Annotated in this window: 115 protein-coding genes and 4 pseudogenes (1 of these 119 cut by a window edge); 75 read left to right on the top strand and 44 right to left on the bottom strand. The window is 65.5% G+C overall.

The window, feature by feature from the left end; translation table 11 throughout:
- Positions 1-127: 127 nt before the first annotated feature.
- The 8 genes and pseudogenes from G7026_RS15395 to G7026_RS15430 form a co-directional block, all read left to right on the top strand.
- Positions 128-958, top strand: a pseudogene (locus G7026_RS15395) (PA0069 family radical SAM protein); the annotation flags it as partial.
- Between the two features lie 142 nt (positions 959-1,100).
- Entirely contained in the window at positions 1,101-1,832 is a 732-nt protein-coding gene (locus G7026_RS15400; RefSeq protein WP_181071807.1) for a carbonic anhydrase, read from the top strand.
- Positions 1,833-1,907: 75 nt separating this feature from the next.
- The gene (locus G7026_RS15405) at positions 1,908-3,440 is read left to right on the top strand and encodes a SulP family inorganic anion transporter (RefSeq protein WP_181071808.1); all 1,533 of its coding nucleotides are present in this window, start codon (positions 1,908-1,910) and stop codon (positions 3,438-3,440) included.
- Positions 3,441-3,492: 52 nt separating this feature from the next.
- On the top strand, positions 3,493-3,759 hold the full coding sequence (locus G7026_RS15410) for a hypothetical protein (RefSeq protein ID WP_181071809.1): 267 nt from the start codon (positions 3,493-3,495) through the stop codon (positions 3,757-3,759).
- A 437-nt stretch (positions 3,760-4,196) separates the two neighbouring features.
- On the top strand, positions 4,197-5,330 hold the full coding sequence (gene coxB, locus G7026_RS15415) for a cytochrome c oxidase subunit II (RefSeq protein WP_181071810.1): 1,134 nt from the start codon (positions 4,197-4,199) through the stop codon (positions 5,328-5,330).
- 13 nt (positions 5,331-5,343) lie between these two features.
- Complete coding sequence (ctaD, locus tag G7026_RS15420; protein WP_181071811.1) at positions 5,344-6,981, top strand: cytochrome c oxidase subunit I; 1,638 nt, start codon at positions 5,344-5,346, stop codon at positions 6,979-6,981.
- Positions 6,982-7,129: 148 nt separating this feature from the next.
- Positions 7,130-7,681, top strand: a complete 552-nt coding sequence (locus G7026_RS15425; RefSeq protein ID WP_181071812.1) for a cytochrome c oxidase assembly protein — start codon at positions 7,130-7,132, stop codon at positions 7,679-7,681.
- Between the two features lie 10 nt (positions 7,682-7,691).
- Entirely contained in the window at positions 7,692-8,588 is an 897-nt protein-coding gene (locus G7026_RS15430; RefSeq protein ID WP_181071813.1) for a cytochrome c oxidase subunit 3, read from the top strand.
- A gap of 12 nt (positions 8,589-8,600) precedes the next feature.
- Here the strand turns inward: G7026_RS15430 and G7026_RS15435 are convergent, their stop codons facing one another.
- A complete protein-coding gene (locus G7026_RS15435; RefSeq protein WP_138407900.1) occupies positions 8,601-8,786 on the bottom strand; it encodes a twin transmembrane helix small protein in 186 nt (61 codons plus the stop codon).
- 70 nt (positions 8,787-8,856) lie between these two features.
- On the opposite strand from G7026_RS15435, the gene G7026_RS15440 reads away from it, so the two are divergent.
- The 5 genes from G7026_RS15440 to G7026_RS15460 all read left to right on the top strand — a co-directional run bounded on the left by G7026_RS15440 (position 8,857) and on the right by G7026_RS15460 (position 12,857).
- Entirely contained in the window at positions 8,857-9,594 is a 738-nt protein-coding gene (locus tag G7026_RS15440; protein WP_181072062.1) for an SURF1 family protein, read from the top strand.
- Entirely contained in the window at positions 9,569-10,144 is a 576-nt protein-coding gene (locus G7026_RS15445) for a hypothetical protein (RefSeq protein WP_181072063.1), read from the top strand. The genes G7026_RS15440 and G7026_RS15445 overlap by 26 nt, the downstream gene beginning before the upstream one ends.
- Positions 10,145-10,229: 85 nt before the next feature.
- The gene (locus G7026_RS15450) at positions 10,230-11,297 is read left to right on the top strand and encodes a COX15/CtaA family protein (RefSeq protein ID WP_181071814.1); all 1,068 of its coding nucleotides are present in this window, start codon (positions 10,230-10,232) and stop codon (positions 11,295-11,297) included.
- Positions 11,298-11,307: 10 nt separating this feature from the next.
- Positions 11,308-12,207, top strand: coding sequence for a heme o synthase (gene cyoE / locus G7026_RS15455; protein ID WP_181071815.1), 900 nt, complete (start codon positions 11,308-11,310; stop codon positions 12,205-12,207).
- Between the two features lie 14 nt (positions 12,208-12,221).
- The gene (locus G7026_RS15460) at positions 12,222-12,857 is read left to right on the top strand and encodes an SCO family protein (protein ID WP_181071816.1); all 636 of its coding nucleotides are present in this window, start codon (positions 12,222-12,224) and stop codon (positions 12,855-12,857) included.
- Positions 12,858-12,875: 18 nt separating this feature from the next.
- Here the strand turns inward: G7026_RS15460 and G7026_RS15465 are convergent, their stop codons facing one another.
- Positions 12,876-15,068: a TonB-dependent hemoglobin/transferrin/lactoferrin family receptor gene (locus tag G7026_RS15465; RefSeq protein ID WP_181071817.1), complete on the bottom strand. Its 2,193-nt coding sequence runs from the start codon at positions 15,066-15,068 to the stop codon at positions 12,876-12,878.
- A 157-nt stretch (positions 15,069-15,225) separates the two neighbouring features.
- Between G7026_RS15465 and G7026_RS15470 the strand changes: the two genes are divergently transcribed.
- The 4 genes from G7026_RS15470 to G7026_RS15485 are packed head-to-tail and all read left to right on the top strand — an operon-like array spanning position 15,226 to position 18,969.
- A complete protein-coding gene (locus G7026_RS15470; RefSeq protein WP_181071818.1) occupies positions 15,226-16,284 on the top strand; it encodes a hemin-degrading factor in 1,059 nt (352 codons plus the stop codon).
- Positions 16,281-17,168, top strand: coding sequence for a heme/hemin ABC transporter substrate-binding protein (locus G7026_RS15475; protein WP_375138209.1), 888 nt, complete (start codon positions 16,281-16,283; stop codon positions 17,166-17,168). The genes G7026_RS15470 and G7026_RS15475 overlap by 4 nt, the downstream gene beginning before the upstream one ends.
- Positions 17,165-18,202: a FecCD family ABC transporter permease gene (locus tag G7026_RS15480; RefSeq protein ID WP_258190304.1), complete on the top strand. Its 1,038-nt coding sequence runs from the start codon at positions 17,165-17,167 to the stop codon at positions 18,200-18,202. The genes G7026_RS15475 and G7026_RS15480 overlap by 4 nt, the downstream gene beginning before the upstream one ends.
- The gene (locus G7026_RS15485; RefSeq protein WP_181071820.1) at positions 18,202-18,969 is read left to right on the top strand and encodes a heme ABC transporter ATP-binding protein; all 768 of its coding nucleotides are present in this window, start codon (positions 18,202-18,204) and stop codon (positions 18,967-18,969) included. Before G7026_RS15480 ends, G7026_RS15485 begins: the two co-directional genes overlap by 1 nt.
- Before the next feature lie 65 nt (positions 18,970-19,034).
- Here G7026_RS15485 and G7026_RS15490 read toward each other — a convergent pair whose 3' ends face one another.
- The 3 genes from G7026_RS15490 to G7026_RS15500 are packed head-to-tail and all read right to left on the bottom strand — an operon-like array spanning position 19,035 to position 21,549.
- On the bottom strand, positions 19,035-19,808 hold the full coding sequence (locus G7026_RS15490) for a MetQ/NlpA family ABC transporter substrate-binding protein (protein ID WP_181071821.1): 774 nt from the start codon (positions 19,806-19,808) through the stop codon (positions 19,035-19,037).
- Between the two features lie 56 nt (positions 19,809-19,864).
- Complete coding sequence (locus tag G7026_RS15495) at positions 19,865-20,542, bottom strand: methionine ABC transporter permease (protein WP_178079068.1); 678 nt, start codon at positions 20,540-20,542, stop codon at positions 19,865-19,867.
- On the bottom strand, positions 20,542-21,549 hold the full coding sequence (locus G7026_RS15500; protein WP_181071822.1) for a methionine ABC transporter ATP-binding protein: 1,008 nt from the start codon (positions 21,547-21,549) through the stop codon (positions 20,542-20,544). Before G7026_RS15500 ends, G7026_RS15495 begins: the two co-directional genes overlap by 1 nt.
- A 329-nt stretch (positions 21,550-21,878) precedes the next feature.
- Between G7026_RS15500 and katE the strand changes: the two genes are divergently transcribed.
- Positions 21,879-24,023, top strand: coding sequence for a catalase HPII (gene katE, locus G7026_RS15505; RefSeq protein WP_181071823.1), 2,145 nt, complete (start codon positions 21,879-21,881; stop codon positions 24,021-24,023).
- 64 nt (positions 24,024-24,087) lie between these two features.
- Here the strand turns inward: katE and G7026_RS15510 are convergent, their stop codons facing one another.
- The 3 genes and pseudogenes from G7026_RS15510 to G7026_RS22660 all read right to left on the bottom strand — a co-directional run.
- On the bottom strand, positions 24,088-25,068 hold the full coding sequence (locus G7026_RS15510) for an aldo/keto reductase (protein ID WP_181071824.1): 981 nt from the start codon (positions 25,066-25,068) through the stop codon (positions 24,088-24,090).
- Positions 25,069-25,094: 26 nt separating this feature from the next.
- Positions 25,095-25,922 carry an aldo/keto reductase gene (locus G7026_RS15515; protein ID WP_181071825.1) on the bottom strand — a complete coding sequence of 276 codons (828 nt, stop codon included), beginning with the start codon at positions 25,920-25,922 and terminating at the stop codon, positions 25,095-25,097.
- Between the two features lie 251 nt (positions 25,923-26,173).
- A pseudogene (locus G7026_RS22660) lies at positions 26,174-26,323 on the bottom strand (metal-dependent hydrolase); the annotation flags it as partial.
- Here G7026_RS22660 and G7026_RS15520 point away from each other — a divergent pair.
- Positions 26,322-26,580 (top strand): annotated as a pseudogene (locus G7026_RS15520) (DDE-type integrase/transposase/recombinase); the annotation flags it as partial. The pseudogenes G7026_RS22660 and G7026_RS15520 sit on opposite strands and share 2 nt — an antisense overlap.
- 93 nt (positions 26,581-26,673) lie before the next feature.
- On the opposite strand, the gene G7026_RS15525 reads toward G7026_RS15520, so the two are convergent.
- Positions 26,674-27,315: a DUF1109 domain-containing protein gene (locus G7026_RS15525; RefSeq protein WP_181071826.1), complete on the bottom strand. Its 642-nt coding sequence runs from the start codon at positions 27,313-27,315 to the stop codon at positions 26,674-26,676.
- A complete protein-coding gene (locus G7026_RS15530) occupies positions 27,305-27,889 on the bottom strand; it encodes a sigma-70 family RNA polymerase sigma factor (RefSeq protein ID WP_181071827.1) in 585 nt (194 codons plus the stop codon). The genes G7026_RS15525 and G7026_RS15530 overlap by 11 nt, the downstream gene beginning before the upstream one ends.
- A gap of 194 nt (positions 27,890-28,083) precedes the next feature.
- Between G7026_RS15530 and G7026_RS15535 the strand changes: the two genes are divergently transcribed.
- From G7026_RS15535 to G7026_RS15550, 4 genes are read left to right on the top strand one after another with little or no spacing between them, the layout of a single operon-like run.
- A complete protein-coding gene (locus G7026_RS15535) occupies positions 28,084-28,359 on the top strand; it encodes a BufA1 family periplasmic bufferin-type metallophore (RefSeq protein WP_181071828.1) in 276 nt (91 codons plus the stop codon).
- Positions 28,360-28,375: 16 nt separating this feature from the next.
- The gene (bufB, locus tag G7026_RS15540) at positions 28,376-29,218 is read left to right on the top strand and encodes an MNIO family bufferin maturase (RefSeq protein WP_181071829.1); all 843 of its coding nucleotides are present in this window, start codon (positions 28,376-28,378) and stop codon (positions 29,216-29,218) included.
- Positions 29,215-29,997, top strand: coding sequence for an HvfC/BufC N-terminal domain-containing protein (locus G7026_RS15545; protein ID WP_181071830.1), 783 nt, complete (start codon positions 29,215-29,217; stop codon positions 29,995-29,997). Before bufB ends, G7026_RS15545 begins: the two co-directional genes overlap by 4 nt.
- Before the next feature lie 2 nt (positions 29,998-29,999).
- Entirely contained in the window at positions 30,000-30,446 is a 447-nt protein-coding gene (locus G7026_RS15550) for a DoxX family protein (RefSeq protein WP_181071831.1), read from the top strand.
- 102 nt (positions 30,447-30,548) lie between these two features.
- On the opposite strand, the pseudogene G7026_RS15555 reads toward G7026_RS15550, so the two are convergent.
- Both G7026_RS15555 and G7026_RS15560 read right to left on the bottom strand, forming a co-directional pair.
- A pseudogene (locus G7026_RS15555) lies at positions 30,549-30,704 on the bottom strand (metal-dependent hydrolase); the annotation flags it as partial.
- A gap of 103 nt (positions 30,705-30,807) precedes the next feature.
- Positions 30,808-31,593, bottom strand: coding sequence for an aldolase (locus G7026_RS15560; protein ID WP_181071833.1), 786 nt, complete (start codon positions 31,591-31,593; stop codon positions 30,808-30,810).
- A gap of 212 nt (positions 31,594-31,805) precedes the next feature.
- Between G7026_RS15560 and G7026_RS15565 the strand changes: the two genes are divergently transcribed.
- Entirely contained in the window at positions 31,806-33,134 is a 1,329-nt protein-coding gene (locus tag G7026_RS15565; RefSeq protein ID WP_181071834.1) for an aspartate aminotransferase family protein, read from the top strand.
- A gap of 9 nt (positions 33,135-33,143) precedes the next feature.
- Here G7026_RS15565 and pdxR read toward each other — a convergent pair whose 3' ends face one another.
- The gene (pdxR, locus tag G7026_RS15570) at positions 33,144-34,637 is read right to left on the bottom strand and encodes a MocR-like pyridoxine biosynthesis transcription factor PdxR (protein WP_181071835.1); all 1,494 of its coding nucleotides are present in this window, start codon (positions 34,635-34,637) and stop codon (positions 33,144-33,146) included.
- Between the two features lie 184 nt (positions 34,638-34,821).
- Here pdxR and G7026_RS15575 point away from each other — a divergent pair, with 184 nt between their 5' ends.
- The 5 genes from G7026_RS15575 to G7026_RS15595 all read left to right on the top strand — a co-directional run bounded on the left by G7026_RS15575 (position 34,822) and on the right by G7026_RS15595 (position 38,659).
- Positions 34,822-35,730 carry a transporter substrate-binding domain-containing protein gene (locus tag G7026_RS15575; RefSeq protein WP_181071836.1) on the top strand — a complete coding sequence of 303 codons (909 nt, stop codon included), beginning with the start codon at positions 34,822-34,824 and terminating at the stop codon, positions 35,728-35,730.
- Between the two features lie 61 nt (positions 35,731-35,791).
- Positions 35,792-36,433: an amino acid ABC transporter permease gene (locus G7026_RS15580; RefSeq protein ID WP_181071837.1), complete on the top strand. Its 642-nt coding sequence runs from the start codon at positions 35,792-35,794 to the stop codon at positions 36,431-36,433.
- A gap of 10 nt (positions 36,434-36,443) precedes the next feature.
- Positions 36,444-37,106: an amino acid ABC transporter permease gene (locus tag G7026_RS15585; protein ID WP_181071838.1), complete on the top strand. Its 663-nt coding sequence runs from the start codon at positions 36,444-36,446 to the stop codon at positions 37,104-37,106.
- Positions 37,099-37,854: an amino acid ABC transporter ATP-binding protein gene (locus G7026_RS15590; RefSeq protein ID WP_181071839.1), complete on the top strand. Its 756-nt coding sequence runs from the start codon at positions 37,099-37,101 to the stop codon at positions 37,852-37,854. Before G7026_RS15585 ends, G7026_RS15590 begins: the two co-directional genes overlap by 8 nt.
- A gap of 43 nt (positions 37,855-37,897) precedes the next feature.
- A complete protein-coding gene (locus tag G7026_RS15595; protein WP_181071840.1) occupies positions 37,898-38,659 on the top strand; it encodes an SDR family oxidoreductase in 762 nt (253 codons plus the stop codon).
- 18 nt (positions 38,660-38,677) lie between these two features.
- Here G7026_RS15595 and G7026_RS15600 read toward each other — a convergent pair whose 3' ends face one another.
- The 4 genes from G7026_RS15600 to zur all read right to left on the bottom strand — a co-directional run bounded on the left by G7026_RS15600 (position 38,678) and on the right by zur (position 41,645).
- Positions 38,678-39,412, bottom strand: coding sequence for a sulfite exporter TauE/SafE family protein (locus tag G7026_RS15600; RefSeq protein WP_258190305.1), 735 nt, complete (start codon positions 39,410-39,412; stop codon positions 38,678-38,680).
- Positions 39,413-39,487: 75 nt separating this feature from the next.
- The gene (gene znuB, locus G7026_RS15605) at positions 39,488-40,273 is read right to left on the bottom strand and encodes a zinc ABC transporter permease subunit ZnuB (RefSeq protein ID WP_181071841.1); all 786 of its coding nucleotides are present in this window, start codon (positions 40,271-40,273) and stop codon (positions 39,488-39,490) included.
- 77 nt (positions 40,274-40,350) lie between these two features.
- The gene (gene znuC / locus G7026_RS15610) at positions 40,351-41,163 is read right to left on the bottom strand and encodes a zinc ABC transporter ATP-binding protein ZnuC (protein WP_181071842.1); all 813 of its coding nucleotides are present in this window, start codon (positions 41,161-41,163) and stop codon (positions 40,351-40,353) included.
- Complete coding sequence (gene zur, locus G7026_RS15615) at positions 41,160-41,645, bottom strand: zinc uptake transcriptional repressor Zur (RefSeq protein WP_181071843.1); 486 nt, start codon at positions 41,643-41,645, stop codon at positions 41,160-41,162. Before zur ends, znuC begins: the two co-directional genes overlap by 4 nt.
- A 65-nt stretch (positions 41,646-41,710) precedes the next feature.
- Between zur and znuA the strand changes: the two genes are divergently transcribed.
- Complete coding sequence (gene znuA / locus G7026_RS15620; RefSeq protein ID WP_181071844.1) at positions 41,711-42,709, top strand: zinc ABC transporter substrate-binding protein ZnuA; 999 nt, start codon at positions 41,711-41,713, stop codon at positions 42,707-42,709.
- A 9-nt stretch (positions 42,710-42,718) separates the two neighbouring features.
- Here znuA and G7026_RS15625 read toward each other — a convergent pair whose 3' ends face one another.
- On the bottom strand, positions 42,719-43,669 hold the full coding sequence (locus G7026_RS15625; protein WP_181071845.1) for a homoserine kinase: 951 nt from the start codon (positions 43,667-43,669) through the stop codon (positions 42,719-42,721).
- A 15-nt stretch (positions 43,670-43,684) separates the two neighbouring features.
- The gene (locus G7026_RS15630) at positions 43,685-43,963 is read right to left on the bottom strand and encodes a DUF2782 domain-containing protein (protein ID WP_181071846.1); all 279 of its coding nucleotides are present in this window, start codon (positions 43,961-43,963) and stop codon (positions 43,685-43,687) included.
- Between the two features lie 75 nt (positions 43,964-44,038).
- Here G7026_RS15630 and polA point away from each other — a divergent pair, with 75 nt between their 5' ends.
- On the top strand, positions 44,039-46,783 hold the full coding sequence (gene polA, locus G7026_RS15635) for a DNA polymerase I (protein ID WP_181071847.1): 2,745 nt from the start codon (positions 44,039-44,041) through the stop codon (positions 46,781-46,783).
- A gap of 290 nt (positions 46,784-47,073) precedes the next feature.
- Here the strand turns inward: polA and G7026_RS15640 are convergent, their stop codons facing one another.
- From G7026_RS15640 to G7026_RS15675, 8 genes are all read right to left on the bottom strand, one after another.
- Positions 47,074-49,032, bottom strand: coding sequence for a DUF7844 domain-containing protein (locus G7026_RS15640; protein WP_181071848.1), 1,959 nt, complete (start codon positions 49,030-49,032; stop codon positions 47,074-47,076).
- The gene (locus tag G7026_RS15645; RefSeq protein ID WP_181071849.1) at positions 49,029-49,361 is read right to left on the bottom strand and encodes a DUF2388 domain-containing protein; all 333 of its coding nucleotides are present in this window, start codon (positions 49,359-49,361) and stop codon (positions 49,029-49,031) included. Before G7026_RS15645 ends, G7026_RS15640 begins: the two co-directional genes overlap by 4 nt.
- Before the next feature lie 21 nt (positions 49,362-49,382).
- On the bottom strand, positions 49,383-49,679 hold the full coding sequence (locus G7026_RS15650; RefSeq protein WP_181071850.1) for a DUF2388 domain-containing protein: 297 nt from the start codon (positions 49,677-49,679) through the stop codon (positions 49,383-49,385).
- A gap of 109 nt (positions 49,680-49,788) precedes the next feature.
- Positions 49,789-50,106: a DUF2388 domain-containing protein gene (locus G7026_RS15655; protein ID WP_181071851.1), complete on the bottom strand. Its 318-nt coding sequence runs from the start codon at positions 50,104-50,106 to the stop codon at positions 49,789-49,791.
- A 72-nt stretch (positions 50,107-50,178) separates the two neighbouring features.
- Positions 50,179-50,391, bottom strand: a complete 213-nt coding sequence (locus G7026_RS15660; RefSeq protein WP_181071852.1) for a DUF1127 domain-containing protein — start codon at positions 50,389-50,391, stop codon at positions 50,179-50,181.
- 218 nt (positions 50,392-50,609) lie between these two features.
- Positions 50,610-52,061: an NAD(P)(+) transhydrogenase (Re/Si-specific) subunit beta gene (locus G7026_RS15665; RefSeq protein ID WP_181071853.1), complete on the bottom strand. Its 1,452-nt coding sequence runs from the start codon at positions 52,059-52,061 to the stop codon at positions 50,610-50,612.
- A gap of 1 nt (position 52,062) precedes the next feature.
- Complete coding sequence (locus G7026_RS15670) at positions 52,063-52,377, bottom strand: NAD(P) transhydrogenase subunit alpha (protein WP_181071854.1); 315 nt, start codon at positions 52,375-52,377, stop codon at positions 52,063-52,065.
- A gap of 12 nt (positions 52,378-52,389) precedes the next feature.
- The gene (locus G7026_RS15675) at positions 52,390-53,511 is read right to left on the bottom strand and encodes a Re/Si-specific NAD(P)(+) transhydrogenase subunit alpha (RefSeq protein WP_181071855.1); all 1,122 of its coding nucleotides are present in this window, start codon (positions 53,509-53,511) and stop codon (positions 52,390-52,392) included.
- Positions 53,512-54,091: 580 nt separating this feature from the next.
- On the opposite strand from G7026_RS15675, the gene gspE reads away from it, so the two are divergent.
- The 9 genes from gspE to G7026_RS15720 all read left to right on the top strand — a co-directional run bounded on the left by gspE (position 54,092) and on the right by G7026_RS15720 (position 62,051).
- The gene (gene gspE / locus G7026_RS15680; RefSeq protein WP_375138210.1) at positions 54,092-55,609 is read left to right on the top strand and encodes a type II secretion system ATPase GspE; all 1,518 of its coding nucleotides are present in this window, start codon (positions 54,092-54,094) and stop codon (positions 55,607-55,609) included.
- 439 nt (positions 55,610-56,048) lie between these two features.
- A complete protein-coding gene (gene xcpS, locus G7026_RS15685; RefSeq protein WP_181071856.1) occupies positions 56,049-57,263 on the top strand; it encodes a GspF family T2SS innner membrane protein variant XcpS in 1,215 nt (404 codons plus the stop codon).
- A 2-nt stretch (positions 57,264-57,265) separates the two neighbouring features.
- Positions 57,266-57,700 carry a type II secretion system major pseudopilin GspG gene (gene gspG, locus G7026_RS15690; RefSeq protein WP_181071857.1) on the top strand — a complete coding sequence of 145 codons (435 nt, stop codon included), beginning with the start codon at positions 57,266-57,268 and terminating at the stop codon, positions 57,698-57,700.
- A 5-nt stretch (positions 57,701-57,705) separates the two neighbouring features.
- Complete coding sequence (gene gspH / locus G7026_RS15695) at positions 57,706-58,287, top strand: type II secretion system minor pseudopilin GspH (protein WP_181071858.1); 582 nt, start codon at positions 57,706-57,708, stop codon at positions 58,285-58,287.
- Positions 58,284-58,703, top strand: coding sequence for a type II secretion system minor pseudopilin GspI (gene gspI, locus G7026_RS15700; RefSeq protein ID WP_181071859.1), 420 nt, complete (start codon positions 58,284-58,286; stop codon positions 58,701-58,703). The genes gspH and gspI overlap by 4 nt, the downstream gene beginning before the upstream one ends.
- Positions 58,704-58,708: 5 nt before the next feature.
- Positions 58,709-59,425, top strand: a complete 717-nt coding sequence (gene gspJ / locus G7026_RS15705; protein ID WP_181072067.1) for a type II secretion system minor pseudopilin GspJ — start codon at positions 58,709-58,711, stop codon at positions 59,423-59,425.
- Positions 59,422-60,405, top strand: a complete 984-nt coding sequence (gene gspK / locus G7026_RS15710; RefSeq protein ID WP_181071860.1) for a type II secretion system minor pseudopilin GspK — start codon at positions 59,422-59,424, stop codon at positions 60,403-60,405. The genes gspJ and gspK overlap by 4 nt, the downstream gene beginning before the upstream one ends.
- A 3-nt stretch (positions 60,406-60,408) precedes the next feature.
- Positions 60,409-61,542, top strand: a complete 1,134-nt coding sequence (gene gspL, locus G7026_RS15715) for a type II secretion system protein GspL (protein ID WP_181071861.1) — start codon at positions 60,409-60,411, stop codon at positions 61,540-61,542.
- On the top strand, positions 61,539-62,051 hold the full coding sequence (locus tag G7026_RS15720; RefSeq protein ID WP_181071862.1) for a type II secretion system protein M: 513 nt from the start codon (positions 61,539-61,541) through the stop codon (positions 62,049-62,051). Before gspL ends, G7026_RS15720 begins: the two co-directional genes overlap by 4 nt.
- Before the next feature lie 55 nt (positions 62,052-62,106).
- Here G7026_RS15720 and G7026_RS15725 read toward each other — a convergent pair whose 3' ends face one another.
- The 3 genes from G7026_RS15725 to G7026_RS15735 form a co-directional block, all read right to left on the bottom strand.
- Positions 62,107-63,504, bottom strand: coding sequence for an aminoacyl-tRNA deacylase and HDOD domain-containing protein (locus tag G7026_RS15725; protein WP_181071863.1), 1,398 nt, complete (start codon positions 63,502-63,504; stop codon positions 62,107-62,109).
- A gap of 77 nt (positions 63,505-63,581) precedes the next feature.
- Positions 63,582-65,657: an ATP-dependent DNA helicase RecG gene (gene recG / locus G7026_RS15730; RefSeq protein WP_181071864.1), complete on the bottom strand. Its 2,076-nt coding sequence runs from the start codon at positions 65,655-65,657 to the stop codon at positions 63,582-63,584.
- A 7-nt stretch (positions 65,658-65,664) separates the two neighbouring features.
- A complete protein-coding gene (locus G7026_RS15735) occupies positions 65,665-66,585 on the bottom strand; it encodes a hydrogen peroxide-inducible genes activator (RefSeq protein ID WP_181071865.1) in 921 nt (306 codons plus the stop codon).
- Between the two features lie 135 nt (positions 66,586-66,720).
- Here G7026_RS15735 and G7026_RS15740 point away from each other — a divergent pair, with 135 nt between their 5' ends.
- From G7026_RS15740 to G7026_RS15755, 4 genes are all read left to right on the top strand, one after another.
- Positions 66,721-67,593, top strand: coding sequence for an SDR family oxidoreductase (locus tag G7026_RS15740; RefSeq protein ID WP_181071866.1), 873 nt, complete (start codon positions 66,721-66,723; stop codon positions 67,591-67,593).
- Between the two features lie 195 nt (positions 67,594-67,788).
- Positions 67,789-68,961 (top strand): zinc-dependent alcohol dehydrogenase, encoded by a 1,173-nt coding sequence (locus G7026_RS15745; RefSeq protein WP_181071867.1) that lies wholly within the window; start codon positions 67,789-67,791, stop codon positions 68,959-68,961.
- 11 nt (positions 68,962-68,972) lie between these two features.
- The gene (locus G7026_RS15750) at positions 68,973-69,512 is read left to right on the top strand and encodes a DUF4267 domain-containing protein (protein WP_258190306.1); all 540 of its coding nucleotides are present in this window, start codon (positions 68,973-68,975) and stop codon (positions 69,510-69,512) included.
- A gap of 286 nt (positions 69,513-69,798) precedes the next feature.
- The gene (locus G7026_RS15755; protein ID WP_181071868.1) at positions 69,799-70,737 is read left to right on the top strand and encodes an AEC family transporter; all 939 of its coding nucleotides are present in this window, start codon (positions 69,799-69,801) and stop codon (positions 70,735-70,737) included.
- Between the two features lie 38 nt (positions 70,738-70,775).
- Here the strand turns inward: G7026_RS15755 and G7026_RS15760 are convergent, their stop codons facing one another.
- Both G7026_RS15760 and G7026_RS15765 read right to left on the bottom strand, forming a co-directional pair.
- Positions 70,776-71,735 carry a methyltransferase gene (locus G7026_RS15760; protein WP_181071869.1) on the bottom strand — a complete coding sequence of 320 codons (960 nt, stop codon included), beginning with the start codon at positions 71,733-71,735 and terminating at the stop codon, positions 70,776-70,778.
- 23 nt (positions 71,736-71,758) lie between these two features.
- The gene (locus tag G7026_RS15765) at positions 71,759-73,216 is read right to left on the bottom strand and encodes an iron-containing redox enzyme family protein (protein WP_181071870.1); all 1,458 of its coding nucleotides are present in this window, start codon (positions 73,214-73,216) and stop codon (positions 71,759-71,761) included.
- A gap of 191 nt (positions 73,217-73,407) precedes the next feature.
- Between G7026_RS15765 and G7026_RS15770 the strand changes: the two genes are divergently transcribed.
- Entirely contained in the window at positions 73,408-73,599 is a 192-nt protein-coding gene (locus G7026_RS15770) for a hypothetical protein (RefSeq protein ID WP_181071871.1), read from the top strand.
- A gap of 38 nt (positions 73,600-73,637) precedes the next feature.
- On the opposite strand, the gene G7026_RS15775 is transcribed toward G7026_RS15770, so the two are convergent.
- Complete coding sequence (locus G7026_RS15775; RefSeq protein WP_181071872.1) at positions 73,638-74,807, bottom strand: lactonase family protein; 1,170 nt, start codon at positions 74,805-74,807, stop codon at positions 73,638-73,640.
- Positions 74,808-75,017: 210 nt separating this feature from the next.
- Here G7026_RS15775 and G7026_RS15780 point away from each other — a divergent pair, with 210 nt between their 5' ends.
- The gene (locus G7026_RS15780; RefSeq protein ID WP_181071873.1) at positions 75,018-75,353 is read left to right on the top strand and encodes a PilZ domain-containing protein; all 336 of its coding nucleotides are present in this window, start codon (positions 75,018-75,020) and stop codon (positions 75,351-75,353) included.
- Positions 75,354-75,371: 18 nt separating this feature from the next.
- On the opposite strand, the gene flhA is transcribed toward G7026_RS15780, so the two are convergent.
- Genes flhA through G7026_RS15815 form a run of 7 tightly spaced genes read right to left on the bottom strand, consistent with a single transcriptional unit; the run spans position 75,372 to position 81,622 of the window.
- Positions 75,372-77,468: a flagellar biosynthesis protein FlhA gene (gene flhA / locus G7026_RS15785; protein WP_181071874.1), complete on the bottom strand. Its 2,097-nt coding sequence runs from the start codon at positions 77,466-77,468 to the stop codon at positions 75,372-75,374.
- 2 nt (positions 77,469-77,470) lie between these two features.
- A complete protein-coding gene (gene flhB, locus G7026_RS15790; RefSeq protein WP_181071875.1) occupies positions 77,471-78,601 on the bottom strand; it encodes a flagellar biosynthesis protein FlhB in 1,131 nt (376 codons plus the stop codon).
- The gene (gene fliR / locus G7026_RS15795) at positions 78,594-79,373 is read right to left on the bottom strand and encodes a flagellar biosynthetic protein FliR (protein ID WP_181072068.1); all 780 of its coding nucleotides are present in this window, start codon (positions 79,371-79,373) and stop codon (positions 78,594-78,596) included. Before fliR ends, flhB begins: the two co-directional genes overlap by 8 nt.
- A gap of 19 nt (positions 79,374-79,392) precedes the next feature.
- Positions 79,393-79,665 (bottom strand): flagellar biosynthetic protein FliQ, encoded by a 273-nt coding sequence (locus G7026_RS15800; protein WP_138407958.1) that lies wholly within the window; start codon positions 79,663-79,665, stop codon positions 79,393-79,395.
- A 9-nt stretch (positions 79,666-79,674) separates the two neighbouring features.
- Positions 79,675-80,427 (bottom strand): flagellar type III secretion system pore protein FliP, encoded by a 753-nt coding sequence (fliP, locus tag G7026_RS15805; RefSeq protein ID WP_181071876.1) that lies wholly within the window; start codon positions 80,425-80,427, stop codon positions 79,675-79,677.
- The gene (gene fliN / locus G7026_RS15810) at positions 80,424-80,789 is read right to left on the bottom strand and encodes a flagellar motor switch protein FliN (protein ID WP_181071877.1); all 366 of its coding nucleotides are present in this window, start codon (positions 80,787-80,789) and stop codon (positions 80,424-80,426) included. The genes fliP and fliN overlap by 4 nt, the downstream gene beginning before the upstream one ends.
- Positions 80,786-81,622 (bottom strand): FliM/FliN family flagellar motor C-terminal domain-containing protein, encoded by an 837-nt coding sequence (locus G7026_RS15815; RefSeq protein ID WP_181071878.1) that lies wholly within the window; start codon positions 81,620-81,622, stop codon positions 80,786-80,788. Before G7026_RS15815 ends, fliN begins: the two co-directional genes overlap by 4 nt.
- A 431-nt stretch (positions 81,623-82,053) precedes the next feature.
- Between G7026_RS15815 and G7026_RS15820 the strand changes: the two genes are divergently transcribed.
- The 17 genes from G7026_RS15820 (at position 82,054) to G7026_RS15900 (ending at position 96,303) form a co-directional block, all read left to right on the top strand.
- On the top strand, positions 82,054-83,472 hold the full coding sequence (locus tag G7026_RS15820) for a sigma-54 interaction domain-containing protein (RefSeq protein ID WP_375138211.1): 1,419 nt from the start codon (positions 82,054-82,056) through the stop codon (positions 83,470-83,472).
- A gap of 14 nt (positions 83,473-83,486) precedes the next feature.
- The gene (locus G7026_RS15825; protein ID WP_181071880.1) at positions 83,487-83,819 is read left to right on the top strand and encodes a flagellar hook-basal body complex protein FliE; all 333 of its coding nucleotides are present in this window, start codon (positions 83,487-83,489) and stop codon (positions 83,817-83,819) included.
- 20 nt (positions 83,820-83,839) lie between these two features.
- Positions 83,840-85,516, top strand: coding sequence for a flagellar basal-body MS-ring/collar protein FliF (gene fliF, locus G7026_RS15830; RefSeq protein ID WP_181071881.1), 1,677 nt, complete (start codon positions 83,840-83,842; stop codon positions 85,514-85,516).
- Positions 85,488-86,555, top strand: a complete 1,068-nt coding sequence (locus G7026_RS15835) for a FliG C-terminal domain-containing protein (RefSeq protein ID WP_181071882.1) — start codon at positions 85,488-85,490, stop codon at positions 86,553-86,555. Before fliF ends, G7026_RS15835 begins: the two co-directional genes overlap by 29 nt.
- Positions 86,556-86,562: 7 nt before the next feature.
- Positions 86,563-87,264, top strand: coding sequence for a flagellar assembly protein FliH (gene fliH, locus G7026_RS15840; protein WP_181071883.1), 702 nt, complete (start codon positions 86,563-86,565; stop codon positions 87,262-87,264).
- Position 87,265: 1 nt separating this feature from the next.
- Positions 87,266-88,597, top strand: coding sequence for a flagellar protein export ATPase FliI (gene fliI / locus G7026_RS15845; RefSeq protein WP_181072069.1), 1,332 nt, complete (start codon positions 87,266-87,268; stop codon positions 88,595-88,597).
- Positions 88,594-89,019, top strand: a complete 426-nt coding sequence (locus tag G7026_RS15850; RefSeq protein WP_181071884.1) for a flagellar FliJ family protein — start codon at positions 88,594-88,596, stop codon at positions 89,017-89,019. Before fliI ends, G7026_RS15850 begins: the two co-directional genes overlap by 4 nt.
- A 93-nt stretch (positions 89,020-89,112) precedes the next feature.
- Positions 89,113-89,400, top strand: coding sequence for a flagellar biosynthesis anti-sigma factor FlgM (flgM, locus tag G7026_RS15855; RefSeq protein ID WP_181071885.1), 288 nt, complete (start codon positions 89,113-89,115; stop codon positions 89,398-89,400).
- Positions 89,397-89,837 carry a flagellar export chaperone FlgN gene (gene flgN / locus G7026_RS15860; protein ID WP_181071886.1) on the top strand — a complete coding sequence of 147 codons (441 nt, stop codon included), beginning with the start codon at positions 89,397-89,399 and terminating at the stop codon, positions 89,835-89,837. Before flgM ends, flgN begins: the two co-directional genes overlap by 4 nt.
- Positions 89,838-90,076: 239 nt before the next feature.
- On the top strand, positions 90,077-91,399 hold the full coding sequence (fliD, locus tag G7026_RS15865) for a flagellar filament capping protein FliD (protein ID WP_181071887.1): 1,323 nt from the start codon (positions 90,077-90,079) through the stop codon (positions 91,397-91,399).
- Positions 91,399-91,797 carry a flagellar export chaperone FliS gene (gene fliS / locus G7026_RS15870; RefSeq protein WP_181071888.1) on the top strand — a complete coding sequence of 133 codons (399 nt, stop codon included), beginning with the start codon at positions 91,399-91,401 and terminating at the stop codon, positions 91,795-91,797. The genes fliD and fliS overlap by 1 nt, the downstream gene beginning before the upstream one ends.
- Positions 91,781-92,104 (top strand): hypothetical protein, encoded by a 324-nt coding sequence (locus G7026_RS15875; protein WP_181071889.1) that lies wholly within the window; start codon positions 91,781-91,783, stop codon positions 92,102-92,104. Before fliS ends, G7026_RS15875 begins: the two co-directional genes overlap by 17 nt.
- On the top strand, positions 92,101-93,210 hold the full coding sequence (locus tag G7026_RS15880) for a flagellar hook-length control protein FliK (RefSeq protein WP_181071890.1): 1,110 nt from the start codon (positions 92,101-92,103) through the stop codon (positions 93,208-93,210). The genes G7026_RS15875 and G7026_RS15880 overlap by 4 nt, the downstream gene beginning before the upstream one ends.
- A gap of 37 nt (positions 93,211-93,247) precedes the next feature.
- A complete protein-coding gene (locus tag G7026_RS15885) occupies positions 93,248-93,715 on the top strand; it encodes a flagellar basal body-associated FliL family protein (protein ID WP_181071891.1) in 468 nt (155 codons plus the stop codon).
- 5 nt (positions 93,716-93,720) lie between these two features.
- Entirely contained in the window at positions 93,721-94,455 is a 735-nt protein-coding gene (locus G7026_RS15890; RefSeq protein ID WP_181071892.1) for a FliA/WhiG family RNA polymerase sigma factor, read from the top strand.
- Between the two features lie 73 nt (positions 94,456-94,528).
- On the top strand, positions 94,529-95,401 hold the full coding sequence (gene motA, locus G7026_RS15895; protein WP_181071893.1) for a flagellar motor stator protein MotA: 873 nt from the start codon (positions 94,529-94,531) through the stop codon (positions 95,399-95,401).
- Positions 95,398-96,303 (top strand): OmpA family protein, encoded by a 906-nt coding sequence (locus G7026_RS15900; RefSeq protein ID WP_181071894.1) that lies wholly within the window; start codon positions 95,398-95,400, stop codon positions 96,301-96,303. Before motA ends, G7026_RS15900 begins: the two co-directional genes overlap by 4 nt.
- 106 nt (positions 96,304-96,409) lie before the next feature.
- Here the strand turns inward: G7026_RS15900 and G7026_RS15905 are convergent, their stop codons facing one another.
- The 4 genes from G7026_RS15905 to flgA all read right to left on the bottom strand — a co-directional run bounded on the left by G7026_RS15905 (position 96,410) and on the right by flgA (position 99,706).
- The gene (locus tag G7026_RS15905; protein WP_181071895.1) at positions 96,410-96,889 is read right to left on the bottom strand and encodes a hypothetical protein; all 480 of its coding nucleotides are present in this window, start codon (positions 96,887-96,889) and stop codon (positions 96,410-96,412) included.
- Complete coding sequence (locus G7026_RS15910; RefSeq protein WP_181071896.1) at positions 96,886-97,725, bottom strand: transcriptional regulator; 840 nt, start codon at positions 97,723-97,725, stop codon at positions 96,886-96,888. Before G7026_RS15910 ends, G7026_RS15905 begins: the two co-directional genes overlap by 4 nt.
- A 296-nt stretch (positions 97,726-98,021) precedes the next feature.
- Entirely contained in the window at positions 98,022-98,861 is an 840-nt protein-coding gene (lafA, locus tag G7026_RS15915) for a lateral flagellin LafA (protein WP_181071897.1), read from the bottom strand.
- A gap of 149 nt (positions 98,862-99,010) precedes the next feature.
- The gene (flgA, locus tag G7026_RS15920) at positions 99,011-99,706 is read right to left on the bottom strand and encodes a flagellar basal body P-ring formation chaperone FlgA (protein ID WP_258190308.1); all 696 of its coding nucleotides are present in this window, start codon (positions 99,704-99,706) and stop codon (positions 99,011-99,013) included.
- Between the two features lie 208 nt (positions 99,707-99,914).
- On the opposite strand from flgA, the gene flgB reads away from it, so the two are divergent.
- The 12 genes in view from flgB to G7026_RS15980 are tightly spaced (at most 46 nt apart) and all read left to right on the top strand, a layout consistent with a single transcriptional unit that may run on beyond the window.
- On the top strand, positions 99,915-100,277 hold the full coding sequence (gene flgB / locus G7026_RS15925; protein ID WP_181071899.1) for a flagellar basal body rod protein FlgB: 363 nt from the start codon (positions 99,915-99,917) through the stop codon (positions 100,275-100,277).
- Positions 100,278-100,280: 3 nt separating this feature from the next.
- Complete coding sequence (gene flgC / locus G7026_RS15930; RefSeq protein ID WP_178079138.1) at positions 100,281-100,709, top strand: flagellar basal body rod protein FlgC; 429 nt, start codon at positions 100,281-100,283, stop codon at positions 100,707-100,709.
- Positions 100,709-101,386 (top strand): flagellar hook capping FlgD N-terminal domain-containing protein, encoded by a 678-nt coding sequence (locus tag G7026_RS15935; RefSeq protein WP_181071900.1) that lies wholly within the window; start codon positions 100,709-100,711, stop codon positions 101,384-101,386. The genes flgC and G7026_RS15935 overlap by 1 nt, the downstream gene beginning before the upstream one ends.
- A gap of 46 nt (positions 101,387-101,432) precedes the next feature.
- On the top strand, positions 101,433-102,620 hold the full coding sequence (flgE, locus tag G7026_RS15940; RefSeq protein WP_181071901.1) for a flagellar hook protein FlgE: 1,188 nt from the start codon (positions 101,433-101,435) through the stop codon (positions 102,618-102,620).
- Between the two features lie 9 nt (positions 102,621-102,629).
- A complete protein-coding gene (locus G7026_RS15945; RefSeq protein ID WP_181071902.1) occupies positions 102,630-103,358 on the top strand; it encodes a flagellar basal body rod protein FlgF in 729 nt (242 codons plus the stop codon).
- 16 nt (positions 103,359-103,374) lie between these two features.
- Positions 103,375-104,160 carry a flagellar basal-body rod protein FlgG gene (gene flgG / locus G7026_RS15950; protein ID WP_181071903.1) on the top strand — a complete coding sequence of 262 codons (786 nt, stop codon included), beginning with the start codon at positions 103,375-103,377 and terminating at the stop codon, positions 104,158-104,160.
- A gap of 8 nt (positions 104,161-104,168) precedes the next feature.
- Positions 104,169-104,831: a flagellar basal body L-ring protein FlgH gene (flgH, locus tag G7026_RS15955; protein ID WP_181071904.1), complete on the top strand. Its 663-nt coding sequence runs from the start codon at positions 104,169-104,171 to the stop codon at positions 104,829-104,831.
- Between the two features lie 11 nt (positions 104,832-104,842).
- Complete coding sequence (locus tag G7026_RS15960) at positions 104,843-105,946, top strand: flagellar basal body P-ring protein FlgI (protein WP_181071905.1); 1,104 nt, start codon at positions 104,843-104,845, stop codon at positions 105,944-105,946.
- Between the two features lie 10 nt (positions 105,947-105,956).
- On the top strand, positions 105,957-107,096 hold the full coding sequence (locus G7026_RS15965; protein ID WP_181071906.1) for a transglycosylase SLT domain-containing protein: 1,140 nt from the start codon (positions 105,957-105,959) through the stop codon (positions 107,094-107,096).
- A complete protein-coding gene (gene flgK, locus G7026_RS15970) occupies positions 107,093-108,460 on the top strand; it encodes a flagellar hook-associated protein FlgK (protein ID WP_181071907.1) in 1,368 nt (455 codons plus the stop codon). Before G7026_RS15965 ends, flgK begins: the two co-directional genes overlap by 4 nt.
- Before the next feature lie 32 nt (positions 108,461-108,492).
- Positions 108,493-109,404, top strand: a complete 912-nt coding sequence (gene flgL, locus G7026_RS15975) for a flagellar hook-associated protein FlgL (protein WP_181071908.1) — start codon at positions 108,493-108,495, stop codon at positions 109,402-109,404.
- A 14-nt stretch (positions 109,405-109,418) separates the two neighbouring features.
- Positions 109,419-109,702, top strand: partial view of a hypothetical protein gene (locus tag G7026_RS15980; RefSeq protein ID WP_181071909.1) — the 5' end (the start) only. 760 nt of this gene lie beyond the right edge of the window; only the first 284 of its 1,044 coding nucleotides appear in the window; it begins with the start codon at positions 109,419-109,421; the stop codon falls past the right edge of the window.

Raw genomic sequence — 109,702 nt, forward strand, 5'->3', positions numbered from 1 at the left:
AAGAGAGACCGAAGAAAGGGCTTGGTGGGTTAACCCCATCGGCCTATGCCGAGCAACTGGCCTCGAAAGCCGTTACATTGACCCAGGACTCTAAAGCCAGCTGCTACTGAAGACGGGGAGACGTCGCATCTACTGCTTCGCCCGACCCAGCCACGCCTACTGGGACCTCTCGCCGGGGATCGATTTCGAGACCCGCCTGATCGCCAAGACCAACCTCGCCGAGCGCCTGGAGCAGGAGCTGTCCAAGCCCGGCTACGTGCCGCAGCCCCTGGCGCTGGGGGTCAACACCGACGCCTACCAGCCGCTCGAGCGCGACCAGCGGCTCACGCGCCAGGCGCTGGAGATCCTGCTGCGCTTCAAGCATCCGCTGCACATCATCACCAAGAGTTCGCTGGTGCTGCGCGATCTGGACCTTTTGGTGCCGCTGGCCGAGCAGCGGCTGGTGACCGTATCCCTGAGCCTGACCACCCTTGACGACGAGCTCAAGCGCATCATGGAACCGCGCGCGGCATCCCCGACGGCGCGCCTGCGTACCCTGCGCACATTGAACGAGGCCGGTGTGCCGGTCAGCGTGATGTGCGCGCCGATGATCCCGATGATCAACGACATGGAACTGGAGCGGATGCTGGAAGCCGCGCGCGAGGCCGGTGCGCGCTCGGCCGGCTACGTGCTGCTGCGCCTGCCCCATGAGGTCGCGCCGCTGTTCGAGGCCTGGCTCGGTGAGCACTTTCCGGACCGGGCCGCCCATGTGATGAGCCTGGTGCGCCAGTCTCGTGGTGGCAAGGACTACGACAGCCGCTTCGGCACCCGCATGCGCGGGGAGGGCCACTTCGCCGAGCTGATCGCCCAGCGCTTCAAGCTCGCCTGCAAACGCTTCGGCTACAACCGGCGCGAGGACAACTACGGGCTCGATTGCAGTCGGTTCGCTCCGCCCGGACAGCAGCTGAGCCTGATCTAACCGGGCGCCGAGCATTGCAGGGATGGCCTATTGCCTGCCTGAAAGCCGCGTGCCAGAGCGGCGCGTTCAGGTTCGTTTAAGTTTGTGAGGCTAGCCTCGTGGCGAACGTGACCCGTCGGTCACGACCACAGGAGGCTTGAGCATGAATGATTGCACCCTACCGGCCAGCACCCCGGAAGACCTGCCCGTCACGCCGAGCGCCGACGAGGCGCTGAACCAGGTCGTCGAGGGCTTTCGTCGCTTTCGCCGGGAGGTGTTTCCCGCGCAGCAGGCGTTGTTTCGTCGGCTGGCCAATGCCCAGCGGCCGCGGGCGATGTTCATCACCTGCGCCGATTCGCGAATCGTCCCCGAACTGATCACCCAGAGCGCGCCGGGGGACCTGTTCGTCACCCGCAACGTCGGCAACGTGGTGCCGCCCTACGGGCAGATGAACGGCGGGGTGTCCACGGCGATCGAGTACGCGGTGATGGCCCTCGGCGTGCAGCACATCATCGTCTGCGGCCATTCCGATTGCGGGGCGATGAAGGCGGTGCTCGATCCGCAGACCCTCGAACGCATGCCGACGGTCAAGGCCTGGCTGCGCCACAGCGAAGTCGCCCGGACCGTGGTCGAGCAGAACTGCGCCTGCAGCGGACACGAGGGCCTCGGCGTGCTCACCGAAGAGAACGTGGTCGCCCAGCTCGATCACCTGCGCACCCATCCCTCGGTCGCCGCGCGGCTTGCCAGCGGCCAGTTGTTCGTTCACGGCTGGGTGTACGACATCGAGAGCTGCGACATTCGCGCCTATGACGCGCGCCGTGGCGTCTTCCTGCCGCTCGACGGCGAAGGCCCGGCGCCGGTCGCCACGCCGCGGCCGCGCTACCAGCCGGCCTGATCCGTCCTGTCTCGACGCCGCGCGTCTGCCGGCGCTGCGGCTGCCTCGTGTTTTGCTCCAGGGAGAGACCGCTTCATGTCCATCCAATCGCTCAAAGCCACCTTGCCGCGCGATGCGCTGGCATCGCTGGTGGTATTTCTGGTGGCGCTGCCGCTGTGCATGGGTATCGCCATCGCCTCCGGCATGCCGCCGGCCAAGGGTCTGATCACCGGTATCGTCGGCGGGCTGGTGGTCGGCTGGCTGGCCGGTGCGCCGCTACAGGTCAGCGGCCCGGCGGCGGGCCTCACCGTGCTGGTCTTCGAGCTGGTCCAGCGGCACGGTGTGGCGATGCTCGGGCCGATCCTGCTGCTGGCCGGGGCGCTGCAGTTGATGGCCGGGCGCCTGCGGCTGGGCTGCTGGTTTCGCGTCACCGCACCGGCGGTGGTCTACGGGATGCTCGCCGGCATCGGCGTGCTGATCGTGCTGTCGCAGATTCACGTGATGCTCGACGCCACGCCCCGGGCATCCGGCCTGGATAACCTGGGCGCGTTCCCGACGGCGGTGGGCGAGGCCTTGTCGCTTTCAGGAAGCGGCAGGGAGGCGGCGCTGCTCGGTCTGCTGACCATCGCCGTGATGTGGAGCTGGGACCGTTTCGCCCCGCGTCGCCTGAAGCTGCTGCCCGGCGCCTTGATCGGTGTGGGACTGGCGACCCTTGCCGGGCTCTGGTTCGGCCTGGAGGTGCGCCGAGTCGAGGTGCCAGCCAATCTTGGCGAGGCGATCGACTGGCTACGGCCGGACGACCTGCTCGCCCTGACCGATCCGCATCTGCTGGTGGCCGCCGTGGCGGTGGCCTTCATCGCCAGTGCCGAGACGCTGTTGTCCGCCGCGGCGGTGGACCGCATGCACCAGGGGCCGCGCGCCGACTTCGATCGCGAGCTGTCCGCCCAGGGTGTCGGCAACATGCTCTGCGGCGTGCTCGGCGCGCTGCCGATGACCGGGGTGATCGTGCGCAGCTCGGCCAATGTCCAGGCCGGTGCGGCAACCCGCCTGTCGGCGATGCTGCACGCCGTCTGGCTGCTCGCTGCGGTCGTCCTGCTGGGCGCCTTGCTCGAGCGGATACCGGTGGCGAGCCTGGCCGGCGTGCTGGTCTACACGGGCCTGAAGCTGGTCGACCTCAAGGCGCTGCGTCACCTCGGCCGCTACGGCCGAATGGCGATACTGATCTATCTGGCCACGGCGTTGGCGATCGTCACCACCGATCTGCTCACCGGCGTGTTGCTCGGTTTTGCGCTGACCCTGGTGCAGCTCGCCTGGCGCGCTTCGCGGCTGGACATCTCGCTGCGTCGCGATGGCCGCGACGTGGAGCTGCAGCTGGACGGCGCGGCTACCTTCCTCAAGGTGCCGCAGCTGGCGCAAACCCTTGAGACGCTGCCGCGAGATGCCCGGCTGCACGTGCCGCTCGAGCGCCTCGGTTACATCGACCATGCCTGCATGGAGCTGCTCGAGGAATGGCAGCGCGCCAACCGCGCCAGCGGCGGGCGGCTGATCATCGAGCCACGCGACCTCGAACGACGGGTCGAGGGGCAGGGTAGCCAGGGCGTCGGGATGGCGACGGCAGGGGGGAACTAAAGCCTGCCGCCCGGCCCCCAAGACCCAGGTTTGCTCACGATCCGGAGGACGCTTGGATATTTTTCTCGACCTGCTGCAGTGGCCAGCGATGCTGATCACGGTCGCCGCCGCCTGGCTGATCGGCTCGCTCAACCCGCGGCGCCGTACGGTGGGATTCTGGTGCTTTCTTGCGAGCAACGTGCTGTGGGTCGTATGGGGGCTGTACGCCAGTGCCTGGGCGCTGATCGCCCTGCAGGTGTGCCTGGCGGTCATGAACATCCGCGGCGTGAAGAAGAACGATCGCGACGACCGCCAGGCCGAGGCGCAACGCACGGCCTGAACCACGTTCTGTCACCGCGCGCCGGCTCCTCCGGCGCGTCCCGCCGCTTGCCAAAACCCCCGCTCCGGCATCGCTCGGCTAGCGCAACGCCTCGGACGGCGCGGCGTCGGGCGATAGTGTTGCGTCAAATTGCCAGAGCCGCATCGCTGTCTATACTCCGGAAACGAAGGCGTGACCAGTTGAGTTCCGACGGTGCGACAGCACGGGTCTGGCGACCGATTTATCGGGGGTGGCCAGACGGGCCTTGCTTAGGCTTTGTTCGGGAAACGCAGGGCGTCCACGTGTAAGCGGCCAGGCAAGGTGCGCGAAGGCGATTCGTCGTTTACGGAGTAAGCGATGCGACGCTTTCGGCGCGGCGGCGGCAGCGCGGGCACCGATCGTTTTCAGAGGCTGTAAACCAGTCGGCGGGATAACAATAACCATAAGGGGAACCCGCAATGACGCGACATCCACGAGTCTGGATGGGCCTCGGGCTGTGGCCGGCCGCAGGCCTGGCCGAAGCGGCCTGGGATGTGAATATGCGAACCGGGGTGACGGACGTCAGCCATTCGGTTTTCAACCTTCACATGACCATCTTCTGGATTTGCGTAGTCATCGGCGTGCTGGTGTTCGCCGCGATGTTCTGGTCGATGCTCATGCATCGGCGCTCCCAGGGCCATCAACCGGCCCACTTCCATGAAAACACCCGCGTCGAGGTGCTCTGGACCATTATCCCGCTGCTGATTCTGGTCGGCATGGCGATACCAGCCACGCGCACGTTGATGCACATCTACGACACCAGCGAGTCGGACGTCGACATCCAGGTCACCGGCTACCAGTGGAAGTGGCACTACAAGTACCTGGGCGAGGACGTCGAGTTCTTCAGCAACCTGACCACCCCACGCGACCAGATCAACAACCGCGAGGCCAAGGGCGAGCACTACCTGCTGGAAGTCGACGAGCCGCTGGTGATTCCGGCCGGCGCCAAGGTGCGCTTTCTGATCACCGCCGCCGACGTCATCCACTCCTGGTGGGTGCCGGACCTGGCCGTGAAGAAGGACGCCATTCCCGGCTTCGTCAACGAATCCTGGACCCGCGTCGAGCGCCCCGGCATCTACCGCGGCCAATGCACCGAGCTGTGTGGCAAGGACCACGGCTTCATGCCGGTGGTGGTGGAGGTCAAGTCAGCCGAGGACTACGCCGCCTGGATCGGCGAGAAAAAGGAAGAGGCGGCGCGGATCAAGGAGCTGACCAGCAAGGACTGGACCCTCGAGGAGCTGATGGCCCACGGCGAGAAGGTCTACCAGACCAACTGCGTCGCCTGTCACCAGGCCAGTGGCGAAGGGATGCCGCCGACCTTCCCGGCGCTCAAGGGCTCGCCGATCGCCACGGGTGAAGCCCAGGCCCATCTGGACATCGTCGTCCACGGCAAACGCGGCACTTCGATGCCGGCCTTCGGCGGCCAGCTCTCGGAAGTCGACATCGCCGCGGTGATCACCTACGAGCGCAACGCCTGGGGCAACAAGGTCGGCGACATGGTCCTGCCCAAGGATGTGCTTGCCTTCAAACAGGCCGACGAAGCCAGCCAATAAGAGGAGTGCCGAGATGAGTGCAGTGATCGACGATCATGGTCATGCCGGACACGACCATCACCACGGCCCCGCCAAGGGCCTGTCGCGCTGGCTGTTGACCACCAACCACAAGGACATCGGCTCGATGTACCTGTGGTTCAGCTTCTGCGCCTTCCTGCTCGGCGGCTCGATGGCGATGGTGATCCGCGCCGAGCTGTTCCAGCCGGGTCTGCAGATCGTGCAGCCGGAATTCTTCAACCAGATGACCACCATGCATGGCCTGATCATGGTCTTCGGTGCGGTGATGCCGGCCTTCGTGGGCCTGGCCAACTGGATGATCCCACTGATGATCGGCGCGCCGGACATGGCCCTGCCGCGGATGAACAACTTCAGCTTCTGGCTCCTGCCGGCCGCGTTCGGGCTGCTGGTCAGCACGCTGTTCATGGAAGGTGGCGGGCCGAACTTCGGCTGGACGTTCTACGCGCCGCTGTCGACCACCTATGCGCCCGAATCGGTGACCTTCTTCATCTTCGCGATCCACCTGATGGGCATCAGCTCGATCATGGGGGCGATCAACGTGGTCGCGACCATCCTCAATCTGCGTGCCCCCGGCATGACCCTGATGAAGATGCCGCTGTTCGTCTGGACCTGGCTGATCACCGCCTTCCTGTTGATCGCGGTGATGCCGGTGCTTGCGGGCGTGGTGACCATGATGCTGATGGACATCCACTTCGGCACCAGCTTCTTCAGCGCCGCGGGCGGTGGCGATCCGGTGCTGTTCCAGCACGTGTTCTGGTTCTTCGGCCACCCCGAGGTGTACATCATGATCCTGCCGGCGTTCGGCGCGGTCAGCTCGATCATCCCGGCGTTCAGCCGCAAGCCGCTGTTCGGCTACACCTCGATGGTCTATGCGACCGGGGCCATCGCCTTCCTCTCGTTCATCGTCTGGTCGCACCACATGTTCACCGTCGGCATCCCGCTGGTGGGCGAGCTGTTCTTCATGTACGCGACCATGCTCATTGCCGTGCCCACCGGGGTGAAGGTGTTCAACTGGGTTTCGACCATGTGGCGCGGCTCGCTCACCTTCGAGGCGCCGATGCTGTTCGCCGTGGCCTTCGTCATCCTCTTCACCATCGGCGGATTCTCCGGGCTGATGCTGGCCATCGCTCCGGCGGACTTCCAGTACCACGACACCTATTTCGTGGTGGCGCACTTCCATTACGTGCTGGTGCCGGGGGCGATCTTCGGCATCTTCGCCTCGGCCTACTACTGGCTGCCGAAGTGGACCGGGCACATGTACGACGAGACCCTGGCCAAGTTGCATTTCTGGATGAGCTTCGTGGGCATGAACCTGGCGTTCTTCCCTATGCACTTCGTAGGGCTGGCCGGCATGCCGCGGCGTATTCCCGACTACAACATGATGTTCGCCAACTTCAACATGATCTCGTCCATCGGCGCCTTCATGTTCGGCGCGACGCAGCTGTTGTTCCTGTTCATCGTCATCAAGTGCATTCGCGGTGGCGTGCCGGCTCCGGCTAAACCCTGGGATGGTGCCGAAGGGCTGGAATGGTCGGTGCCGTCGCCCGCGCCTTACCACACCTTCCAGGTGCCGCCGGACATGACCGACGTGCATGAACACCGCAAGGGCACTGGTGGGGAGCTGACGCCGTGAAGCGCGAGCCGCGCGCAGAGGCGCGAGACCGCGTCGCCCCCTCGCGGTCAAGATCGCTCCCACGAAAGCGGAGCCCGGCGCCTTCCCGTGGACTGCGGGCTTTTCGACCGCAGGTCCATCCGATCCACCTCATCGGAGGGTGTCATAGATGAACGCTGAACTACCGTTGCGCAAACTGGTGCTGCGCCTGGTTTTGGTGGTGATCGTGATGTTCGGTTTCGGCTTCGCGCTGGTGCCGATCTACGACGTGATGTGTCAGGCATTCGGCATCAACGGCAAGACGTCCGGATCGGCCTGGACCGGTTCGCAGGCCGCCGACGAGGCGCGCGAGGTGCGGGTGCAGTTCCTCGCCACCAACGCCTCGGGCATGGTCTGGGAGTTCAAGCCGGTGGCCGACCAGGTCAGTGTCCATCCGGGTGCTTCCCAGGAGATGCGCTTCATCGCCTACAACCCCACCGACAAGCCGATGACCGCCCAGGCGATACCCAGCGTTTCGCCATCCAAGGCCGCTGCCTATTTCCACAAGACCGAGTGCTTCTGCTTTACCCAGCAGGTGCTGCAGCCCGGCGAGCGGATCGAAATGCCGGTGCGCTTCATCGTCGATCGCGGCCTGCCGGCCGAGGTCCGCCACCTGACCCTGGCCTACACGCTGTTCGACATCACGTCCCGCCAGCCGCCGGTTGCCCATACGGGTGGCTAAGGAGCCCAGCATGACTACCACGCACGAGAATTATTACGTCCCGGCGCAGAGCAAATGGCCGATCGTCGCGACCGTCGGGTTGCTGACCACGGTGTTCGGTCTGGGCAGCTGGCTCAACGACCTCAAGGCCGGGCGCGATGAATCCAATGGGCCGATGATCTTCTTCATCGGCGCGCTGCTGATCGCCTACATGATGTACGGCTGGTTCGGCTCGGTGATTCGCGAGAGCCGCGCCGGGCTCTACAGCCCGCAGATGGATCGCTCGTTCCGCTGGGGCATGAGCTGGTTCATCTTCTCAGAGCTGATGCTGTTCATGGCGCTGTTCGGCACGCTGTTCTATATCCGCTATTGGACCGGCCCCTGGCTGGGTGGCGAGGGCGAGAAGGGCATCAGCAACATGCTCTGGCCGAATTTCGAATACACCTGGCCGCTGCTGGAAAACCCCGACCCGAAACTCTACCCGGCACCCAACGGGGTCATCGGCGCCTGGGGCCTACCGCTTATTAACACCGTGCTGCTGGTGACCTCCAGCTTCACCCTGACCTGGGCGCACCATGCGCTGAAAAAGGGCCATCGCAAACACCTGAAGATCGGCCTGGCGGCGACCATCCTGCTCGGGGCGATCTTCCTGATCCTGCAGGCCGAGGAATATATCCACGCCTACACCGAGCTAGGCCTGACCCTGGGTTCGGGGATCTACGGCGCGACCTTCTTCATGCTGACCGGCTTTCACGGTGCCCACGTGACCATGGGCGCGATCATCCTCACGGTGATGCTGGTGCGGGTGATGCGCGGGCATTTCGACGCCGAGCAGCATTTCGGCTTCGAGGCGGCGGCCTGGTACTGGCACTTCGTCGACGTGGTGTGGATCGCGCTGTTCGTCTTCGTCTACGTGCTCGGCACCTGAAACGGGCGGTGGTCATAGCCGCCCAGTGAGGAACCCCCAGGCCATCAGGGCAATGGTCAGCGCGCTGAGGGCGACGCGGACGAAGAGGGCGGTCACCACGCGGGAGGTCTTGCCCTCGTCCTTGACCAGAAAGAACAACCCACTGAACAGACTGACCAGCGTGGCCACTAACGACAGGGCAATTGCCATCTTGAGCATGAGCGACTCAGCGACAGGGGGAGGTGCGGTGCAGTATAGCCAGTCGAATCGACAGCCAGCCAAACGTGGATTGGCGCGGTTTCGGCCCGGTCTGGTGCCCACGCTGGTGGTCATCATGCTGCTGCCGGGGCTCTTATGGCTGGGCTTCTGGCAGCTCGAGCGCGGCGACCAGAAGCGCGCGCTGCTCGAGCGACAGGAGGCCCGCCAGCAAGCCGAGCCGATCGGCCCGGAGCAGGTGGAGCAGATCGACAATCCGGCCTATGTGCGAGTCCAACTGCAGGGTTCGTTCGATGCCGAGCACAGCTTCCTGCTCGATAGCCGTACCCGCGACGGTCAGGTGGGCGTCGAGCTCCTGCAACCGTTTCAGGACCAGCCCAGCGGCCGCTGGGTGATGGTCAACCGCGGCTGGCTGCCCTGGCCCGATCGGCGGATACCGCCGGTGTTCGATACGCCGGATCTACCGCTGAAGGTCACGGCCTGGGTCTATGCCCCCTCGGGCAAGCCGTTCGTGCTCAACCGCAGGCCCGCCGAAGGCTGGCCGCGGCTGCTCAACCATGTCGATGTGAATGAACTGTGGGCTGTGCTGCAGCGCGACGGGCTCGGCTACGAGGTCCGCCTGGAGCCGGGGTCTGGCGCGTACCGGGTGGACTGGCCGGTGACCACCATGCTTCCGCAGCAACACGTCGGCTATGCGGTGCAGTGGTTCGCGCTGGCCGCGGCCCTCATCGCCCTGTTCGTCTATTTCGGCCTGCACCAGGCCAAGGGAGACCGCCATGACCGCCATGAATCCGACCGTCGCGCCCCCTGATCGCCGCCGAAGCCGCGGGCGCTGGCAATTGCTGGCGATCATAGCGGTGGTGCTGGGGCCGATGCTGCTGGCTTCGAGCATGTACCGCTTCGGCTTCTGGGTGCCACAGACGCGCACCTTCGACGGCGTGCTGATCGGCAATGGGCAGGGCCGCGCGGAACTGGGCATCCAGGCGCCGGCCGACCCGCACTGGCAACTGCTGGTCACCGCGCCGGCCGGCTGCGCCGAGGCATGCCGACAGCTGGTCTATCTGGCGCGCCAGATCCACGTGGGGCTGGGGCGCGAGGTCACTCGGGCGGGCCATGCGCTGGCGCTCGCCGAGCCGCTGGATAGCGTCTACGAGGAGAAACTGGCGGCCGAGTACCCGCAGCTCAAGCGTTACCCGCTCGATTCGAAGGTTTATCAACGCAGCGGCACGGCGCCGGCCGAGCCGCAGCTGTGGATCGTCGACCCGCACGGCAATCTGGTCCTGCGTTACGACGCCAGGACGCCCGGCAAGGCGATTCTGGAGGACCTGCGCTACCTGATGAAGATCTCGCAGATAGGCTGAAACGTTTAGAAAATCTCGCTGCTAAGCAGAAATTGGAATTACCAAAGCGGGTCGCTGCCTAAGCGGGACCTGCCAGGAGAACCCGATGGCCAGACCCGGATACCGTCTTGCCCTGCTCGCCACTGCGCTCACCGTCGTGGTGGTCCTGCTCGGTGCCTACACGCGGCTGACCCACGCCGGTCTCGGCTGCCCGGACTGGCCGGGCTGCTACGGTTTTCTCGGCGTACCGATGAGCGAGCACAAACAGACCCTGGCCGCCGAACGCTTCCCCGACGCGCCGCTGGAAGTGCACAAGGGCTGGAACGAGATGATCCACCGCTACTTCGCCGGCGCGCTGGGGCTGGTCATCCTCGGCCTCGCGGTGCAGGCGGTGCGTCGACGCCATACTCCAGGCCAACCCGTCCGGCTGCCGCTGCTGGTGCTCGCGGTGGTTATCGCGCAGGCGATCTTCGGCATGTGGACGGTCACCCTGCAGCTCTGGCCACAGGTGGTCACCGCGCATCTGTTGGGCGGTTTCGCCACGCTGAGCTTGCTGTTCCTGCTCTGTTTACGTCTGTCCGGCGGGCTGGCACCGCTGCCGGGACTGTCGCGCCGGCTGCGGGCCTTCGCCGCGGTCGCGCTGCTGTTGGTGATCGGCCAGATCGCCCTCGGCGGCTGGGTCAGCGCCAACTACGCGGCCGTGGCCTGCGTCGACCTGCCGACCTGCCACGGTGAGTGGTGGCCGGATATGGACTTCGCCAACGGCTTCCACCTGACCCAGCACATCGGCCCCAACTACCTCGGCGGGATGCTCTACAACGAGGCCCGTACCGCTATCCACATGTCCCACCGCCTCGGCGCGCTGACTCTGACCCTGGTGCTGCTGACGCTCGCCGCCCTGCTCTGGCGCCAGGGGCTCGGCCGGCTGGCCGCTCTGCTGGTCGCGGCGCTCGCCGTGCAGGTGACCCTCGGCATCAGCAACGTCCTGTTCCACCTGCCGCTGGCGGTCGCGGTGGGCCACAACGGTGGCGGCGCCGCGCTGCTACTGGTGCTGGTACTGGTCAACTACCGGCTGCGGCCGCTGCGCGCCAGCCAGCCTGAGGCCGCGCCCGCGCAAGCCCGCGCGCATTACGTCCCGACGCGCCCATTCCCTTTGCCCCAACGCACCCCATAAGGAGAACACCATGGCCACGCTAGTCAGAGAACGACCGGCCAGTGCCGGCTGGCGCGACTACCTGGAGCTGACCAAGCCGAAGGTGGTGGTGCTGATGCTGATCACCTCGCTGGTCGGGATGTTCCTCGCCACGCGTTCGGGCGTGCCCTGGACGGTGCTGCTGTTCGGCAACCTCGGTATCGCCCTGTGTGCCGGCGGGGCGGCGGCGGTGAACCACGTGGTGGATCGGCGCATCGACGCGGTGATGGCCCGCACCCATCGTCGCCCGCTGGCCGAGGGCAGGGTTGGCCCGGTGCCGGCGCTGCTGTTCGCACTGGTGTTGAGCGCGGCGGGCATGGCGCTGATGCTGACCTTCACCAACGCGTTGGCGGCCTGGCTGACACTGGCCTCGCTGGTCGGCTACGCGGTGATCTACACCGGATTTCTCAAGCGCGCGACACCGCAGAACATCGTCATTGGCGGGCTGGCCGGCGCGGCACCGCCGCTGCTCGGCTGGGTGGCGGTCACCGGCCATATAACGGCCGAACCGCTGCTGCTGGTGCTGATCATCTTCGCCTGGACGCCGCCGCACTTCTGGGCGCTGGCGATTCACCGCAAGGCCGAATACGCCGAAGCCGACGTGCCGATGCTGCCGGTGACCCACGGCGTGCAGTACACCAAGGTGCACATCCTGCTCTATACCGCAATGCTGCTGGCGGTGAGCTTCATGCCCTTCGCCATCCACATGAGCGGGTGGCTGTACCTGGCGGCCGCGACCCTGCTGGGCGCGCGCTTTCTCTACTGGACCATCGCGCTGTACCGGGAAAGCCGGCCGCATGCGGCGATCAGCACTTTCAAGTTCAGCATCTACTACTTGTTCCTGCTGTTCATCGCGCTGCTGGTCGATCACTATCTGATGCTTGCCCTCTGACCCACAGGCTCTCGATGACCCGCATTCAAAAAACCGTAGTGGTGCTCGTCGCCGTGGTCGCCCTGATCGTCGGGCTGACTGTGAACCGGGTGCTCAACAGCAGCGTTCAGGCCAACCCGGCGGCGCTGCTCGACGCCGGTATCGTGCTCCTGCCGCAAACGCGGCCCATGCCGGACCTGAGCCTCACCGACGAGAACGGCCAACCGGTGCGGCTCGACCAGCTCGAGGGCCGCTGGACGCTGCTGTTCTTCGGCTACACCTTCTGCCCGGATATCTGCCCGGCCACCCTGGCCGAGCTGCGCCAGCTCCGCAGCGGGCTGCCCGAAGCGCTGCGCGACCGGGTGCAGCCGATCCTGGTGACCGTCGACCCGCACCGCGACACGCCTGAGCAGTTGAAGCAGTACCTGGGCTTTTTCGGCGCGGGCTTCAAGGGCCTGACCGGGCCGATGGAGGGAATCCAGACGCTGGCCGATGCCGTGGGTATTCCCTTCATTCCGGCCGACACCTCGACGGAGAACTACACGGTCGATCACAGCGGCAACCTCGCTCTGATCGGTCCCGATGGCAGCCAGCACGGCTTTATCCGGGCGCCGCTCAAGACCGACAAGCTGGCCGAGCAGCTGCCGAAGCTGATCGGGCGCGACGGCTAGCGCGCTTAGAGCGGCCGGTCAGATCGACCAGACGACATTCACCGACGCGTTGCGCCCCGGCTGGGTCAGACGGTCGAGGTTGGCCGGCGCGAGGAAACCCGCCTCCCCGGTGCTGTCGTAGCCGCGCACGTCATCCCACAGCCAGTATTTCTTGTCGGCCAGGTTATAGAGCCCGGCGTTGAGCGTGATGTCAGGCGTGATGCGGTAGTAGCCGGTCAGGTCGACCACGCCGAAACCGGGGGTGTGGAACTGCGTGGTGCCGTCTGCGGCGTTGTAGGTGGTGTCGTCGACCCGGGTCTTGCGTCGCACCAGCGTCCAGTTGAGCAGGGCGCCATAGGTGCCCTCGGCCTGGTCGTAGCCGACGCCGAACACGCCGGTGAGCGGGTTGACGCTGTTGATCGGTCGGCCGCTGTCGCGGTTCTCGCCCCAGGCATAGGCGACGGAACCCTGGGTATAGAGTCCCGCCGGCAGGCCGAACCCGCCCAGTTCGAGCCGTCCCTCGGCCTCGGCGCCGCGGATGACCGCCTTGTCGATGTTGGTGGACTGGAAGGTGGTGTAGCTGCCGCCGCCGCCCAGCGCATCCTCTTCGATGAAGTCGCGGTAGCGGTTGTAGAAGGCCGCCAGGCCGAAGCGGCCATGGTCGAAGCGCCCGCGCAAGCCCACTTCGATGCCCTTGCTGGTTTCCGGGTCGAGGTTCGAGTTGCCGATGACCTGGTAGCCGCCGCTGTCGTTGGTGAAATTGCCGTACAGCGCCTTGGCCGTGGGCGTTCGGAAGCCTTCGGCGTATTGGCCATAGACGTTGTACTGGTCGCTCAGGGTGTAGGTGATGCCGAGCTTGGGCGAGACGCGGTGCCAAGTCTTTTCGTCCAGGTCGATCTCGTCGGCGCTGACCGTGGACAGGTAGGCCGCGGTTGCCTTCGGGTCCAGCGTCTCGTGGTCGTAACGCAGCCCCGGCAGGAAGGTCCAGCGCCCGTATTCGATGCTGTTCTGAACGAACAAGCCCCAGGTCTGCACGGTAGGATCGGGGAAGTCGCTGGCATATAGCGTGGTGTTGGTGCCGGTGCGCAGGCCGGTGACGTCGCTGTGTTCGTAGCTCAAACCGTAGGTCAGCAGGTGTGCGGTCGAGCCGATCTCGAAGGCCTTGTCGAACTGGTTATCGAGTTTCCAGCTCTGTTCCTGATAGGTGGTCTTGCGATAGCGGCTGGTGGCGCTGTTGGGCTGGTAGGTGCGCTCGTCGGTGCCGGCGTTCTGGTAGCTCAGCCGCGCGGTCCAGGTGTCGACCAGCGACGAGTCGAGCGCCAGGCGATTCTCCAGGCTGTAGCGTTCGCGTTCGATTTCGTTGACCACGTTGCGGCCGAGGTAAGCCCGGGTCGGGAAGCCGAACAGGGCGTTCGGCGAACTCAGGATGTCGCCGTCCATGCGCGCGCGGTAATGCTCGTAGGTCAGCTTGAGCGCGTTCGCCTCGCCATAGCGGTAGCCGAGCTTGGCCAGCACGTTGTAGGCCTCGTTGTCCTCGGGGTTGGCCTCGCTGCGGCCGGTACCGGTGCCGCCGACATTGCCCCGGGTCTCGGTTTCATCCCCGCTGCGCCTGCTGTAGTGCAGCAGCCCCTCGAACGCATCCTGGCGACCGGCCACGGTGGCCGAGCCCAGCCAGCTCCTGTCGGCCGAGCTGTAGCCAGTTTTCAGGCGCGCGCCGAGGTCCTGGCCCGGCTTGATGACGTCGGACGGATCGAGGGTGAAGTAACTGACGGCGCCGCCGATGGCGTTGCTGCCGTACAACGCCGAGGCGGGGCCGTGGAGGATTTCGACCGCGCGGATGATCTCCGGGTCGACGTAGTTGCGCCGGGTGTTGGCGTAGGGGCCGAAGGCGTAGGCGTCGGGCACCTCGACGCCGTCGATCTGGGTCAGCACGCGATTGCCGTCTATACCGCGGATGTTGTAGCCGCTGATGCCCGACGCGTGCCCGGTGCCGGACACCGAGGCGCCGGGTTGGTCGCGGACCAGATCCTTGATGGTGTTGACGTTGCGCTGGTCGAGCGCCTGACGCTCGATGACCGAGACGCTGGCCGGAACTTCATCGACCGAGGCCTGGGTGCGCGTCGCGCTGACGGTGGTGCTCGGCAACTGCATGGGCTCGGCGAGCGTCACCGTTGGCGCCAAGGCCAAGAACGCGAGGCTGGAAGCAAGGGAAGGGCGAGGCGTGGGCTTCATGGGTGCATTCCTGTGCAGATGGGCGGAGCAGATCCTAGGCCGCAATTCGTCGGATGTAAATCATTCTCATTTGATAATGAGAGTTAATTGCTTGTAAGCTGGGCCACCTCGGCCCGCCGCCGGGCCATCCCCTTTCTCTTTCAAGGAAGCTCAAGAGATGTCACTCACCGCCTCTCCTTCCGCGCTGTACCAGAACTGGCAGGCGCTGCGTCAGGCGCAGCCGGCAATACGAGCACGCGATGCGGCCGCGACACTGGGCGTCAGCGAGGCCGAACTGGTGGCCAGCCGCCTGGGTGTCGATGCCGTCCGCCTGCAGCCGAACTGGCGCGAACTGCTCCCAGAGCTCGAGCCGCTGGGCCGGATCATGGCGCTGACCCGCAACGAGCATTGCGTGCACGAGCGCAAGGGTGTCTACCGCGAGGTCACCATCGGTGGCGGCGGGCAGATGGGCCTGGTGGTGTCGCCCGACATCGACCTGCGGCTGTTCCTCGCCGGCTGGAGCAGCGCTTTCGCCGTGAGCGAGCAGACTCCGCGCGGGATGCAGCGCAGCCTCCAGGTGTTCGACCGCCAGGGCGTCGCGGTGCACAAGGTCTACCTCACCGAAGACAGCGACCTGGACGCCTGGGCTGCGCTGACCGAGCGCTTCGCCGAGCCTGACCAAGGCATGCCCCTCGACCTGCATCCGCGCGAGCCGGCACCCGCCGCCCGCCCCGACGAGGCCATCGATGTCGACGTGCTGCGCCTGGGCTGGTCCGAACTCAAGGACACCCACCACTTCTTCGCCCTGCTGAAGAAGCACGGCGTGCAGCGCACCCAGGCGCTGCGGCTCGCCGGGCGGGACTGGGCCGAGCGCCTGCCGCTGACCGAGCTGCCGATGCTGTTCGAGCGCGCCGCGACGGTACAGGTGCCGATCATGGTGTTCGTCGGCAACCGTCACTGCATCCAGATCCACACCGGCCCGGTAAACAGCCTTCGCTGGATGGACCACTGGTTCAACGTGCTCGACCCCGATTTCAATCTGCATCTGGACGTGCGCGGCGTGACCGAGCTGTGGCGAGTCCGCAAGCCGAGCAGCGACGGTGTCATCACCAGCTGGGAAGCCTTCGACGCCCAGGGCGAGCTGGTCGTGCAGCTGTTCGGCGCGCGCAAGCCGGGGATTCCCGAGCGGGACGACTGGCGCGCGCTGGCCGAGGCGCCAGCCGCCGTGGAGGCTTGAGCATGCGTGCCTGTCTAGGGGGCGTCCTGCTGGGACTGGTTTGCAGCGTTTCGGCTCACGGCGAGCCGTTGCCCCAGCGTTGGGTCAGCGCCGGTGGCTCGCTGACCGAATGGGTGGTGGCCCTCGGTGGCGAGCCCAGGCTGGTGGGTGTCGACACCACCAGCCAGCATCCGGCCTCGGTGCAGGCGCTACCGAGCATCGGTTACCAGCGCCAGCTCGCCGCGGAGGGCATCCTCGCGCTGCGCCCGGAAGTGCTCGTCGGCAGCGAGGAAATGGGCCCACCCACGGTGCTCGAGCAACTGCGCGGGGCGGGCGTGCAGGTGCTGACGCTTTCGGCGGAGCCGGATCTGGCTACCCTGTCGAGCACCCTTGAACAGCTTGGGCGCCTGCTCGGCGAACCGGCACGTGCCACGCGGTTGCTCGGCGAGTACCGGCAGCGCCTGACGCGCCAGGCCGAGTGGATTTCTTCCGCGCAAGCGTCGCAGGAGCCGCCCGGCGTGTTGCTGCTGTTCGGCCAGGGCGGCGGCAATCTGCTGGCGGCCGGCCAGGGCACCAGCGCCGACTGGCTGATCGGACAGGCCGGTGGGCGCAACCTGGCGGGCCACGGCGGCTTCAAGGCCCTTTCCAGCGAGACCCTGACCGCGCTCGACCCCGATGTGCTGATCATCACCGATCGCAGCCTCGAGGGTGCTGCGATGCGCGATGCGCTGCTCGCCCGGCATCCGGCGCTGGCCTCGTTGCGCGCCGTGCGCGAGTCGCGGATCTACAGCCTCGACCCGACCTTGCTGGTCGGTGGCCTCGGGCCGCGTTTGCCCGCCGAGCTGGCGGCGCTGTCCACAGCCTTTTATCCTCACGCGCAGGCCCTTACCGACATATCCCGATGACCCGCGTTTTGCCCCCGCGTCTGCTGTTCGCGCTGCTGGCGGTGCTGTTGCTGCTTTCCATCTGGCTATCGCTGGCGCTGGGGCCGGTGAGCCTCGCGGCGGGCGATACCTGGCGTGCCGTACTCAGCCTGGCGGGGCTGGGCGACTCCCATCCCCAGTTGGCGCAGGCCGAGCTCATCCTCGGGCAGATCCGTTTGCCACGCACCCTGTTAGGGCTCGCCGTGGGCGCGGTGTTGGCGCTGACCGGGGTGGCGATGCAGGGGTTGTTCCGCAACCCGCTGGCCGACCCGGGTCTGATCGGCGTTTCCAGCGGTGCCGCCCTCGGTGCAGCGGTTGCGATCGTCTTCGGCTCCGCGCTGGGTGGCCTGCCGGCGGCGTTCGAGCCCTATCTGCTGTCCGCGAGCGCCTTCGCCGGCGGGCTGGTGGTCACCGCCACGGTCTATCGCCTGGGCCGCCGCGATGGCCAGACCAGTGTCGCCACCATGCTGCTCGCCGGCATCGCGCTGACCGCCCTGGCCGGCGCCGCCATCGGCCTGTTCACCTACCTCGCCGACGACGCCACCCTGCGTACCCTGACCTTCTGGAACCTGGGCAGCCTCAATGGCGCGAGTTACGCCCGGCTTTGGCCCTTGCTGGTCATCGCCGCGGCGGTGGCGCTGTGGTTGCCGCGCCGCGCGGCCGCGCTCAACGCCTTGCTGCTGGGCGAATCCGAGGCGCGGCATCTTGGTTTTTCGGTGGAGCGGCTCAAGCGCGAGCTGGTGTTTCTCACCGCCCTGGGTGTCGGTGCGGCCGTGGCGGCGGCGGGGCTGATCGGCTTCATCGGGCTGGTGGTGCCGCACCTGATTCGCCTGCTCAGCGGGCCGGACCATCGCGTGCTGTTGCCCGCCGCGGCGCTGGCCGGCGCCAGCCTGCTGCTGTTGGCCGACCTGCTGGCGCGCCTGCTGCTGGCGCCTGCCGAATTGCCGATCGGCATCGTCACTGCGCTGCTCGGTGCGCCGTTTTTCCTGTTCTTGCTGGTGCGAGGCCGCAGCTGATGCTCAAGGCAGAGAACCTCGACGTACGGCGTGGCACGCGTAGCGTTCTGCAGGGAGTCGACCTGCAGCTGCGCGCCGGGGAGATCTTCGGCGTGCTCGGGCCGAACGGTGCGGGCAAGAGCACGCTGCTCGGTGCCCTCAGCGGCGAGTTGGAAGTCAGCGCAGGACAGGTTCTGCTGGCCGATCGACCGCTGGCGCAGTGGCCCTCACGCGAGCGAGCGCAGCGACTGGCCGTGCTGCCGCAGCAGTCCAGCCTGAACTTCGGCTTTCGCGTGGAAGAGGTGGTCGCCATGGGCCGGCTGCCCCATGGCGAAGGCCGTGCGGCGGACTTGCGCATCGTCGACCAGGCTTTGGCCGCGGCCGATGCGTCGCATCTCCAGGATCGCAGCTACCTGGCCCTGTCCGGCGGCGAGCGCCAGCGCGTGCACCTGGCGCGGGTCCTGGCCCAACTCTGGCCCGGCGCCGAGGGGCGGGTGCTGCTGCTCGACGAGCCCACCGCGGCCCTCGACCCGCTGCATCAGCACAGCACCCTGCAGGCGGTGCGCGGTTTTGCCGAGCGCGGTGCAGCGGTACTGGTGATCCTCCACGACCTCAACCTGGCGGCGCGCTACTGCGATCGCCTGCTGCTCCTGCACGAGGGGCATGCGCATCTGCAGGGTTCGGTCGAGGAAGTCCTGCAGCCGCAGCCGCTGCGCGAGGTGTTCGGCCTGGACGTGCTGGTGCAGCGCCATCCGGAGCGGGGCCATCCGCTGGTGGTGGTGCGCTGAGTTCCGAGCTGGGGTAGAAATGAAAAACCCCGCCGGAGCGGGGTTTTTGGGAGGCTGTCAGGCGATCAGAACGCCGGGACCACGGCGCCCTTGTACTTTTCTTCGATGAACTGACGGACCTGCTCGCTATGCAGCGCGGCGGCGAGCTTCTGCATGGCTTCGCTGTCCTTGTTGTCGCTGCGCGAAACCAGGATGTTCACGTAGGGCGAGTCGCTGCCTTCGATGAACAGGGCGTCTTCGGTGGGGTTGAGCTTGGCTTCCAGCGCATAGTTGGTGTTGATCAGCGCCAGGTCGACCTGGGTCAGCACACGCGGCAGGGTGGCGGCTTCCAGCTCGCGGATCTTGATGTTCTTCGGGTTTTCGGCGATGTCCTTCGGCGTGGCGGTGATGCCGGCGCCGTCTTTGAGGCTGATCACGCCGGCCTTGGCCAGCAGCAGCAGGGCGCGGCCGCCGTTGGTGGCGTCGTTGGGGATCACCACGGTGGCGCCGTTGGGCAGATCGTCCAGCGACTTGTGCTTGCTGGAGTAGGCGCCGAAAGGCTCGACGTGCACACCGGCGACGCTCACCAGGTCGGTGCGACGGCTCTTGTTGAACTCGTCGAGATAGGGCTGATGCTGGAAGAAGTTGGCGTCCAGGCGTTTCTCGGCGACTTGTACGTTGGGCTGCACGTAATCGGTGAAGACCTTGACGTTGAGCTCCACGCCCTGCTCGGCCAGTACTGGTTTGACGAATTCGAGGATCTCGGCGTGCGGCACGGCGGTGGCGGCGACGCTCAGTTGCTCGGTGGCATGGGCGGACAGCGCCGCGAAGGCCGCGACAGCGGCGAATAGCTTCTTCATCAGTTCAACTCCTTTTTGGATGATCGAGGCGGCGCTCATGCGCCTGCCCCTTGCGTTCATTTGCGCGAGAAATGTACCACCAGCTTGTCGCCGACGGTTTGCAGGATCTGAACGAGCACCAGCAGGAGGACGACGGTCACGACCATCACGTCCGGCTGGTAGCGCTGGTATCCGTAGCGCACCGCCAGATCCCCCAGCCCGCCGCCGCCGATCAGGCCGGACATGGCGGTGTAGGAAACCAGGGTGATGGCAGTGACGGTGATGGCCGCGACTATGCCCGGCAGCGCCTCGGGTAGCAAGGCGCTGGTGATGATCTGGCGGGTGCTGGCACCCATCGCCTGGGTCGCCTCGATGATCCCTCGGTCCACCTCGCGCAGTGCGGTTTCCACGAGCCGGGCGAAGAACGGCGTGGCGCCCACGACCAGTGGCGGAATCGCGCCGGCCACCCCGAGCGAGGTGCCGGTGATGACCACGGTAAAGGGAATCATCACGATCAGCAGGATGACGAAGGGCACCGAGCGCAGGATGTTGACCAGCAGCGACACGAATCCGTAGAAGGCGCGCTGCTCGAACATCTGCCGCGGGCCGGTGAGGAACAGCAGCACGCCCAGGGGCAGGCCGAGCAGCACGGTGAACAGCAGCGAACCGCCAAGCATGGCGAGGGTGTCGAGGCTGGCCTGCCAGATCTCGTACCAGTCGACGTTGGCGAACAGGGTGGCGAACAGCTCGTCCATCAGCGCAGTACCTCCACATGCACGTCGGCCGCTTCGAGCCGGCTCATGGCGGCCTGCAGGTCACCGCCGATCAGCGCCAGGGTCAGCTGGCCATAGGGTGTGTCCTTGATTCGGTCGATGCGTCCGGCGAGGATGCTGTAGTCGACCCCGGTTTCCCGCGCCACCTGGCCTAGCAGCGGCGCGTAGGTGGCCTCGCCCTGGAAGGTCAGGCGCAGGATGCGCCCGGGCACATGGGCGAAGTCGTCGTGCTGCGCGTCTTCGTCGACCTGCTCGTCTTCCTGGACGAAGCGCCGCGTAGTGGGGTGCTGCGGATGCAGGAACACCTCGGCGACCGGACCCTGTTCGACGATCTGCCCGGCATCCATGACGGCAACGCGGTCGCAGACGCGGCGGATCACGTCCATCTCGTGGGTAATCAGCACGATGGTCAGCTTCAGCTCGCGGTTGATCTCGGCGAGTAGCTGCAACACCTGGCCGGTGGTCTGCGGGTCCAGCGCGCTGGTGGCCTCGTCGCAGAGCAGGATGCTCGGTTCGGTGGCCAACGCGCGGGCGATGCCGACCCGCTGCTTCTGCCCGCCGGAGAGCTGCGCCGGGTATTTGCGCGCATGGTCCTTGAGACCGACCCGCTCGAGCAGGGCGGCGACCCGCGCCTCGATCTCGGCGGACGAATGCCCACCCGCCAGGCGCAGGGGCATGGCGACGTTATCGGCGACAGTCTTGGAACTGAGCAGGTTGAAGTGCTGGAAGATCATTCCGACGCGCTGGCGAAAGCGGCGCAGGCCGTTGGCGTCCAGGGCGGTGACGTCTTCGCCCTCGACCAGGATGCGGCCGCCGGAGGGTTCCTCCAGGCGATTGATCAGGCGCAGCAGGGTGCTCTTGCCGGCGCCGGAGTGGCCGATCAGGCCGAACACTTCGCCGGCGGCGATCTCCAGCTGGGTCGGCTGTAGCGCGGGGATCTCGCGCCCCTCGACCCGGTAGGTTTTGTGGACGTGGTGGAATTCGATCACGGGCGGACCTTGTGGGTGCGGACGTAGGCCGATACTGGCAAAGCGGGCCATTCTACCTGTTTTGCGAGGGGCACCCCACGGGTTGCGACAGGATAGGAGACGGCTATCGATCACATAGGCGGGCTTTATCGTTGCGGCGCGCAACGATATCTCACGAGTCCTGTCCTTTTTACGGTACGCCTGGACATACGAAGCGCTCAGCACCGAGCCGCGCTGCCCCAGTCGTCGACACGTCGTTGAAACAGGGCGCCCGCACGGCTGCAGCCGTCAACCGACCTGACCTGCATTATTTCAGCGGCCCGTAAGCACACCGCTAGCCGAGGCCCGTCATGAGCGATTCGAAAAACCCCATCCCAAGCGAATTGGCCGGTACCGACACCGTCGACCGCCGCAACCACAACGCCAAGCTCGATGCGCTGGAAACCCACCGTTCCGATGCCACCGGGCAGGCGCTGACGACCAACCAGGGCGTCAGGATCGCCGACAACCAGAACACCTTGAAGCCCGCCAGCCGCGGGCCCTCGCTGCTCGAAGACTTCATCATGCGCGAGAAGATCACCCACTTCGACCATGAGCGCATTCCCGAGCGGATCGTCCATGCCCGTGGCGCCGCGGCCCATGGCATGTTCCAGAGCTACGGCGACCACAGCTGGCTGACCAAGGCCTCGTTCCTTGCCGCCGAGGGCAAGGAAACGCCGGTGTTCGTGCGATTCTCCACGGTCCAGGGCTCGCGCGGCTCGGCCGACACCGTGCGCGACGTGCGCGGGTTCGCCACCAAGTTCTACACCGACGAGGGCAACTTCGACCTGGTCGGCAACAACATACCGGTGTTCTTCATCCAGGACGCGATCAAGTTTCCCGACTTCGTCCATGCGGTCAAACCCGAGCCGCACAACGAGATTCCCCAGGCGCAATCGGCCCACGACTCCTTTTGGGATTTCGTCTCGCTGGTGCCCGAATCGGCCCACATGGTGCTCTGGGCCATGTCCGACCGGGGCATTCCGCGCAGCTACCGCTCGATGGAAGGCTTTGGCGTGCACACCTTCCGCCTGATCAATGCCGAGGGCGTCAGCCGCTTCGTCAAATTCCACTGGAAGCCGCTCGCCGGCGCCTACTCGCTGGTTTGGGACGAGACGCTCAAACTCGCCGGCAAGGACCCGGATTTCAACCGCCGCGACCTGTGGGAGTCCATCGAGATGGGCGACTACTTCGAGTGGGAGCTGGGGGTGCAGGTGGTCGAGGAGGCGGACGAACACAGCTTCGACTTCGACCTGCTCGATGCCACCAAGATCATCCCCGAGGAGCTGGTGCCGGTGCAGAAGCTCGGCAAGATGACCTTGAACCGCAACCCGGACAACTTCTTCGCCGAGACCGAGCAGGTCGCCTTCCACATTGGCCACATCGTGCCCGGCATCGACTTCACCAACGATCCGCTGCTGCAGGGCCGGCTGTTCTCCTACACCGACACCCAGTTGCTGCGACTGGGCGGGCCGAACTTCCACGAGATCCCGATCAACCGCCCGGTGGCGCCCGTGCACAACAATCAGCGCGACGCCTTCCACCGCCAGACCATCAACAGGGGCCGCGCCAATTACGAGCCCAACTCGGTGGACAACGGTTGGCCAAAGGAGACCCCGCCGGCGGCCAGCGGTGGCGGTTTCGAGAGCTATCCCGAGCGCATCGAAGGGCACAAGATCCGTGATCGCAGCCCGTCGTTCGGCGATCACTTCTCCCAGGCCACGCTGTTCTGGAACAGCATGAGCGCGCCGGAGAAGGAGCACATCATCGGCGCCTACACCTTCGAGCTGGGCAAGGTGGAGCGCATCTTCATCCGCGAGCGCCAGGTCAACCAGATCCTCGCCAACATCGACCTGGAACTGGCCGCGCGCGTCGCGAAGAACCTGGGTCTGACGCCGCCGACGGCGCCGACCGTGGAGAAGAAGCCCCTGAGCCTCGAGTCCTCGCCGGCGCTGAGCCTGGTGAACCACCTGCCTGGTGGGATCAAGTCGCGCAAGGTGGCGATCCTGATCGCCGATGGCGTGGATGCCGCCGCGGTGCAGGCGTTCCAGAAGAAGCTCGAAGCCGAAGGCGCGATGGCCAAGCTCATCGGTCCGTCACCCGCGCCGGTCACCGCCGCCGACGGCCAGGTGTTGATGGTCGATGCGCCGTTCGACGGCATGCCGTCGGTTGTCTTCGACGGGGTCTTCATCCCAGGCGGCGTGGCTTCGGTGCAGACCCTCGGCGAGATGGGCGATGCGCTGCATTACGTGCTCGAAGCCTACAAGCACCTCAAACCGATCGCCGCCCTGGGCGATGCCCAGCGGCTGGTCGCCAGCCTGCGGTTGCAGACCGACGAGGGCCTGATCGGCGGTGCCGATGGCGATGTCGGGCCGGTGTTCGACAGCTTTGCCAAGGCGCTGGCGCAGCACCGTATCTGGGCTCGCGAGCCGCTGGCGAAGGCGATTCCGGCCTGACGCTTCGGCGATCCCGCCCCGGCCCTGGCGATCCCGCCCCGGCCGGGTTTTTCATGCCTGGTGATCAGTTGAAGCCGACCACCGGGTGCGGCACGTAGGGCGCTTCGAGGCGGGCGATTTCTTCGGCGTCGAGGTTCAGTCCCAGGGCGGCGATGGCATCGTCCAGGTGCTCGGGCTTCGAGGCGCCGACGATAGGCGCGGTCACCCCGTCCTTCTGCGCCAGCCAGGCCAGTGCCACCTGGGCGCGGGGGATGCCGCGACCGCGAGCGACCTCGCCGACCGCCCCGATCACCTGACGATCGGCCTCGGTGGCGGCGGTGTAGAGCGTCTTGCCGAAGTCGTCGGTTTCGCTGCGGCGACTGCCGGCGTCCGGATCGCGGGTCAGCCGTCCGCGGGCCAGCGGGCTCCAGGGAATCACGCCGATGCCCTGGTCGCGGCACAGCGGTAGCATCTCCCGCTCCTCTTCGCGGTTGAGCAGGTTCAGGTGGTTCTGCATGCTGACGAAGCGGGTCCAGCCGTGGCGTTCGGCGGTGAACAGCGCCTTGGCGAACTGCCAGGCATACATCGACGAGGCGCCGATGTAGCGCGCCTTGCCGGCCTTGACCACGTCGTGCAGCGCCTCGAGGGTTTCTTCCAGGGGCGTGCCGTAGTCCCAGCGGTGGATCTGGTAGAGGTCGACATAGTCGGTGCCCAGCCGCTGCAGGCTTTCATCGATGGCGTTGAAGATCGCCTTGCGCGACAGTCCGCCGATATTGGGGCGGTCGCGCAGCGGGAAGTGCACCTTGGTCGCCAGCACGATCTCGTCGCGGCGGGCGAAATCCTTCAGCGCGCGTCCGACGATTTCCTCGCTGGTACCGTCCGAGTAGCTGTTGGCCGTGTCGAAGAAGTTGATGCCCAGCTCCACCGCTCGGCGGATCAGCGGCCGGCTCTGGTCTTCGGCCAGCGTCCACGGGTGCTTGCCGCGCTCAGGGATGCCGTAGGTCATGCAGCCCAGGCACAGCCGCGAGACGCTCAGGCCGGTGCGGCCCAGTTTGCGGTATTGCATGGTGAGTCCTCCTGGGCGCGGCGGCCCTAGTTGGTTGCGTCGGGATGTTCGCCGGTGCGCAGGTTGCGCTCCAGGCCGCGCATCCGCTCGAGGTCCTCGGCGTCCAGCCGAAAATCGAAGATCGCCAGGTTCTCGGCCAGCCGCTGCGGCGATTCGGACTTGGGAAACACCACCAGCCCGTTATCGATGTGCCAGCGCAGGATGATCTGCGCGGCGGTCTTGCCGTGCTTCCCGGCCAGCTCCACAAGCAACGGCTCCTGCAGGTAGTCACCGCCCCGTGCCAGCGGGCTCCAGGACTCGGTGACGATGCCCTGGGATTCGTGGAACCGGCGCAGTTCGGCCTGCTGCATGAAGGGATGCAGCTCGACCTGGTTGATCGCCGGGGTCACGCCGGTTTCGTTGATCAGTCGCTGCAGGTGCGGGATCTGGAAGTTAGAGACGCCGATCGAGCGTGCCCGGCCCTGCTCGCGCAGGGCGATCAGGGCCTTCCAGCTGTCGACGAAGCGGTTCCTGGCGGGGCAGGGCCAGTGGATCAGGTACAGGTCCACGTAGCCCAGGCCGAGGCGCTCGAGGCTGGCATCGAAGGCGCGCAGCGCCTCGTCGTACCCCTGGTCGAGGTTCCACAGCTTGGTGGTGACGAACAGTTCCTCGCGCGGCACCCCGCAGCGGGCGATCCCCTCGCCGACGCCGCGCTCGTTGTAGTAGATGGTCGCCGTGTCCAGGTGCCGGTAACCCAGGCCGACAGCCTCCCGGACGACCGCCGCGGCACGGTCGTCGGTGATCTGGCAGGTGCCGAGGCCGAACTGCGGGATGGCGTTGCCGTCGTTCAGGGTCAGGCGCGGGACGCTGCTCATGGGTCATCCTCAATGTCGGGTCTGTCGGTATCTGACCTCGCCGGGGCGCCAAGCACTCATCGAGCCAGCGTCGATTCTGTTTAGATCACTCTGGATTAGGGGTTCAGAGAGGGTATCGCTCACCCATCCAGAGGAATCATGCGCCTTATGATCAACCTGGCGACTGGCATGGTGAGGATCAACCGGGGCTGGAGCGTCTGGCTCGGCGCGCAGGGCTTGGGATGCTGGCACCGCAAAACCAGGTGGGGCCGTCATTCGCCGGAGGCAGGCTGCAGGTCGCGCCGGTGCAGATACAGGCGCAGGTCGAATTCGATCTGGGCGTAGCCCGGCAACATGAGCATGAGCTCGCAGAGCTTGTAGAACACGCGGTTGTGGTCGCTCTCGCGCAGGTGCGACAGCTCATCCGAACCCGGTTCGCATGCCTACAAGAAGGCTACGGTGGAGCGGCAGACATCCCGAATGTACTGGGTCGAGCGTTCTACGTATCGACGCCGAACGAGGTCTGGTGTGGCGACATCACCTATGTCTGGGCCCAAGGCCAGTGGCACTACTTGGCTGCGGTGATTGATCTTTCACTCGCCGTGTAGTGGGCTGGGCATTTTCGTCGAAGCCTGATGCCGATCTGGTTATCAAGGCTCTGAACATGGCCTATGAGCGCAGCGATACTGGCAACGACCGCATCAGTTCAACGCAGCGCTGGCCGAGGAAAAACTTAACGCAGTGTCCGGAGCAATAAAGCCGCCTCCGTATCTCACCATTTCAACACGCGCGGACCGATCAACGCGCCCAGCGCAGCCGGCATCAACATCCCGAGCAGATACCACACACCCCAGAACGGCACGGCCATTTCCGGGCAATGCAGGCAATACACGACGGTAGCAGTGGCAGCCGCCAACAATCCGGCCAAGGCGCCTGCTAGCCTGAGCCGGGTGGGGCGCATGCCACGCATCACCCAGAGGTTACAGAGAAACGCCGGTACCGCCAGCAGCATGATGTTGAACGGGCAGGTCTTCCAGGTGTGCCCAAGCACCAGCTCAAGCCGCGCGTCAGACGCCGTGTCCAGCAGCACGACCAGCGCTCCCAGCCACACCACCAGCACCGGCGCCACCAGCAGCCAGCGGGCGTTTCCGGCGTGCATGCCCGGTCGGGCAAGGCGGCTGAATGCCCAGAGCGCGCCAATCGCCAATACCAGCGGGAATGCTACCTTTGCCCAGAACAACGGTGTCTGTGCGACGCTGGCAATATCGCTTCGGAAGCCGAGCAACGTGTTCAGCAGCAGCAGTGCTGCAACCAGGCCGACGCCGAGCGCCACCGTTAGTCTGCGGGCCAGGAGGTGCCGATCAATGGGTTCGACATGCGCACCCAGCTGGCGAATCAGCTCGTCAGTATTCATCGTCGTGCTTCCTTCGAATCAGGCCTGCCAGTGCCTTGAGGCCACGGTGAATATTCACTTTCACGGCTGAGATGGACTGGCCGGTAATTTGTGCTGTTTCCTGCACCGAACGCCCTTCCAATTTGACTTGCACGATCGGCACCCGCTGGCGCTCGGGCAACGTATCGAGCAAACGCTCCAGGTCGCGCTCGGCCTCACCCGCCGTGCCCTGCTCGTCTGCGAGCAATTCATCGTCGTCCAACAGCGGTACGTGCCGGGCGCCGCGCCGCGCGTAAGCGCGCAGATGGTCTGTCAGTTTGTAGCGCGCAATCGCCTGCACCCAGACCGTGAGCGGTTGATCCTCGCGATAGGTGTGGCGCGCGTTGTGCACGGCGAGGATTACCTCCTGAGCCAAGTCTTCGATGTCGGAGCGATGGGACGGCATCCGCCGACGCAGGTAATTGCGCAGGGGTTGGGACAGTTCGGTCAGAAACTGCTGATAGGCCGCGGCATCACCCTGCTGGCCACGCACTAGCAGCGTTCTCAGCCGTTGCTCGCGCTCGTTCAATGCGTCTTGCTGAATAGTTCGCTGCATCGGTGCTTCCGGTTACCCCTGGCGCAAATTTTCACGAGGGGACGCGCAGAGCGCTACGGTAGGGCCAGGCCAAGAAAACCTCAAAAATATTTTCCGCGTGCTGTAACCCAATCCAATCCCTCGACGAATTACTCGACGAGCCAGCTGCAAACCTGCATTGGCCAACCCGTCATTCCCTTCGAGGAGCTTCACCGATGAAAACCGTTACCCTCACCGCCGCCGCCCTTGCTCTGGTAAGCCTCGCTAGCATCGCATCGGCCGCAGACGACGCCAAAGACGCGAATATGGAGAAATGCTTTGGCGTGGCTATGGCCGGCAAGAATGACTGCAAAGCGGGTGCCGGCACCAGTTGTTCCGGTACCGCGAAAACGGATTACCAAGGGAACGCCTGGAAGCTGGTTCCCGCTGGCACCTGCACCAGCATCAAGACGCCCCATGGCATGGGTTCGCTGACCCCCCTCGAGTCCTGAGTGGGAATTGCCGATCATGTCGACTAGCGTAGAGACCCGCATCAGCAGGCTGGGGGCCGGGCTCGGCCTCAAGCCTGAACATTTCGCCGAGGCGCTGGATCATCGGTCCAGCGGCCTGTGGTACGAAGTGCATCCGGAAAACTACCTGGTCGGCGGCGCTCGGCTCGCTTGGCTGGAGCGGATCGCCGATCGGCATCCGCTTTCGCTGCACGGCGTGTCGCTCTCGCTGGCGGCGGATGCGCCGCCGGACACCACCCACCTGCGGCGCCTTCGGGCGCTGGCAGAGCGGGTAAAACCCGCGCTGATCTCCGAGCATCTGGCTTGGTCCAGTTGGCGCGGCCATTATTATCCGGACCTGCTCCCCCTGCCTCGTGATCGTCAGGCGCTGGAGCGGATCGCCGACAACATCGCCCGTGTGCAGGATGCCCTGGGCACGCGCATCGCGGTCGAAAACCCCAGTCATTACCTGCACCTTTCCCATGAGCTGGAGGAGCCCGAATTTCTTCATTTGCTGGCCGAGCGCACCGGCTGCGGCCTGCTTTTGGACATCAATAATGTACATATCAGCGCCCATAACCTGGGGCAGGACGCCGGCCTCTATCTGCAGAATTTTCCCCTGTCGGCAGTGATGGAGATCCACCTCGCCGGCCACGTTCAGGACGATTCGCACCTGCTGATCGATTCCCACGACAGGCCCATCGCCGAATCGGTCTGGAGCCTCTACCAGGGGGTTATCCAGCACAGTGGCCCGCGGCCCACGCTGATCGAGCGCGATGACCAATTACCGAGCTTTGCCACGTTGCTGGCCGAACGCGACCGTGCCCAACATATTCTGGAGCGCAGGAGGCACGCCGCATGAGCCAGCCCCTGTCGTGCTTTCAGGATGCGTTCGTTGAAGCGCTGTACGGGCGCCCGGCGGCGCCGCTGGCTGAGCTGGCCGTGCAACCGGGTTTTGCCCTCTACCGCAACGGCGTGCTGGGCAATTGCATGCAGGCGCTGTGCGACAACTTTCCAAGTGTCGAGCGCCTGGTCGGCCATGACTGGCTGCTTGCTGCCGGGCAGGTCTACGCTCACGCCTCGCCGCCAACGGATGCAAGACTGATCCATTACGGCGCAGACTTCCCGGCATTTCTCGCCACGTTCGAGCCCGCGCAGGAGCTGCCGTATCTGCCCGCGGTGGCGATGATTGATCGCCTCTGGATCGAAGCGTTCACCGCCGACCTGCAACCCCCATTGTCCGCCGCCTGCCTGGCCACCGTGCCGGCCGAGCAATTGGGCGAGCTATGCCTGCGCCCACTGGCCAGCGCGCGCTGGGGGTGGTTTACCGACTGCCCGGCGTACACCCTCTGGCGCTGCAACCGTGACGGTACGGTGCTGCCCGACACCTTGGATTGGAGCGGTGAAGGCGTATTGCTGGTGGGCAATGAACACGGCGTTGCCGCACAGCCGCTATCCCACGGCGCAGTGGCGTTTCTGGACGCCTGCTCACAGTGTCATTCGCTGGACGCTGCGGCTGCGCAGGCGCTTGGCATATCTCCAAACCTGAACTTCACAGAACTGCTCGGCCAGCTGCTCACCACCGGCGCCCTGGCGTCGCTCCCCGATACAAGCGCCCCTCTCCTGCTGAAGGAATCCTGATAATGCACACCCACACCTCGCCACGCGAAACCGGCTGGCTGGCAGCGGCCGCCCAACGCCTGGTACACGAAGACCTGATCCTGCTCGTCGCCCGGCTGGGAATCGCTTCGGTATTTTTTTTGTCCGCTCGCACCAAGGTCGAAGGCTGGCTGACCGTCGCGCCCGGTACCTTCGACCTGTTTCGCTATGAATACGCCTTGCCCCTGTTGCCGCCGGAACTGGCGGCGCACCTTGCCACCTATGCAGAACACCTGTTCCCCGTGCTGCTGGTGCTCGGGATGCTGACGCGTGTGTCGGCGCTGGCTTTGTTGGGCATGACGCTGGTGATCGAGATATTCGTCTACCCCGACGCCTGGGCGACGCACCTGTCGTGGGCGGGCCTGCTGCTGTTGCTGATCGGCCGAGGCGCGGGACGCTGGTCAATCGATCAATGGATCGCCGCCCGATGAACATGCCATAGATCTTTGCGCGCCAAGGGCTAAACGCTACTCAGCAAACATCCGCAAATCACGCCCAGGTAGTCGCCCATAAGCTGACTGACCCGAGGGCGCGAGGCAATTGTCATAGAGCACCTTGTCGATCGCCGGCGCGCTTTTCAGATGCGCCTGGCGTAACTGCTGCACAGCGCCATACAGCGTCTTGTCGCGCGGGTGACGCTGCGGGTAACGCAGGGCCCGATAATCGCCCAGACGCCCTCCGGCGATCATCCGAAAGACCTGCTGCTGCAGCGCTTCGGGATAGCCCTGCAAGTGTTTGAGTGGGGCGTGGGGTTCATCGCGCGCAGTATGCCCGCGGCGCGGCTGGCTGGGATCAGCTGGCGAAGTCCGGCTCGCTGCGCTGCAGCTGGCGGCGCAGGCTGTCCAGGTGCAGTCGGGCGCTTTCGGCGGCGCCGTCCTGCATCTGCCGGCAGGCGGCGTGTGCCGCTTCGGCTGTGACGCGCTTGAGCGGGCGGCCGCTGGCCATGGCCTTGAGCTGCACCTCGGCGGCACGTTCGAGGTAGTAGAGGTCGTCCCAGGCTTCGGCGACGCTCGGGCCGAGCACCAGCGGGCCATGGTTCTTCAGCAGCACGATGTCCTTGTCGCCAGCGGCGCGGGCGATGCGTTCGCCCTCGGCGTTGTCCAGCGCCAGGCCGTTGTAGTCTTCGTCCACGGCAATGCGGCCGAAGAACTTCAGCGCGGTCTGCCCTGCCCAGGCGAAGGGTTGTCCTTCGAGCATGCACAGTGCGGTCGCATTGGGCATGTGGGTATGGAACGCCGCGGTGGCCCGCGGGTTGAGCCGGTGCAACTGGGCGTGGATGTAGAACGCAGTGGCCTCGGGGCGCCCCTGGCCGAACCGCACGTGACCGTCGAAGTCGCAGATCAGCAGCGAGGAGGCGGTTACCTCGGCGAACGCCAGGCCATAGGGGTTGACCAGAAACAGCTCCGGGTGCCCCGGCAGCACGACGGAAAAGTGATTGCAGATACCTTCGGCCAGGCCCAGGCGCGCGGCCATGCGAAAGCAGGCGGCCAGATCCAGGCGCGCCTCACGGATCGCGGGGCTGTCGAGGGCTGCGGCGGGCGCGGCGCTGCTACGGGGCGCTTCGAAGGCATGGGCCATGACGGGATCCTCGGGTAATGAGCATGGGCGCAGCCTCGTCTGCCGGACCGCCGCAGCCAAGGGCCAGTCGGACTCGTCGCTCGGGACAGCTGACCCGTTGCCGCCGCGCATCTGGCCCTACGTGGCCATGCCGATTGTTCCTAAGGTGAGCGCCACACGGGGCTGCCTTCCGGGTTGCCTCAGCCGTTCTCCATGCCTTTCCCGAGGTCCGCATGAGCATCCCTGCGCAGCCAAGCAACCAGTACGTCCATGATCTGGATCGCGAACATGTATTCCATTCCTGGTCGACCCAGGGCGCCCTCAATCCGCTGGTGATCGCCGGGGGCTCCGGCTGCACGCTGTGGGATTACGACGGCAAGCAGTACCTGGATTTCAGCAGCCAGCTGGTCAACACCAACATCGGCCACCAGCACCCCGCCGTAGTGGCGGCGATCAAGGCCCAGGCCGACACGCTGGTCACGGTGGCGCCGGCCACGGCCAACCTGATGCGCGGCGAGGCGGCCAAGCGCATCCTAGCCCGCGCACCGGCGGGCTTTTCGAAGGTGTTCTTCACCAACGCAGGTGCCGATGCCAACGAGAACGCCATGCGCATGGCGCGGATCTACACCGGGCGCGACAAGATTCTCTCCGCCTATCGCTCCTACCACGGCAGCACCGGCGCGGCGATCGTCGCCACCGGTGATCCGCGGCGCGTACCGAACGAGTTCGCCCGTGGTCATGTGCACTTCTTCAACCCCTACCTCTACCGCACCGAATTCCACGCCAGCAATGAGGAAGAAGAATGCGAACGCGCCCTGGCGCACCTGCGCCGGGTGATCGAGTGTGAAGGCCCCGGGGCGACCGCGGCGATCCTGCTGGAGACCATTCCGGGCACCGCCGGCATTTTGGTGCCGCCCAAAGGCTACCTGCCGGGCGTGCGCAAGCTGGCCGACGAGTACGGCATCCTGCTGATCTTCGATGAGGTGATGGCCGGCTTCGGCCGCACCGGCAGCTGGCTGGCGCTGGACCATTTCGACGCTGTGCCGGACCTGATCTGTTTCGCCAAGGGCGTGAATTCAGGCTACGTGCCGGCCGGCGGCGTGATGATCTCCAAACCGATCTGCGACTATTTCGACAACCATTTCTTCCCGGGCGGGCTGACTTATTCCGGACACCCGCTGGCGATGGCGGCCATCGTCGCCACGCTTGATGCGATGAGCGAAGAGGGAATGGTCGACAACGCCCGGCGCATCGGCCAGGAGCTTCTCGGGCCAGGGCTCGAGCGCCTCGCCGAACGCCACCGGCTGATCGGTGAGGTGCGTGGCATCGGGCTGTTCTGGGCCCTGGAGTTCGTCAGCGACGCGCGTCTGCGCACACCCCTGGCCGGCCCGCTGGTGGCGCAGATGAAAGCCGCCTTCGCCGCACGCGGGCTGCTCACCTTCACCGTGGAGAACCGGCTGCATGTGGTGCCGCCCTGCATCGTCAATGCCGCCCAGGTGGAAGAGGCGTTGGCGATCCTCGACGAGGTGATCGGCGAGTTCTCCGCACGCCACGCGGCCTGAGCCGGCCGGTCACTGCATGGCGAGGCTGTCGGCCAGGCGCTGGATGCCGGGGCGGATACGCTCCAGGTCGATGGCGTTGAAGCCCAGGCGAAAGTAGTGCCCGGGCGGACACTCATCGAAGAAGAATTGGGAGCCCGGCTCGATCAGCACGCTGTGCTGCGCCGCTGCCCAGGCCAGTTTCTGGGTATCGACGTTGTCCGGCGCGCAGAGCCAGAACGCACTGGCGCCGGCACCGCTGACGTGGCGACAGCCGTCGAGGTCGCCTTCCAGAGCCTGACGCAGGGCTTCGCGGCGTCGGCTGTGCTCTTCACGAAAGCGACGCAGGTGGGCGTCGTAGTGACCCTGGGCGAGAAACTGGGCGAGCATGCGCTGGTTGTTCAAAGGCGGATGGCGGTACATCAGCCGACGTAGCGCGCGCAACTCGTCGATCAGCTCGGCGTCGGCCACCAGATAGCCCAGACGCAGGCCCGGCGAGAACGCCTTCGACATGCTGCTCATGTAGATGATCCGACCGCTGCTGTCGCCCGCCTTCAGTGCCGGTTGCGGGCGGTTGTCCAGGTTCAGCTCGGCATCGTAGTCGTCTTCGATCACCACCTGGTCATGGCGGCGGATCATCGCCAGCAATTCGCTGCGGCGAGCGCTGCTCATGCTGACACCGGTCGGCACCTGGTGACCGGGCGTGACGTAGAGGTAGTTGCAGCCGGCCAGGCGCTCGTCGATCACCAACCCCTGTGCGTCCACGTCCTGCATCTGGATCTCGGCACTCTGCAGATCGAAGATGTTCCAGGCGTCGCGATACCCCGGATTTTCCATACCGACCCTGATGCCTTTGCCCATCAGCAGCGTGCTCAGCAGGTAGAGCGCATTCTGCGAACCGAGGGTCACCAGGATTTCCTCGGGCCTGGCCCAGATGCCGCGCTTGGGTAATACCCGGGTGCGCAGCTGTTCGATCAGGGTGGCGTCGTCCTGGTCGAAGCGGTCCCCGGTCCAGGCCCGGTTGCTCTCGCTGCGCAAGGTGTCGCGGGAGACTTCGCGCCAGCGTTCGAGGGGAAACAGATCGGCAATCGGCTGGCCGTAGATGAACGGATAGGTAAAGCGCGGCCAGTTACTCGGGCGCAGCACGCCGGGGCGCAGGCTCGGCTGCATGCGAAAGCGGCTGCTCCAGTCCGGTGCAGGTTCGGCTTCCGTTGCGCTGTGTACGGTCAGCGGACGAGGCGCGGTGCAGGGCGCAGCGGCGTGATCGCCCGCGTCGCAGTAATCCGGATGCAGGTAATAGCCGCTGCGCGGACGGCTGATCAGATAGCCGTTGTCGAGCAGGCTCTCGTACACCAGCGCCACGGTGTTGCGCGAGATGGCCAGCTGCTGCGAGAGCCGCCGGCAGGAAGGCAAGGGTTCGTCGGCCGGAAAGGCGCCGGCCAGGATCGCCGAGACCAGCGACTCGCGCAGTTGCTCCTGCAGGCCGCGTCGGTGGTCGAAGTCCAAGTGGAAGAAGTGATCGATCATGCGCGGTCTCCCCATAGTCCGACAACCAGCCGAAGCAAGAATCGAACCGTGGCGTCCACTGGCCAGTCGACTACCGGCAACTGCACCTATCGCTGCGCCAGCCTGGCTCTCTATGGTGAAAGCGCCACCACCCCGGCGCCAGACCCAGCGTCCGCGCCGCCATTCGCGATACAGGGAGCAGCAGATGACACACGCCGGCATCGATTCGATCTTCGCTTTGCAACCCGCCCGCCGCCTGATGCGCGGGCTGGCCCTGCTGACACTGGGCAGCTGCCTTCTGGCCGGTTCGCTGACCGCCCACGCCGACCTCGCCGACGCGAAGAAGCGCGGCTACCTCACCGCCGCCACCGAGGACGACTACGCGCCGTTCAACTTCATCGTCGACGGCAAGCCGCAGGGCTTCCACAGTGACCTGCTGGTGGAGCTCAAGGCCTACGCACAGAAGTCCGGGCTGGACGTGCGCCAGGAAATCCTGCCCTGGACCGGCCTGCTCGCCTCGGTGTCGTCCGGCCAGTACGACATGGCCTTCACCGGTGCGTTGGTGACCGACGACCGGCTGCGGGTGTTCAACTTCTCCCCGCCGTTCGCCTCGGCGCAGCACTACTTCGTCAAGCGCGCCAAAGACGACAGCATCACCGACATCGCCAGTCTCAGCGGCAAGAGCGTCGGCGTACAGGCCGGCAGTGCCCTCCTGGCGCGGCTGCCGGAACTCAAGGCGATGCTGGCCAAGACCGGCGGCAAGATGGGTGAAGTCCGGGAGTATCCCTCCTATCCGGAAATCTATGCGGACCTGGCCAATGGCCGCCTGGATATCGCGGTGAACGCGGTCATTTCGGTCAACGACCTGGTCAAGACGCGCGGCGACGTGTTCGCCAAGGGCCTGCCGGTTTCGGGTAACGGCTTCGCCGCATGGCCGGTGCCGAAGAACAGCCCGGAGCTGCTGAAATTTCTCACCGGGTTCATGGATGAGATCCGCGCCAGTGGCAAGCTCGCCGAGCTGCAGACCAAGTGGTTCGGCGAGGCCTTTCCTGACATGCCGGTCGAGCCGATCACCAGCGTCGAGCAGTTCCACACGCTGGCTGGGATGGAATGACGGTGGCGCCCGGCATCCGGCCCAACCTGCCGGGTAGCGCATTCAGGGACGAGGAGGAGCGATGACTCTACAGGCCTGGCTGTTGTTGCTCGAAGGCGCCTGGACCACCCTCTGGATCTGCGCCATCGCGATCGCCATCGGGGTGGTCGCAGGCCTGGGCATTGCCCTGCTGCGCATGGCCCGGGTGCCTTTTCTCGATCAGCTGCTGGTGCTCTACGTCAGCCTGGCGCGAGCCACCCCGCTGGTCACGCTGGTGCTGTTCATCTTTCTCACGGCGCCGACCATGGGCATCGGCATGGATCGCACCACGGCCGCGATCCTGGCGCTGACGCTGAACACCGCGGCGTTCAACGCCGAGATCTGGCGCGCCGCGTTCATCAGCTTCTCCCGGGAACAGAAGGAAGCCGCGCTGGCCTGCGGGATGACCAATGCGGTGTTCTTTCGCCGCATCATGCTGCCGCAGATGATCACCAGCAGCCTGCCCGGGCTGGTCAATGAAATGTCGTTTCTGATCAAGGGCAGCCCAGCGATCGCGGTGATCGGCATCGTCGATCTGACACGGGTTACCAACCGCATTTCCGCCGTGACCTACGACCCGTTGCCGCCGATCCTGGCTGCGGCGGTGCTCTACATGCTGATGATCGGCGTCCTGCTCAAGCTGCAGGCGATCGCCGAGAAGAAAGCCAACCGGTTGGCCATGTGAGGGCGCTGCGATGAATGAATGGCAGATTCTCTGGGACGTGCGCGCCACCTTCGTCAGTGGTTTTCTCAATACCCTGGTGCTGTTCGGCGTGTCGGTCTGCGGCGCCTTCGCGGCGGGGTGCGCGATGACCTACGTGCTCGAGCAGGGCGGGATAGCGGCGCGGGTGCTGCGCGGTTTCATCAACGGCATGCGCATGCTGCCGTTTCTGATCCTGGCCTACCTGCTCTATTACGGGCTGCCGAGCCTTGGGCTGCGGATGAGCGCGTGGACGGCCGGGCTGATCGCCCTGGTGGTCTACCATGGCGCCTATTTCGCCGAGATCCTGCGCGGCACGCGGCTGGTGTTGCCCGAAGGCTATGTCGAGGCGGCCAAGGCCCACGGCTTCACTCCGTTCAGGCTGTTCCGCCGGATCATCCTGCCGCAGCTGGTGATCCGCTCCCGGCCTTTGCTGGGCAACCAATTGATCATCGCCCTGAAGGATACGGCTTTCCTCACCATCATCACCGTGCAGGAGCTGACCGCGGCGGCCAACTCGGCGTCGGCCACTTATTTCATCCCGATGGAAGCCTTCGTCGTGGTGATCGCGCTCTACTGGCTGATCAGCATCGGCCTTGAACTGTCGTTGCGCTGGGCGGCACGCTTCGGCGCCAGGAGAGGATTCGAAAATGTCTGACATACCGGCCGTGCGCATCGACAGGCTGTCGAAGAGTTTCGACGGCGTCGAAGTGCTGCGTGACATCGACCTGGTGGTCAACAAGGGGGAGGTGGTCAGCGTGCTCGGCTCTTCGGGATCGGGCAAGTCGACCATGCTGCGTTGCATCAACTGGCTGGAGGAGCCCGACCGCGGTAGCGTGTTCATCGCTGGCGAGCGCATCGGCGTCGATCCCTCCGGGCGACGGATGAAGAACCGCGAGCTGGCGCGCATCCGGGCCCGCACGGGAATGGTGTTCCAGGGGTTCAACCTCTGGCCGCACCTGAACGTGCTGCAGAACGTCATGGAGTCGCCGATTCAGGTCAAGGGCATGGCGCGCGAGCAGGCGCGGGCAATCGCCGTCGCGCTGCTGGAAAAGGTCGGGATGGAGCACAAGCAGGACGCTTTCCCCTATACCCTTTCCGGAGGTCAGAAGCAGCGGGTGGCGATTGCTCGTGCGCTGGCGATGAGTCCTGAGGTTATTCTGTTCGACGAGCCGACGTCGGCGCTGGACCCCGAGCGCGTGGGTGAGGTATTGCAGGTGATGAAGAACCTGTCCGGCGAAGGCTATACGATGATCGTCGTCACCCACGAAATGGAATTTGCCCGGGCGGTGTCCGATCAGGTGGTGTTTCTCGACAAGGGACGGATCATCGAGAAGTCGGCGCCGGATATCTTTTTCAGCAACCCTGAAACCGAGCGCGTGCGACGGTTTCTGGAACTCTCCTGAGCGAAGCGCCTGCGGCGCGCCGCTTCAACCAAAGAGGTCAGACATGAACAACGTGGTTTTCATCACCGGCGCGACGTCCGGTTTCGGCCGTGCCACCGCCCAGCGTTTCGCCGAGGCGGGTTGGTCGCTGGTGCTCAGTGGACGTCGGCTGGAGCGCCTCGAAGCGCTGCGTGAGGAACTCGGCCAGAAGGTTCCGGTGCACATCGGCGCGCTGGACGTGCGCGATGCCGAGGCGGTGAAGCAGTTCGTCGCCGATCTCCCCGAGGGCTTTCGCAACGTCCGCGCGCTGATCAACAACGCCGGACTGGCCTTGGCCCCGGTGCCGGCGCAGAAGGTCGACCTGACCGACTGGCATACGATGATCGACACAAACATCACCGGCCTGGTCAACGTCACCCATGCGGTACTGCCGCTCCTGCTGGAAGTCGGCAAGGGCGCCAGCATCGTCAATCTCGGCTCGGTGGCCGGCGAATGGCCCTACCCGGGCGGCCACGTCTATGGCGCCAGCAAGGCGTTCGTCAAACAGTTCAGCTTCAATCTGCGCTGCGACCTGCAGGGCACCGGCGTGCGGGTCACCGACATCGCCCCCGGCATGGCCGAGACCGAGTTCACCCTAGTACGGACCAAGGGTGACCAGGCCGCGTCCGACAAGCTCTACCGCGGCACCACGCCGCTCACCGCCGAGGACATCGCCGAGCAGATCTATTACGTCGCGAGTCTGCCTGATCACATCAACATCAACCGCCTGGAAATCATGCCGACCCGTCAGGCCTGGTCTCCGTTCGCCATCGATCGCGACGCCTGAGTCGTCGTCCCGCCTGGCTCAGGCGTTCAGCCGGGCCAGGCTGGTCAGCAGTATCCAGCCCGACATCAGCACCAGCAGCACGCCTATCCCGTTGCGCAGCGGAAAGCCGTGCCAGTGCCGATGCAGCCACTGGCCCGCGAGGTTACCGGCCAGGGCCGGCAACAGCAGGACTGCCGCCAGTTGCAGGTGCTCACTGCCGAAGCTGCCCATCCACCAGAGGCCGAGCAGGGCCCAGCCGCTGCAGACGGCGAAGAACACGATGGCGGTCGCGCGCAGGCGGACGGCCGGCAGGCCGCTGCGCAGCAGGTAGAGCATCAAGGGCGGGCCTCCGGCCGAGGCGAGGCTCATCGCCAGCCCGGCGACGAAGCCTGCGGGCAGGGCAAGGCGGCCGGTCATGTTCGGTGCTTCGGCCTGCGGTGCCTGCAGCAGCACCAGGCCCCCGCCAACCAGACAGAGCAGCCCCACCACCAGCGCCATCCAGCTGCTGGGTATGCGTGACAGGAGCAGCGAGCCCAACGGAATCGCCAGCAGCATGCCGACGATGAGCAAGGCGCCGATCCGGCGATGAAAATGGCGCGCTGCGCCCTGCCAGAGGCTGACGCTGCAGATCAGATCGAGCAGCAGGGTGACGGGAATCGCCACGGCCGGCGGATGCGTTGCCAGCAGGCCCAGGGCCAGCAACATGGCGAAGCCGAAGCCGCTGTAGCCACGCACCACCCCGGCAAACGCCGCCCAGATCCACAGCATGCTCATCCCCGCCGGTTCGATGCCGCGACTCTAGAGCGGCGAGGAACGCGGACACAGGGCCAGTTGTGCAAGGCCGTCGGGTCAGCTTCGCTTGGGCCAGGCGAAACTGAGCAGGAACAGGGCGGCGGCCGAGACCACGATCGATGGCCCGGCCGGGGTGTCCTGGTACCAGGACATCGTCAGGCCAAGGCACACCGCGAGAATGCCCAGCGCGCTGGCGCCGGCGGCCATCTGTTCGGGCGTGCGGGCATGTCGCTGGGCGGCGGCCGCCGGGATGATCAGCAGCGAGGTGATCAGCAGCACGCCGACGATCTTCATCGCCACGGCGATGACCACCGCAATCAACAGCATCAGCGCCAGGCGGATCGCCGCCACCGGCAACCCTTCCACCTTCGCCAGCTCCTCGTGCACGGTCATTGCCAGCAGCGGCCGCCAGAGCGGCACCAGCATCGCCAGTACCATCGCACTACCCCCCAGGATCCAGGCCAGATCGGTCGGGCCGACGGCGAGCAGGTCGCCGAACAGATACCCCATCAGGTCGATGCGTACGTCCTTCATGAAGCTCAGAGTGACCAGCCCGAGGGACAGAGTGCTGTGGGCGAGGATGCCCAACAGGGTGTCGGAGGCCAGTGGCTGGCGCTGTTGCAGCGTGACCAGCAATACCGCCAGCAGGACGCAGCCGACGGTCACTGCGAGCGTCGGGCTGACATCGAGCATCAGGCCCAGGGCGACGCCGAACAGTGCAGCGTGGGAAAGCGTGTCGCCGAAATAGGCCATGCGCCGCCAGACTACGAAGGAGCCGAGCGGGCCCGCGACCAGGGCCAGCGCCAGGCCGGCGAGCAGGGCATTGAGTAGAAAGTCAGGCATGCGCGCTCCGGGTCAGACCGTGGAGGCGGCAGGCGCAGGGCCGCGGCGTGCGGCGCAGGGGAACGGGACGCAAGGATCTATCCTTTCTCGGGATCTGCGGGCGTGGCCGGGGAGGGCTGGGCCGGCAGATGGCCGCAATGCTCGGTATGCACGTGCGGATGCAGCACCGAGCCGTGCAGGTCGTGATCATGATCGTGATGGTGGTGATAGATCGCCAGGCTGCGGGCGTCCTGGCCGAACAGCTCGACGAACGCCGGATCGTTGCTGACTTGCTCGGGGTGCCCGGAGCAGCACACGTGGCGGTTGAGGCAGACCACCTGGTCGGTGGCGCTCATCACCAGGTGCAGGTCGTGGGAAACCATCAGCACGCCGCAGCCGTGACGCTCGCGCAGGCGTCCGATCAGGCGGTACAGCTCGGCCTGACCGGCAACGTCGACGCCCTGTACCGGTTCGTCAAGTACCAGCAGTTCGGGCGCTCGCAGCAGTGCGCGGGCAAGCAGCACCCGCTGCATCTCGCCACCGGAGATGCCCTGCAGCGGGCTGTCGATGACCTGCTCGGCGCCGACCTCGGCAAGGGCCGCGAGGGCGCGGGCACGATCGACACCGGGCACCAGGCGCAGGAAGCGCAGCACCGAAAGCGGCAGGGTGGGGTCTACGTGAAGCTTCTGCGGCATGTAGCCGATGCGCAGCCGGGGCTTGCGCCAGACGCTGCCACGATCCGGCTTGAGCAGGCCGAGCACGGTGCGCACCAGGGTGGTCTTGCCGGCACCGTTGGGGCCGATCAGGGTGACGATCTCGCCATGGCGCACCTGCAACTGCGCCCCTTCGAGCACGGCCTGGGCATTGAAGCGCACATGGATGTCGTCGAGCCTGACCAGCGCGTCGCTCATGCCGCGCTCCGGCAGGCGGCGCAGAGGCCGACCACTTCCACGGTCTGGCCTTCGACGGTGAAGTCGACGGTGGCGGCGGCGGCGTTGATCGCATCGGCCACGGTCGCCTTTTCCAGCTCGATGGCGGCGTGGCAGTTGCGGCAGATGAGGAACTGCCCTTGGTGCGGGTTCTGCGGATGGCTGCAGCCGACGAAGGCGTTGAGCGAGGCGATGCGATGCACCAGGCCGTTCTCGAGCAGGAAATCCAGCGCCCGATAGACCGTCGGCGGCGCCGCGCGGCGGCCATCGGCCTCGCTCAGCACGGCGAGGATGTCGTAGGCACCGAGCGGCTTGTGACTTTGCCAGACCAGCTCCAGCACGCGACGGCGCAGGGCGGTCAGCCGTACACCCTGGCGCGCGCACAGGTGATCGGCTTCGGCCAGTGCGTGACTGACGCAATGGTCATGGTCGTGGGGCGTACAGGCCAGCGGAGGAGAGGTCATGGTCGAAGACGGGCTAATGAAGAGACGTTATTATGTTACCTGTTCACTCTGTCCGGTATCCCTTCGTGTCGCGTCTTTTTTTCCTGCCGTTGCTGTTGTCGCTCTCTCTTGCCGCCCATGCCGAGGTCCATCTGCTGACGAGCATCAAGCCGCTGCAGCTGATTGCCGCCGCGGTTCAGGACGGTGTCGGCGAGCCTGACGTCCTGCTGCCGTCCGGTGCTTCGGCGCACCAATATGCGCTTCGGCCATCCGACGTACGGCGCGTGCGCGACGCCGACCTGTTCTACTGGATCGGCCCCGATCTGGAGTCCTTCCTGGGCCGTGTCCTGGATGGACGCAGCGGGCCGAGCGTTGCCTTGCAGAGCATTCCCGGGCTTACCCTGCGGCACTTCGGCGAGCCCCACTCGCAGTCCAACGGCGCGCATGACGACCACGACGATGATCATGACCATGACCATGACCATGACCATGACCATGACCATGACCATGACCACCCGCATCACGACCACGATCAGGGCGAGCATGATCATGCGCACCGGCCCGGCAGCCTCGATGCACACCTCTGGCTGCTGCCAGCCAATGCTCGGGTGATCGCCGAGCGCATGGCGGCGGATCTGGCCGATGCCGATCCGGCCAATGCCGAGCGTTATCGGCAGAACCTGCAGGCGTTCACGACAGGGCTCGCCGCCCTTGACGAGCGGCTGCGACAGCGCGTCGCCGGGATCGCCGGCAAGCCGTACTTCGTATTTCACGAGGCTTACGAGTATTTCGAGGCGGCCTATGGCCTGGGCCATGTCGGGGTGTTCAGCGCCGGGATGGAGGTGCAGCCCGGCGCGCGCCACGTCGCGGCAATGCGCGAGCGCCTGCAGCAGGCCGGCCCGAGCTGTGTATTCAGCGAGCCGCCGCTACGGCCGCGTCTGGCCGAGACCCTGACCAGCGGACTGCCGGCGCGCCTGGCCGAACTCGACGCCATGGGCACCGACACCAAAGTCGGCCCCAACGGCTACGTCGAGATGCTCGAGCACCTGGGCGAGCAGCTGGTCGGTTGCCTGGAATCGCTGTAAGGCAGGCGGTCAGAACGCGAAGGGCAGTTCGATGGTGACCTGCTGGCGGTGCTGCAAGCGCCGCTGAAACTCGTTCGGGTCGTGGATCAGCACCTGCTGTCCCGCGTTCGCCTGGGAAGCGATCAGCCGGGACAACCAGAAGCGGACGCAGGCGATGCGCAGCATGGCCGGCCATAGCTCGGCCTCGGCGGGCGTGAAGCGGCGGTGCGCCGAATACGCGGCCAGCAGCGCGCGGACGCGCGGAGGGTCGAGCCGGCCGTCTTCGTGGGAGCACCAGTCGTTCACGGTGATCGCAAGGTCGTAGAGCATCGGCCCGGAGCAGGCGTTGTAGAAGTCGATCACCCCCGACAGCCTGGGACCGTCGAACAGCGCGTTGTCGCGGAACAGGTCGGCGTGCAGATTGGCCTGCGGCAAGGCGAGGATCTGCCACTGCAGCCTGCCGATTTCGGCCAGTGCGTCGCGCAGCAGCGGCAGCTGCGCCTCCGGCAGGCCCAGCGCCAGGCTCGGGCCTTCTCGCAGCATCCAGTCCAGGCCGCGATCGCTGCGGCGCTCGAGCATCCGCTCGCGGGTGGCCAGATGAATGTCCGCCAGCAGTGCTCCGACTTCGCCGCAGTGGTGAGCGTTGGGTGCGGACAGGTGGCGCCCGGGCAGGCGCGGTTGCAGCAGCGCCGGTTTGCCAGCGAGCTGGCGGAGCGCTTCGCCGCTATCGGTCGTCAGCGCATAGGGCACCGGCAGCCCGGCCTGATGGAGCACCTCGAGCAGCTCGACGAAGAACGGCAGGTCGGCTGTCGGGCCGCGCTCGACCAGGGTCAGCACGTATTCGCCGTGCTCGAGGCTGACGAAGAAGTTGCTGTTCTCGCTGCCCGCGGCAATCCCCTCGAAGGCGATCAGCCGTCCGAGCCGGTAGGGTGCGAGAAAAGCGTCCAGCTCGTCATGCTGCAGGGGCGTGAACACCGACATCTGAGGGTCCTTGCGTTACCAGCTGAAGATTTCCCAGGCCGGGATCAACATGTCCGGCCGGTCGGAGCGAATGAAATTGCTGTCGCCGTCGGCGCGCACCAGAAAGTACGGCTTGCCGTGCTTGGGCGTCACCTTGACCGCGTAGAGAAAGCCATTGACGCGGTATTCCTCGACCATGCGGTCGCCTTCCTGGCGGATCGTCACGTCCGGCTCGCCGTCCGGTTGCTGCGCCTGCGCGGCGACCGGCAGACAGACCAGCAGGCTGGCCAGCAGCAGGTGTTTCAGAGTACGCATGATAACCTTGTCCCTTTGTCGTCAACGGTCCTGCGCATTCTAGCCCCGGACCCGCCGAAAAGGTTGATCCTGCTCATGAGCCAAGCGCCCCTCGTTCTGGTGGACGGTTCGTCCTACCTGTACCGCGCCTTCCACGCCCTGCCTCCCCTGACCACCTCCACCGGCAAGCCCACCGGGGCGGTGAAAGGCGTGCTCAACATGTTGCTGTCGCTGCGCCGGCAATACCCGGACAGCCCGTTCGCGGTGGTTTTCGATGCCAAGGGGCCGACCTTTCGCGACACCCTGTTCGCCGAATACAAATCCCATCGCCCGCCGATGCCCGACGATCTGCGTTCGCAAGTCGAGCCGCTGCATGCCAGCGTGCGCGCGCTGGGCATGCCGCTGCTCTGTGTCGACGGGGTCGAAGCCGACGACGTGATCGGCACGCTGGCGCGCCAGTGCGCGTCGCTCGGTCGCGACGTGATCATTTCCACCGGTGACAAGGACATGGCGCAGCTGGTCTGCCCCCACGTCACCCTGGTCAACACCATGACCGGCAGTGTCTACGACATCGAAGGCGTGAAGAACAAGTTCGGCGTCGGCCCGGAGCTGATCATCGACTTCCTCGCGCTGATGGGCGACAAGGTCGACAACATTCCCGGCGTGCCCGGAGTCGGCGAGAAGACCGCCTGCGGCCTGCTCAACGGCATCGAGGGCGGCCTCAAAGGGCTCTACGAGAACCTCGACAAGGTCTGCGACCTGCCGATCCGTGGCGCCAAGTCGCTGGCCGCCAAGCTCGACGAACACCGCGAGGCGGCGTTCATGTCCTACGAGCTGGCGACGATCAAGATCGATGTGCCGCTGGACGTCGAAGTCGGCGACCTGATGCCCGGCGAGCCGCACCGCGAAGCACTGATCGCGCTGTATCGAGAACTGGAGTTCAAGGCCTGGCTCGACGAACTGCTGCGCGAAGCCAAGGCGGCCGGCGAGAACTGCGAAGTCCAGCCCGAAGGCTGCTCGATCCAGGCCGAAGCCGAATACACCACGATTTTCGATCAGGCCGAGTTCAACGACTGGCTCGAGCGCCTGAAGGCGGCCGACTGCTTCGCCTTCGACACTGAGACCACCAGCCTGGACGCGCAGAAGGCCCAGCTGGTCGGCGTGTCCTTCGCCATCGAGACCGGCAAGGCCGCCTATGTGCCGCTCGCTCACAGCTACATGGGCGTGCCGCAACAGCTGGATCGAGATGTCGTGCTCGGCGCGCTCAAGCCGCTGCTCGAAGACCCGTCCAGGCGCAAGATCTGCCAGCACGGCAAGTACGACATGAACGTGCTGATGCATTACGGCATCAAGATGCGCGGCATGACGTTCGACACCATGCTCGAATCCTACGTGCTCGACGCCACGGCCACCCGCCACGACATGGACAGCCTGGCGCTCAAGTACCTCGGCCGCGGCACCATCCGCTTCGAGGACATCGCCGGCAAGGGCGCCAAGCAGCTGACCTTCGACCAGGTCGCCGTGGAGCAGGCCGGCCCCTACGCCGCCGAAGACGCCGATGTCACCCTGCGTCTGCACCAGACGCTGCTGGGCAAACTCGAGGCGACGCCCTCGCTGCTCAAGGTCCTCAACGAGATCGAAATGCCGCTGGTGCCCGTGCTGGCGCGCATCGAGCGCAACGGTGCGCTGGTCGATGCCAAGCTGCTTGGCCAGCAGAGCGTTGAAATCGGTGAGCGGCTGGTGGAGCTCGAGCGCGAGGCGTTCGACATCGCCGGGGAGGAATTCAACCTCGGCTCGCCCAAGCAGCTCTGCGCGATCCTCTATGACAAGCTCGGCTGCCCTGTGCTGTCGAAGACCGCCGGCGGCCAACCGTCGACGGCCGAAAGCGTGCTCGCCGACCTGGCCGAGCAGGACTACCCGCTACCCAAGGTCATCATGCAGCACCGCTCCTTGAGCAAGCTCAAGGGCACCTATACCGACAAACTGCCGCAGCAGATCAATCCGCGTACCGGCCGAATCCATACCAGCTACCACCAGGCCGTGACGGCGACCGGCCGGCTGTCCTCGTCGGACCCGAACCTGCAGAACATCCCGATCCGCACCGCCGAGGGCCGGCGCATCCGCCAGGCCTTCGTCGCCGCGCCGGGCTACAAGCTGCTGGCCGCCGACTACTCGCAGATCGAGCTGCGCATCATGGCGCACCTGGCCCAGGACGCCGGCCTGCTGCATGCCTTCCAGAACGACCTGGACGTTCACCGCGCCACCGCCGCCGAGGTGTTCGGCGTCGAGCTGGATCAGGTCACCAACGACCAGCGGCGCAGCGCCAAGGCGATCAACTTCGGTCTGATCTACGGTATGAGCGCCTTCGGCCTGGCCAAGCAGATCGACGTGGGCCGCAAGGAAGCCCAGGAGTACATCGACCGCTACTTCGCGCGCTATCCCGGCGTGCTCGCCTACATGGAGCGCACCCGTACCCAGGCCGCCGAGCAAGGCTTCGTCGAAACACTGTTCGGCCGGCGGCTGTACCTGCCGGAGATTCATTCCAAGAACGGCGCCATGCGCAAGGCCGCCGAGCGTACCGCGATCAACGCGCCCATGCAGGGCACCGCGGCGGACATCATCAAGCGCGCCATGATCGAGGTGGACAGCTGGCTGCAGGAAAGCGGGCTGGATGCACGCGTCATCCTGCAGGTGCACGACGAACTGGTGCTGGAGGTGCGCGAGGATCTGGTCGAGCAGGTGCGTGAGCAGATCTGCCCGCTGATGAGCCAGGCCGCCACGCTGGACGTGCCGCTGCTGGTCGAGGCCGGTGCGGGTGCCAACTGGGATGAAGCGCACTGAGGTCTGAAAACTTTTTTTCAGTCCGATTGAAAAAAGGCGGAACTATTCCTGTTTACAGTGAGTCTGAGTTCGCGAAGGGCGTTAAAACCTCTTCGATGCTCCTTGTTGTGTTAAGTGTTGGCAGATCTCTGGACCCCGCCCTAGCGGTCCGGACTTGAACCTCGAACTTCCCCCTCCCCCATAAGAAGTTCGAGGTTTTTTTTCGTCTCGAGAAAAGTACGACAAGGCCGAGCGCGCGACGATGCGCGGGTTTGCGCCCCTCGATGCGTGCCTGGACCCTTGAGCGAGGGTCAGGGCAGGACGAGGCCGCCGCCGGCTTTGTGCAGGGCCTGCAGGTGATCGCGAATGCCGGTGAGATTGACCTCGATCGCCTCCAGTTCGCGGCGGCGTTCGTCGCCCAGCAGCTTGCGTACCTCTAGATCCAGCGTCTGGTTCAGCGCGTTGAGCCGGGCCTGGCGCTCACCGCTTTCGCGCTCCAGACGCTTCCATTCGCCGAGTTGCGGAAGGCCATAGCCGTCGCCTTCGAGCAGTTCGGCCGGGCGGCTCAGGTAGCCGCTGTTGGCGAGGATCTCCTGCAGCGCGCCGTCGGCCTTGTCCAAGCCGCTGTCGCGCTGCTTGCGCCCGCCCAGGTAGCGGCGCTTGAGCTCGTTCTGAGCCAGCAGCAGCTCGCGCCGAAGCGCCGCCTGCTCGACCAGCAACAGGGCGGCGCTGGCGCGCAGGTCGGCCTGCTCGAACCAGCGGCGACGCTCGGCGGCGGGCAGGGCGAGCCAGTCTTCGACTTCGGTCTGCGGTAGCGCCAGGCGCTCGCGCAGCACGGCGAACATGGCCTGGTAGCGGTCACGGTAGGAGTCGAAGCGATAGCCCAGGCGCAGCGCCTCGCGCGGGTCGTCGAGCACGCTCGCATCGGCCAGGCCGCGGTTGATCAGGATCTCCAGCAGGCCGTTGGGCATGATGCTGTCCAGCGCCGTGAGCTCCGGCCGTTCGGTGCCGCTGCGCATCAGCTTGAGCGTTTCCACCGCGCAGTTGTTGGACAGGAAGTAGTAATCGCCATCGTAGCTCCAGTGCACTTCGGCACTGCGCTCGACCAGCGATTCGATGTCGCTGCGTTCGAGCTTCAGCGGGATCGAGGCGAGGCTGCGCAGCTCGACCTTGGTGTATTCCTCGATCACCTGGCCCAGCGGCAGGACGAACAGGCGCGACGGATAAGCGCCGGTCAGGCCGTCCCAGCTCGACAGCTGCACGTCGCCGACGAAGGCGCGATAGGACAGCACCAGGTGCTCGTCCAGATCCAGCCGGCAGTCCGGGCCGCGCGGGCGTCCCGGGGCGCAGATCACCAGGCGCAGCATGGTGTGGCCCCAGCGACTTGCCCAGGCGTCGTTGGCCTCGGCGAACAGGTAGTCCACTTCGTAGACGCGCTGCGGGTCGAGCGTCACCAGGGGCGTGCGGCCGAAATCCCGACCGGCGTTGAGGATCGGATAACCCGGCGCGCACTCGGCGCGGTCCTGCGGTTGCCAGCCGAAATGCTCTGAGAAATAGCGATTGAGCGAGGGCCGGCGGCAGGCGTACGTCGGGTCGAGGAGAAAGTACTCCATGTTCACCGCGACGAACTCCAGCGGGCTCGTCAGCTCGTAGCTGTCCGGGCTGCGGGCGACCTGGGCGTTGAGCGTTTCCCGTTCGCCGCGCTGGCCGACGCGCTGCGGCCAGCCGGCCAGGTCCAGCAGGCGGGGATCGTCACTGAGGGTGAAGCGGCGCGCGGTCTGGCCCCGGCAATGATCCGGCAGGCCGACCGCGCCGAGCACTTGCTCGCGCTGACGGCACTGCATCAGCACCTGCGTCTGGTCTGGCGTCCACAGGCGCGCCCGGTCATAAAGGTGGGTGAGTTCGTGCAGGACGGTGGCGAGCAACTCCTGGCGTACCGTGCCGTGGGGGCGGGTGGTGCGCTGCGTCGCCGCGCTGCCATCGGTCAAGCCCGGCAGCAGGCGGCGGTTGAGGTCCAGGGTATCGAGCCCGGCACGGCCGTAGGCGTTCTCTGGCAGGTCGGTTCGCCAGCGTACCCGCACGGTGCGGTCCAGCCGCTCGACGAAGCCGGGCGGCAGCGTTGCCATGGCTTCGTCGATCAGGGTCTGGGTGGCGTGCCGCTGCGCAGGTTGCAGGTCGGCCTGATCGAGCGGCAGGCGCAGCCCTGCATTGGCGGTGCCGGTCAGCAGACCCAGCGCGATCGCCGCCAGCCAGGCCCGGGCGGCCTTCACAGGACGAGGATGGCTTCGGCCAGGGCCTGGTCGCTGGCATCGCGGGCTTCGGCGAATTCGCTGCGAAGGGCACCGAAGGCCGCTTCCAGGCGTGCGCCGCGAATATCGCCTTGGCTGGCGACGAAGCTGGCGGCTTCGTCGCGCGCTTCCTGGACCACCTTCATGTCGCTGATGCGGCTGGTGACGTCGGAAGTGAAGTTGATGCTGCGATCAAGGGCGCGGACGACCAGGTTGCTGGTGGCGACCAGAGTTTGTGCCTGGGCGGTTGCGACGCAGAGCAGCATGGCGGACGCCAGTGCGGCGGTCTGTGCGATCGATGATTTACGCATGGGAGATTCTTCCAGGGAGTTTCATTGAACAAGGATGGCCTGGGCCAGCTCCAGATCACTCGCAGCGAGGCCGGGGCGGCTCTGGCGTACGTATGTCAGGGCTGCTTCCAGCCGTGCGCCAAGCAGCTGACCCTCGCTGGCGACGAAGCATGCGGCGTCGTCCCGCGCCCCGACGATGAGTTTGTTGTCGAAGGGGGCACTGGTCAGCTGGCTGCTCACGTAGCTGGTGCGGACGAGACCGGCCGTGGTGACGTCGAAGGCCTGTGCATGGGAGCAGACCGAGAGGCTGGCGATCAAAGGGGCTGTAAGCAAACGCATGGCGAACCGGAACCGTATCGAAAAACGGCGCCAAGGCTAGCGAAACCCGACGGCTGCGGCCAGCCCTGGCGCGCCCTTGCGCCAAGGCAACTGTAGCCGCGCGTTGCCGTCAGCGCGCAAGAATCGCTTCGGCGAGCTGCCGGTCGCTGGCCTGCAGTTCCGGCGCCTGGGTACGGATATGCGCGAGTGCCGCTTCCAGATGGACGCCGCGCTGCTGCCCACCGCTGGCGACGAAGCGTGCCGCGTCGTCACGTGCCTGCAGCACGAGCTTGTCGTCCCGCGCCGACGAGGTGAGGTCGGAGGTAGCGTCGACGGTATTGATCAGCCCGCCCACCACCAGATCGGTGGAGGCGAGGAAGCTGCTGGCCGAGGCGTTGCCGGCCAGCAGAAGAAGGGCGATTCCAAGGGTTGGGTAAAGGCGGGGCATGGGGCGTCTCCAGAATATCGTCGACTCTAGACTCCCGGCCTTAGGTTGCGTTCCCGAAAATCGCGTCCGGTGTCAGCGCCAGAACGGCTTGCTCAGCTCGACTTCGCGGGCGGCCGGGCTGATGCCGATATCGGCCAGCTGACGATCGTCGAGGCGGGCAAGCTGCCGACGGGTGCGGCTGCGTTGGCGCCATAGATAGATGCGCTGTGCCATCGTGAGAAGGTGGCTGAAGGCTGCGTCGCGGGAAAAGGTGGGCAGGGTGGTGCGAGGCAGTGTGCGTTGCATGGTGTACTGACCTTCCCGCATCTGAACGGGTGTGGTGGCATGGGTCAGTAGGATCGCGCGAAGCGGGACGCGGTTACAGTCACAGGCACTGGGGATTGTGCGGGTACAGTAGGCGCCCTGGCGCAACTGTACTGGCAGCTGGTACGGGAACTGTTTTCTGCTGCCAAAAACGCAGGACACCGGCACGAGGCCGGTGTCTTTTGGGGCACGAAAGTGCTCTATTCCACGGCTTTGACCATATCCTCGACCACCTTCTTGGCGTCGCCGAAGACCATCATCGTCTTGTCCATGTAGAACAGTTCGTTGTCGAGGCCCGCATAGCCGCTGGCCATGGAGCGCTTGTTGACGATGATCGTCTTGGCCTTGAAGGCCTCGAGGATCGGCATGCCGGCGATTGGCGACTTGGGGTCGTTCTTCGCCGCCGGGTTGACCACGTCGTTGGCACCGAGCACCAGCACCACGTCGGCCTGGCCGAACTCGGAGTTGATGTCATCCATCTCGAACACCTGCTCGTAAGGCACCTCGGCCTCGGCCAGCAGCACGTTCATGTGCCCGGGCATGCGGCCGGCGACCGGGTGGATCGCGTACTTCACGGTCACGCCGCGGTGCGTGAGTTTCTCGGCCAGCTCCATCAGGGCATGCTGCGCGCGCGCCACCGCCAGGCCGTAGCCGGGAACGATGATCACGGTGTCGGCGTTGCCCAGCAGGAAGGCGGCATCGTCGCTCGAGCCGGATTTGACCGGACGCTGCTCCTTGCTGCCCGTTGCCGCGCCTGCATCGGCATCGGCACCGAAGCCGCCGAGGATCACGTTGAAGAACGAGCGGTTCATCGCCTTGCACATGATGTAGGAGAGGATCGCGCCGGAGGAGCCCACCAGGGAGCCGGCGATGATCAGCATCGAGTTGTTCAGCGAGAAGCCGATACCGGCCGCCGCCCAGCCCGAGTAGCTGTTGAGCATCGACACCACCACCGGCATGTCGGCGCCGCCGATGGGGATGATGATCAGCACGCCGATGATGAAGGCCAGCGCCAGCATGATCGCGAAGGCCGAGAGACTGCCGGTGAACATGTAGGTCAGGCCGAGAGCCAGGATCGCGATGCCCACCGCCAGGTTGACCATGTGCTGGCCCTTGAACACCACCGGAGTGCCCTGGAACAGGCGGAACTTGTACTTGCCAGACAGCTTGCCGAAGGCGATGACCGAACCGGAAAAGGTGATCGCGCCGATGGCCGCGCCAAGGAACAGCTCCAGGCGATTGCCCAGCGGGATGGCGTAGCCGGCCGCCTGGACGATACCCAGCGACTGCGGTTCAACCACCGCGGCGATGGCGATGAACACCGCTGCCAGGCCGATCATGCTGTGCATGAAGGCCACCAGCTCCGGCATCTTGGTCATCTCGACGCGTCGCGCCATCAGGGTGCCGGCGCTACCGCCGACCAGCAGGCCTATGAGCACGAAGACGATGCCGGTGGCGGCGTTGTTGCTCTCCGACAGCTGCGCGCCAAGCTTGAACACCAGGAACACCGTGGTGATCACGGCGATGGCCATGCCGGCCATGCCGAACAGGTTGCCGCGGCGCGAGCTGGTCGGGTGGGACAGCCCTTTGAGGGCCTGGATGAAGCACACCGAGGCCACGAGGTAGAGCAGGGTGATGGTATTCATGCTCATCTTAGTGCTTCTCCGCCGAGGCCTTCGGAGCCTTCTTCTTGAACATTTCCAGCATCCGGCGCGTGACCAGGAAGCCGCCGAACACGTTGACCGCGGCCAGGGCCACCGCCAGGGTGCCCATCGTTTTGCCCAGCGGGGTCACGGTGAGGGCGGCGGCAAGCATGGCGCCGACGATAACGATCGCCGAGATCGCATTGGTGACCGCCATCAGCGGCGTGTGCAGCGCAGGGGTGACGTTCCACACCACGTGGTAGCCGACGTAGATCGCCAGCACGAAGATGATCAGGTTGTAGAGGCCGTCCGAAATCAGGTCCATGGTTCGTCTCCCTTAGCCGTTGGTGCGCACGATCCGACCGCCTTCGCACATCAGGCAGGCGGCGACGATGTCGTCTTCGAGGTTGAGCTGGAAGCGGCCTTCGCCGTCGATCACCAGCTTGAGGAAGTCCAGCAGGTTGCGGGCGTACAGCGCCGAGGCGTCTGCCGGCACCCAGGTGGCCAGGTTGGCGTAGCCGACCAGGGTCACGCCGTGGGCGATGACGACCTGATCGAGCACCGTCAGCGGGCAGTTTCCGCCCTGGGACGCGGCCAGGTCGATGACCACCGAGCCGGGCTTCATCTGCTGCACGGTTTCCTCGTGGAGCAGGGTCGGGGCCTTGCGGCCAGGAATCAGTGCGGTGGTGATGACGATGTCGGCCTGCTTGGCACGCTCGTGCACGGCCTGGGCCTGACGTGTCATCCACGAGGCCGGCATCGGCCGCGCATAACCGCCAACGCCTTCGGCGCATTCGCGCTCTTCATCGGTCTCGAAAGGGACGTCGACGAACTTGGCGCCGAGCGACTCGATTTGCTCCTTCACCGCCGGGCGCACGTCGGAGGCCTCGATCACCGCACCCAGACGCTTGGCCGTGGCGATCGCCTGCAGACCGGCGACACCGGCGCCCAGCACCAGCACCCGCGCCGCTTTCACGGTGCCGGCGGCGGTCATCAGCATCGGCATGAAGCGCGGATAATGGTGAGCCGCCAGCAGCACCGCCTTGTAGCCGGCGATGTTGGCCTGGGAGGACAGCACGTCCAGGCTCTGCGCGCGGGAGGTGCGCGGCGCCGCCTCGAGGGCGAAGGCGGTGATGCCGCGCTCGGCCATGCGCGCGATGGATGCGTTGTCGAAGGGGTTGAGCATGCCGATCAGCACGGCGCCGGGGCGCAACTGCGCGAGCTCCGCGTCGTTCGGCGCGAGCACCTTGAGCACGATCTCGGCGCCGAGCGCGGCACCGGCATCGCCAATGATCGCGCCGGCGGCTTCAAAGGCGCTGTCCGGAACGCTGGAGCGCTGGCCTGCGCCGCTCTGCACCGTCACCTGGTGGCCTTGGCCGATCAGCTTCTTGATGGTCTCCGGGGTCGCGGCGACGCGTGTTTCCCCAGCCTGGGTTTCGAGAGGAACACCGATGTGCACGTCTTATTCTCCTGCGTGATCGTTTCAGGTGCTTGCGCGGCTCCAAGCCGTCTGTTCAGCGACCCATCGTGATTGACCAGAGCACTGCGTTGGCGCCCCGGCATGCGGATCAGCGGTACCGGCATTGCCGGCAAGGCCGGCGGCGCGGCATTTTGCAGGCGAAGCGGTGGGCCGACAACCATTTTGAAGTAAAACTATTCAGTCACTACAAGTCATTACCTGACCATGAAAGACGGGGCGACTCGCGCAGGCTGGCTGAAAGCCACAGACGGCGCGCCGTCTGGCCTGACACCTTGCATGCTGAATGAACATGCATTTCCCTTCGCTATGCTCTAGAGACTGCCGAGGCGCCTGAGGCTCCCCCGGCGCCGGCGATTTGTAGCGAACCGCGATGAGACACTACCCGCCGACCGGCGTTTCATCCTGATGCTTAAATGTTTATAAACGGGCCCCAGAAACCGGCGCGGCTGCAATGTCATCGAAACCTTGTAGTCCAAAGATAACGCCACGTTGATGAACGCCTCGCCGTACGCCCGTGCGGACGATACCCAGACGTTCGCAGCGCTAGCAGGAGCCCGCCATGCCTGAACTCGATATGAATCCGATTGCCCCTCTGCTGGACGAACCGCCCGTCCAGCGCCGCCTGCCTTTCGCCTTTGCCCGTCGCCACGGTGTGATCCTGCTCGATGGGGTTGGCGGTCTGCGTCTGTGCGTACGCGAAGGTGCTCCCCTGACCGCCCTGCAGGAAGCCCAGCGCCTGGCCGGCGGACCGCTGGCCATGCGCTGGCTGTCATCCGAGGAATTCGACCAGGCGCTGTCGACGGCCTACCAGCACGATTCGTCGACGGCCATGCTGATGGTCGAAGGGCTCGGCAACGACATGGATCTGGCCAGCCTGGCCGACCAGATCCAGGAAACCGAAGACCTGCTCGAGCAGGAAGACGACGCGCCGATCATCCGCCTGATCAACGCCATCCTCGGCGAGGCGATCAACGAGAACGCCTCGGACATCCACGTCGAGACCTTCGAGAAGCGCCTGGTGATTCGCTTTCGCATCGACGGCATCCTGCGCGAGGTGGTCCAGCCCAAGCGCGAGTTGGCGGCGCTGCTGGTGTCGCGGATCAAGGTCATGGCCAAGCTGGACATCGCCGAGAAGCGCGTCCCGCAGGACGGGCGAATCTCCCTGCGCGTCGGTGGCCGCGAGGTGGATATCCGCGTTTCGACCCTGCCTTCGGCCAACGGCGAGCGGGTGGTGCTGCGTCTGCTCGACAAGCAGGCCGGCCGCCTGACCTTGCGCCACCTGGGCATGAACGAAGAGGACCGCCGCCAGCTCGAGCAGGCGGTGAAGAAGCCCCACGGCATCATCCTGGTCACCGGGCCCACCGGCTCGGGCAAGACCACCACGCTGTACGCCGCGCTGACCACGCTCAACGACCGTACGCGCAACATCCTCACGGTCGAGGACCCCATCGAGTATCACCTCGAAGGCATCGGCCAGACTCAGGTCAACACCAAGGTCGACATGACCTTCGCCCGCGGCTTGCGCGCCATCCTGCGCCAGGACCCCGACGTGGTGATGGTCGGCGAGATCCGCGACCAGGAAACCGCCGACATGGCCGTGCAGGCCTCGCTGACCGGTCACCTGGTGCTCTCGACACTGCACACCAACAGCGCCATCGGCGCGGTAACCCGCCTGGTGGACATGGGTGTGGAGCCGTTCCTGATCTCCTCCTCGCTGCTCGGTGTACTGGCCCAGCGCCTCGTGCGGGTGTTGTGTAATGACTGCAAACGCGCCTATGTCGCCGACGAGGCCGAATGCGCGCTGCTCGGCGTCGACCCGGCCGACGCGCCGACCCTCTATCACGCCGAAGGCTGCGAGTTGTGCCGCAACCTCGGCTATCGAGGGCGAACCGGGATCTACGAACTGGTGGTGCTCGACGACACCCTGCGCACCATGATCCATACCCGCGCATCGGAACAGGACATGACCCGGCATGCGCGACGGCTCGGGCCGAGCATCCGCGACGACGGGATGCGCAAGGTGCGAGAGGGCGTGACCACCATCGAAGAAGTACTGCGCGTGACGCGGGAGGAATAGCGGTGAAGGGTTTGTTCGGCTCCGCCGAGATAATCGCGGTCAAGACCGCTCCCACGACGGCCGCGTCTCCCAGACAGGATGCGCCCGGGCCTGCTCCCACACACAATTCGCAAAGGTCTGCTCACTGCGGGAGCGATCCCGTCCGCGAAGCGCATGCCACCACGGCATCGCAGGCGCCCTGTGGGAGCGGTCTCGACCGCGAGCTGTTCACGCACGCATGCGCTCCGGCTTCCCATGAGCCTGACTTGAATCACGGAGCGACGCCGACTGCAGAGCCGCACATGCCTGACGTTCGCGTGAGTCATTCGGAACCCATCGTGGTCAAGACCGCTCCCACGGAGCACGCGCACAGGCCTGCTCCCGTGACCGCTGCAGGTCCCTGTGGGAGCGGTCTTGACCGCGAATGGCCTTTTCACGCATCTGCTGCGGGGCCCTGCTGATGGCGGCCTTCGAATACCTCGCCCTGGACGGCCGCGGCCGCGAGCAGAAGGGGCTGATCGAGGCCGACAGCCCGCGCCAGGCGCGGCAGCTGCTGCGCGAGAAGCAATGGTCGCCGCTGGAGGTCAAGCAGGCGCGCGCACGGGAAGAGACCAGTGGTGGCGGTCTGGCCTTCGGTCGTGGTCTGTCGGCTCGCGACCTGGCGCTGGTGACCCGCCAGTTGTCGACCCTGGTGCAGGCGGCGCTGCCGATCGAAGAGGCCCTGCGCGCCGCCGCGGCGCAGTCGACCTCGCAGAAGATCAAGTCGATGCTGCTGGCGGTGCGGGCGCGGGTGATGGAAGGCCACAGCCTGGCGGCCGCGTTGCGCGAGTACCCGTCGGCCTTTCCCGAGCTCTACCGCGCCACCGTGGCGGCGGGCGAGCACGCCGGGCACCTGGGGCTGGTGCTCGACCAACTGGCCGACTACACCGACCAGCGCCAGCAGTCGCGGCAGAAAATCCAGCTCGCGTTGCTTTATCCGATCATCCTGATGGTCGCCTCGCTGACCATCGTCGGCTTCCTGCTCGGCTACGTGGTACCGGACGTGGTCAAGGTCTTCGTCAACACCGGTCAGGAGCTGCCGGCGCTGACCACCGGGCTGATCGCCGCGAGCGAACTAGTACAGTCCTGGGGCTGGCTGATGGTGCTAGTGGCCGTCGGCGGGGTGCTGGCGATGCGCCGGGCGCTGCGCGATGAAAACCTGCGCCGGCGCTGGCACGCGTTCATCCTCCGGCTGCCGTTGATCGGGCGTCTTTCGAGGGCGACCAACACCGCGCGTTTCGCCTCGACCCTGGCGATTCTTACCCGCAGTGGCGTACCGCTGGTCGAGGCGTTGTCCATCGCTGCGGCTGTGATCGCTAACCTACGCATCCGCGACAAGGTGATCGAGGCCGCCCAGAAGGTGCGCGAAGGCAGCAGCCTGACGCGCTCGCTGGACGCGACCGGCGAATTCCCGCCGATGATGCTGCACATGATCGCCAGCGGTGAAAAATCCGGCGAACTGGACCAGATGCTGGCGCGTACCGCGCGCAACCAGGAAAACGACCTGGCGGCACAGGTCTCGCTGCTGGTCGGCCTGTTCGAGCCCTTCATGCTCGTATTCATGGGCGCGGTGGTGCTGGTCATCGTACTGGCGATCCTCTTGCCGATTCTCTCTCTCAATCAGTTGGTAGGTTAAACATGACGTTGCGTACACGCAGACAGGGTGGCTTCACCCTCATCGAAATCATGGTCGTGGTGGTGATCCTGGGGATCCTCGCCGCATTGGTGGTTCCGCAGGTGATGAGCCGCCCGGACCAGGCCAAGGTCACCGTCGCCAAGGGCGACATCAAGGCCGTCGCCGCGGCGCTGGACATGTACAAGCTGGATAACTTCGCCTATCCAAGCACCCAGCAGGGGCTCGATGCGCTGGTCAAGCGGCCCACCGGCAACCCGCAGCCGAAGAACTGGAACCGCGACGGCTACCTCAAGCGCCTGCCGCAGGACCCTTGGGGCAACGACTACCAGTACCTGTCGCCCGGCACCCGCGGTCAGTTCGACCTCTATTCCTTCGGCGCCGATGGCAAGGAAGGCGGCTCCGACCTGAACGCGGACATCGGCAACTGGGATCTCTGACGCCCATGCTTCACGGCCGCCGGGCCGCCGGCTTCACGCTGATCGAGTTGCTGGTGGTGCTGGTGATCCTCGGCACGCTGATCAGCCTGGCGGTGCTGTCGACCGGCAGCGCCAGCGGCGCGCGCGAGCTGCGTGACGAGGCGCAGCGGATCGCCGCGGTGATCGGCCTGCTGGCCGACGAGGCCGTGCTCGACAGCCGCGAGTATGGCCTGCTGATCGACAACGAAGGCTACCGCGTGCTGCGCTACGACGAGGCCGAGGCTCGCTGGGTCGACAACGACGCCCGCGGGCCTCACCGCCTGCCATCCTGGGCGCGGCTGGATCTGGAACTCGACGGCACCCCGCTGCAGCTGGTGGCGCCGGTTCGCCAGGGGGGCGACCGTGCAGGGCTTTCCCGTGACGAGGACGAGGAGCAAAGAAAAAGAGAAGCCGCGCGGCTGCAGCCGCAACTGCTGATCCTCTCCAGCGGCGAGCTGTCGCCGTTCAGCCTGCGGGTCTCGGAGCGACGTCCGGATGGCAACGCCTGGATCGTGTCCAGCGATGGTTTCGAGCTGCCCGAAGCCGTGCCGGCGCAGGAACGGCGATGAAACGGCCGGCGCCGAGGCGCTCGGCGAACACCGCCGGGTTCACCCTGCTCGAAGTGCTGGTCGCCCTGGCGATCTTCGCCACCGTCGCCGCGGTGGTCCTCACGGCGGCCGGGCGCAGCCTGAACAACGCCGCGCGGCTGGAGCAGATCACCTTCGCCGACTGGATCGCCGATAACCGCATCACCGAATTGCAGCTGGCCGACCCCATTCCGGCCGAGGGCAGCGAGACTCTCGAGCTGGAATTCGCCAATCGGCGCTGGCAAGTGCTCAGCGAAGTCGAGGCGACCTCCGAGCCGCTCATGCGTCGCGTCACCGTGTGGGTGGCCGAGGCGCAGCCGCGGGGGGGCAATCGCAACGCCAACCTGCGCGACCGCTCGATCAGCAGCCTGACCGGGTTCATCGAGGTGCGCCAATGAGCCGGATGGGCGGCCGCATGCGCAGGCGGCAGGCGCAGGGCTTCACCCTGCTCGAGCTGTTGATCGCCATCGCACTGTTCGCCCTGCTCGGGCTGGCCACCTACCGGATGCTCGAGTCGGTGCTGCGCAGCGACGAAGCCACGCGTATTCAGGAGCAGCGGTTGCGGGAATTGAACCGCGCGGTATGGAGTTTCGAGCGGGACCTGCAGCAGGTCTCGCCCAGGCCGATCCGCGACGGTTACGGCGATGAGCGCAGCGCCTTCGTCGGCCAGCAGGGCGCCGAGGACGGACAGGTGATCGTCGAGCTGACCCGCAGCGGTTGGCGCAACCCCACCGGGCTGCGGCGCTCCAACCTGCAGCGGGTGCGCTGGCGGCTCAACGAGAAGACCCTCGAGCGCGTCTACTGGGTCGTCCTCGACCGCGATCTCGAGAGCGAGCCACGGGTGCAGCGCGTGCTCGAAGGCATCGATGAGATGCGCCTGCGCTACCTGGACGAGCAGGGCGGCTGGCGCGACGAGTGGCCGCCGTTCGACTTCAATCGCGGTAGCCCGCAAACCTCTGCCGAGCGCCTGCCGGTGGCCGTCGAGCTGAGTTTCGTGCATCCGCGCTACGGCGCCATCACCCGACTGTTGCGCCTCCCCGACCCGCAGAGCGCGGGAACCCAGGTGCCGTTGCCGGATGCTGGCGGCGTGCCCGCGCCGCAGCTGGAGCTGACCGAATGAAGCGCGAGCGCGGCGTCGCCCTGATCACCGTGCTGCTGGTGGTGGCCATCGTCACCGTGGTCAGCGCCGGGCTGATCGCCCGCCAGCAGCTGAGCATTCGCGCGATCAGCAACCAGGTACAGGCGCGCCAGGCCTTCCAGTACGCCCTCGGCGGCGAGACGCTGGCCAAGGCGATCCTGCGGCGTGACATCCAGGACGCCGACCCGGGCGACCCCGGTGCGGCGGTCGATCACATGCTGGAAGCCTGGGCGCGCCCGCTGCCGGCGTTTCCCATCGACGAAGGCGAGATCCGGGTTCGCATCGAAGACCTCGGCGCGCGCTTCAACCTCAACAGCCTGGTGCTCAACGAGCAGCCCGACGCGGCCGCGCTGGCTCAGTTTCGCCGGCTCCTGCTGCGGCTGCAGATCAGCGAGCCCTATCCGGAGCGGCTGATCGACTGGCTCGACCGCGATCAGGAGACGAGCGGCGAGCTGGGCGCCGAGGACGGTGCCTACCAATTGCTCGACCCGCCTTACCGCACGGCCGGACGGCGTCTGTACGACCTCTCGGAGCTGCGCCTGCTGCTGGGCATGAGGGAGGAGGACTTCCAGCGCCTGGCGCCCTATGTCACGGCGGCGCTGCAGCCCGAGACGGGACTGAACGTCAATACCGCCAGCGCCATGGTGATATCCAGCCTTTCCGACAGTCTCAGTCTGAGCGCGGCCGAGGCGGCCGTCGAAGTCACCCGCAACGCCGGCGGCTTCAAGGATGTGGCCGCGTTTCTCGCCCAGCCGGCGATGTCGGGTACCCAGCTTCAGGGCACCCGGCTCGCGGTTGGCAGTCAACTCTTCCAGGCGACCAGCGAAGTACGCGTGGGCGACCGTCGTCTGTCGCTGGTCAGCGTACTGCAACGCGAGGAGGACGGCTCGGTGCAGGTGCTTTACCGTAACCTGGGCCAGCCGTTGCGCCTGCCTTCCCAATCCGACGATGGAGACCGATAGCCGATGGATTGCCTGTTCCTGCCCGCCGAGAGCGGTGCCCGGCTGACCGAAGAGAGTTCGGCCTATTGGTTGCCGGGGACTGGCGCTGGGGCCTGGCTGAGCCTGGCCGAATGCGCCGAAGCCATTCGCGGTCCGGTGGCCCTGATATTGCCGGCCGAGGTCTGCAGCTTTTTCGCTGTCAGCCTGCCGACGCGCAAGGCGCGCTGGGTCAACCAGGCGCTGGCGTATGCCGTCGAGGAGCTGCTCGCCGAAAATGTCGATGACCTGCACCTGACCCACGGCGACGTGCTCGAAGACGGCCGCCACCGGGTCATCGCCGTCAACCGCGGGCTGCTCGCCGGCTGGTACGAGGACCTGCAAGCGCTCGGCCTGGCGATCGGCGCGATCCACGTCGATGCCGACCTGCTGCCACGTGACGGCGCACAGCTGCTGTTCATCGGTGAGCGCGGTTTGCTGGGCGGCAGCCCCGAGCCGCGTCTCGCCTTCGCCAGCGAACACTGGCCGATGCTCGCCGGCCAGTGCCCTTCGCCGCGCCATGCCCAGGGCACCGATGCGCAGGCGCCGCTCGACGTCGATGACTACCAGCAGATCGACGATCCCTATCGGCTGCTTGCCGACGGGCGCGCCGAGGCGGTCGACCTGGCCCAGGGCGACTTCGCCGCGCGTACCACCACCACCGGTATCGGCCACTGGAAGCCCCTGTTCGCCGCCCTCGCGCTGGTGCTGCTGGTGCAGCTGGTCTTCAATTTCGGCCAGGCGTGGTACCTGCAGCGCCAGGGCGACGCCTATGCCGAGGCCAGTCGCGCGCTGTACCGCGAGCTGTTCCCCGAGGACACCCGGATCGTCAATCTACGCGCGCAGTTCACTGATCGGATCGGCCAGCAAGCCGGGCCCAGTGCCGGCTTCATGGCCTTGCTCAGCGATGCCGCACAGGCGGTAACCGAGGCTTCGGTGACCGTCGGCCAGCTCGATTACAACGAGGACCGCGGCGACCTGTCGATGCAGGTGCGCGCCAACGATTTCCCGGCGCTCGAGCAGCTGCGCCAGCGCCTGGGCGAGATTGGCCAGTCGGTCCAGCTGGGGTCGGCCAGTCGCGAAGGCGACGGCGTCACGGCGCGCGTGGTGATAGGAGGATGAGCATGAAAAACGCATTGAGCGCACGCCTGGCCGGGTCGCCGCTGTGGGCACGCTGGCAGCGCCTGGCCCCTCGCGAGCAAACCTCGCTGGCGCTGCTCGGCAGTTTTCTTCTGGCGGTAATTCTCTACCTGGCGCTGTGGCAGCCGGCCCAGCGCAGCGTGCACGACGCTCGCGCCTATTTCGAGCAGCAGCGCGAGCTGTATGGCTTCATCGAGCAGAACACCGAACTGGCCAGGCAGATGTCCCGGGTCAACCGTGTCGAATTGGCGCCCGAACAGCTGCAAGGCCTGGTGACCCAGTCGGCGCAGCAGCACGGCCTGGTGATCGCCAGCTTCGACAGCAGCAGCGATGGCGGCCTGCTGGTCTCGCTACCGGCGACGTCCTACGGGATATTGTTGCGCTGGCTCGATGAGCTGCAGGGCCAGGGCGTGACCTTGGCTGAGGTCAGCCTCAACCGCGCTGGCGAAGGTCAGGTCGATGCGCGCTTGAGTCTTCGCGCCGGCAGTTGAGGGTGTTCCGAGGCGCGGGCCCCGCGGAGCGGCCCTCGCGACTCATGGGGGCAGCTCAGCTGTTGAACTGGCCGGCCAGCTCGCGCAACGCCGCTTCGGCTTCCAGCACTTTGTCGACGGCCTTGTCGGCCGCTTCGCGGGTCAGCCCGAGGCGGTCGTAGAGGTCCTGGGGGATTTCGGCGCGCGGGTCGGAACCGATGCCGCGGTCGCGCAGCAGGCGCACGGCCAGGCACACGAGGTTGGCATAGGCGGCATGATCGCCCTGGTAATCCGGATCATGCTGGAAGCGCAGGGCTACGGTGAGCTCTTCGGGCATGTCCCAGTAACGCATCAGCCAGGCGCCGATCTGCTCGCGGGTGATCCCCAGCAGGTGCTGCTCGATATGGCTGTGGCTCAGATGCGGGTTGACTTCCAGATGCCGGCAGATCAGCGAGAAATGCGGCGGAAACACGTGTGCCAGCACCAGATAGCCGAAGTTGTGCAGCAGGCCAGCGAGGTAGGTCAGCCCGCCCTCGGGGCGCTGCACCCGGGGAATGGCGCGGGTCAGCCCCTCGATCACCGCGGCGGTGTAGATCGACTGCTGCCAATAGGGCGTCGACTGCTGCGGCTTGTCCGCCGGAAGGCTCAGGGTCTTGCCCAGGGCCAGGCCGAGGGCCAGGTTGATCACCAGGTCGAAGCCGAGCACCCGTACGATCGCGTCTTCCACCGAGCGGATCCTGCCGGGTGCGGCGTAATAGGGCGAGGCGGCCCAGCTGACCACCTGGGCGGCCAGCGCCGGGTCGGTCTCGACCACGCCGGTGATGTCCTCGACGCTGGCGTTGGGGTCCACGCGCAGCTTGATGATGCGCTGCGCAGTGGACGGCAGCGGAGGAATCTCGATGGTCTCTTCCAGGCGCTGTTGGATGCGCCGCGCGGTGAAGGCCTGTACCGCCTGGGTGATCTCGGCGCGGTCGTCATCGGGGCGATTGAGGTTCGGCCGGATCTCGCTCAGCGGCACCGCGAAGCGGCCCGCGCTGCCCTTGGTCACCAGTTGCTTGAACGACTCACCGTCGAATTCGAGCAACATGCCCGGTTGGCCGGACTCGATCAGCAGGCGAGAGCGCTGCAGCAGCACTTCTTCGTAGAGGCAGGGCGAGCTGGTCAGCGGCGGGAGGCCCGGCAACACGCCGAGGTTGTGCTTGCCGAGCATGCGCTCGAGGCGCTCGGGCTTGACGGCGATGAGCTGGCGGCCGGTGAGTTCGGTCAGGCGCGTCAGGTCGAGCAGGTGATCCTGCGGATAGAGCACCAGCAACGCACCGACCGCATCGTCCAGCAGTACAGCTTGTACCCGCTGCGCGGCGGGTATTCCCGGCTCTTCCCGGCGGACCTGATATTGCAGGCCTAGCTTTTCCAGCAGCTGTGCGATCAGCGGCGGCGTTTCCGGGTTCAAGGCGGTTTCGTAAGCTGTATTCATTAGCGGGATCCGACGTCTAGACTCTGCCGCAGTATAGCCATAGCTGTAGAAGGGTGATGCAAGCGACCGACGGAGCGTCAGACTTGCCCGTATTGCTGTCCATGACGCAGCCACCGCTCTAGCAAGGGGCTTACGTGCCCCGGCCACTGTGCCAGCAGCGTTTGTGCGGCATCGCGCACTGCGGGCAAAAGATCGGCGTCGCGCATCAGGTCCGCCACTTTGAACTGCAACAGGCCGGTCTGACGGGTACCGAGCATTTCGCCGGGGCCGCGCAATTCCAGGTCCTTCTCGGCGATGACGAAGCCGTCGCAGGTCTCGCGCATGATCGCCAGACGCTCGCGGCCCAGCTGCGACAGCGGCGGATGGTAGAGCAGCACGCAGTGGCTCGCCGCGCTGCCACGGCCGACCCGGCCGCGCAGCTGGTGCAGCTGCGCCAGCCCCAGGCGCTCGGGGTTCTCGATGATCATCAGGCTGGCGTTGGGCACGTCCACGCCGACTTCGATCACCGTGGTCGCCACCAGCAGCTGCAGGCGGCCTTCCTTGAATTCGAGCATGACCGCGGCCTTTTCCGCCGGCTTCATGCGGCCGTGAATCAGGCCGACGTGCAAGCCGCCCAGGGCCGCGCTCAGGTCTTCGAAGGTGGTCTGCGCCGCTTGGCAGGTGAGCTCTTCTGACTCTTCGATCAGGGTGCAGACCCAGTAAGCCTGGCGGCCCTCGTTGCAGGCTGAGCGGACCCGCTCGATGACCTCGAAGCGGCGGTTGTCGGCCACCAGTACGGTGTTCACCGGCGTGCGCCCCGGCGGCAGCTCGTCGAGGATCGAGGTGTCGAGGTCGGCGTAGGCGCTCATCGCCAGGGTTCGCGGGATGGGCGTCGCGGTCATGATCAGCTGGTGCGGACAGAGCCGGCCGTCGATGCCCTTCTGGCGCAGGGCCAGGCGCTGCTGGACGCCGAAACGGTGTTGTTCGTCGATGATCACCAGCGCCAGGCGTTTGAAGCGCACTTCCTCCTGGAACAGCGCGTGGGTGCCGACCACCATCGGGCAGCCTGCGGCGATCTGTTCCAGCGCGCTGGCGCGGGCCTTGCCCTTGAGCTTGCCGGCCAGCCAGGCGACCTCGATGCCCAGCGGTGCCAGCCAGCGGCTGAAGTTGATGAAGTGCTGCTCGGCAAGAATTTCAGTGGGCGCCATCAGTGCGACCTGGTAGCCGGCCTCCAGCGCCTGCAGGGCAGCGAGGGCTGCGACCACCGTCTTGCCGGCGCCGACGTCGCCCTGCACCAGGCGCAGCATCGGCTCGGGCTGGCTGAGGTCGTAGGCGATCTCGGCACCGACCCGCTGCTGGGCACCAGTGGGCTGGAAGCCGAGATTGGCCAGAAACTGCCCAGGCAGCCGGCGCGCTGGCGGCAGTTGCGGCGCAGCTTGAGCGCGCACGCTTTCGCGTAGCCGCTGCAGCGACAGCTGGTGGGTCAGCAATTCCTCGAAGGCCAGGCGGTGCTGCGCCCAGTGGCGGCCTTCGGCGAGTTCGTCGAGATCGGCATCCGGCGGCGGCCGGTGCAGGTAGCGCAGGGCTTCGTCCAGCGCGCCGAGGCGATGCTCGCGGGCCAGTTCATCCGGTAGCCAGTCCGGCAGGCTCTGCGGGCCGAGACGTGCCAGCGCCTGGGCGCTGAGCTGGCGCAGCCGCTGCTGGGTCAGCCCCTCGGTGGTAGGGTAGATCGGCGTGAGGGTCTGCTCCACCGGCGGCGCTTCCCCGCCGTCCAGTGGTCGATATTCGGGGTGGTAGATCTCCAGCCCCGAAGCCCCGGGACGCGCTTCCCCGTAGCAGCGCAGCTGGGTGCCGCGCTTGAGCGCTTCCTTCTGCGCCTGGCTGAAGTGATAGAAGCGCAGCGACAGCGTGCCGCTGCCGTCCTGCAGACGCACCAGCAGGCTGCGCCGGCGACCCATGACGATGTCGGCGCCCGACACCACACCTTCGACGACCGCATCCTGCCCGGGGCGCAAGGCGCCGATCGGCGTGATGCGGGTGCGGTCCTGGTAGCGCAGCGGAAGGTGGAACAGAACGTCCTGCAGGGTTTCCAGACCGACCCTGGCGAGCTTCTCGGCCAAGGCCGCGCCGACGCCCTTCAGGGCGGTGACCGGAATCGCCGACAGTTCGCTCATGGGGCGATCAGGGTTTGGCGGACGGCGGCTTGGCGACAGAGCACAGGCGAATCGAGTCGGCCAGGACTTCGATGGCCTTGGGCCGCGGGAAGCTGGCGCGCCAGGCGATCGCCACGGTGCGGTAGGGCACCGGTGGCGTCAGCGGACGCACTTCGATGATGCCGGGCGCATAGTGGTGGCTGTCCACCGCCGACAGCGGCAGGATCGAGATGCCCAGCCCTGAGGCGACCATATGGCGGATGGTCTCCAGCGAACTGGATTCGACCGTGGTGTGGGTGGCGGCGTCGCCCTTGCGCGTGGTCGGGCAGGCTTCGAGCACCTGATCGCGGAAGCAATGGCCTTCACCGAGCAGCAGCAGGCTCTTGTCGTTGAGCTGTTCGGCGTCGATGGTTTTCAGCTCCGTCCAGGGATGGCCGTGGGGCATCAGGACATAGAACGGCTCGTCGTAGAGCGGCTTGGTCAACACGTCGGCTTCCTGGAACGGCAGGGCGATGATGATCGCGTCCAGCTCGCCGGTGCGCAGCTTGTCGCGCAGGATGTGGGTGAAGTTCTCTTCGATGTACAGCGGCATGTCCGGCGCAACGCGATGCAGTTGCGGGATCAGGTGCGGGAAGATGTACGGGCCGACGGTATAGATGGCGCCGACCTTGAGCGGCGCCGCCAGCTGGTTCTTGCCGACCTGGGCCAGTTCGCGAATGCCCTGCGCCTGCTCGAGCACCTTTTGCGCCTGGGTGACGATGCCTTCGCCCACCGGCGTCAGGCGAACCGCGCTCTTGCTGCGTTCGAAGATCAACACGCCGAGCTCGTCTTCGAGCTTCTTCACACCGACCGAAAGCGTCGGCTGGCTGACATGGCAGCGCTCGGCGGCGCGGCCAAAGTGCTGTTCCTGGGCGAGGGTGACGATATAGCGCAGTTCGGTCAGTGTCATAGCGAGCATCCATCAGCGTGCCGGCTAGCATAGCCTTTGCAACGCGTCGAACCAACCGCTGAAACCGTCACAAGGCTAGACTCTGCAACCCCCTTTCTGACCATGGCTCCTCGTTATGAGCCCGGGAGACCTCCCATGCCGAACCCTCCTTCTGTATTGATTGCCGGCTGTGGCGACGTCGGTAGCCGTCTGGGTCTGCAGCTGCACGCGCGCGGCTGGACCGTGCACGGGCTGCGGCGAAATATCGCGGCGCTGCCCGACTCGATCCATCCGGTCGCCGGCGACCTCGACCGAGCCGAAGCCCCCGCCGCCTGGCCGACGGGCGAACTCGATTATCTCGTCTACGCCGCTTCGGCCAACCAGCACGACGAAGCCGGTTACCAGGCCGCCTATGTCCAGGGGCTCTCCCACGTGCTGGGCTGGCTGGCGAGCCACGGGCAGCGGCCTCGGCGTCTGCTGTTCGTCTCCAGTACCAGCGTGTACGGGCAGCATGAGGGCGAATGGGTGGACGAAACCGCCGCCACCGAGCCGGCCAGCTTTTCCGGGAGGATCATGCTGCAGGCCGAACAGCGGGCGCTCGACAGCGGCCTGCCGGCCAGCGTGGTGCGCCTGAGCGGCATCTACGGACCCGGCCGCGAGGCGCTGTTGCGCCAGGTGCGCAACGGCTATCGCCCCGTCAGCGAGCCGCCTCTTTATGGCAACCGCATCCATGTCGACGATGCCGCCGGTCTGCTGGCCTTCCTGCTCGTCACCGACGCGGACGGTGGTGCGCTGGAGAGCTGCTACCTGGGTGTCGACGATGCGCCCGCGCCTTTGGCCGAAGTGGTGGACTGGTTGCGTGAACGGCTGGGCGTCACCCATTCGTCCGAAGAGGCCGGCATGCGCCGCTCCGGCAGCAAGCGCTGCAGCAATGCCCGCGCCCGAGGGCTGGGCTGGTCGCCGCGCTATTCGACCTACCGCGACGGCTATGCCGCGATCATCGCCGAACTGGGGGCGACACGGTCATGAATACAGCCCGTCGGTGAAGGGCCACCAGGTGGGCAACTCTCGCGGAGCGCTGTGTACTAAACCCTTGTGCGCGCCGCGACGTTCCAGCTCAGCTGAGAAGGTGAAGGAGCAACAAGCCGTGCCCCGGTAAGCGAGAGGGCACCCAGGGATAAACACCAGGCGGCGTTTCGATCACCGACCAGGAGAATGTCCCGTATGAGAGCCCTTCGCTGGCATGGCAAGCATGACATCCGCTGCGACAACCATGTGCCCGACCCCTCGATAGAAGACCCGCGCGACGCCATCATCAAGGTCAGCTCCTGCGCCATCTGCGGTTCGGATCTGCACCTCTACGACGGCTTCATGCCAGGCATGCAGCACGGCGACATCATGGGCCACGAGTTCATGGGCGAGGTGATGGAGGTCGGCTCGGGGAACAAGAAACTCAAGGTCGGCGACCGGGTGGTCGTGCCCTTCACCATCGTCTGCGGCGAATGCGACCAGTGCCGGCGCGGCAATTTCTCGGTGTGCGAGCGCAGCAACCGCAACAAGGACATCGCCGACAAGGTGTTCGGCCATGCCACGGCCGGGCTGTACGGCTATACCCACCTGACCGGTGGCTATCCCGGCGGCCAAGCCGAATACGTGCGGGTGCCCTTCGCCGACGTCGGCCCGGTGGTGATTCCCAACGGCCTCACCGACGAGCAGGTATTGTTCCTTGGCGACATTTTCCCCACCGGCTGGCAGGCCGCTGCCCAATGCGAGATCGAGCCCACCGACACGGTGGCGATCTGGGGCGCAGGTCCGGTCGGCCAGTTCGCCATCCGCAGCGCGGTGATGATGGGCGCCGAGCAGGTGATCTGCATCGACAACGTGCCCGAGCGGCTTTCGATGGCGCGCGCTGGCGGGGCGATCACCATCAACTTCGATGAAGAAAGCGTGCTCGAGCGGCTCAAGGAACTGACCCGCGGCAAGGGCCCGGAGAAGTGCATCGACTCCGTCGGGATGGAAGCCCACGCGGCGCGCTCGATCGACTCGATGTACGACCGCGCCAAGCAGGCCGTGATGCTGGAGACCGATCGCCCCCACGTGCTGCGCGAAATGATCTACGTCTGTCGGCCGGCCGGCATCCTCTCCATTCCCGGCGTGTATGGCGGGCTGGTCGACAAGATCCCCTTCGGCGCGGCGATGAACAAGGGGCTGACCTTCCGCATGGGCCAGACCCACGTGAACCGCTGGACCGACGACCTGCTCAACCGCATCCAGGAAGGGCAGATCGATCCCTCGTTCGTGATCACCCACACCGTCGGCCTGGAAGAGGGGCCCGACATGTACAAAACCTTCCGCGACAAGCACGACGGCTGCGTCAAAGTCGTGCTCAAGCCCTGAGGAGTTTCCCCATGTCTCGTCACTATCAGGAATACCGCCGCAACCATGCGGCGCGTCGCATGGCCTGCGGGTTGGGTTGGTTCAGCATCGGCCTGGGCGTTGCTCAGTTGTTGATGCCCCGCCAGTTCGCCCGTGTGCTGGGCATGCCCGAACAGGAAGGGCTGATGCGCCTGTACGGCCTGCGTGAGATCGGCACCGGCGTGGGCCTGCTGCTGACCGACAACCCCGAGCCCTGGATCTACGGCCGCATCGCCGGTGATGCGCTGGACCTGACGACCCTCGGCGTGGGCATGCAGCAGGGCGACAACCCGGCCGGCGCCGCCGTCGCGGCTGGCGCGGTATTGGGCGTCACGGCGATGGACGCCGCCTGCGCCAGAGGCCTGGCCGAGGAGCATCATCCCGTGACCGTCTATGACTACAGCGACCGCAGCGGCTTCCCCAAACCACCGGAGCAGATGCGCGGCCAGGTGAGCAGCGATGGCCGGATGGAAAGCATCCCGCAGATCACCGGAATGGACGCCGCCGACCGCGAAACCGAGGTGAGGCATTGAGGGCGGCGGGTGCGTTGACGGCGGTGGCGGGCGGTTTAGTCCGTCGCCTGGCGTAAGAGCCGTTCGCGGCGGGAGCTGTTCTCACTCCCGCCGTCCATCTTTCCACTCTGTGGTGTGTCAGCCGGAGCCGCTGGAGCGCCTAGTCTTGGCCTAGAAAGCGTCGGACCAGACACCTCGATCCACATCACCGCCGCGTTCCAGAGCCATGCAAGCGAAACCGACGGTGACACTTTTTTGCTAAGGTGGTCGGCCGGGCCCGGTGAGGCCGTCCATCGCGCGGAGTGCAATGTCTTCGGTCATCAATGTCGTATTGCCCGTCTTCGCGCTGATTCTGCTGGGCTACCTGTGTCTGCGTAGCGGGCGTCTCGGGCCGACGGCGGCCTCTGAGCTCAATCGGTTCGTCGTCTGGCTCGGGTTGCCGGCGCTGTTGTTCAGCATTACGGCCAAATCCACCTGGGAAGAAATCTGGCAGCCGGGTTTCATCATCGCCTTTTCGGTCGGCTGTCTTGGGGTGTTCGGCTTCACGCTGCTGTACCGGATGCTCTGGCAGAAACTGCCTCTGGTCGATGCCAGTCTCGATGCGCTGGGCGCGTCCTACGCCAATACGGGCTATATCGGCATTCCGCTGTGCATGCTGATCCTCGGCGACCAGGCGCTGCAGCCGGCGCTGGTGTCCAGCCTGATCGTCGTGTGCGTGCTGTTCGCGATCGCCCTGGCCTGCGTGGAGACCGGCCTGCATGGCGGGCAGGGATTCGGCCAGACGCTGTGCAAGGTGAGCCTGGCCCTGGTGCGCAACCCGCTGGTGATCGCTCCCGTGCTGGGCGGGCTGTGGGCCGTTGGCGGAGCACCGTTGCCGGTGCCGATCGATACCCTGCTTCGCCTGCTCGGTGCGGCCGCGGCGCCGTGCGCTCTGGTCTCGCTCGGCCTGTTCCTGGCGCAGCCGCAGCCGGGCGGACCGGTCAAGGGCGTATGGCCGCTGGTGTTGCTCAAGTTGATCGGCCAACCGCTGATCACCTGGTATCTGGCCGCGAAGGTGTTCCATCTGCCGCCGCTCTGGACCTATTCGGCGCTGCTGCTCAGCGCGCTGCCCACCGGCACCGGGCCCTTCATGCTCGCCGAGTTCTACGGTCGTGAAGCGGCCCGGGTATCGCGGGTGGTGCTGCTGTCGACTCTCGGCTCGCTGCTGACCTTGTCGGTGTGCCTGTATCTGTTGCCGGTGGATTGAGGTCGCTCGCGCCTGTTCCACCAGAATGCTCGGTTCGACTACACCAGCCCGGTATGGCTCGAGCGGGTGACTTCCAGGACCACCGCCGCAATGCGATCGCAGTGGATGTAGGCACCGCTGAGCAGCTCTTCGCCAAACACGTCGGGGTCGGTTTCGCGGTAGTGCCAGTCGAAGCCGCGGCCTTCGAGGCGCCGTTCGATTTCGGCGAGGAACGGGTCGCTGTTGTCGATCATCGCGACGCCCGTATAGAGCAGTAGGCAGCCGCCTGGTGCCAGGCGATCAAGCGCGGCATCGACGATCTTCAGCGACAGCCCCGCGCCCAGCGGCCCGCCACCGTGCCGATAGGCCCGCTCATGCGGGTCCACCAGGTAGGGCGGATTGGCGACGATCAGGTCGAATTCGCCGCTGACGTCGTTGAGCAGGTCGCTGTGTTGCGCGCGCAGATTGGATACATCCGCCAGCGCGGCGTTCAGGCGTGTCAGGCGCAAGGCCTCGGGGTTGATATCGATCGCCAGGACTTCAGCCTGTGGCCGCGCCTTGGCCACCACGATCGCGCCGGCGCCCGAACCGCAGCCGATGTCGACCGCGCGTTCCACGGTGGTGAAGTGGCTCGAAAGGTGCGCCTGGATCGCATTGGCGAAGCGGTAGGTGTCCGGGCCGAAGAACACTGCGTCCGCCGCTCGCGTGGGATAGGCCGAATGGAGGAACAGCTCGCCGGCCACGCTCGAGAGACGCACCTTGCTGTGCCAGCGGTGCTCGCGCGCTTCGAGCACGCCGGCCTGGTCCATCAGGGTGAAGAGTGCCGGCGGCAGCAGCTCGGCGGGAAACAGCCTGCTCCAGCCAAAGACGCCGGCCAGATCATGGGCGACGGCATTTTCGGGGCGTTGATTGACCCGTTCGTGGGTCAGCGGAGAGGGTGTGGTGAAGCGATAGCCACTGTCGCGCAGACTCTCGGCCAGCTTCAGCAGTGCGCGGTCCTGCGCGGTTTCCAGTGTCATGGCGAATCCTTGTTGTCGTTCGATCAGCTGAACAGTTCGGCAAATACCCGGGTGGCCATCAGGCCAGGGAGGGTGTGGTGGCGCGTCGGCGCCAGCAGCGGCAGCAACAGCGCCATCTTCGCGTCCCGCGTGGGCAGCGAGGCGAGCCGTTGTTCCAGGTCGCGCAGGTCCTGGTCGAAGTCGCTGCCAGCGGTCGGCGAGGCCGGGCTCGGCTCACCCAGGGGCAAGCCTGCGCGGCGGCGCAGCAACTGGCGGCGGCCTTCGAGCACATGACGCCCTGGCGCGGAAGTCACGCTGGGACCTTCGGACGCCGTGCGGCTGGCCGACCAGTCGCCGGCGATCCAGTCGTGGATCAACTGCTGTTCCTGCGCACTGAAGACGCCGAACATCTCCGCCTGCTCGCCCTGGATCAGCCCCCAGAAGCGGCTGTTGCGCGGGTCTTCGTTACGCTTGATCCAGCCGCGCTGTTCCAGCGTCTGGAGGAATTCCGGAATCAGCGCGGGGTTCGCCAGCCACTGATTGACGGTGCGCCCGGCGAAGCGGCAATAGTCGGAGTGGACGAACTGGCCGACGGCGCTCTTCTTTTCGAAGACCTTGAGCACCTCGCGTTCCAGATCGAAGCTGGCGATCACCGACAGGGTGCTGGCGCCCAGGTCGTTGAGCCGGTAACCGTTGGCCACGCGGCGGTAGAACGCCCTGCTGTCGCCGACCTGGGGCCAGGCGGCATGCACGCCTTGCACGGCCTTGCGGGCGTGACCGCTGGAGGCGTTATCGACGGTGACGTGCAGGGTGAAGTAATAGGGGTCGATGCCCAGTTCGGTCAGCTCGTAGCTGGTGATCAGCAGGTGCAGCGGCAACTGTTCGTAACCCAGGTTGAAGCCGATCACTTCGGGCAAAAAGTGCTCGGCGTGTTCGGCCAGCGACAGCTGGATGGCGCCCTGGACGAAGTGTTCGTCATCCAGGCTCTGCCAGTCCTCGCAGCCCTGGCTGGCCAGCAGCTTGCGGTAGAGCACCACATGGTTCTTTTCCGGCAGGCCGTCGCCCAGCTCTTCCAGATAGGTCTGGATCAGTGCGGTGAAACGCGGGTCGTTCCAGTGCTGCAACAGGCCGTAGAGCCAGGCGCCGTCCACCAGTTTGGTCGGCGCGACGCCCTGCAGAAAGTGCAGCGCGTGGGACTTGTTGCGGAAGTAACGCCGTGGGGCCCCGGCCGAGCGGCTCTGCAGGTAGGCCTGATATTGCTGGCCCACCTCGGCGGTGTGGCGCTCGATCCAGTCGATCAGCCCCTGCGGGTCCTCGGGCAGGTCGCAAGGGAGCGCGGCGGCCCGCTCCAGCTGGGTAGTGAGGTAGTCCTCGGCACGGCGCCGGGCATGCTCGTCCCTGTGCGGTTCGGACAGGGCAAAATAAAGGGCCTTTGCCGGCTCGTCAGCCTCAGCCGAGGCGATTACCGGTTCTATCGGGAGGCTTCGAGTCGTCAGTTGCATAGTTCACGCAGGTGGCAGTGGGGCATCCCCGTTAGTGAATTGGGCCCGCGCTCGCGCGCATAAGTTCAGCGTCGCCGCCGAGCGGCCACCGGTCACGTACCGCAAAGCGACATGCAACTTTCGGCGGTTCTGGCTCTTCCTAACCAGAGGGCGCCCGAGCCGAGGTGCGCCATCGCAACGGAGAAACCATCATGAGCCAGAGCGAACGTGGCCGCGAAAACGCGGAGATCGTGCAACCGGATGCCGGCCAGAGCGGACCGGCGGGATCGAGCAACGGCGAGCGCGCCGGAGGTGACGACCGGGACGTGCCGGGCGGCGCCTACAACGTGCCGGAAGAGATCGCCGAGGACGTCAACGAGGATGACGCAGTAAAAGGCCGCTGAGCCCATCGGGCTCGGCGCAAGACCGGGCCCGTTTCTTATCAGCGCTCGTTCAAAAAGCGGATCGACGAAGGGCGGCTCAGGGGCAACGCCTGCACCTTCTCGCCCAGCTCGCCGCTTTGCGGGTCGCGCCGCATCACCACGATTTCGTCGCTGAGCTGGTTGGCGATGAGTATGAACCTGCCGCTCGGATCGAAGGCGAACTCGCGCGGTTCCTTGCCCTCGACGTCCCGGCGCTGTATTTCGCGCAGCGCGCCGTCCTCGGCGATCGAGAAGACCAGAATGCGGTTCACCTCGCCGCGGTCACTGACGTAGAGAAAGCGTCCGTCGGGCGAGGGATGGATCGCGCCGGCCGAATGCTTGCGGCCGTCGGCTTGGCCGATCAGGTCAACCAGCTGCCGTTGAGTCAGTTTGCCGTCGTCATGGCTGAAGCGGGCGATCTGGGCGGTCAGCTCCAGCGTCAGGAAGGCATGGCGGCCGTCCGGGCTGAACACCAGGTGGCGCGGGCCGCTGCCCGGCGGCAGGCTGACTTCCGCGGGCTCTGCCGGTTGCAGCGGGCGTTCCTGGTTTTCCGGCTGATAGCGGTAGACGAAAACCTTGTCGGCGCCCAGGTCACTGCTGAAGACATGGCGGCCATCGGGCGACAGCACGGCCGAATGCACATGGGACGAGCGCTGGCGTTCGGGATTCACCCCGCTGGCCTGATGGGTGCTGAGCTGCGTCACCGCCCCCGGTCGGCCCTGTTCGTCCACCGGCATCACCACCAGGCTGCCGCCCGGATCTTCCCGCGAGCCATAGTTGGCAACCAGCAGGTAGCGGCCATCGGGCGTCAGGCTGGCATGGGTCGGCTCGTCGCCGAGCGTCATCGCCTGGCCCACAGGCGTCAGGGTTCGGCTCTCGGGGTCGATCGAAAAACTGCTGACGCGGCCGACCGGATCGGGTTTGCCGGGGCCGTTCTCGTTGGTGGCGAACAACAGGCGCTGCTCGGCGTCGAGCACCAGCCAGGACGGGTTCTGGCTGGGGATCACCTGCACCGGCGCTGCGTCCAACTGCCCGCTCTGGCCGTCGAAGCGCAGGTGATAGATGCCCTTGCTGTCGTGTTCGGTATAGGTGCCGATGAGTACGTCATGCATGGGTGCCGTGATCCCCGCTGTGCTGAAGGTCAAAAACCCTAAGACCAGCGCGAGGCGAAGGGGTGCGCCAGCTTTCATCGCGTTTCCTCATGGTCGTTGCGCTATAGGCGACGCGGTATTGGATAGCTCGCGTCGTTCGAACGTGCTGTTGGTGTCGCGGCCGGTGCATCGAGCATAGTCGCTTGCATCGTGTGATCCGGCGCGCTCATCACGACCTTCAGGGTGGCGCGTCGAAGGGCCTGGGTGTATACAGACGGCCACCCTTTCGCCAGCACGCCAGACCGTCCCATGCGTCAACATAGCCGTATCGCCTTCCGGCACATGTCCCGTATCCAGGCCACCAACCGCCTGAGTGGCGAGCCCATGGGCTTCGTCGCCGACGTCTCCCTTGCTGGCCTGCGGCTGGTATCCAGCCAGCCGTTGGTGATCGGCGGTTGCTATGAGATGACCTTGAGGGTGCCCGAGCACGGCGAGCGCATCACCGAGGTGGACGTCCATGTGATCTGTCAGTGGTCGCGCAAGGATTCGCGCCGAGGAGACAGCTTCGACATGGGCTTCGCCCTCGACCGGCCCTGTCCGGCATTCACCGAGATGGTGGCTCGGCTGCTGCCGCGCCGGCGCTGACCGGCCTGGCTGTAGCGGTCAGCCGAGCGTGCCGAGGATGTTCACGCCCACCCGATCCGGGATTTCGTTTTGCGAGAGCACGTGCAGCCCGGGACTGAACACCCGGGCGTAGCGCGCCAGAAGCGGGCGCAGCTGCGGCATCACGGTGAGGATCGGCGGATGGCCGTCCTTGCGCAGTTTCTCCTTCACCACCGGCATGCTGTTCTGCAGCTGATTGAGCAGGCTCGGCTCCACCGGGATGTTGTCCAGGCTCACCGGGCCGGCCTGCTGGGCGATGGCCAGGGCGTTGAGCAGGGTGTTCTCCAGCGCGTTCTCCAGCACGAATACGCCCAGCTCGCGCCGGTCCCCGGCGATGGCGCCGACGATGGTCCGGCGTAGCGCGTAGCGCACGTCCGCGGTCAGCAGCACAGGGTCCTTAGTGCTCTCGCTGCTCTCGAGCAGGGTGCTGCCGATGGTCTCGATGTCGCGCAGGGGCACCTCTTCCTGCAGCAGTTGGCGATACACGCGCATCTGCTGGGTATAACTGAGCTGGCCCTTCAGGCTCTCGGCGAGCTTGGGCGCCTGCACCGTCAGGCGCTGCATCAGGTGCTCGACGTCGTCGTGCTTGAAGATGTCCGGCAGATGCTCGCGGATCGCCTTGTTCAGGTGGGTGGCGACCACGCTGGCGCAGTCGATCACCTGGTAGCCGAGGTTGAGCGCGCGGGACTTGTCGGTGGGCTGGATCCACACCACCTGCATGCGGTACGCCGGATCCGTGCCGAGGATGCCGTCAACCTCGCCGTAGAGCTCCGGCGAGGGGATGGCCATCAGCCGGTCGGCGTGAAGTTCGGCGCCGTCGATCTTCTCGCCGTTGATGTAGATGGCGTATTCGGAGGCCTTCAGGCGCAGGCTGTCACGGATGCGCACTTCGGGCAGCAGGAACCCCAGGTTCTCCGACAGCGTCTGGCGAACCCCGCGTACCCGCTGCGGCAGTGGCGCGCCGGAAGCCTCGTTGACCAGCCCCACCAGCTTGTAGCCCAGCGAGATCGACAGCCGCTCCACCAGCGGGATGTCGTCCCAGGCCAGGGTCTGGCTGCGCTCCTGCTCCATCGCCTTGCTGATCGCCTGCACCTGATCGAGGCTCGCGGCGTCGGCGATCGGTTGCTGCAGCGAGACCCGCCAGGCAATGAAGCCGATCAGCGCGGCGAAGCCGATGAAGGCCAGGTGCGGCATGCCCGGCACCAGGCCGAGCACGAAGAGAATCCCCGCCACCGTGTACAGCGAGGCCGGGTTGGCCAGAAGCTGGCGCTGCACCTGGCTGGTGATGTCGCTCGACTCGTTGATCCGCGTGACGATGATCGCCGCCGCGGTGGAGAGCAGCAGCGCCGGGATCTGCGCCACCAGGCCGTCACCGATGGTGAGCAGGGCGTACTGCCTGAAGGCTTCGCCCGCGCCCAGGTCATGGATGAATACGCCGATGGCGAAGCCACCGAACAGGTTGATCAACAGGATCAGGATGCCGGCGATGGCATCGCCGCGAACGAACTTCGAGGCGCCGTCCATCGCGCCGTAGAAGTCCGCTTCCTTGGCTACTTCCTGGCGCCGCGCCTTGGCTTCTTCCTGGGTCACCAGACCGGCATTCAGATCGGCGTCGATGGCCATCTGCTTGCCCGGCAGGGCGTCGAGGGTGAAGCGCGCGGTGACTTCGGAGATCCGCTCGCCGCCCTTTGTGATGACGATGAAGTTGATGATCATCAGGATCACGAACACCACCAGACCGACAATGAAGTTGCCGCCGATGACGACCTCGCCGAAGGCCTCGATCACCTTGCCCGCCGCGCCGGTGCCCGAGTGACCTTCGAGCAACACCACGCGGGTCGAGGCGACGTTGAGCGTCAGGCGCATCAGCGTGGTGACCAGGATCACCGTGGGGAACAGGGAGAAGTCCAGCGGGCTCTTGGACGACACGCTGACCAGCAGCACCAGCACCGCCATGGCGATGTTGAAGGTGAACAGCACGTCCAGCAGCTGCGGCGGCAACGGCAGGATGATCATCGCCAGGATCGACAGGATGATCAGCGGGATCCCTATCCGGCCGCTGCGAAAGGTCGGCGTCAAACGCTGCAGTAGGTTCATGATCAGGCTCGGTTCAGGTGTTCGGGAATGTGGATGTCACTGGAGAGCTTTGGCTTGGCACGGCGTCCCTGTTTCCAGGCCTTGAGCTGTAGGATGTAGGTCAGTACGTGGGCCACCGCGGTGTAGAGCGGAGCGGGAATCTGCTGGTTGACCTGGGTGCTGAAGTAGATCGCACGAGCCAGCGGCGGTAGTTCGACCACCTCCAGCGCGTGGGCCTGGGCCATCTTGCGGATGTACAGCGCGGTCTCGTCCATACCCTTGGCGATGACGTAGGGCGCCTCGGCCTTCTTGCTGTCGTAGCGGATCGCCACGGCATAGTGCACCGGGTTGACGATCACCACGTCGGCGTCCTTGATCACCTTGCTGATCTGCCGCTGCGCCATCTGCCGCTGCAGCTGGCGGATGCGCGCCTTCACCTCGGGGCGGCCTTCCTGGTTCTTGTGCTCTTCCTTGCGCTCCTGCTTGGTCATGCGCATTTTCTTGAGGAAGAAGAAGCGCTGCAGCGGAATGTCGATCAGCGAGAACAGCACGAACACCAGCAGCAGCGAGAACGCCAGGTCAAAGGTCAGCGAAAACGCACTGCCGATGGCGGTGAAGATGTCGCTGCGCTGCAGCGCGATGAATCGCGGCGCCGCGTAGGACAGCTGCCAGGCGGCGATACCGAGCAGGGCGGCGATCTTCAGGATCGACTTGGCCAGTTCGGTCCAGTTCTGCGCGCCGACCATCCGGCCCAGCCCGGTGATGGGGTTGAGCTTGCTGAACTTGGGCGCGAAGTTCTTCGCCGAGAACACCCAGCCGCCGGGAATCAGCCCCAGCGCGACCACCAATACCGGAGTGGCCAACAGCGGCAGCAGCACGCCGATGAACAGGAACAGGTTGTGCAGCATGATCAGCTGCAGATCCTCGACACCGATCTCGCTGTGGCCGAAATTGATATAGGAGATGCTGAAGCTCTCGTGCATCGCATCCATGAACAGCCCGGCGCTCATCTTGAGGACCAGCAGCGTGACCAGCAGCGAAACCATGGTCGCGACATCCTTGGAGCGGGCGACCTGGCCGTCCTTGCGGCTCTTGGTCAGCTTGTGCTGGGACGCCTCTTCGGTCTTTTCCTGGGAACTGTTTTGCTCAGACACCGGCGCCGCTCCTCAGCAGCAGGCCGATGTTGTCCAGCAGTTGCCGAGTGAGCTGAAGGTAGGCCTCGGACAGGTTGGGCAGGGTCAGGTAGATCAGTATCAGCCCGGCGATGATCGCCATGGGGAAACCCAGGGAAAACAGGTTCATCGCAGGCGAGATGCGGTTGAGCAGGCCGAAGCAGAACTGCACCAGGGTCATGCAGAAGACGATCGGCAGGGCGATCAGCAGCGCGGCCGAGAGCACCCAGCTCATGGCGAAGGCGATGGTCTGCAGACCATCGAACGGGATGCCGCTACCGATCGGCCAGTAAACGAAGCTCTGGTAGATGATGCTCACCGTCACCAGATGCCCGTCGATGGCGAAGAACAGCAGTACCAGCAGAATGAAATACAGCTGGTAGATGATCGACGAGGACGACACGCCGTTGACCGGGTCGTTATAGACCGCCATGGACAGACCCAGCTGGGTCGAGACCAGGTCGCCGATCAGCGTGAACACGGTGAACACCAGCAGCAGCGCCAGGCCGAGCATCAATCCCATGGCCACCTGCTCGAGCGCGGTGAGAATGCCGGCCACCGAAAGCGGATCGATCGTCGGGGGCGTCGGCAGTGCCGCGGCCAGCGTCACAGTCAGTACCAGCGCCAGCAGCACGCGTACCCGCACGCTGATCGCCTTGTGGTTGAACAGCGGCGCGAGGCTGAACACGGCCATGATCCGGCAGAATGGCCACCAGTAGGCGAGCAGCGATTGCAGGTAGTGGCCGACCTGCATCAGGGGTTCGTTCGCCATGTCAGCCCACCAGGCGCCCCGCCTGGGTGAAGGTTTCGATGAACAGGTCGCTCAGGGTGCGCAGAATCCAGTGCCCGGCGAACACCAGCATGCCGAGGGTGATCAGCAGGCGCGGCAGGAAGCTGAGCATCTGCTCGTTGATCTGGGTCGCCGCCTGGAAAATGCTCACCAGCAGGCCGCCGATCAGGCTCGGCACGATCAGCACGCAGACCACCAGCACGATGATGTGGATCGCGTTGGAAATCAGGTTCACGGCGGTGTCCGGAGTGAGCATGGGGCGCCTCTAGAAGGGTTGGACACTGGTGGTGAGGGTGCCCATCAACAGCGCCCAGCCGTCGACGAGCACGAATACCATCAGCTTGAACGGCAACGAGATCATCATCGGCGAGAGCATCATCATGCCCATCGCCATCAGCACGCTGGCGACCACCAGGTCGATCACCAGAAAGGGCACGAAAATCATGAAGCCGAGCTGGAAGGCAGTCTTCAGCTCGCTGAGGACGAACGCTGGCAGCAACAGCGAGAAGTCCAGCTCGTCGAGGTTTTCCGGCAGCTCTTCGCCGGCCAGCGAGACCATGGTTTCGAGCGATGTCTCGTTGGTCTGCGCCAGCATGAACTTGGACAGGCTGCCCTTGGCCGAGCCGAGCGCCTGCTCCAGGCTGATCTCGTCGTTCTGGAAGGGCTCGAAGGCCTGGCTGTGGATCTCCTGCCAGACCGGGCGCATCACCAGCAACGTGACGATCAGGGCGATGCCGATCAGCACGTTGTTCGGCGGGCTCTGCTGCAGGCCGATGGCCTGACGCAGGATCGCCAGCACGATGATGAAGCGTGTGAAGCAGGTCATCATCATCAGCATGGCCGGCAAAAAGCCGAGCAGCGTCATGACGATCAGGATCTGCAGCTTGACCGAGAATTCCTGGCCGTTTTCCGTATCGTTCAGGTTGAACAGGGTGATCTCGCCGTTCGCCGCCTGTGCCAGCACGGGGCAGAGCCCCAGCAGCAGGACGCCGAGCGAGGCGAGCAGGCGGCGGTTCATGCAGTCAGCTCATCCAGGCTGGTGCCCGACAGTTCGACGATGCGCAGGCCGTAGTTGCCGTTCATCACCACCACTTCGGCCTTGGCGAACAGGGAGCCATTGACCTTCACGTCCAGGGGTTCGCCGGCCAGCTTGTCGAGCATGATCACGCTGCTGGTGTCGACTTCCATCAGCTCCTTGAGGGTGATTTCCACCGAGGCCACTTCCAGGGTGACGTTCACCGGGATCTTGCCGAAGAAGCTCATGTCCGGCCGGTTGGGCTGAGCCGGGGCTTCGACGCGTGGCGGCTCGGCCGGGGCGGGATTGAGGTCGCCCTCGTTGAGCAGGCTCTCGAACTCGTTATCGGAAATGTCGCCGTTCATTGGGTTTTCACGCTTTCAAGTGATGTGAGGAACAGGCCGCCGTCTTCCTCGAAGACGGTGCCACGAAAGAGCTTCTGGCCATTGATGCGGACGTCGTAGCGATCCAGCGGGCGCAGCATGAGGATGTCGTTGAGCTCCAGACCCAGCACCTGCGCTAGCGGCACCTGGGCCGCGGCGATCACGCAATCGAGGCGTACCGGTAGATGCTTGATGTTGTCCGCTGGGCTGGCGTTGAGGCGCGGCGGCGGACCGGCGAGCAACAGGGTCAGCTCGTCGGCGAGGTGGGTGTCGAGGTAGATCAGGATCGACGACTTCGCACCGGTCAGATGGCTCAGGTACTCGAACTCGGCGATATATTCCCAGACGGTTTCTTCGTAATCGTTCTCGAAACGTTCGAGCGCGCCGAAGGTACTGCCCGACAATAGCGAGCGCGCGAATATATCGATGACGTCCCGGCCCAGGCGATTACGCATCCGTTGTTCGGATGTACTGATCGGCGGCGGGTTCTGGTTCGCAACGAGAGTGCCGCCGTAATAGCACTCCAGTGCTTCGGTCAATAACGCACGATCGATGGCAAAGCCGACCTTGCCGAGAGGAGAGCGGTAAATGCAGTCCGGTGCTCGGCTGACCTTCTCCTGAACATCGATTCGATTCAGTTCGATATTGATCCGGTAATTGCGCAGGAAGTAGTCACCGACCAGCCTCGGATGCTTATGGGTGATTTCCCGGATGTATTGGGGAATACGGTGGTAGTGCCGGCCAAGCTTCTGAGGTTTCAACACGGTCAGGCTTTCGGCGGGCACGCCATGGTGGACTTTTGAATTGCCAGTCATGTTGTGAGCGGTGCGTCCTGTGGTCGTCAGTGTTGGCGGTGAGGTAGCCACCGGCTGCAGAAATGCGTGGAGGGCCCGGTATGGTCACCAACGACCGTGCGCGCGGCAGCAATGGCTGCAGATCACGCGGGACGGGCTCTGGCGTGGGCGCAGTGTAGGCAGGAGGGTGAGGCGGGATTAAATCAATAGATCTCAAATGAGCTTTTTTGAGGGCGTGGCTCGGTCTTTGATCTGGATTGAGCACAACTGATTGGCTCGAGGCGCGCGACCGTTGTTAGCGTGCGCGCAATTGCTCCGTGCCGGCTGAAGCGGCTCGGGGAAGTTGCCGGCAGGTTGGACACGCAAGGCGACGAAAGTTCCCCAACGTTTAAATTTTTTTTTTGCAGCGTCGCTGTGGCAACCATCATCGGATGGAGGCGGCAGCGGACGAGGTGGTCAGATTGAAAAGCGCCAGCCAAGCCATTGATCATTCCGGTGACGAACTGTTCGGGTGCCCGCTCGCGCAGAAGAAGATCGTGATTGTCGGCAGCCGCGATGACGGCACTACCACCGTTCTGCTCGAAGCCTTGCATGTTCGCGGGCGCGAAGTTGCCGTACATGCAAGTTTCGAAGAACTGGGGCACTCGTCGCTGCAATCGACCGGCACGGTATTCGTGCTCATCGGTAGTCTGTGCCAGGACGCTCTTTATAGCTGTGTCGCGGCGCTGGTCAGTTCGGCACGACATATCAACGTCATTCCCATCGTCGAATACGCCGATCAGGAAAAGGCCGCCGCGTTACTTGAACTCGGCTGCGTCGATTATCTGTTGTCGCCATTCAGCGAAACCCAGATCGATGCCCTTTTGCGTCGCCAGCAACATGCCGAGACGGCCGAAGAAAGCTTCGTCTCCTGCTCCCAGGCCGGTCGTCGCCTGCTGTCGATGGCTCAGCGCGTGGCGCTGACTCGCGCGCCGATCCTGATCACCGGGGAGACGGGCACAGGCAAGGAGCTGATGGCGCGCTATATCCACCGCTTTTCCGCCGGTGACGAGGCGCCCTTCGTTGCCGTGAACTGCGCCGCCATCCCCGAGCAGATGCTCGAATCCATCCTTTTCGGTCACGAGCGCGGCGCCTTTACCGGCGCCGTCAGCGCTCAGCCCGGCAAGTTCGAGCTGGCCAACGGCGGCACCCTGCTGCTCGATGAGATCGGGGAGCTGCCGCTCGGGCTGCAAGCCAAGTTGCTGCGCGTGTTGCAGGAGCAGCGGGTCGAGCGGCTTGGCGGACGGCGCGAGGTGGCGCTCGATGTGCGAGTGATCGCGGCGACCAACCGTGACCTGCAGCAGGAGGTGGCGCAGGGGCGTTTTCGCGCTGATCTGATGTTCCGCCTCGACGTGCTGCCGCTGCACATCAGCCCGCTGCGCGAGCGCAAGGAAGACGTGCTGCCGCTGGCGCGAAGCTTCATCCGCAAATACGCCCCATTGGATGCCGAGCTCGAGCTGCTAACCGAGGACGCCTGCCGCGCGCTGTTGCAGCACGACTGGCCGGGCAATGCCCGTGAGCTGGAGAACACCGTGCAGCGGGCGCTGGTGTTGCGCAACGGGTTGTTCATCCAGCCGCGCGACCTCGGCCTCCAGGCTCCGGCCCCTTCCCTGTCGGCCCGTGACGAGCAGCCGGTCGCGGTGCTCGGCGAGACCGGCAAGGCCGCCTTGCGCGCCAGTGGCAAATGGGCCGAGTACCAGCACGTGATCGACACCATCCGCAAGTTCGACGGGCACAAGGCCAAGGCAGCGCAAAGCCTGGGCATGACGCCACGCGCCTTGCGCTATCGACTCAATGCCATGCGCGAGCAGGGCATCCAGGTGAATTTCTAGGGAATCGGCAAGCGATGAGTTCAATCATGCAAGTGCAGCAACAGATGCTCGATCGGATGCAGGCGCTGGCCGGCGCTGCCGAGGGCGAGGCGATCAAGCCCGCCAATCCGTTCGCGGCCGGGCAAAGCGCCGGCATGGGCAATCTGTTCGAGGCGGCGATGCGCGCCGTGGATGCCGACCAGCACAAGGCCAGTGCGGCCACGGCGGCGGTGGACAGCGGCAAGAGCGACGATCTGGTCGGCGCGATGATCGACAGCCAGAAGGCCAGTGTGTCGTTCTCCGCGCTGCTGCAGGTGCGCAACAAGTTGACCACGGCGTTCGATGACGTGATGAGGATGCCGCTGTGATCGGGCGTAGGTACTGAACCGTGCTGGAAACAATCAAGAGCAAGCTGCCGGCAGACGGGTTCAAGCTCGATCCGCGCCTGACCCTGGCGGGCATGGCGGCGGCCGCGGCGCTACTTGCCCTGGCCGTGGTCTATCACCTGTGGCGCGACACCGATGCGTTCCGCCCACTGTACGGTACGGGCGAGTCCTTTCCCGCCGCCGAAGTGATGCAGGTGTTGGACGGCGAATCGGTGCCCTACCGCATTCACCCGCAGAGTGGGCAGATCCTGGTGCGCGACGATCAGCTGGCGCGTGCGCGGATGCTGCTGTCGGCCAAGGGTGTAAAGGTCAGCCTGCCGGCTGGCTACGAACTGTTCGACAAGGAAGAGCCGCTGGGTACCAGCCAGTTCGTCCAGGATGTGCGCCTCAAACGCAGTCTGGAGGGTGAGCTGGCGCGCACGGTGATGTCGCTCAAGGGCATCGACCGCGCGCGCGTGCACCTGGCCCAGGAGGAGAACAGCTCCTTCGTGGTCAGCCGCCGCGGGCCGACCAAGGCCTCGGTGGTGTTGCAGCTCGATCCGGGCTACAAGCCCCAGCCCGAACAGGTCGGAGCGATCATCAACCTGGTGGCCAACAGCGTGCCCCAGCTCAAGGCCGAAGACGTCAGCGTGGTCGATCAGTACGGCACGCTGCTCTCGCGCGGCATCAACGCCGGCGGCGGTCCCTCGCAGAACTGGCAGGTCGTCGACGACTACCAGAACAAGGCCGTGGGTAACATCGAGCAGGTTCTGGCGCCCGTGCTGGGCAACGGCAATTACCGCATCAGCGTTGCTGCGGACATCGACTTCAGCCAGAAGGAAGAAACCTTCCAGGCATACGGCGACACGCCACGCCTGCGCAACGAAGTACTGCGCAACGAAAGCGCGCTGGACCAGCTCGCCCTCGGCGTGCCCGGCTCGCTGGCCAACCGCCCGGTGGCCCCGCCCAAGGAAGGCGAAACCCCGCCTGCGGACACGGAAAACAAGGCGGCGACCTCGCTGCGCGAAGAGTCCACCCGTCAGCTCGATTACGACCAGAGCGTCACCCATGTGAAGCACCCGGGCTTTTCCCTGCGCCAGCAGAGCGTGGCGGTGGTGCTCAACGCGGCCAGCGCCCCGGAAGGCGGCTGGACCGCCGAAGCGCGTGCCGAGATGGAAGCCATGGTGCGTAGTGCGGTGGGCTTCAACCAGGCGCGTGGCGATCTGCTGACCGTCAGCGTGTTCCCGTTTGCCGCCACCGAGGCCTCGATCGAGGAAACGCCCTGGTGGGAGAACCCGCAGATCCATTCGCTCGCCAAGCTCGCGTTGTTCGGCCTGATCAGCCTGCTCCTGTTGCTGATCGTGGTGCGCCCGGCGGTACGCAGGCTGACCCAGTCCGCCGATCCGCGGACCGAGCAGAACGCCGAACTCGCCGCGCCGGGTGCCGTCTCCGCTGGCAGCGTCGCGGCGCTCGAAAGCGAGCGCCTGCCGGCGCTGCCGGGACGCAAGGATACCGATGGCGCGCCGATATTCGGTGAGCTCAATCCGCTCTCGGAAATTCGCCTGCCGGCGCCGGGATCGGGTCTGGAACTGCAGATCGAGCATCTTCAGATGCTCGCCAAGAACGACCCCGAGCGCGTTTCGGAAGTCATCAAGCATTGGATAGGGCGCAATGAAAGAGACCTCAACCCAGCCGGCTAGCGAAGGCAAGGCCTCGTCGAAGGAAATCAAGCCGCGCCCCAGCCAGATTCGCTCGGTCAGCTCCCTCGACCAGGCGGCAATCCTCATGCTGAGCATGGGTGACGAAATTTCCGCCGGCATCCTGCGCAATTTCTCGCGCGAGGAAATCATCAGCATCAGCCAGGCGATGGCGCGTCTGTCCAACGTCAAGCAGCCAATGGTCTCCGATGTCATCAGCCGCTTCTTCGATGACTACAAGGAGCAGAGCAGCATCAAGGGCGCCTCGCGCACCTACCTCGCCGGGATGCTCGGCAAGGCACTGGGCGGGGAGATCACCCGCAGCCTGCTCGACAGCATTTACGGCGAGGAAATCCGCGCCAAGATGGCCAAGATGGAATGGCTCGATCCCAAGCAGTTCGCTGCCTTGATCGCCAAGGAGCACGCCCAGATGCAGGCGGTGTTCCTCGCCTTCCTGCCGCCGGGCATGGCCACCGACGTGCTCGAGTGCATGCCGGCCGAGCGACAGGATGAGCTGCTCTATCGCATCGCCAACCTCTCGGAGGTCAACAGCGACGTGATCGCCGAGCTGGAACAACTGATCGACCGTAGCCTGCAGGTGCTGTCGGCCCAGGGCTCGCAGGTGCGCGGCGTGAAGCAGGCGGCGGACATCATGAACCGCTTCAAGGGCAACCGTGACCAGATGTTCGAATTGCTGCGCGCGCACAACGAGGAGCTGGTGGAGAAGATCGAGGATGAGATGTACGACTTCTTCATCCTCTCGCGGCAGAACCCTGACGTCCTGCAGACGCTGCTCGAGGTGATCCCGCTGGAAGAATGGGTGGTCGCGCTCAAGGGCGCCGAGCCCGCGCTGACCAAGGCGATCCAGGCCGCGTTGCCCAAGCGCCAGGCGCAGCAGATGGAGTCGATCAACCGCCGCCAGGGTCCGGTACCGCTGTCGCGGGTCGAGCAGGTCCGCAAGGACATCATGGGCGTGGTCCGCGAAATGACCGCCAACGGCGAGCTGCAGGTGCAGCTGTTCCGCGAACAGACCGTCGAGTGAGCCGAGCATGAGCATCAAGGTGATCAAGGGGGCCGGCAAGAGCTGGCGTCCGTTCCGCTTCCCGCCGCGCTTCAAGGTGGCCGGGCCAGGCCTCGCAGAGGCCCTGGACGGCGACCCGGCGGCCCTGCAGCGCGCGGTTTCCGAGGGGTTCCAGGAAGGTGTCGAGAAGGGCTATGGCGAGGGGCTCGAACAGGGTCGCGCCGCCGGTCATGCCGAAGGCTTCGAGCGCGGTATCGAGGACGGCAAGTGTCTGGGCCGTGAAGAGGGCCGCCTGCAGGGGCGACAGGCTTTCGACGAGGCCGGGCGTCCTCTGGATCGTTTGATCGAGCAGTTCGAGCAGTTCCAGGGCGAGTACCGGCAGGCCCGTCGCGACGAGCTGCTGGAGCTGGTGCAGAAGGTCGCCCGCCAGGTCATCCGTTGCGAGCTGACGCTGCACCCGACGCAATTGCTGTCGCTGGCCGAGGAAGCCCTGGCGGCGATGCCGGGCGACCAGGCGGACGTACGCATCCTGCTCAATTCCGAGGAATGCGCCCGGATCAAGGAGCTGGCGCCGGAACGCGCCGCGGCCTGGCGGCTGGTGCCGGACGAGCGCCTGGCACTGGGCGAATGTCGTGTGATCACGGCAGAGGCCGAAGCCGATATCGGTTGCCAGCAGCGTCTCGATGCCTGCATGGAAAACCTGGGCGAACACATCCGGACGTCTGCCTGAGATGTCGCTGCGCGAAGCCTTCAAGCTCGACGAGGCGCTGCGCTCGCTCGACGGTGTGCAGCTGGCCAAGGTCAGCGGCCGGCTGGTGCGCGTCTCCGGCATGCTGCTCGAATCGCTCGGCTGCCAGCGCATGACCGGCCAGCGCTGCTACGTCGAGCAGGGCGACGGCAGCATGCTCGAAGCCCAGGTGGTGGGCTTCAACCGTGATATCACCTACCTGATGCCGTTCAAGAAGCCGGTGGGCCTGACCTCCGGCTCCCGCGTGTTCCCGGCACCGGACGAAGCCTCGCTGCATATCGACGAAAGCTGGCTGGGGCGGGTGGTCAATGGCCTGGGCGAGCCGCTGGACGGGCTGGGCAAGCTGTCCGGCCGCGACCCGTTGCCGGCCGAACTGCCGTCGGTCAATCCGCTCAAGCGCAAGCCGGTCAGCGCACCGCTGGACGTCGGGGTGCGTGCCATCAACGCGCTGCTGACCCTGGGTAAAGGCCAGCGCGTCGGCCTGTTCGCCGGTAGCGGCGTGGGCAAGAGCGTGCTGCTCGGGATGATCACGCGACAGACCAAAGCCGATGTGGTGGTGGTCGGGCTGATCGGCGAGCGCGGCCGCGAGGTGCAGGAGTTCATCCTGCATTCGCTCGGCGAGGAAGGCCTGAAGAAGGCCGTGGTGGTGGTCGCGCCCGCCAACGAATCGCCGCTGATGCGGCTCAAGGCGACCGAACTCTGCCACAGCATCGCCGCCTATTACCGCGACCAGGGTCAGGACGTCCTGCTGCTGGTCGACTCGCTGACCCGTTACGCCATGGCCCAGCGCGAAATCGCCCTGGCCCTGGGCGAGCCACCGGCCACCAAGGGTTATCCGCCGTCGGTGTTCGGCATGCTGCCGGAGCTGGTGGAAAGCGCCGGCAACGGTGCCAACGAATCTGGCAGCCTCAGCGCGCTCTACACGGTGCTGGCCGAGGGCGACGACCAGCAGGACCCGATCGTCGACTGCGCACGGGCGATCCTCGACGGACACATCGTGCTCTCGCGTCGCCTGGCCGAGATCGGCCACTACCCGGCCATCGACATCAGCGCCTCGGTCAGCCGCTGCATGAGCCAGGTCAGCCCGCCGGCACATCTGGGCGCCGCCCGGCAGCTCAAGGAGCTGTACGGCACCTTCGAGAAGATCAAGGAGCTGATCCCGCTCGGCGGCTACACGCCAGGCATGGACACCAAGACCGACCGTGCGGTGCAGCTCGCGCCGCGGATCGAGCGCTTCCTGCGACAGGAAGTGGGCGAGGCCGCGGAGCTGCAGACCAGCCTGGCCACGTTGCAAGGAGTGCTCGGCAAGTCATGAAGGAGCAGATCGACACCCTCTCGCGACTAGCCAGCCTGCGCGGCAACAAGGTTAGGCAGATGCTTGGACGCGTCCAGTATCAGCAGAACCTCTGCCAGCGCTACCGCAACAACATCACCGGCCTGAGCCGCCTGTGCGGATTCAGCGTGCCCATGAGCACGCCGCTGCAGCGCGACAACCAGCAGCGCTACAAGGCCACCCTGTACAAGATGGTGGAGCTGCAACGGCGCGAACTGGACGTCGCCGAGCAGGCGCTGGAACGGATTCAGCGCGAACTCATGCAGGCGATGCGCAGCGAGAAGGTGGTGGCCCAGGTGATCGAGACCAAGATGGCTCAGTGGCAGCTCCTGCTGGCCCAGCAGGAGCAGAAGATCCAGGATGGTCTGGCCGCCCAGGCATGGTGGCGTGGGCAGGCCTTCTGACGGTCGGCACGAAGCACGGCGAAAATTTCATTTAAGTTATCGGCCCTTGCGGTCGCCTGTTTGGCTGTAACCGAAGCATTCTGGAACCCTCTCATGGAAATCAGCAGGCACTTCAAGCCCGTCCTGGCGACTCCGGTCGAAGCGTCCGGCAAACCCCGCGCCGTTGAAGCGAACGCCGCGGCGAACGCCTCGCAGCGTCCAGCCGCTACGGCACAGGATCTGCCGCTCGAGCAGTTGCAGGCTGCGCTGCGCGCCATGCCCGAAGTCGATCTGGACAAGGTTGCGGCGATCAAGCAGGCGCTACAGCGTGGCGATATCTCCACGGACCCGGCCGAGCTCGCCAGCAGCGTGCTGACCTATCACAGCGGAAGCGATGCGTGAGTCAGCGTGAAAAACTGCTCGGAGTGATCGAGGCGGACCTGCGTCAGGACTGCAGTGATTACCTGAGCCTGCGCGGCCTGATGCAGGAACTCTACGGTTGCCTGCTCGAGCGCGACAGCGGGCGGATCGACGTGCTCAATCCGCAGATCGTCGCCCTGGTCGACGTATTGCGGCTGCGTGCCCAGCGTCGCAGCAAGGTGCTCGCTGCTTTCGGTCTGGGCCAGCGCGGCGAGGACATGCTGGCGCTACTCGCCCAGCTTCCCCCTTCCCAGGCACGCGATCTGCAGAGTATCTGGCAACAGCTGGGCAATCTGGCCGAGCAGTGCAAGCGGCTCAACGACCGCAACGGGGAATTGCTGGCGATGCATCACGACATCCTCAGTCAGTTGCTCGACAGCCAGGCCGACGCACGTCTATACGGCCCGCAAGGCTACTGAGCCAGGCCCAGCCCTCCGGCCTATTGGCCTTCCCACCTTAAGTAACCGTCCGTCCGGGTCGCCTGTTATCAGGACAGCTTCAGCTTTGCATCCTGGGCGGAAACGGTTTTTCCCCGTTGCGTCGTCATCTTGCGAGGCGGAAGTAGATTTTCTGCGCGAGGCCGCGCAAAGCCGCGTGAACCGGGGCTTTGGATCGTTGGCACTCATCTTGCTTTTTCGCTTGGGAAGAGAGGGCCGTCATGGCAATAGATTCCGATTACATTCAGCAGATGTCGAAGCAGCTGGCCGATTACGAGGTGCAATCCTCGCTGAATCGGCTCAACCGCAACGAAGCCAACTACAAGGCCCAGCGCACGGCCCTGTCGACGCTGCGCACCTCGCTGAGCACCTTCAATTCGACAGTCAAGGGGCTCAAGAGCGCCACCTCGACCATGCTGGTCAACAGCGCGACCTTCAGTCAGGAAGGCTATGCCAGCGCAACCGTCGGAACCAAGGCCGTCCCCGGCTCCTACAACTTCTTCGTCGAGCAGCTCGCCAGCGCCCATCAGGTCGCGATCGGCGGTCTGGGCGCAGCCGACATCGGCACCCAAGGCACCCTGACCATCGGCCAGGGCGGCAGCAGCTTCGATATCGACCTGTCCACCATCGACAGCAACGGGGACGGCAGCAGCTCCCTGGAAGAACTGGCTGCTGCGATCAACAGTCACGCAGGCAACACCGGCACCAAAGCCGCCCTGGTGCGCAGCAATGGCGAGGTTTCGCTGGTGCTGTCGAGCGAAAAGAGCGGTGCCGACAATGCCATCAGCCTGCAAAGCAGCGGCACCACCGCCGCGCTGACCGCCGCGATCGATGCGCGCCAGGAGCTGACCCGCGCCCAGGACGCCAAGGTGCGTCTGGGTGGGGAAGGCGGCATGCTGCTGACCAACGCCAGCAACACCTTCGACGGCATCATCGATGGCGTCAGCCTGACCTTCACCAAGACCCATGGCGCCGGCGACCAGCCACTGAGCCTGGAGATCGGCCAGGACAAGAGCGCGACCCAGGAGAAGGCGCAGAGCTTCGTCAATGCCTTCAATACCTTGATGACCAGCCTGGACGGCCTTACCGCCAGCGGTAACGACACCACGGCTCGTGGCCCGCTGGCCGGCGATTCGAGCGTTCGCGCCATCGAAAATCGCCTGAACCAGCTGCTGCGTACCGATTTCGGTGGCGTCAATCTGATCAGCTTCGGCATCAGCGCTGACCGCAACGGCAAGCTGACCATCGACGCCGCCCGTTTCGAAGCAGCGGTGGCCAACGATCCGGAGGGCTTCGAAAAGCTCTTCACCGGCAAGGACAACCTGCTCGATTCCATCGACAAGAACCTGACGGTCTACACCAGCAGCGCCAACGGGGTGCTGAAGAACCGCATGGACACCCTGGATATGAGTCTGCGCCGGATCGACGAGCAGTTCGACAAGCTGCAGGACCAGTACAACAGCTTCTATGCCCGCTACCTCAAGCAGTACACCTCCATGATGCAGACGATGCAGGCCATGGAGCAGACCTTTGGAATGTTCTGATGAATCCCTATTCGTTCAATGACAGCTACGACAGCTACCGCTCCGTGGACCTCGAAGCCCGTGCGGCCGCGGCATCGCCCTACGAGTTGGTGCTGGTCCTGTTCGACGGCCTGCTCGACGAGCTGGCGCGTGCCCGCGGGCATATCGAGCACAAGCGCTTCCAGCAGAAGGGCGCTTCGCTGGAAAAGTGCATGAACATCCTCAATGGCCTCAATGGTGCGCTCGACTATGAAGGTGGCGGCGAGGTGGTGCAGGAGCTGGCGCGTCTGTACGACTACTGCATCTATTGTCTGTCCGATGTCAGCGTCACCCTCTCGCTGGAGGGGCTGGATGAAGTCGTGCGTCTGCTCGGCATCCTGCGTGAAGGCTGGGAGGGTGTCAGTGCCGCACGCAAATGACCTCTGCCGACTGAAAGAGCTGGGACAACAGCTCGAGCAGGCGATGCAGCTCGATGACTGGAGCCTGATCAGCGAAGCCGACCAGGCGATCGCGCAGTGCCTGAAGGCCCTGGGCGAGCGCCTGCATCCGAGCGACGAGGTCATGCGCGCCCGCGCCGAGCTTCAGCAGTTGCACGCCCGGGCGCTCAAGCGTTGCGCCGAGGAGTGCGAGCGCCTGCGCCAGCTGCTGGAAAATTGCGTTCAGCACGCCGAGGGACGGGCCGCCTACCAGCGCGTCGCCCTGTACGCGGTAGGGGATCAGTCATGATCCGTCCGGTGGGTCTTTCGGGGCAGGTCGGCGCCGCGATTGAAGGGCAGCCCCAGGCGGCGCGCCCGGCCGGTTTCGCCCAGCTTTCGGCAGAGTTGCCGGAGCGTTCGTTCGGGCGCCTCTCAGAGCGTTTCGCCGAGCAGATGACGAGCGCGGCGGCCGGTCAGGTGTTCTCGGCCCCAGCAGAGCGCCTCGGGCAGCCGCATCCGGATCTGCCGCAAGGGTCGGATGCGCAGCCTGAATCCGCCGAGCAGCCGGAACTCACTGCCGAGCAATGGCTGCAAGGCATGCTCGAGCAGAGCGTTGCCGTGGTGGAGGCGCGCGAGGGCAGCCGGATCGCCGGCGACAGCGCCGAGCGTGCCATGTCCGAGCAGGAGGTGTTGCAGGACGTCGATGCGCAACCGCAGTCGGCAACCATCGCGGCCGACCAGCCCCTGCTGGTGATGCCGGCCGTTCTGCTCGACCGTTGGAGCGGGCCGAATGCGGCCGCGAAACTGGTCCAGCGCCCGCTCGACATGACTGCACCGCCCATGGCTGGTGTCGGGCGGGCCGAACAGGCGCGCGGTACTCCGCTGGACGCCCTGCTGGCCGCCGGCGACACCGGGCTGGCCGATACGGCCGTGCAAGGCGGCGAGCGCCAGCTGCTGGCTCAGCCGCAAGGCAATGAACGGTTGCTCCGGCTGGAGGCGCCGCAAGCCAAGTGGGGCGAGCAGATGCTCCAGGCGCTGCGCGACAACGTCGAGATGCAGCTTCAGCAGCGTGTACAGAGCGCGACCATCCGCCTCGATCCGCCAGAGCTCGGCAGCATGGAGATCTTCCTCAGCCATGAGTCCGGCCGCCTGACGGTGCAGATTTCCGCCACCAACGGCGACGTGGCGCGGTTGCTGCAGCAGACCAGTGATCGTCTGCGTCACGAGCTGGTGGGGCAGAACTTCACCCAGGTCAACGTCCAGGTCGGCGCCGATGGCCAGTCCGGGCGTGGCCAGGGACAGGGCCGCCAGTCGCAGTTGCCGGCCGACGAACCCCAGATAGTGGGCAACTTCGCCACGGCGCCTGCGGCCGACGACGCGCGCGGCAGCCGCAGCGATGTCCTGGTCACTGTATGACCGGGCTCAACAGTGATTTCTCGAATATGGGTGTGATATGACGGCGCCTCGTCTTTTGATTCTGATGGTCGTGCTCAATGTGCTGATCGTGGCGGGCGGTGTGGGCGTGGCCTACTGGTTGCTCAAACCGGGCCTGAACGCAGCGGGCGACCCGGTATCCGGCCAGGTCGAAATCGTGCCGGAGACGACCGTCGACTATGCCTTCCATCCGGTGGAGAAGATCATCGTCAGCCTGCGCGGGGAAGGGCGCGAGCGTTATTTCGTCCTCGACCTGATGTTGCAGGCCGAGTCCAGCGACGAGCCGAAGGATTTTCAGCAGGCCGAGCCTCTGGTGCGCAACTCGGTGGTTTCCTACCTCTCGACGCTGACCTTTGAGGAGCTGCGCGGCCTGCAGATTGCCGAGTTGCAGACGCGTCTGGAGCAGGCGCTGTTCGCCGACTTCGCCAGCAAGAAGGCCGCGGTGCCCTTCAAGCAGGTGCTGGTCAGCAAGCTGATCGTGCAGTAACCACCATGATCGCAAACCCTGCAATCGACTATGGCTACGAGGCCGAGCCAGCCGGGCATTCGGTGTTCGCGCCGGGTGCCGAGCAGCATTGGCTGATGCAGTACCTACCGCTGGTCAAGCGCATCGTCCGGCAACTGTCGCTGCAGGCCAACCAGGTCCTGGATCGAGAAGACATGGAGCAGATCGGCCTGATGGGGCTGCTCGAAGGGCTGCGTCGCTATGGCGTTCCGGACGAGCAGTTCGGGCCTTTCGCGGCGCTGCGCATCCGGGGCGCGATTCTGGATGAACTGCGCCGCCAGGATTGGCGTCCGCGCCAGGTTCGCCAGCAGGTGCACAAGGTCCGTGATGCCATTCGGGGCCTGGCCCGGCAACTCGGTCGGCAGCCGACCGACGAGGAAATCCGCAGTCATGCCGGCCTTACCGATGCGCAGTACCAGGACTTCCTCTGGGCCGATTCCTCCGAAGCCATCGAGAGCCTGGATGAGCTGCTGCAGGCCGGACAGGAATCCTTTGCTGACGGCGGCGACGGCCTGGAGGAGCGCTTCGTCAAGGAGCGCCTGCTGACCCAGGCGCTGAGCCGCCTGGACGAGCGCGAGCGGCTGGTACTGACGCTTTATTACCAGCATGAGCTGAGCCTGAAAGAAATCGCGCTGGTGCTCGAGGTGAGCGACGCGCGGGTCTGCCAGCTCAGCAAGCAGGCCATCGCCAAAGCCTGCCGTTTTCTCACGGACCGCCAGTAGCGGTCGATATCCAGGCGCGGCGCCCGCCGCCATGCGTTCAACAGTCTGCCCACCAACGGAAGTAGTCATCGTCATGCAGAAATTTATAGGAGCCTTGATCATCATCGCCTGCGTCCTGGGCGGCTACGCCATGGCCAACGGTGATATGCGCGTGCTCTGGCAGCCGGCAGAGGTGGTGATCATCCTGGGGGCCGCGCTTGGCAGTCTGGTGGTCGGCAACCCCAAGGAAGTGCTGATCGAGATGCTGCATCAGATCAAGGGGGTTTTCGTCTACCAGCGCCGTGGTGAGGAGTTCCAGCGTCAGCTCCTGATGCTGCTTTACGAACTGCTGGAGATGGTCGATGTGGGCGGCCTCAAGGTGCTCGATTCGCACATCGAGGAGCCGGAAAGCAGCGAGCTGTTCGCTCGCTATCCGCTAATCCTCAAGGAAAAGAACCTGATGGCGTTCATCGCCGACAACTTTCGCCTGATGGCGATGGGCAAGATCAGCGCCCACGAACTCGAAGGCTTCCTCGAGCAGGAGTTGGAAGCGATGGAGCACGCCCTGCTGCAGCCGGCGCGCTCGCTGCACAAGATCGGCGAGGCGATGCCCGGGTTCGGCATCCTCGCGGCGATCATGGGCATCATCATCACCATGGGCAGCATCGGCGGCTCGGTCGCTGAAATTGGCGCCCATGTGGCGGCAGCGCTGGTGGGCACCTTCCTCGGTATTTTCTTCTGCTACTGCCTGATGGACCCGCTTTCCAACGCCATGAGTCAGCGCATCAAGACCGAACTCTCCGCACTTGAATGCGTGCGTACCACCCTGGTCGCCCATGTGGCCGGCAAGCCCACGCTGCTGGCGGTCGACGCTGGCCGCAAGCTGATCGAGCAGGACGTCAAACCCGCCTTCAAACAGCTCGAGGTCTGGGTCAACCAGTACGAGGAAGAAAGGGACGCCGCATGAAGAGCCGGGCCGGCAAGGATCACGAAGTCACCATCGTCAAGCGCCGCGGCAAGAAGGGCCATGGCGATGAGCACGGCGGTGCCTGGAAGGTGGCCTTCGCGGATTTCACCCTGGCGATGATGGCGCTGTTCATGGTGCTGTGGATCATCCAGCCGCAGATCGACCAGTCCAACCCCTCGTTCGGGCAGATGGACACCAACCCGATCGTCGACGGCGGCGCCGGTATCTTCGACGGCAACAGCACCACGCCGCTTGATCTGGACGGCGTGCCGCTGCCGGTCCCTCAGGCGCGGCCGGACAATGGCCAGGCCGAAAGCGATCAGTCAGGGAGCAGGCGCTACAGCTCGGAGGCGGAGATGCAGTCGCTGGCCGATCTGATGCGCGAAGTGGCCGAGGAGGTCGATGCGCTGGCCAATATCGAGGTCAATGTAGTGCCGCAGGGGTTGCGTATCCTGATCAAGGACGACCAGCAGCGCTTCATGTTCCAGCGCGGCAGTGCGACGCTCAATCCGCATTTTAGCAAGCTCCTCGCCGTGCTTTCCGGGGTGCTGGCCAAGGTCGAGAACAAACTGATCATCAGCGGCCATACCGATGCCACGCCATACCGCCTGGCGTCGGGCTACGACAACTGGAATCTTTCCGGTGACCGTGCGCTACGAGCGCGCAACGTGCTGGTGGCGGGCGGTCTGCCGGAACGTTCGGTACTGCAGGTCTCGGCCCAGGCCGACGTCATGCCGCTGCGTCCGGACGAACCCGAGAACGGCGCCAACCGCCGTGTCGAAATCCTGCTGCTCACCGATGCGGCCGAAGCGCTGTATCGCGAGCTGTTCGGCGAGGGATACGAGCAGGTGCGCTTCACCGAGAGCGGTGCCCGTTACCGTAGCGGCGCGAGCCAGCCGTAACCGTCATTGGAAAGGGTGCTGCGCAGGCAGGGCGGCTGGTCTGTGTGAGGTAGGCGCGGGGTCCGGCGCGCTCCAGTGGGGAGGCAAGGCGAGCGGGACGGGGCGGTCAGAGCAGGTCGGCGCGGTTGTCGGCGCAATAGACCTGCTGGGTTTCAACCCCGTAGAAGCAGGCCCCGACGCGCTCGAAGGTGATCTGGGCGCCCTTGTGGCGTCCATAGAGCAGGTTGAACAACAATTCATCGTCGAGTTCTGTCTCCTCGGAAAGACCCGAAATCTCCCCGGCTTCGACATGCAGCCTGATGCGCCCGCGCAGATCGGTCTCGACCCTTCCGGAGGCTTCCAGGATGGCGGGCGCCTTGCGGGTCATCGAGTAGAACCGACCATTGCTGAACACCACGCTATGGCTGACGTTGAGCACTTCACCGCTGCCCGTAACCACTTGCCCTGCCGAGGTGTAGCGGCCGTCGAGGCTCGATGGCGCCACATAGCTGGCCGTGGCCACGAAAGCCCAGAACAGCAGCGCCGCCGGGACCATCACCAGTAACAGAAGCTTGCCTGCCGCGCCGGTTTCGCTGTGGTGGTTCATTTCAGGCATCCTTGAAGTTGCTCATCGGCGACCGAATTCAGCCGGCTCTTGTGTACTTTTAACCAATTGATGCTGCCGTCAGGTTGCAGGCAACGAATTTCGTAGAAGCCGGGCGACATATTGACGATCAGTCGAGCCGGTTTGTCGGTGAGTTGGGCGATGTTCTCTACCAGGCTGCGGGTGTCGGCGACGAGCCTCTCCAGCAGACGGTCGGTGCTTTCCACGTAAAGCACGTGCAGCGGACCAAGGTCCAGGCTGTGGGTGAAGCTGCCCGCGTTCGGGGACGGCAGCCGGACGAAGGCCAGCGCGCCGGCCGCGACCAGCATCAACGCGGCGAAACCGGAAAACCAGTGCATCGCCCGCGAGCGCCGAGGCGCGGCGATGGCTTCCATCACGCGAGGCTCTGCCGGTTGTGCCGGTTCCGCAGGACGCTCGGCTTCGTCCGTCGCGGGCGGGGGTGTTTGGCCTGCTCCGAGAAACTGGGGATTGAACAGGTAACCACGCCGTGGAAGGGTCTGGATGATGCGGTTGCCGTCGTCGGACAGGCATTGGCGCAGCGTGTAGATCTGCTGGTTCAGGCTGCCCTGGCTGACCACCCGGTTCTCCCAGGCGTAGGCCAGCAACTCGTCACGCGAGACCACATCCCCGCAATTTGCCAATAGGCGCTCCAGCACGCGGCTGCCCGAGAAGCCGAGATCGACGCTTTGTGCCTCGTCATCACCTATCTCCAGGCGATACAGCGTGGGATAGAAACGTACGGTCTGACCGGCGAGTCCGGTTTTCAGGGACAGGCAGCGAGCGGCACCCGGAGCCGGGGGAGCGTTGTCTGTAATCATGGAAGCCCGAAACTACAAGAGGGGACTGGAAAATGACCGGACGGTCCGGCGATATATTGGCGTCAGGATTTTGATGTTACAAGCCTTGTTTTTCGCCGCTGGTCGTTTTCTGCTCGATTGAGGTCGCGGTTTGAGGTAGCGCCGGAGAGGCATTGAGGTGCGGAAGGCTATCGGCGGACAGCGCCGATTTCTGACGTGCAACCGACAAACGGTCGCCGATTTGGAAATGAAAACGCCCCGGCAAGCCGGGGCGTTTTTCGTGCAGCGAGGCCGATTGGACGGCCGTCTGGCACGGCTTAGCCGAGCAGGGACATGACCATGCTGGGCATCTGACCGGCTTGCTTGAGCATGGAGATGCCGGACTGCATGAGCATGGAGTTCTTGCTCATGTTGGCGCTTTCGACGGCGAAGTCGGCGTCCATGATGCGACCCTTGGCCATGTCGGTGTTGTCCTTCATGTTGGCCAGGTTGTTGTTGGTGTGGTTGAGGCGGTTGATATTGGCACCGAACTGAGCGCGGACTGCACCGATGTCGTTCAGGGTGGTTTCAAGCGCGTCGAGGGCTGCTTGAGCAGTAGCCGCGTCCGCCAGAGTCTCGTCACCGGCATAGTCGGTGGCGGGGTCGAAAGTGCCGAAATCAATGGTCAGTTCCAGGCTCTCAGCGGAGCTGGCGCCGATCTGGAAGGTGACGGCATCGGTGCCATTGAACTTGCCATTCTCTCCGAAGAGGTTGTCGCCGGCATACTTGGTGTTGCTGTAGATGTTGGTCATCTCAGCAGCCAACTCGTTGTATTCGGCAGCCAGCGCCTCGCGGTCGCTAGCCGAGTTTGTATCGTTCGCGGCCTGGGTAGCCAGGTCCTTCATGCGCTGGACGATGTCGGTCATCTCGCTGAACGCGCCTTCGGCGGTTTGCAGCATGGAAACGGAGTCGCCGACGTTACGCATGGCGACGCCCATGCCACGGCTCTGGGCGTTCAGGCGAGTGGCGATCTGCAGGCCAGCCGCGTCATCGGCAGCCGAGTTGATGCGCAGGCCAGTGCCCAGGCGCTGCTGGTTGGTGGCCAGGGCGCTGTTGAACTTGTTCAGGCTGGTCTGGGTGGTCAGGGCGGATTGGTTGGTATGAATGGACAGGGCCATGATGATTCCTTCGTGCGAGTGGGCGTTTGGGAGCTGGCTTCGACTGCCTGCTGAAGGGGTAAGGCGACACCTTCGAACGATGGATTAAGTACTGACGCCAAATTTTTTTACCTGACCGGCTACGCCCGCCGTGCTACTGCCAGCACATCCTAGAAGGTGCTGCTGACCACCCCATCCTCCACCACCTTGGCATCGATCACGTTCTGACTGCGCAGGTTGCGAACCCGGATCACGTCGCCGGGGCGGCCGTCAGCCAGCGCCTCGCCACTGGCCGAGGCTTCGATGCCGTCCTGGCTGGCGACGATCTTCACCGGCTGCCCGCGCCTGACGGCCAGGGTCTCGGCCAGCAAGGCCGGGGTCAGCAGTTGGTTGGGACGTATCCGACGCTTGGCGTCCATGCCGACCACCTCCTCCAGGCGGTTGAAGAAGCCGCGGTTGGCCCTGGCGATGTTCAGCGGTTCCAGCTTTACGTCGCCTGCGCCAATGGTCTGGCCGCGCTCGATGATGCCCAGGGCGTGAGCGGCCGGCAGCAGCGCGTTCGCCTGGCTGTTGAGTGACAGCGACCAGCCGCCAGTCCCGGGGCAGGACACTTCGAGCCGCTGGCGGTCCAGGGGCGAGGCCGCCGGCCCGGTCGGCCTCACTCGCAGTGAGCGGCTGCACGGCGACAAGCTGGCAGCGCGTGGCGGCAGGTCGGTGGCATGGCTCACGCGCAGCCCCTGCCAGCCCTGGCGTTTCGCTTCGAGTTCCAGCGCCTGACGCAGGTGAGTCTCTACGGCGAAGTTGATCTGCTCGGCAGCACTCGCAGCGGCCCGTGCTTCGCAGGTGCCCAGGGCGAGCAGCAGCAAGGCAGCGGAAACGGCTTTTCCCCTTGCCCGGTCCCGCCAGGCGCCAAGCGGAAGCGGGGCGCCCGAGCGAGGCCGGCATTTATGATTTTTATCTTTGAAAATCAAAGGATTATCCATCTTTATGATCTAGGCATGGTTCCTGCAAATGGCTCCTGCAAAGAGCGGCGAACGCTATTTCTGACCACTCGGCATTTCCAGGGTAAGGCCAATGAGTATACGGATCGACGACACCTTGAACGTCCATGCGCGCGCGCTGGGGCTGCGTATGCAGCGCAGCGAGATCCTCGCGGCGAACCTTGCCAATGAGGACACGCCGGGCTTCCAGGCGCGCGACATCGACTTCACCCAGGAGATGCGGCGGCTGGAGGAGTACTCCTCGCGAGTCGCCATCGCCGGTGGCGATCCGCGTCCGCTGTACCGCGTGCCGACCCAGGCTTCCCAGGACGGCAACACCGTCGAGCTGTCGGTCGAGCAAGCGCAGTTCTCGCGCAACTCGATGGATTTCCAGACCAGCCTGACCTTTCTGACCATGAAGTTTCGTGGGCTCAAGCAGGCCATTGAAGGACGCTGATAGATGTCATTCGACTCGATCTACCGCATCGCAGGTTCGGCGATGAACGCCCAGACCGTTCGCCTGAACACCGTCGCCAGCAACCTGGCTAACGCCGACTCGGCCGCTACCAGCGCCGAAGACGTCTATCAGGCGCGCAAGCCGATGTTCGCCGCCGTCTACGAGAACGGCTCGCTGACCCGCAGCGTCGGGCTCGGTGGCGCGCATGTCCAGGTGCTCGATGTGGTGACCTCCGGGCGCGACCCGCAACGTCGTTACGAACCCGGTAATCCGCTGGCCGACCGTGACGGCTACGTCTACTACCCCGACGTCAACGAGATCGAGGAGATGACCGACATGATGTCCGCCACGCGCAGCTTCGAGACCAGCGTCGAGGTGCTCAACCGCGTCAAGAGCATGCAGCAGGGCCTGCTACGGCTGGGGGAATCCTGATGAGCAGCGTGAGCAATGACCTGGGCGCGAACGCGCTGACCACTCCCTCGACCGGCCTACCGAAGCAGGCGGTCAACGTCAGCGATGCCATGCAGATGGAGAACAACTTCATCAGCCTGATGGTCGCCCAGATCAAGTACCAGGATCCGACCAGCCCGGTGGACAGCACCGAGTTCCTCAACCAGTTCTCGGCCATGTCCCAGGTCAAGAGCATGGAGAACATGGCCAGCCTGTCGCAGAGCAACCTGGTGTTGCTGGACAACCTGCAGACCCTGACCGCCGCCGGCCTGGTCGGCCAGCAGGTCACCGTTTCGGTCGACTCGCTGGAGCTGTCCGATCAGCCGCTCAGCGGCCAGTTCCAGTTGGCCCATGCTTCGGGCAGCACGGTGCTGCAGCTGACCGATGCCAATGGCCTGAAGACGGATATCAAGCTCGGCCCGCAAAGCGCCGGTAGCGTCGCGTTCGAGGTCGATCCAGGTGCGCTCGGACTGGCACCGGGGCGTTATGCCGTCGAGATCAAGACCGAAACCGGCGAGTTCCCGCCGATCGAGGTTGCCGGCCTGGTCAGCCACGTCCGTGTCAGTGCTGAAGGGCCCGTGCTGGACGTGAAGGGCGCCGGGTCGGTGCCGTTCTACAAGATCCTCGAATTCGGCCGCAGCGACGGCGCAGTCCTTTAAGCCGCTCGCCAGCGGACCTTCCTCTTAGCAGATCGAGACCCTCGCCATGAGCTTCAACATTGCCCTGACCGGTCTTTCGGCCGTCAACGAACAACTCAACACCATCGGCAACAACATCGCCAACTCCGGCACCGTCGGTTTCAAATCCTCGCGTACCGACTTCGGCAGCCTCTACGCCGATAGCCAAGCGATGGGTGTCGAGGTGCTCGGCAGCACCCAGAGCATCAGCCAGGGCGGCGCGCTGACCACCACCAACCGTACGCTCGACCTGGCGATTTCCGGCGGCGGCTTCTTTGTCACTCGTGCCAGCAACGGCGACATCGCCTACACCCGCGCCGGCGTGTTCGGCACCGATGCGTCCAACAACATCGTCAACAGCCAGGGCCAGCGCCTGCAGGGCTACCCCACCGATGCCGCGGGCAACCTGCAGACCGGTACCGTCGCCGACCTGAGCCTGCAGGCCGGCAGCCTGCCCGCCAAGGCCACCGACTCGATCGCCTTCGTCGCCAACCTCAACGCCAACCAGGACGTGCCGGCGACCGCCGTGTTCGATCCACAGGACGCGACCAGCTACAACTCCACCTACACCACCAAGGTGTACGACTCCCTCGGTCGCGAACACACCCTGACCCAGTACTTCGCCAAGACCGGCGACAACACCTGGGACGCCCACTATTACCTCGACGGCGCGGCCATCGGCGGTCCCGACGCGCTGACCTTCAGCACCGCCGGCCAGCTCACCGCGCCGGTCGGGGCGGTCAATCTCACGGCCACGCTGCCGGGTGTCGATGCCCTGAACATCGCGCTCGACTACAGCGGCAGCAGCCAGTACGGCTCTGAATTCATGGTGACCACCAACCGTCCGACCGGCTATTCGGCGGGCGAGCAGACCGGCATGACGGTGGAGAGCGACGGCAAGATCTACGCCAGCTACAGCAACGGCCAGCGCCTGCTGCAGGGCCAGGTGGTCCTGGCCAGTTTCGTCAACGCCGAGGGCCTGAAGAACATCAGCGGCACCGCCTGGACCGAAACCGCCGCCTCCGGTAACGCACTGATCGGCGCGCCGGGTGTCGGCCAGTTCGGCAGCCTGGTGGCAGGCGCCCTGGAAAGCTCCAACGTCGACCTCACCCAGCAGCTGGTGGGCCTGATGGAAGGCCAGCGCAACTACCAAGCCAACACCCAGGTCATTTCCACGAACAAGGAACTGACCCAGGTGCTGTTCAACGCGATCTGAGGCTGACCGATGGACCGTCTGGGATACACCGCGATGACCGCCGCCAGCCGCACGATGATGTCGCTGCAGGTGCGCTCCAACAACCTGGCCAACGTCAACACTCCGGGCTTTCGCGCCGACATGGAGCGTGCCCTGGCGGTGAAGGTCGAGGGCTACGGCTACGACAGCCGGCACATGGCGCTGGTGCAGAACAATGGCGTGAACCTCGCGCCGGGGCCACTGATGAGCACCGGCCGCGAACTCGACTTCGCGGTCAAGGGCCCGGGCCTGATCGCCCTGCAGGACGGCGACGGCGAGGTCTACACCCGCCACGGCAGCATGCAGCTCGACGCCGAGGGTCGCCTGACCCTCAACGGCCGCGCGGTGCTCGGCGAGGGTGGCCCGATCGTGCTGCCCGAGCACGACCGTATGGAAATCGGTAACGACGGCCTGGTGTCGATCATGGCGCCGGGCGACTACCTGATGGCCGAGGTCGACCGGATCCGCCTGGTGGACGTGCCGGCCGAAGCCTTGATGAAGAACGAGGCGGGCCTGCTGGTGACCCACAACGGCGAGCCGGCGCCAGCGTTCGAGGACGGTCGGCTGGTCAGCGGCTTTCTCGAAGGCAGCAACGTGTCGGCGATCGACGAGCTGGCCTCGACCATGAGCCTGAACCGCCTGTTCGAAACTCAGGTAAAGATGATGAAAGCCGCCGAGGACCTCTCCGACGCGGGCAATCGAATGATTCGCGGCAGCTGATCGGAGAGAAACGACTATGAATTCGGCACTTTGGGTCAGCAAGACCGGCCTCGCGGCGCAGGACAAGGCCATGTCGACCGTCGCCAACAACCTGGCGAACGTCAACACCAACGGCTTCAAGAGCGATCGGGCGGTCTTCGAAGACCTGTTCTACACCATCGAAAAGCAACCCGGCGCCCAGGCCGACGTGGTCAACACCGTACCGTCCGGCATTCAGCTCGGTAGCGGCGTGCGCGTCGCCGGGACCCAGAAGGTGTTCACCGAAGGCAGCATCCAGACCACCGGCCAGCCGATGGACCTGGCGATCGTCGGTCGCGGCTTCTTCCAGGTCGAGTCGCCCAACGGCGACCTCTACTACACCGAGAACGGCCAGTTCCAGCTCAACGCCGAAGGGATGATCGTCAACGCCCAGGGCCTGCCCCTGGCGCCGGCCATCGAAGTGCCCGAAGGCAGCAGTGGCTTCACCGTCGGCAGCGACGGCATCGTCACCGCGGTGCTGGCGGGCGACACGCTGCCGTCGGAGCTGGGGCAGATCACGTTGGTCAACTTCGTCAATCCGGCCGGCCTCGAGGCTCTGGGTGGAAACCTCTACCGCGAGACCGTGGCCAGCGGTGAGCCGGTCGAGGGCGTGCCAGGCGAAGAAGGACTCGGCCAGCTCAAGCAGGGTGTGCTCGAAGGCTCCAACGTGCAGGTGGTCGAGGCCATGGTGGCGATGATCGCCATTCAGCGCGCCTACGAGGCCAACGCCAAGGTGCTGGACGCCGCCAGCGGCATGCAGCAGTTCCTCAACCAGACCGTCTGAGCCCGATCATGCGCAAGGCACTCCTGTTCGGCCTGTTGGCGACGCTCGCCGGTTGCGCCAGCTTCCACGAGATCATTCCCGAGGACGATTCGGCGCTCTACCAGCCGCCGGATCTGGACTACACGCCGCCGCCCACCGTCGCCGGCGGCCTGTTCCGCCAGGGCTACGCCAGCGCCCTGACCCACGACCGCCGCGCGGTGCGGGTGGGCGACATACTGACCATCGTGCTCGACGAGTCGACCCAGTCGAGCAAGAGTGCCGGGACCAGCTTCGGCAAGTCCTCCAGCATCGGCGTGCCGGTACCCAAGGTGCTGGGCCGCGAGTATCCGGACATCGAAACCTCAGTGGGCGGCGAGCGCGATTTCAACGGCGCGGCCAAGAGTTCGCAGCAGAACACCCTGCGCGGCTCCATCGCCGTCACCGTGCACCAGGTGCTGCCCAGCGGCGTGCTGGTGGTCAAGGGCGAAAAGGCCCTGCGCCTGAACCAGGGTGACGAGTTCATCCGCCTCACCGGTCTGGTGCGGATCGACGACATCAACCGCAGCAACCAGGTGTCTTCGCAGAACGTGGCCAACGCGCGCATCTCCTACGCCGGACGCGGCGTGCTCAACGACAGCAACTCGGCCGGCTGGCTGACGCGCTTCTTCAGCTCACCCCTGTTCCCGATCTGATGGAGACCGGCATGCGTGCTTCCTTCAAATTCCTGCTGGCTGGCGCCGTGCTGGCCTGGCTGCCGGTCGCGGGCGCCGTGCCGCTGATGGACCTGGTGGACATCGAGGGCATCCGCGGCAACCAGCTGATCGGTTACGGTCTGGTGGTCGGCCTGGATGGCACCGGTGACAAGAACCAGGTCAGGTTCACCAGCCAGTCGGTGGGCAACATGCTCAAGCAATTCGGCGTGAACCTGCCGGACAAGGTCGATCCCAAGCTCAAGAACGTCGCGGCGGTGACCGTCACCGCGAACCTGCCGCCGTCCTACAGCCCCGGCCAGACCCTGGACGTCACGGTGTCGTCCCTGGGCGATGCCAAGAGCCTGCGAGGCGGCACCCTGCTGATGACCCAACTGCAGGGTGTCGACGGCGAAACCTATGCGCTGGCCCAGGGCAACCTCGTCGTCGGCGGGCTCAACGCCTCGGGTCAGAGCGGCTCCAGCGTGGCGATCAACAGCGCCAACGCGGGCCTGATTCCCAACGGCGCGACCGTCGAACGCGAGATCCCCACCGATTTCACCGAGCGCCCCGACGTGATGCTCAACCTGCGCCAGCCGAGCTTCCAGACCGTCACCCGGGTGGTCGATGCGGTGAATGAATTCTTCGGCCCTGGCACCGCCAGCGCGCTCAACGCCACCAAGGTCTCGCTGCGCGCACCGGTGAGCCCGACCCAGCGCATGAGCTTCATGGCCCTGCTCGAAGGGCTGGAGGTGGAGGAAGGGCGGACCCGGCCGAAGGTCGTGTTCAACAGCCGTACCGGCACCGTGGTGGTGGGCCAGGGCGTGCGCGTGAAGGCGGCCGCCGTGGCCCATGGCACCCTGACCGTGACCATCAGCGAGCGCCCGCAGGTCAGCCAGCCGGGTCCGTTCTCGGGCGGCCAGACGGCGGTGACGCCGCAATCGGACGTCGCCGTCGAGCAGGAACGCAATGCGATGTTCGAGTGGCCCGAGGGCGCCAACCTGGAAAGCATCATCAATACGGTCAACAGCCTGGGCGCCACCCCCGACGACGTGATGAGCATTCTCCAGGCGCTTGAGCGTGCCGGCGCGCTGAACGCCGAACTGGTCGTGATCTAAAGAAGGCCCCATGAGCATCGTTTCTCTCCCGCAGCACTTCAATGCCCAGCGCGTCCGTGGCGAGAGCCCGGCGGCGGCGCGGCGCCAGCAGCTCGAAGCGGTTTCCGAGCAGTTCGAGGCGCTGTTCCTGCAGCAGATCCTCAAGCAGATGCGCAAGGCCAGCGACGTGCTGGGTGCCGGTAACCCGATGCGCAGCCGCGAGCTGGACACCATGCGCGACTTCTATGACGAAGTGCTGGCCCAGACGCTGGCCGGCAAGCGTCAGACGGGTATCGCCGACATGCTGGTGCAGCAACTCGGCGGCGGCGCCGACCTGGTCGCCGCGCAAGCCCCGGCCTCCGGAACCCTGCCCGGCAGGTCCCAGGGCGCCAGCCTGCACAGCATCGGCCGCTCCGTTCAGCGCGGTGTCGAGGCGCTGGACATGGCCTGGACCCGCGGCAAGGAAGGCTTCAGGGCGCTAGTCGACAGCGTGATCAAGCACGAGTCCAGTGGCAACATCGCCGCCGTTTCGGCCAAGGGCGCCCGGGGCCTGATGCAGCTGATGCCCGGCACGGCGCGCGACATGGCCGCCGAACTCGGTCTGCCCTACAGCGAAGCGCGGCTGACCGAGGACGCCGAGTACAACAAGCGCCTGGGCAGCGCCTACCTGAACAAGATGCTCGACCGTTACGACGGTCACCAGGCCCTGGCCCTGGCCGCCTACAACGCCGGGCCCGGCAAGGTGGACGAATGGCTCAAGACGCTGGGCGATCCGCGTACCGGCGAAATCGGCACCGCGGCCTGGGTGCAGAAGATTCCCTACCAGGAAACCCGCAACTACACCCGCAACATCCTCGGCGACCTGCAGGCCGCCGCCGCGCGGCCGCGAGCGGAGCAGGCCCAAATGACCCTCGATACGACGCCACGCTGGTCGCAGCAGGCCCGTGTCGGCCTGGAGTCGGCCGAACGGCTGAAGAACGCCGAGCTGATCGCCGTGAGTCAGGGCAAGCGGCTGGTGATCGACGAAGCCGATTCGGACGATGCGGCGCTTAAGTCCGCGCCCGATCCGGTCGCCCTGTTCAGGAATCAGCATCCCGTCGCGGCGCCGGGCGGTCATCAATCGGTCGCATTCGCCCAGCCGATCCGCATCGAGAAGGAAATCCTGTCGTGAGCATTTTGAGTCAGATCGGCTACAGCGGTGTGCGCGCCTCGCAACTGGCGATGACCTCGACCAGCCAGAACATCGCCAACGTCAACACCCCCGGCTTCAGCCGGCTCTCGCCAGAGCTGCGCTCGGTCGCAGGCCTGAGTGGCTCGAACATCGGTTCCGGCGTTCAGGTCACCAGCATTCGCCGTCTGGCCAACGAGTTCCAGACCCAGCAACTCTGGCGCGCCACCACCGAGCAGAACTATTTCAGCACCACCCAGCAGTACCTGACGTCGCTCGAAGGCCTGCTCGCTGCCGAAGGTTCGAGCATCAGCGTCGGTCTGGACAACTTCTTCGCGGCGCTCAGCGAAGCGAGCTCGACGCCCGAATCCAGTGCCCTGCGCCAGCAGATACTGGGCGAGGCCAAGCAGCTCGCGCAGCGCTTCAACGGCCTCAACGGCAACATCGGTACGCAGATCACCGCGCTGCAGGGCCAGCGCACCGCCATGGTCAGCGAGATGAACGGGCTGGCCGGCAACATCGCCGCGCTGAACAAGCAGATCACCGAACTCGAATCCACCGGCAGCGACACCGCGACCCTGCGCGACTATCGCGAGAACCTGGTCAAGGATCTGAGCCAGTACGCCGGCATCCGCGTACAGGAAATGGGCGATGGCTCGCTCAGCGTGTCGCTCGCCAACGGGCAGCCGCTGGTCGCCGGCGGCACGGCGGGGGAGCTGCGGATCGAGAACACCGTCGACGGTCGCCAGGACGTCTCGCTGGTGTTCGCCAAGACCACCTTCCCGCTGGCACAGGACGGGCTCGGCGGCTCGCTCGGCGGTCTTCACGACGCCGAATACGGCGACCTGCGCCCGGCCCAGGCAGAGCTTCACGAGATGGCGTCGGCGTTGTCGCAGATGGTCAACGAGACCCTGGCGGACGGCTTCGATCTCGACGGCAATCCCGGCCAGCCGCTGTTCGTCTACGACCCCGACAGCACCAGCGGCATGCTCGGCGTGAGCGCCCTGAAACCCTCGGAGCTGGCGTTCTCATCCGTGCCTGGCGAAGTCGGCAACAATGAAACGCTGCTGGGTCTCTTGGAGATCAAGAACCGCCGTATCGACGTCGGCGGCAATCAGGTCGCACTCAATGAAGGCTACGCCGTCCTGGTGGGTCGCGTGGCCAGCGGCAGTCGCCAGAACCAGGCCGACCTGGCTGCCGCCACCACGCTTACCGGGCAGGCCCAGGCGCAGCGTGACAGCGTCAGCGCGGTGAACCTGGACGAGGAAGCAGTCAACCTCATGACCTACCAGCAGGCCTACCAGGCCAACCTGAAGGTCATCAGCACCTCCAACGACCTGTTCAGCGCCGTTCTGGCGATGTTCTGACGCGCGTAAGCGGATAGACGAGACTTACACCCATGCGGATCTCCAACGCCCAGATCACCGCGCTGATGCACGGCTCGATGAATACCAGTTCCGAAAAGCTCGGCAAGCTGATGCAGCAGATGGCCACCGGCGAGCGGCTGCTGCTGCCGTCGGACGACCCCATCGCCAGCGTGCGCGTGCTGCGCATCCAGCGCGAGGAAGCGAGCCTGGCGCAGTACCGCAGCAACATCGCCAACGTCTCGGGCAACCTGTCGAAGCAGGAAACCAACCTCAAGGCCGCCTCGGATAGCATGCTCAGCGTCCGTGATCTGCTGCTCTGGGCGGCCAACGGTTCGAACACCAGCGAGGATCTGGGCGCCATCGCCAACGAGCTGGACACGCTGGAGAACACAATCCTGAGTTTCGCCAACGTGCGGGACGAGGAGGGTCGCTACCTATTCTCCGGGACGCTGAGCGACCGTCCGGCCATCACCTACGACGAGACCACCGGTCGCTACAACCTCAGCGGCAACGACAAGCACCGCCAGGCGGCGGTCGCCAACGGTGTGCTGGTCGAGGAGAATGTGACCGCGGCGCAAGTGTTCGGCGACGTCTCCATGCTCAACGACCTCAATACGCTGGTGCAGATGCTCAAGGACCCGGCGCTCGATGCCGGCGACCCGGCCGTGCGGGCCCAGATCACCGCCACGCTGGGCAGCCTCGACGCCACCCACGGCGACTTGCTGGGTGCGGTGACCGAGCTGGGCGGACGGCAGAACACCCTGACGCTGCTCACCGACAGCAACGAGGACGTGTCGCTGGTGAACCAGAAAATCGAAGGCGAGCTGTCGCGCCTGGACTACGCCGGCGCGAGCATCGACCTGAACAACTACCAGATGGCGCTGCAGGCAACCCAGAAGACGTACTTGAAGATCAACGAACTGTCCCTGTTCGGGCTGCTCTGACCGAGGTGGTGTGAATGAAGATTGGCAAGCAGCTTCCCGCTGTTTCGACGATCAACCCACAGGATCGCCGCCAGGCGTTGCTGCCCGATGCGCCGTTGCCGAAGGCGCGCGGCGAGCGGGCCGGCAGCGAGCTGCCCGCGGGAACCGCCCGGGGCGGCAAGAAGAACGCCAGCTTCAACCTGCAGCTCAACCAGCAGTTGTCTTCGATGCAGTCGGCCGAAAGCTACCTGACGGACCTGCAGGGCCGCCTTTCGGATCTCAAGCTCAACCTCAGCCGCGAACTCACCGCGCAGTCCCA

It is taken from the genome of Stutzerimonas azotifigens, from assembly GCF_013522725.1.
GTDB classification, from domain to species: domain Bacteria; phylum Pseudomonadota; class Gammaproteobacteria; order Pseudomonadales; family Pseudomonadaceae; genus Stutzerimonas; species Stutzerimonas azotifigens_A.

Coding starts and splice junctions, on each gene's coding strand:
- G7026_RS15400 (WP_181071807.1), top strand. CDS start 1,101: ATGAATGATTGCACCCTACCGGCCAGCACCCCGGAAGACCTGCCCGTC.
- G7026_RS15405 (WP_181071808.1), top strand. CDS start 1,908: ATGTCCATCCAATCGCTCAAAGCCACCTTGCCGCGCGATGCGCTGGCA.
- coxB (WP_181071810.1), top strand. CDS start 4,197: ATGACGCGACATCCACGAGTCTGGATGGGCCTCGGGCTGTGGCCGGCC.
- ctaD (WP_181071811.1), top strand. CDS start 5,344: ATGAGTGCAGTGATCGACGATCATGGTCATGCCGGACACGACCATCAC.
- G7026_RS15425 (WP_181071812.1), top strand. CDS start 7,130: ATGAACGCTGAACTACCGTTGCGCAAACTGGTGCTGCGCCTGGTTTTG.
- G7026_RS15430 (WP_181071813.1), top strand. CDS start 7,692: ATGACTACCACGCACGAGAATTATTACGTCCCGGCGCAGAGCAAATGG.
- G7026_RS15435 (WP_138407900.1), bottom strand. CDS start 8,786: ATGCTCAAGATGGCAATTGCCCTGTCGTTAGTGGCCACGCTGGTCAGT.
- G7026_RS15445 (WP_181072063.1), top strand. CDS start 9,569: ATGAATCCGACCGTCGCGCCCCCTGATCGCCGCCGAAGCCGCGGGCGC.
- G7026_RS15450 (WP_181071814.1), top strand. CDS start 10,230: ATGGCCAGACCCGGATACCGTCTTGCCCTGCTCGCCACTGCGCTCACC.
- cyoE (WP_181071815.1), top strand. CDS start 11,308: ATGGCCACGCTAGTCAGAGAACGACCGGCCAGTGCCGGCTGGCGCGAC.
- G7026_RS15460 (WP_181071816.1), top strand. CDS start 12,222: ATGACCCGCATTCAAAAAACCGTAGTGGTGCTCGTCGCCGTGGTCGCC.
- G7026_RS15465 (WP_181071817.1), bottom strand. CDS start 15,068: ATGAAGCCCACGCCTCGCCCTTCCCTTGCTTCCAGCCTCGCGTTCTTG.
- G7026_RS15470 (WP_181071818.1), top strand. CDS start 15,226: ATGTCACTCACCGCCTCTCCTTCCGCGCTGTACCAGAACTGGCAGGCG.
- G7026_RS15480 (WP_258190304.1), top strand. CDS start 17,165: ATGACCCGCGTTTTGCCCCCGCGTCTGCTGTTCGCGCTGCTGGCGGTG.
- G7026_RS15485 (WP_181071820.1), top strand. CDS start 18,202: ATGCTCAAGGCAGAGAACCTCGACGTACGGCGTGGCACGCGTAGCGTT.
- G7026_RS15490 (WP_181071821.1), bottom strand. CDS start 19,808: ATGAAGAAGCTATTCGCCGCTGTCGCGGCCTTCGCGGCGCTGTCCGCC.
- G7026_RS15495 (WP_178079068.1), bottom strand. CDS start 20,542: ATGGACGAGCTGTTCGCCACCCTGTTCGCCAACGTCGACTGGTACGAG.
- katE (WP_181071823.1), top strand. CDS start 21,879: ATGAGCGATTCGAAAAACCCCATCCCAAGCGAATTGGCCGGTACCGAC.
- G7026_RS15510 (WP_181071824.1), bottom strand. CDS start 25,068: ATGCAATACCGCAAACTGGGCCGCACCGGCCTGAGCGTCTCGCGGCTG.
- G7026_RS15515 (WP_181071825.1), bottom strand. CDS start 25,922: ATGAGCAGCGTCCCGCGCCTGACCCTGAACGACGGCAACGCCATCCCG.
- G7026_RS15525 (WP_181071826.1), bottom strand. CDS start 27,315: ATGAATACTGACGAGCTGATTCGCCAGCTGGGTGCGCATGTCGAACCC.
- G7026_RS15530 (WP_181071827.1), bottom strand. CDS start 27,889: ATGCAGCGAACTATTCAGCAAGACGCATTGAACGAGCGCGAGCAACGG.
- G7026_RS15535 (WP_181071828.1), top strand. CDS start 28,084: ATGAAAACCGTTACCCTCACCGCCGCCGCCCTTGCTCTGGTAAGCCTC.
- bufB (WP_181071829.1), top strand. CDS start 28,376: ATGTCGACTAGCGTAGAGACCCGCATCAGCAGGCTGGGGGCCGGGCTC.
- G7026_RS15545 (WP_181071830.1), top strand. CDS start 29,215: ATGAGCCAGCCCCTGTCGTGCTTTCAGGATGCGTTCGTTGAAGCGCTG.
- G7026_RS15550 (WP_181071831.1), top strand. CDS start 30,000: ATGCACACCCACACCTCGCCACGCGAAACCGGCTGGCTGGCAGCGGCC.
- G7026_RS15560 (WP_181071833.1), bottom strand. CDS start 31,593: ATGGCCCATGCCTTCGAAGCGCCCCGTAGCAGCGCCGCGCCCGCCGCA.
- G7026_RS15565 (WP_181071834.1), top strand. CDS start 31,806: ATGAGCATCCCTGCGCAGCCAAGCAACCAGTACGTCCATGATCTGGAT.
- pdxR (WP_181071835.1), bottom strand. CDS start 34,637: ATGATCGATCACTTCTTCCACTTGGACTTCGACCACCGACGCGGCCTG.
- G7026_RS15575 (WP_181071836.1), top strand. CDS start 34,822: ATGACACACGCCGGCATCGATTCGATCTTCGCTTTGCAACCCGCCCGC.
- G7026_RS15580 (WP_181071837.1), top strand. CDS start 35,792: ATGACTCTACAGGCCTGGCTGTTGTTGCTCGAAGGCGCCTGGACCACC.
- G7026_RS15585 (WP_181071838.1), top strand. CDS start 36,444: ATGAATGAATGGCAGATTCTCTGGGACGTGCGCGCCACCTTCGTCAGT.
- G7026_RS15590 (WP_181071839.1), top strand. CDS start 37,099: ATGTCTGACATACCGGCCGTGCGCATCGACAGGCTGTCGAAGAGTTTC.
- G7026_RS15595 (WP_181071840.1), top strand. CDS start 37,898: ATGAACAACGTGGTTTTCATCACCGGCGCGACGTCCGGTTTCGGCCGT.
- G7026_RS15600 (WP_258190305.1), bottom strand. CDS start 39,412: ATGAGCATGCTGTGGATCTGGGCGGCGTTTGCCGGGGTGGTGCGTGGC.
- znuB (WP_181071841.1), bottom strand. CDS start 40,273: ATGCCTGACTTTCTACTCAATGCCCTGCTCGCCGGCCTGGCGCTGGCC.
- znuC (WP_181071842.1), bottom strand. CDS start 41,163: ATGAGCGACGCGCTGGTCAGGCTCGACGACATCCATGTGCGCTTCAAT.
- zur (WP_181071843.1), bottom strand. CDS start 41,645: ATGACCTCTCCTCCGCTGGCCTGTACGCCCCACGACCATGACCATTGC.
- G7026_RS15625 (WP_181071845.1), bottom strand. CDS start 43,669: ATGTCGGTGTTCACGCCCCTGCAGCATGACGAGCTGGACGCTTTTCTC.
- G7026_RS15630 (WP_181071846.1), bottom strand. CDS start 43,963: ATGCGTACTCTGAAACACCTGCTGCTGGCCAGCCTGCTGGTCTGTCTG.
- polA (WP_181071847.1), top strand. CDS start 44,039: ATGAGCCAAGCGCCCCTCGTTCTGGTGGACGGTTCGTCCTACCTGTAC.
- G7026_RS15645 (WP_181071849.1), bottom strand. CDS start 49,361: ATGCGTAAATCATCGATCGCACAGACCGCCGCACTGGCGTCCGCCATG.
- G7026_RS15650 (WP_181071850.1), bottom strand. CDS start 49,679: ATGCGTTTGCTTACAGCCCCTTTGATCGCCAGCCTCTCGGTCTGCTCC.
- G7026_RS15655 (WP_181071851.1), bottom strand. CDS start 50,106: ATGCCCCGCCTTTACCCAACCCTTGGAATCGCCCTTCTTCTGCTGGCC.
- G7026_RS15660 (WP_181071852.1), bottom strand. CDS start 50,391: ATGCAACGCACACTGCCTCGCACCACCCTGCCCACCTTTTCCCGCGAC.
- G7026_RS15665 (WP_181071853.1), bottom strand. CDS start 52,061: ATGAGCATGAATACCATCACCCTGCTCTACCTCGTGGCCTCGGTGTGC.
- G7026_RS15670 (WP_181071854.1), bottom strand. CDS start 52,377: ATGGACCTGATTTCGGACGGCCTCTACAACCTGATCATCTTCGTGCTG.
- gspE (WP_375138210.1), top strand. CDS start 54,092: ATGCCTGAACTCGATATGAATCCGATTGCCCCTCTGCTGGACGAACCG.
- xcpS (WP_181071856.1), top strand. CDS start 56,049: ATGGCGGCCTTCGAATACCTCGCCCTGGACGGCCGCGGCCGCGAGCAG.
- gspG (WP_181071857.1), top strand. CDS start 57,266: ATGACGTTGCGTACACGCAGACAGGGTGGCTTCACCCTCATCGAAATC.
- gspH (WP_181071858.1), top strand. CDS start 57,706: ATGCTTCACGGCCGCCGGGCCGCCGGCTTCACGCTGATCGAGTTGCTG.
- gspI (WP_181071859.1), top strand. CDS start 58,284: ATGAAACGGCCGGCGCCGAGGCGCTCGGCGAACACCGCCGGGTTCACC.
- gspJ (WP_181072067.1), top strand. CDS start 58,709: ATGGGCGGCCGCATGCGCAGGCGGCAGGCGCAGGGCTTCACCCTGCTC.
- gspK (WP_181071860.1), top strand. CDS start 59,422: ATGAAGCGCGAGCGCGGCGTCGCCCTGATCACCGTGCTGCTGGTGGTG.
- gspL (WP_181071861.1), top strand. CDS start 60,409: ATGGATTGCCTGTTCCTGCCCGCCGAGAGCGGTGCCCGGCTGACCGAA.
- G7026_RS15720 (WP_181071862.1), top strand. CDS start 61,539: ATGAGCATGAAAAACGCATTGAGCGCACGCCTGGCCGGGTCGCCGCTG.
- G7026_RS15725 (WP_181071863.1), bottom strand. CDS start 63,504: ATGAATACAGCTTACGAAACCGCCTTGAACCCGGAAACGCCGCCGCTG.
- recG (WP_181071864.1), bottom strand. CDS start 65,657: ATGAGCGAACTGTCGGCGATTCCGGTCACCGCCCTGAAGGGCGTCGGC.
- G7026_RS15735 (WP_181071865.1), bottom strand. CDS start 66,585: ATGACACTGACCGAACTGCGCTATATCGTCACCCTCGCCCAGGAACAG.
- G7026_RS15740 (WP_181071866.1), top strand. CDS start 66,721: ATGCCGAACCCTCCTTCTGTATTGATTGCCGGCTGTGGCGACGTCGGT.
- G7026_RS15745 (WP_181071867.1), top strand. CDS start 67,789: ATGAGAGCCCTTCGCTGGCATGGCAAGCATGACATCCGCTGCGACAAC.
- G7026_RS15750 (WP_258190306.1), top strand. CDS start 68,973: ATGTCTCGTCACTATCAGGAATACCGCCGCAACCATGCGGCGCGTCGC.
- G7026_RS15755 (WP_181071868.1), top strand. CDS start 69,799: ATGTCTTCGGTCATCAATGTCGTATTGCCCGTCTTCGCGCTGATTCTG.
- G7026_RS15760 (WP_181071869.1), bottom strand. CDS start 71,735: ATGACACTGGAAACCGCGCAGGACCGCGCACTGCTGAAGCTGGCCGAG.
- G7026_RS15765 (WP_181071870.1), bottom strand. CDS start 73,216: ATGCAACTGACGACTCGAAGCCTCCCGATAGAACCGGTAATCGCCTCG.
- G7026_RS15770 (WP_181071871.1), top strand. CDS start 73,408: ATGAGCCAGAGCGAACGTGGCCGCGAAAACGCGGAGATCGTGCAACCG.
- G7026_RS15775 (WP_181071872.1), bottom strand. CDS start 74,807: ATGAAAGCTGGCGCACCCCTTCGCCTCGCGCTGGTCTTAGGGTTTTTG.
- G7026_RS15780 (WP_181071873.1), top strand. CDS start 75,018: ATGCGTCAACATAGCCGTATCGCCTTCCGGCACATGTCCCGTATCCAG.
- flhA (WP_181071874.1), bottom strand. CDS start 77,468: ATGAACCTACTGCAGCGTTTGACGCCGACCTTTCGCAGCGGCCGGATA.
- fliR (WP_181072068.1), bottom strand. CDS start 79,373: ATGCAGGTCGGCCACTACCTGCAATCGCTGCTCGCCTACTGGTGGCCA.
- G7026_RS15800 (WP_138407958.1), bottom strand. CDS start 79,665: ATGCTCACTCCGGACACCGCCGTGAACCTGATTTCCAACGCGATCCAC.
- fliP (WP_181071876.1), bottom strand. CDS start 80,427: ATGAACCGCCGCCTGCTCGCCTCGCTCGGCGTCCTGCTGCTGGGGCTC.
- fliN (WP_181071877.1), bottom strand. CDS start 80,789: ATGAACGGCGACATTTCCGATAACGAGTTCGAGAGCCTGCTCAACGAG.
- G7026_RS15815 (WP_181071878.1), bottom strand. CDS start 81,622: ATGACTGGCAATTCAAAAGTCCACCATGGCGTGCCCGCCGAAAGCCTG.
- G7026_RS15825 (WP_181071880.1), top strand. CDS start 83,487: ATGAGTTCAATCATGCAAGTGCAGCAACAGATGCTCGATCGGATGCAG.
- G7026_RS15835 (WP_181071882.1), top strand. CDS start 85,488: ATGAAAGAGACCTCAACCCAGCCGGCTAGCGAAGGCAAGGCCTCGTCG.
- fliH (WP_181071883.1), top strand. CDS start 86,563: ATGAGCATCAAGGTGATCAAGGGGGCCGGCAAGAGCTGGCGTCCGTTC.
- fliI (WP_181072069.1), top strand. CDS start 87,266: ATGTCGCTGCGCGAAGCCTTCAAGCTCGACGAGGCGCTGCGCTCGCTC.
- G7026_RS15850 (WP_181071884.1), top strand. CDS start 88,594: ATGAAGGAGCAGATCGACACCCTCTCGCGACTAGCCAGCCTGCGCGGC.
- flgM (WP_181071885.1), top strand. CDS start 89,113: ATGGAAATCAGCAGGCACTTCAAGCCCGTCCTGGCGACTCCGGTCGAA.
- fliD (WP_181071887.1), top strand. CDS start 90,077: ATGGCAATAGATTCCGATTACATTCAGCAGATGTCGAAGCAGCTGGCC.
- fliS (WP_181071888.1), top strand. CDS start 91,399: ATGAATCCCTATTCGTTCAATGACAGCTACGACAGCTACCGCTCCGTG.
- G7026_RS15880 (WP_181071890.1), top strand. CDS start 92,101: ATGATCCGTCCGGTGGGTCTTTCGGGGCAGGTCGGCGCCGCGATTGAA.
- G7026_RS15885 (WP_181071891.1), top strand. CDS start 93,248: ATGACGGCGCCTCGTCTTTTGATTCTGATGGTCGTGCTCAATGTGCTG.
- G7026_RS15890 (WP_181071892.1), top strand. CDS start 93,721: ATGATCGCAAACCCTGCAATCGACTATGGCTACGAGGCCGAGCCAGCC.
- motA (WP_181071893.1), top strand. CDS start 94,529: ATGCAGAAATTTATAGGAGCCTTGATCATCATCGCCTGCGTCCTGGGC.
- G7026_RS15900 (WP_181071894.1), top strand. CDS start 95,398: ATGAAGAGCCGGGCCGGCAAGGATCACGAAGTCACCATCGTCAAGCGC.
- G7026_RS15905 (WP_181071895.1), bottom strand. CDS start 96,889: ATGAACCACCACAGCGAAACCGGCGCGGCAGGCAAGCTTCTGTTACTG.
- G7026_RS15910 (WP_181071896.1), bottom strand. CDS start 97,725: ATGATTACAGACAACGCTCCCCCGGCTCCGGGTGCCGCTCGCTGCCTG.
- lafA (WP_181071897.1), bottom strand. CDS start 98,861: ATGGCCCTGTCCATTCATACCAACCAATCCGCCCTGACCACCCAGACC.
- flgB (WP_181071899.1), top strand. CDS start 99,915: ATGAGTATACGGATCGACGACACCTTGAACGTCCATGCGCGCGCGCTG.
- flgC (WP_178079138.1), top strand. CDS start 100,281: ATGTCATTCGACTCGATCTACCGCATCGCAGGTTCGGCGATGAACGCC.
- G7026_RS15935 (WP_181071900.1), top strand. CDS start 100,709: ATGAGCAGCGTGAGCAATGACCTGGGCGCGAACGCGCTGACCACTCCC.
- flgE (WP_181071901.1), top strand. CDS start 101,433: ATGAGCTTCAACATTGCCCTGACCGGTCTTTCGGCCGTCAACGAACAA.
- G7026_RS15945 (WP_181071902.1), top strand. CDS start 102,630: ATGGACCGTCTGGGATACACCGCGATGACCGCCGCCAGCCGCACGATG.
- flgG (WP_181071903.1), top strand. CDS start 103,375: ATGAATTCGGCACTTTGGGTCAGCAAGACCGGCCTCGCGGCGCAGGAC.
- flgH (WP_181071904.1), top strand. CDS start 104,169: ATGCGCAAGGCACTCCTGTTCGGCCTGTTGGCGACGCTCGCCGGTTGC.
- G7026_RS15960 (WP_181071905.1), top strand. CDS start 104,843: ATGCGTGCTTCCTTCAAATTCCTGCTGGCTGGCGCCGTGCTGGCCTGG.
- G7026_RS15965 (WP_181071906.1), top strand. CDS start 105,957: ATGAGCATCGTTTCTCTCCCGCAGCACTTCAATGCCCAGCGCGTCCGT.
- flgL (WP_181071908.1), top strand. CDS start 108,493: ATGCGGATCTCCAACGCCCAGATCACCGCGCTGATGCACGGCTCGATG.